The sequence below is a fragment of the Aquipseudomonas alcaligenes NBRC 14159 genome, from assembly GCF_000467105.1.
Taxonomy (GTDB): Bacteria; Pseudomonadota; Gammaproteobacteria; order Pseudomonadales; family Pseudomonadaceae; genus Aquipseudomonas; species Aquipseudomonas alcaligenes.
Genome location: NZ_BATI01000012.1, coordinates 56,250 through 140,683, shown reverse-complemented (window position 1 = coordinate 140,683; position 84,434 = coordinate 56,250). Strand labels below are relative to the sequence as shown.

At 66.5% G+C, this 84,434-nt stretch carries 73 protein-coding genes (1 of these 73 only partly in view); 43 read left to right on the top strand and 30 right to left on the bottom strand.

Annotated features, from left to right (window positions below):
* Both PA6_RS09130 and PA6_RS09125 read left to right on the top strand, forming a co-directional pair.
* Positions 1-1,386 (top strand): undecaprenyl-phosphate glucose phosphotransferase, encoded by a 1,386-nt coding sequence (locus tag PA6_RS09130; RefSeq protein WP_021700617.1) that lies wholly within the window; start codon positions 1-3, stop codon positions 1,384-1,386.
* A gap of 75 nt (positions 1,387-1,461) precedes the next feature.
* Positions 1,462-2,685, top strand: coding sequence for an O-antigen ligase family protein (locus tag PA6_RS09125; RefSeq protein ID WP_021700616.1), 1,224 nt, complete (start codon positions 1,462-1,464; stop codon positions 2,683-2,685).
* A gap of 71 nt (positions 2,686-2,756) precedes the next feature.
* Here PA6_RS09125 and PA6_RS09120 read toward each other — a convergent pair whose 3' ends face one another.
* On the bottom strand, positions 2,757-4,937 hold the full coding sequence (locus tag PA6_RS09120; protein ID WP_021700615.1) for a hypothetical protein: 2,181 nt from the start codon (positions 4,935-4,937) through the stop codon (positions 2,757-2,759).
* Positions 4,938-5,333: 396 nt separating this feature from the next.
* Here PA6_RS09120 and PA6_RS09115 point away from each other — a divergent pair, with 396 nt between their 5' ends.
* From PA6_RS09115 to PA6_RS09105, 3 genes are all read left to right on the top strand, one after another.
* Positions 5,334-6,494, top strand: a complete 1,161-nt coding sequence (locus PA6_RS09115) for an MFS transporter (RefSeq protein WP_081693961.1) — start codon at positions 5,334-5,336, stop codon at positions 6,492-6,494.
* Positions 6,495-6,561: 67 nt separating this feature from the next.
* Positions 6,562-6,990, top strand: coding sequence for a hypothetical protein (locus PA6_RS09110; protein ID WP_021700613.1), 429 nt, complete (start codon positions 6,562-6,564; stop codon positions 6,988-6,990).
* Positions 6,991-7,001: 11 nt separating this feature from the next.
* Complete coding sequence (locus tag PA6_RS09105) at positions 7,002-7,334, top strand: YnfA family protein (RefSeq protein WP_021700612.1); 333 nt, start codon at positions 7,002-7,004, stop codon at positions 7,332-7,334.
* A gap of 16 nt (positions 7,335-7,350) precedes the next feature.
* Here PA6_RS09105 and PA6_RS09100 read toward each other — a convergent pair whose 3' ends face one another.
* The 5 genes from PA6_RS09100 to PA6_RS09080 form a co-directional block, all read right to left on the bottom strand.
* Positions 7,351-7,581, bottom strand: coding sequence for a YheU family protein (locus PA6_RS09100; RefSeq protein ID WP_021700611.1), 231 nt, complete (start codon positions 7,579-7,581; stop codon positions 7,351-7,353).
* A 27-nt stretch (positions 7,582-7,608) separates the two neighbouring features.
* On the bottom strand, positions 7,609-10,362 hold the full coding sequence (locus PA6_RS09095) for a hybrid sensor histidine kinase/response regulator (protein WP_021700610.1): 2,754 nt from the start codon (positions 10,360-10,362) through the stop codon (positions 7,609-7,611).
* A gap of 77 nt (positions 10,363-10,439) precedes the next feature.
* Positions 10,440-11,639, bottom strand: coding sequence for an osmoprotectant NAGGN system M42 family peptidase (locus tag PA6_RS09090; RefSeq protein WP_021700609.1), 1,200 nt, complete (start codon positions 11,637-11,639; stop codon positions 10,440-10,442).
* Between the two features lie 29 nt (positions 11,640-11,668).
* Positions 11,669-13,405, bottom strand: a complete 1,737-nt coding sequence (ngg, locus tag PA6_RS09085; protein WP_021700608.1) for an N-acetylglutaminylglutamine synthetase — start codon at positions 13,403-13,405, stop codon at positions 11,669-11,671.
* Positions 13,406-13,419: 14 nt separating this feature from the next.
* A complete protein-coding gene (locus tag PA6_RS09080; RefSeq protein WP_021700607.1) occupies positions 13,420-15,189 on the bottom strand; it encodes an N-acetylglutaminylglutamine amidotransferase in 1,770 nt (589 codons plus the stop codon).
* A 113-nt stretch (positions 15,190-15,302) separates the two neighbouring features.
* On the opposite strand from PA6_RS09080, the gene PA6_RS09075 reads away from it, so the two are divergent.
* Entirely contained in the window at positions 15,303-15,767 is a 465-nt protein-coding gene (locus PA6_RS09075; RefSeq protein WP_021700606.1) for a MarR family winged helix-turn-helix transcriptional regulator, read from the top strand.
* A 3-nt stretch (positions 15,768-15,770) separates the two neighbouring features.
* Here the strand turns inward: PA6_RS09075 and PA6_RS09070 are convergent, their stop codons facing one another.
* The 6 genes from PA6_RS09070 to mnmC form a co-directional block, all read right to left on the bottom strand.
* Positions 15,771-16,463, bottom strand: a complete 693-nt coding sequence (locus PA6_RS09070; RefSeq protein WP_021700605.1) for an MBL fold metallo-hydrolase — start codon at positions 16,461-16,463, stop codon at positions 15,771-15,773.
* A 2-nt stretch (positions 16,464-16,465) separates the two neighbouring features.
* Positions 16,466-17,221 (bottom strand): sulfite exporter TauE/SafE family protein, encoded by a 756-nt coding sequence (locus PA6_RS09065; RefSeq protein ID WP_021700604.1) that lies wholly within the window; start codon positions 17,219-17,221, stop codon positions 16,466-16,468.
* Positions 17,221-17,763 (bottom strand): rhodanese-like domain-containing protein, encoded by a 543-nt coding sequence (locus PA6_RS09060; RefSeq protein WP_021700603.1) that lies wholly within the window; start codon positions 17,761-17,763, stop codon positions 17,221-17,223. Before PA6_RS09060 ends, PA6_RS09065 begins: the two co-directional genes overlap by 1 nt.
* Before the next feature lie 28 nt (positions 17,764-17,791).
* Positions 17,792-18,058, bottom strand: coding sequence for a metal-sensing transcriptional repressor (locus tag PA6_RS09055; RefSeq protein WP_017937865.1), 267 nt, complete (start codon positions 18,056-18,058; stop codon positions 17,792-17,794).
* Between the two features lies 1 nt (position 18,059).
* A complete protein-coding gene (locus PA6_RS09050) occupies positions 18,060-18,605 on the bottom strand; it encodes a Tll0287-like domain-containing protein (RefSeq protein WP_021700602.1) in 546 nt (181 codons plus the stop codon).
* 84 nt (positions 18,606-18,689) lie between these two features.
* Positions 18,690-20,642, bottom strand: coding sequence for a bifunctional tRNA (5-methylaminomethyl-2-thiouridine)(34)-methyltransferase MnmD/FAD-dependent 5-carboxymethylaminomethyl-2-thiouridine(34) oxidoreductase MnmC (gene mnmC, locus PA6_RS09045; RefSeq protein ID WP_021700601.1), 1,953 nt, complete (start codon positions 20,640-20,642; stop codon positions 18,690-18,692).
* Between the two features lie 95 nt (positions 20,643-20,737).
* Between mnmC and pap the strand changes: the two genes are divergently transcribed.
* Positions 20,738-22,225, top strand: a complete 1,488-nt coding sequence (gene pap / locus PA6_RS09040) for a polyphosphate:AMP phosphotransferase (protein WP_021700600.1) — start codon at positions 20,738-20,740, stop codon at positions 22,223-22,225.
* Here the strand turns inward: pap and PA6_RS09035 are convergent, their stop codons facing one another.
* Positions 22,226-22,435: a DUF6316 family protein gene (locus PA6_RS09035; protein ID WP_021700599.1), complete on the bottom strand. Its 210-nt coding sequence runs from the start codon at positions 22,433-22,435 to the stop codon at positions 22,226-22,228.
* 207 nt (positions 22,436-22,642) lie between these two features.
* Between PA6_RS09035 and PA6_RS09030 the strand changes: the two genes are divergently transcribed.
* Positions 22,643-23,608, top strand: coding sequence for a DMT family transporter (locus tag PA6_RS09030; RefSeq protein WP_021700598.1), 966 nt, complete (start codon positions 22,643-22,645; stop codon positions 23,606-23,608).
* On the opposite strand, the gene PA6_RS09025 is transcribed toward PA6_RS09030, so the two are convergent.
* From PA6_RS09025 to PA6_RS09015, 3 genes are all read right to left on the bottom strand, one after another.
* Positions 23,598-24,218 (bottom strand): NAD(P)H-dependent oxidoreductase, encoded by a 621-nt coding sequence (locus tag PA6_RS09025; protein ID WP_021700597.1) that lies wholly within the window; start codon positions 24,216-24,218, stop codon positions 23,598-23,600. The two genes, PA6_RS09030 and PA6_RS09025, sit on opposite strands and share 11 nt — an antisense overlap.
* A 4-nt stretch (positions 24,219-24,222) precedes the next feature.
* The gene (locus tag PA6_RS09020; protein ID WP_021700596.1) at positions 24,223-25,605 is read right to left on the bottom strand and encodes a class II fumarate hydratase; all 1,383 of its coding nucleotides are present in this window, start codon (positions 25,603-25,605) and stop codon (positions 24,223-24,225) included.
* Between the two features lie 80 nt (positions 25,606-25,685).
* The gene (locus PA6_RS09015; RefSeq protein WP_021700595.1) at positions 25,686-26,696 is read right to left on the bottom strand and encodes a DUF2804 domain-containing protein; all 1,011 of its coding nucleotides are present in this window, start codon (positions 26,694-26,696) and stop codon (positions 25,686-25,688) included.
* Between the two features lie 186 nt (positions 26,697-26,882).
* On the opposite strand from PA6_RS09015, the gene PA6_RS09010 reads away from it, so the two are divergent.
* From PA6_RS09010 to PA6_RS08990, 5 genes are all read left to right on the top strand, one after another.
* Entirely contained in the window at positions 26,883-27,380 is a 498-nt protein-coding gene (locus PA6_RS09010; RefSeq protein ID WP_021700594.1) for a DUF2059 domain-containing protein, read from the top strand.
* Between the two features lie 13 nt (positions 27,381-27,393).
* Entirely contained in the window at positions 27,394-27,699 is a 306-nt protein-coding gene (locus tag PA6_RS09005; RefSeq protein WP_021700593.1) for a BolA family protein, read from the top strand.
* A gap of 124 nt (positions 27,700-27,823) precedes the next feature.
* The gene (gene trhO / locus PA6_RS09000; protein WP_021700592.1) at positions 27,824-28,762 is read left to right on the top strand and encodes an oxygen-dependent tRNA uridine(34) hydroxylase TrhO; all 939 of its coding nucleotides are present in this window, start codon (positions 27,824-27,826) and stop codon (positions 28,760-28,762) included.
* 128 nt (positions 28,763-28,890) lie between these two features.
* Positions 28,891-29,499 (top strand): DsbA family protein, encoded by a 609-nt coding sequence (locus PA6_RS08995; RefSeq protein WP_043216481.1) that lies wholly within the window; start codon positions 28,891-28,893, stop codon positions 29,497-29,499.
* Complete coding sequence (locus tag PA6_RS08990; RefSeq protein ID WP_021700590.1) at positions 29,492-31,270, top strand: ABC transporter ATP-binding protein; 1,779 nt, start codon at positions 29,492-29,494, stop codon at positions 31,268-31,270. Before PA6_RS08995 ends, PA6_RS08990 begins: the two co-directional genes overlap by 8 nt.
* A 37-nt stretch (positions 31,271-31,307) precedes the next feature.
* Here PA6_RS08990 and PA6_RS08985 read toward each other — a convergent pair whose 3' ends face one another.
* The 3 genes from PA6_RS08985 to ccoG form a co-directional block, all read right to left on the bottom strand.
* Positions 31,308-31,928, bottom strand: a complete 621-nt coding sequence (locus PA6_RS08985; protein ID WP_021700589.1) for a hypothetical protein — start codon at positions 31,926-31,928, stop codon at positions 31,308-31,310.
* 76 nt (positions 31,929-32,004) lie between these two features.
* Complete coding sequence (mapR, locus tag PA6_RS08980; protein ID WP_021700588.1) at positions 32,005-33,414, bottom strand: GntR family transcriptional regulator MpaR; 1,410 nt, start codon at positions 33,412-33,414, stop codon at positions 32,005-32,007.
* A gap of 62 nt (positions 33,415-33,476) precedes the next feature.
* Complete coding sequence (ccoG, locus tag PA6_RS08975; RefSeq protein WP_021700587.1) at positions 33,477-34,892, bottom strand: cytochrome c oxidase accessory protein CcoG; 1,416 nt, start codon at positions 34,890-34,892, stop codon at positions 33,477-33,479.
* A 362-nt stretch (positions 34,893-35,254) separates the two neighbouring features.
* On the opposite strand from ccoG, the gene hppD reads away from it, so the two are divergent.
* From hppD to maiA, 4 genes are all read left to right on the top strand, one after another.
* A complete protein-coding gene (hppD, locus tag PA6_RS08970; protein ID WP_021700586.1) occupies positions 35,255-36,337 on the top strand; it encodes a 4-hydroxyphenylpyruvate dioxygenase in 1,083 nt (360 codons plus the stop codon).
* Positions 36,338-36,341: 4 nt separating this feature from the next.
* Positions 36,342-37,481 (top strand): homogentisate 1,2-dioxygenase, encoded by a 1,140-nt coding sequence (locus tag PA6_RS08965; protein ID WP_021700585.1) that lies wholly within the window; start codon positions 36,342-36,344, stop codon positions 37,479-37,481.
* Positions 37,482-37,624: 143 nt separating this feature from the next.
* A complete protein-coding gene (locus PA6_RS08960) occupies positions 37,625-38,608 on the top strand; it encodes a fumarylacetoacetate hydrolase family protein (RefSeq protein WP_021700584.1) in 984 nt (327 codons plus the stop codon).
* A complete protein-coding gene (gene maiA, locus PA6_RS08955; protein ID WP_021700583.1) occupies positions 38,598-39,260 on the top strand; it encodes a maleylacetoacetate isomerase in 663 nt (220 codons plus the stop codon). The genes PA6_RS08960 and maiA overlap by 11 nt, the downstream gene beginning before the upstream one ends.
* Positions 39,261-40,078: 818 nt before the next feature.
* Here the strand turns inward: maiA and PA6_RS23375 are convergent.
* Together PA6_RS23375 and PA6_RS08950 are read right to left on the bottom strand one after the other, a co-directional pair.
* A complete protein-coding gene (locus tag PA6_RS23375) occupies positions 40,079-41,011 on the bottom strand; it encodes a hypothetical protein (protein WP_021700582.1) in 933 nt (310 codons plus the stop codon).
* A 374-nt stretch (positions 41,012-41,385) separates the two neighbouring features.
* Positions 41,386-41,853 carry an Lrp/AsnC family transcriptional regulator gene (locus tag PA6_RS08950; protein WP_021700581.1) on the bottom strand — a complete coding sequence of 156 codons (468 nt, stop codon included), beginning with the start codon at positions 41,851-41,853 and terminating at the stop codon, positions 41,386-41,388.
* A 198-nt stretch (positions 41,854-42,051) separates the two neighbouring features.
* Here PA6_RS08950 and PA6_RS08945 point away from each other — a divergent pair, with 198 nt between their 5' ends.
* The 3 genes from PA6_RS08945 to PA6_RS08935 all read left to right on the top strand — a co-directional run bounded on the left by PA6_RS08945 (position 42,052) and on the right by PA6_RS08935 (position 48,463).
* On the top strand, positions 42,052-45,519 hold the full coding sequence (locus PA6_RS08945) for an indolepyruvate ferredoxin oxidoreductase family protein (RefSeq protein ID WP_021700580.1): 3,468 nt from the start codon (positions 42,052-42,054) through the stop codon (positions 45,517-45,519).
* Positions 45,520-45,702: 183 nt separating this feature from the next.
* Positions 45,703-46,755, top strand: a complete 1,053-nt coding sequence (locus tag PA6_RS08940) for a Leu/Phe/Val dehydrogenase (protein WP_021700579.1) — start codon at positions 45,703-45,705, stop codon at positions 46,753-46,755.
* 301 nt (positions 46,756-47,056) lie between these two features.
* Positions 47,057-48,463 (top strand): amino acid permease, encoded by a 1,407-nt coding sequence (locus tag PA6_RS08935; RefSeq protein WP_043216480.1) that lies wholly within the window; start codon positions 47,057-47,059, stop codon positions 48,461-48,463.
* Between the two features lie 56 nt (positions 48,464-48,519).
* Here PA6_RS08935 and PA6_RS08930 read toward each other — a convergent pair whose 3' ends face one another.
* Both PA6_RS08930 and PA6_RS08925 read right to left on the bottom strand, forming a co-directional pair.
* On the bottom strand, positions 48,520-50,127 hold the full coding sequence (locus tag PA6_RS08930; RefSeq protein ID WP_021700577.1) for a methyl-accepting chemotaxis protein: 1,608 nt from the start codon (positions 50,125-50,127) through the stop codon (positions 48,520-48,522).
* A gap of 61 nt (positions 50,128-50,188) precedes the next feature.
* On the bottom strand, positions 50,189-51,232 hold the full coding sequence (locus PA6_RS08925) for a metal-dependent hydrolase (RefSeq protein WP_021700576.1): 1,044 nt from the start codon (positions 51,230-51,232) through the stop codon (positions 50,189-50,191).
* A gap of 132 nt (positions 51,233-51,364) precedes the next feature.
* Here PA6_RS08925 and edd point away from each other — a divergent pair, with 132 nt between their 5' ends.
* The 6 genes from edd (at position 51,365) to PA6_RS08895 (ending at position 56,523) form a co-directional block, all read left to right on the top strand.
* A complete protein-coding gene (gene edd, locus PA6_RS08920; RefSeq protein WP_021700575.1) occupies positions 51,365-53,188 on the top strand; it encodes a phosphogluconate dehydratase in 1,824 nt (607 codons plus the stop codon).
* A complete protein-coding gene (gene pgl / locus PA6_RS08915) occupies positions 53,185-53,898 on the top strand; it encodes a 6-phosphogluconolactonase (RefSeq protein WP_021700574.1) in 714 nt (237 codons plus the stop codon). Before edd ends, pgl begins: the two co-directional genes overlap by 4 nt.
* Before the next feature lie 280 nt (positions 53,899-54,178).
* Positions 54,179-54,601 carry a YciI family protein gene (locus PA6_RS08910; RefSeq protein WP_021700573.1) on the top strand — a complete coding sequence of 141 codons (423 nt, stop codon included), beginning with the start codon at positions 54,179-54,181 and terminating at the stop codon, positions 54,599-54,601.
* Between the two features lie 11 nt (positions 54,602-54,612).
* Positions 54,613-55,032: a VOC family protein gene (locus tag PA6_RS08905; RefSeq protein WP_021700572.1), complete on the top strand. Its 420-nt coding sequence runs from the start codon at positions 54,613-54,615 to the stop codon at positions 55,030-55,032.
* A 56-nt stretch (positions 55,033-55,088) separates the two neighbouring features.
* Positions 55,089-55,502: an alternative ribosome rescue aminoacyl-tRNA hydrolase ArfB gene (gene arfB / locus PA6_RS08900; protein ID WP_021700571.1), complete on the top strand. Its 414-nt coding sequence runs from the start codon at positions 55,089-55,091 to the stop codon at positions 55,500-55,502.
* A 46-nt stretch (positions 55,503-55,548) separates the two neighbouring features.
* Positions 55,549-56,523 (top strand): GGDEF domain-containing protein, encoded by a 975-nt coding sequence (locus tag PA6_RS08895; RefSeq protein ID WP_021700570.1) that lies wholly within the window; start codon positions 55,549-55,551, stop codon positions 56,521-56,523.
* Positions 56,524-56,694: 171 nt separating this feature from the next.
* Here PA6_RS08895 and phnE read toward each other — a convergent pair whose 3' ends face one another.
* From phnE to PA6_RS08875, 4 genes are read right to left on the bottom strand one after another with little or no spacing between them, the layout of a single operon-like run.
* Entirely contained in the window at positions 56,695-57,462 is a 768-nt protein-coding gene (gene phnE, locus PA6_RS08890) for a phosphonate ABC transporter, permease protein PhnE (RefSeq protein ID WP_021700569.1), read from the bottom strand.
* Positions 57,459-58,286 (bottom strand): PhnE/PtxC family ABC transporter permease, encoded by an 828-nt coding sequence (locus PA6_RS08885; RefSeq protein WP_021700568.1) that lies wholly within the window; start codon positions 58,284-58,286, stop codon positions 57,459-57,461. The genes phnE and PA6_RS08885 overlap by 4 nt, the downstream gene beginning before the upstream one ends.
* Positions 58,280-59,077, bottom strand: coding sequence for a phosphonate ABC transporter ATP-binding protein (locus PA6_RS08880; RefSeq protein WP_021700567.1), 798 nt, complete (start codon positions 59,075-59,077; stop codon positions 58,280-58,282). Before PA6_RS08880 ends, PA6_RS08885 begins: the two co-directional genes overlap by 7 nt.
* Positions 59,074-59,925: a putative selenate ABC transporter substrate-binding protein gene (locus PA6_RS08875; RefSeq protein WP_021700566.1), complete on the bottom strand. Its 852-nt coding sequence runs from the start codon at positions 59,923-59,925 to the stop codon at positions 59,074-59,076. Before PA6_RS08875 ends, PA6_RS08880 begins: the two co-directional genes overlap by 4 nt.
* Before the next feature lie 161 nt (positions 59,926-60,086).
* Here PA6_RS08875 and selD point away from each other — a divergent pair, with 161 nt between their 5' ends.
* The 3 genes from selD to PA6_RS08860 are packed head-to-tail and all read left to right on the top strand — an operon-like array spanning position 60,087 to position 62,580.
* Entirely contained in the window at positions 60,087-61,121 is a 1,035-nt protein-coding gene (gene selD, locus PA6_RS08870) for a selenide, water dikinase SelD (protein ID WP_021700565.1), read from the top strand.
* Positions 61,121-62,227: a tRNA 2-selenouridine(34) synthase MnmH gene (mnmH, locus tag PA6_RS08865; RefSeq protein WP_021700564.1), complete on the top strand. Its 1,107-nt coding sequence runs from the start codon at positions 61,121-61,123 to the stop codon at positions 62,225-62,227. Before selD ends, mnmH begins: the two co-directional genes overlap by 1 nt.
* Positions 62,224-62,580 (top strand): hypothetical protein, encoded by a 357-nt coding sequence (locus PA6_RS08860; RefSeq protein ID WP_021700563.1) that lies wholly within the window; start codon positions 62,224-62,226, stop codon positions 62,578-62,580. Before mnmH ends, PA6_RS08860 begins: the two co-directional genes overlap by 4 nt.
* 399 nt (positions 62,581-62,979) lie before the next feature.
* On the opposite strand, the gene PA6_RS08855 is transcribed toward PA6_RS08860, so the two are convergent.
* From PA6_RS08855 to phhA, 3 genes are all read right to left on the bottom strand, one after another.
* Positions 62,980-64,179, bottom strand: coding sequence for an amino acid aminotransferase (locus tag PA6_RS08855; RefSeq protein ID WP_021700562.1), 1,200 nt, complete (start codon positions 64,177-64,179; stop codon positions 62,980-62,982).
* On the bottom strand, positions 64,176-64,532 hold the full coding sequence (locus tag PA6_RS08850; RefSeq protein ID WP_021700561.1) for a 4a-hydroxytetrahydrobiopterin dehydratase: 357 nt from the start codon (positions 64,530-64,532) through the stop codon (positions 64,176-64,178). The genes PA6_RS08855 and PA6_RS08850 overlap by 4 nt, the downstream gene beginning before the upstream one ends.
* Before the next feature lie 169 nt (positions 64,533-64,701).
* On the bottom strand, positions 64,702-65,526 hold the full coding sequence (gene phhA / locus PA6_RS08845; protein ID WP_255209918.1) for a phenylalanine 4-monooxygenase: 825 nt from the start codon (positions 65,524-65,526) through the stop codon (positions 64,702-64,704).
* 218 nt (positions 65,527-65,744) lie between these two features.
* Here phhA and PA6_RS08840 point away from each other — a divergent pair, with 218 nt between their 5' ends.
* The 14 genes from PA6_RS08840 to astD all read left to right on the top strand — a co-directional run.
* Complete coding sequence (locus PA6_RS08840) at positions 65,745-67,298, top strand: sigma-54-dependent phenylalanine hydroxylase transcriptional regulator PhhR (protein ID WP_021700559.1); 1,554 nt, start codon at positions 65,745-65,747, stop codon at positions 67,296-67,298.
* Positions 67,299-67,572: 274 nt separating this feature from the next.
* A complete protein-coding gene (gene acs / locus PA6_RS08835; RefSeq protein WP_021700558.1) occupies positions 67,573-69,528 on the top strand; it encodes an acetate--CoA ligase in 1,956 nt (651 codons plus the stop codon).
* 144 nt (positions 69,529-69,672) lie between these two features.
* Positions 69,673-72,060, top strand: a complete 2,388-nt coding sequence (locus PA6_RS08830) for a phosphoketolase family protein (protein WP_021700557.1) — start codon at positions 69,673-69,675, stop codon at positions 72,058-72,060.
* Entirely contained in the window at positions 72,060-73,424 is a 1,365-nt protein-coding gene (locus PA6_RS08825) for an MBL fold metallo-hydrolase RNA specificity domain-containing protein (protein ID WP_021700556.1), read from the top strand. The genes PA6_RS08830 and PA6_RS08825 overlap by 1 nt, the downstream gene beginning before the upstream one ends.
* A gap of 408 nt (positions 73,425-73,832) precedes the next feature.
* Positions 73,833-74,609, top strand: coding sequence for an ABC transporter substrate-binding protein (locus tag PA6_RS08820; protein ID WP_021700555.1), 777 nt, complete (start codon positions 73,833-73,835; stop codon positions 74,607-74,609).
* A gap of 133 nt (positions 74,610-74,742) precedes the next feature.
* Positions 74,743-75,432 carry an ABC transporter permease gene (locus PA6_RS08815; protein ID WP_021700554.1) on the top strand — a complete coding sequence of 230 codons (690 nt, stop codon included), beginning with the start codon at positions 74,743-74,745 and terminating at the stop codon, positions 75,430-75,432.
* A 10-nt stretch (positions 75,433-75,442) separates the two neighbouring features.
* Positions 75,443-76,141, top strand: a complete 699-nt coding sequence (locus tag PA6_RS08810; RefSeq protein ID WP_021700553.1) for an ABC transporter permease — start codon at positions 75,443-75,445, stop codon at positions 76,139-76,141.
* 10 nt (positions 76,142-76,151) lie between these two features.
* Positions 76,152-77,264, top strand: a complete 1,113-nt coding sequence (locus PA6_RS08805) for a succinylglutamate desuccinylase/aspartoacylase family protein (RefSeq protein WP_021700552.1) — start codon at positions 76,152-76,154, stop codon at positions 77,262-77,264.
* 19 nt (positions 77,265-77,283) lie between these two features.
* On the top strand, positions 77,284-78,048 hold the full coding sequence (aotP, locus tag PA6_RS08800; RefSeq protein WP_021700551.1) for an arginine/ornithine transport ATP-binding protein AotP: 765 nt from the start codon (positions 77,284-77,286) through the stop codon (positions 78,046-78,048).
* 16 nt (positions 78,049-78,064) lie between these two features.
* Positions 78,065-79,051 carry a transcriptional regulator ArgR gene (gene argR / locus PA6_RS08795; protein ID WP_021700550.1) on the top strand — a complete coding sequence of 329 codons (987 nt, stop codon included), beginning with the start codon at positions 78,065-78,067 and terminating at the stop codon, positions 79,049-79,051.
* Between the two features lie 864 nt (positions 79,052-79,915).
* Positions 79,916-81,136, top strand: coding sequence for an aspartate aminotransferase family protein (locus PA6_RS08790; RefSeq protein ID WP_021700549.1), 1,221 nt, complete (start codon positions 79,916-79,918; stop codon positions 81,134-81,136).
* Between the two features lie 171 nt (positions 81,137-81,307).
* Complete coding sequence (gene aruF, locus PA6_RS08785; protein WP_021700548.1) at positions 81,308-82,324, top strand: arginine/ornithine succinyltransferase subunit alpha; 1,017 nt, start codon at positions 81,308-81,310, stop codon at positions 82,322-82,324.
* Positions 82,325-82,426: 102 nt separating this feature from the next.
* Positions 82,427-83,452, top strand: a complete 1,026-nt coding sequence (gene astA / locus PA6_RS08780; RefSeq protein WP_021700547.1) for an arginine N-succinyltransferase — start codon at positions 82,427-82,429, stop codon at positions 83,450-83,452.
* On the top strand, positions 83,449-84,434 hold the 5' portion of the coding sequence (gene astD / locus PA6_RS08775; protein ID WP_021700546.1) for a succinylglutamate-semialdehyde dehydrogenase. It continues 478 nt past the right edge of the window; the window shows 986 of its 1,464 coding nt (coding positions 1-986); the start codon lies at positions 83,449-83,451; the stop codon falls past the right edge of the window. Before astA ends, astD begins: the two co-directional genes overlap by 4 nt.

The following is an 84,434-nucleotide window of genomic DNA, read 5'->3' as shown; positions in this document are numbered from 1 at the left end:
ATGCTATCTCGCCACCACTATCAGCCAACTTTTGCCGAGCGCTATCCGATCCCGCTGTTAGCGGCGATTCTGGATTTTTCGATTGTTGTCATCAGCTGCTACGCGGCGCACTTCTGGCGATTTGCTCGACTGGCCATGGATGGCCGCTATACGCTGACGGCCTTTCTGTTCGCGTTTCTGGTCATCTGCTGCCTATGGGCGTTCGGGGTCTACAGTTCCTGGCGCGGCAAATCCTTTATTAACCAGCTGGGGCGCCTCTATGCCGGTTGGCTGGTCGCGCTCGGCGTCGCTCTTACTCTGACCTTCTCCCTGAAGATATCGGCCACTTACTCGCGGCAATGGTCTTTCGCCATGTTGGCGCTGGGGATCGTGGGCAGTACGTTGCTGCGTTTCGCCATATTCCAGCTGCTGCGCTGGTTGCGCTCCAGTGGCCGCAATCTGAAGACGGTGGTGCTGGTCGATGCCGGTGGGCGTGCTGCCGAGCAGCTGGGGCGTGGTCGTTCTTTACGTGAATTCGGTTATCACGTCGCCCGTAGCCTGCCCTATGAGTCAGGGGACGCCTGGTTGCCGGCACTGGTTGCCGCCGTCGAGGAAGAAAGGGCACACGAGGTCTGGCTCTGTCTCCCCCTGACGGCAGGTGACTCGATCAAGGCGGTGCTCTATGCGCTGCGCCATCATACCGTCGAGGTACGCTTCATTCCCGAGTGGGGAGATATTCCGCTGCTCAACCACAAGGTCAGCAGTATCGCCGGGCTTTACTCCCTAGACCTCAGCTGCAGTCCGATGGATGGACCTGCCAGGCTGGTCAAGCGGTTGGAAGACATCGTGATCGGCGGGGCCATCTCGCTGGCCATCCTGCCGGTTTGCCTGTTGATCGCGCTCGCGATCAAGTGCACGTCACCGGGGCCAGTGGTGTTCAAGCAGTACCGCACCGGTATCAACGGCAAGCGCTTCAAGGTGTACAAGTTCCGCTCCATGGTTGTGCACCAGGAGCATGAGGGTTGTGTGACCCAGGCCACCAAGAATGATGCCCGTGTGACTGCCGTTGGCGCTTTCATCCGTCGAACCAGCCTCGACGAGCTGCCGCAGTTCTTCAATGTCTTGCAGGGGCGCATGTCTATTGTCGGGCCAAGGCCCCACGCCCTGGCGCACAACGACTACTACAAGGATCTGGTCGAGTCCTACATGCAGCGGCACAAGGTCAAGCCCGGAATTACCGGCTGGGCACAGGTTAATGGTTATCGTGGTGAAACCGACACGCTGGAGAAGATGCAGAAGCGTGTCGAACATGACTTGTGGTATATCGACAACTGGTCACTGGGCTTGGATCTGAAGATTATTCTCCGCACAGTCTTCAAGGGATTCCTGAACTCCAATGCCTATTGAGCTTTTATGATATGAAGAGAGCTTTGTGCTCCTGCGTGCGAAGATTTCTTATGTTAAAAATTGCGGAGGTTGCTGTTGGATCGTGTTCAAGATAAGAGTGACTCGCACTGGCTTAGTGTCCTTACTGTGCTTTTGGCTGTAGGGCTTTTTGTACAGCTGGCGGGTTTAGTCTTCAATCATGACGGTAGTCGCTATGCCACGCAGTGTTATTTGCTGCTTTTTGCTCCGGCACTGCTCTATTTTTTGGTCGGAGGAGTGAGGCTGCTACTCTGGCAGCAGCTACCCATACTGTTGCTGACGATGCTGTTGAGTTGGGTGTTGTTGATTGGCGGGTTTCATCCAGGCTCGAATAAGAGCTTTGTAATATGGGGGAAACTAGTTCTGCTAATAGCGCTTTATCTATTCGCTGTTGCCAGCCTGGTTCGTTCGAAGCGCCATTTGAGTTGGGTTTTGGGTGGCGCACTGGCGGTTGCGGTTTTGTTTGCTTGGTGGACCTTGGTCTATCAGTATGGTGTGCTTGGTAGGCCCTACACCTACCCGGAAGTACGGCAGTTCCGTTTATCCGAGCTCGGCTGGCATGGTCTTGCTGACCTTGATCATCCGATAGTCGCCGGTCTCTACTATGGCGTGTTCGCGGTAGTGCTCTGCTGGTTCTTTGTCAGTTTTCCCGTGCGAATCTGGCAGGGTGCGCTCCTGGCAGTGGGTATGGCAGGGCTTTTGCTCTATGTGTTGTTCACTTTCTCGCGTGGCGCCTGGTTTTCGTTGGCAGGTGCGACTTTCTTGCTGCTATTGCTGGTGCCGAACCGCAAGTCTTTTAGTTTAATGGCGTTGGGGTTTATTACTCTGATGCTGTTAGCGTTTCTTTTTGGGGCGGAAATTCAAGCGGAGCGCAGTGTTGGCTTGAATAATAGAGAGCATATCTGGACTAGCTGGATGATCAGGTTGCCAGAGTTCTGGCTATTTGGCAGTGGTGGCGGTGCAGACTTCTATTTCCGCTTTCCAAATGGCTACGAGGTGTTTCACGCTCATAGCCTTTATCTGCAATTTTGGTATGAATTCGGTGTTGTCGGGGTTCTATTGCTCGTCGGGCTGTTGCTGAGCCTGCTGCACAAGGCATGGCAATGCCGTGAGCAGCCGCTGGCGAGACTGGGCGCCTCGCTATTGGTGTTTGCCATGATTGCGATGGTGTCCGACACCTATGCCGTGTTCCATCGCCCGAGTCCCTACTGGGTGGTGTTCTGGCTACCGGTCGGCATATTGCTGGGGGTACAAAAGAGGCAGCAGGCGGACTTCGGCTAGGTAGCCCTGCTTCCCTGCGGCGAGACACAAAAAAGGCCTGCAATTGCAGGCCTTTTCTTTTTTGCCGTAACTCAGGCCTTGTGGCCGTCGTAGTCGTTGAGCGAGATGACGCGGGTCTTGCCGACGCGGTGGCGGTAGATCTCGCGTAGGTACTTGATGGCTTTCTTCACGCTGTCGCGCGACAGGCGGATGTCATTGATCGAGACGAACTTGTCCTGATCGTGGATCAGCTCGCGGTACTTCTTCTCGTACATCGGCTTGATCGCGTACCAGTTGGTGTCGAGGATCTTCGCCGGGTTCTCGTACTCGTTGAGCATGGCCTCGATGCGCGCCTCATCGAAGTCTTCGGAGACGATGAAGTCGAGCATGGCGTTGTCCAGGCTCTCGTCGTAGCGGTACTGGTCGCGGGCGAAGCAGCGCTTGATGAAGGCCACGATCAGGGTCAGGAAGTCGTCCGACAGGCACGGGCTCTTGACGATCAGGGTGGTCAGCGACAGGTTGGCCGAGGCGCCGATTACCAGGGCGTAGCGCTTCAGGGTGGTGTTGGGGAACAGGCTGTTGAGGTGGGTCTTGAGCCGGTTAAGGTCCATGTAGGACAGTTTGTAGTCCTTCGGCAGCGAGACGATGGACACCACCGAGGAGCAGTTCTTGAAGAAGTGCAGGTCGCTCAGCGCACTGGCGTCGTAGTTGGACTTCTTGTACTGCTCCAGCGCCGCGCGGTAGCGCTTGGCCTCGATCGGCAGCAGGCTGATGCCCTCGATGGCCTGGGTCGCCTTGTTGAAGTGCGGCAGGTCGATGGAGCGGAAGAACAGGTCGTCGATATTGAGCTTGGGCTGCTCCTTCTCGAACACCTTGAACTTGTCGGTCGGCGCCGGTGCGGCCTGCTCGGCTACCACGGATTCCGCGTATGCCACCGCGACCGGGCCGGCCAGGCTCATGAACAGGTCGTTGGCGTCCAGGCGGATGGTCTCGCCGATGTCGATGCCGGCGCGGCGGAAGTAGTTCTGGTCGTAGTCGGTGGTCACCGCCTGGGCGGTGAGGATGTTGAAGATCTGCTGCGAGATGTACTGGTTGGCGTGGCGCTCCATGGCGTTCACGTCGATGTTCTGCACGTTGCCGCCGTCGCTTTCCTCGGCATAACGCATGATGTCGTTGGAGATCAGCATCATCGCGTTCCACGGGCGGATGCGGCGCATCACGCTCTCTTCGCCGGTCTCCTCGCTGTCGAAGTTGTAGGAGAAGTCCCACTCCTCGGCGAGGTACTTGCACAGCAGGCGGCCGGCGTTGATATGCAGGGCTTCGGACATCTCGATGCGCTGGTCGGAGATGTTCGGCAGGATGCAGATACCGCTGGTGAAGATCGGCTCGAAAACGAAGGAGTGGCCGCGGTTGTCTTCGCTGCTGCTCTCCTGCTTGGTCTCGAAGGTCTTGCTCATGTAGGCGAACTGCTGGGCCAGGCCGAACTCCGAGGCCATGCCCGAGCCGGTGCCGCCGCCGGCGCTGAAGATGTAGAAGTACAGGCGCGACTGGTTGGCCTTGATGCCGCAGGAGTCGATCAGGTAGCTGTGGATGAACTTCCAGTCGGCGTTGGAGAAGCGCTGGGTGTCCTTGTTGAGGATGATCTTGGCCAGGTATTGGCCGAGGATCGGCGCGTTACCGGCGCCACCAGCGTGGACCTCGGACAGGTCCATGATCTTCATCTTGCTGTAGTCGTCGAGGAAGCCACTGGTCTCGGCCTTGCGCGAGAAGCGGATGCGTCCCTCGATGTCCTTGTCCAGGTCGCCGAGCATCACCAGCGGTTCGATCAGGAACACCGGCTTGGCGGCGCGGCTGCCGGCCAGGCGCAGGTTGCTGCGCAGCCAGCCGGCCGGGCGCTGCTCGGAGCCACTCTTTTCCTGGTTGCTGAATTCGTTGAGGTAGAAGCGCCGCGCGTTGTACACCAGCGAGGCGACATCCAGGGCGATGTTCGAGCCGCAACGGCCGAGGCCGATCAGGCATACCGAAGGGAAATGCTGGGCATGCAGTGCATCCAGTGCGTCTTCGCCATGCAGTTTGGGGAACACCCGCTCGCGCAGACCGTCGAGATTTTCCAGGATGCGGTCGATGTCGCGCTCGGTGAAGTACATGTACTGCTCGCTACTGAGCGGTAGGGTCGAGGCGGTGATGGCCGGTACCGATGGCGGTTCGATCACGGGCGATGCGACGGTACGGGGTTCGGAAACGGTGGAATTTACGTCTTTAGTTGTTTTCATCGTCGACATTCCGTGACTGTTGGCAGCAGCTTTTCTTATTAAAGGTTTTCTATCATGAAACCCAGGCTTACATGCATAAGCACTATATACAGCGAGCGGGGTTTGTTCGAGGCGGTCGCCACTCTTTTTATCGGCCTGGTGCCCCGTCCTGCCTGGCCTGGCGACGACTCTATGGCGAAGTGCCATTTAGGCCGCGTGATGCTTTGCTTATGGTCGGTTTTCTGTCGCTCCGGCGGACGTGATAGACGCCAGTTGAATCTTCCTGAACGAGACTTATTGGTTGTTTAATAAGGTAATTTACTTGCCCATGTGGTCAGATTTGTATTGCCGTTTGGCGTTGCTGCAGAGTAGGGTAGCCGTCCCGGCCAGCGCGGCCGCCAAGCTGTTGGAAGTACTGTGAAACCCGTATCCAGGGCCCTGTTGATGCTGGCGCTGGTGCTGGCGGCGATCAATTTGCGCCCCGGCATCACCTCCTTCGCCCCGCTGATCGAACGCATTGCCGAAGAGCTCGCGCTGAGCCGCGGTCTGATCAGCCTGACCACCGCCTTGCCGGTGCTGTGCATGGGCCTGCTGGCGCCTCTGGCGCCGCGTCTGGCCGTGCGTTTCGGCCTGGAGCGCACCATCGCCTGTTGCCTCGGGCTGATCATGCTGGCGCTGCTGCTGCGTGTCGGTGGCCACCTCAGCCCGCTGCTGATCGGCAGTGCCGTGCTGCTCGGTACCGGCATCGCCGTGGCCGGGCCGCTGCTGTCCGGTTTCATCAAGCGGCACTTCCGTGAGCAGGTTGGCCAGGTGGTGGGCTGGTATTCCTTCAGCATGGCCATCGGTGGTGCCGGTGGCGCCGTACTGACCGTGCCGCTGACCCAGGGCCTGGGCGACGACTGGAGCCTGGGCCTGGCCGCCTGGTTCCTCCCGGCCCTGCTGGCCGGGCTGCTCTGGCTGCGCCTGCCGAGCCGAGCCGAGGAGGCCGTGATCGGCGATGGTCAGGGTCTGCCCTGGCGCGAGCCGCGGGCCTGGCTGGTCACCGGTTTCTTCGCGATCCAGGCCGGCTTCTTCTACACCATGGCCACCTGGCTGGTGGCGCGCTATCACGAGGCCGGCCTGAGCCTGCTGTACAGCAATGGTCTGTTCAGCCTGTTCATGCTGGTTGGCCTGCCCAGTTCCTGGCTGTTGCCCTGGCTGGCCCAGCGCTTCGACATCCGCCAGCCGCTGCTGGTGGCCTGTGGTCTGACCCTGACGCTATGCCTGAGCATGATCACCTTCCAGCCGACCCTGCTGCCGGAGCTCTGGGCCGTGCTGATGGGCTTTGCCCTCAGCGGTTCCTTTGCCCTGTCGCTGGTGCTGCCGTTGTACGAGGTGCACACGCCGCTGGCGGTCAGCCGCTGGACCGCGATGATGCTCTGCGCCGGCTACTGCATGGCCTGCCTTGCGCCAATTCTGGTCGGTCTGGGGCGTGATCTGGCGGGCAGCTACCAGGCACCGTTCATGGTGCTGATCGGCCTTGGCGCGCTGATGAGCCTGATTGCCTGGGCCCTGCGGGCACCGAAACGGTCGACATAGGCACTGGTTCCTTTGCAGGGAGGACTCCCTGTGTTAGAAGGCTGCCTGCACTTTCTGGAGTACCCGCGTGGAGTCCGAATCCATCGTCTATGGCTGTATCCGCGACTGGCCGTCCGGTGATCGCGAGCAGCGCCTGCTGCGCCGTGGCACCAATCGCCGGGTGCTGGAGCAACTGCCCCAGGGCGACGCCTGGCCGTTTCTCGGCCGCGAAATGTTCTCCTTCTGCGGCAACGAGGGCGAGGGTCTGTACCAGACCCAGGTCATCCACTTCGGCGCCAGCTATCAGGCCATCGAGTATGAGTGGGCGCTGTGGGTCAAGGAATTCGAGGCCTTGCTGCAGCGCCTGTACTGGGCCAGCGCCGTGGTGCATCTGGAAACCGAGCTGAACGGCCTGCACACCTTCCGCTGGGAGTCCGAGAGCGGCTTTCACAGCCCGCAGGAGGCCGATCTGCGGATGCGCTGCGTGTGGGAGCGCGAGGGCAGCCTGCGCGGCTGAGAGATAACGCCATGCTCAACTACGTCTGGTTCTTCCTTGCCGCGCTGTTCGAGATCGCCGGCTGCTACGCCTTCTGGATGTGGCTGCGGCTGGGCAAGAGCGCCTGGTGGATCGCCCCGGGGCTGCTCAGCCTGACCCTGTTCGCCCTGCTGCTGACCCGCGTCGAAGCGGCATATGCCGGGCGCGCCTATGCCGCCTACGGCGGGGTCTATGTGGTGGCTTCGCTGTTCTGGCTGGGGCTGATCGAGCGTACCCGGCCGCTGCTGTCGGATTGGCTGGGCGCTGCACTGTGCCTGCTCGGCGCCGGCATCATCCTGTTCGGTCCGCGCGTCGCCAGTCACTAGGGCTGGTCGCGCGCCGCTAGTCCTCCAGCCACTCCTTCGGTACTTCCTCGCGCAGCGCCAGCTGGCACTGCTGGCTGTCCGCATCGAAGACGATCACGGCCTGCCCCTTTTCCAGCGCCCGGCGCGCCCGCTCCACGCGGGTCGCCAATGGCGTGTCGTCGCCGTTGTCGGTGCCTTCGCGGCTGACGAAGTCTTCCAGCAGGCGGGTCAGGGTCTCGGCTTCGAGCAGTTCGTGGGGAATCAGCATGGCGCGTCCTCGGCAGGGTGCGCCATGCTAATCGGTCGCGCGTGCAGGGGCGAGCAGGTAGTGGTCGAGCATGGCGTAGAGCTGCTGGTGGTCCAGCGGCTTGCCGAGAAAGTCATCCATGCCGACAGCCTGCCCGGCGGCGCGGTGCTCTTCGAGTATGTGGGCGGTCAGCGCGACGATGGGAACCGCCTGCAACTGGCGTTCGCGCTCCAGGATACGGATCTGCCGGGTGGCTTCGAAACCGTCCATTTCCGGCATCTCGCAGTCCATCAGGACCAGCTGGATGGCACCGGGATCGCGGCGATACTCGGCGACCGCGCTGCGCCCGTCCGCCACCAGGCGCATCGAGTAGCCGCGTTTCTTGAGGAAGCCTTCCACCACCATCTGGTTCACCCGGTTGTCCTCGGCCACCAGAATGCACGGTGCGCGGCCATTGCGCCGTTCGAGCGTCGGCGGCACGGCTGCCTCGGCCTGGCGGCGCTCGCTGTAGAGCGCGTGCAGCGTGGCGCGCAGGGCGGTGACCGACAGCGGCAACGGTAGGCCGAGCAGGCGTAGCCCCAGGCCTTCGGGCAGCGGCTGGTATTGCTCCGGCGAGCTCAGCAACAGGACCCGCTGCCCCTGTTCCAGGTACGGGCGCAGGCTGTCCAGCCATTGACTGCTGCTGCCCGGCCACGGCGCCATCAGTACCAGCAGTGGCGGGCTGGCGAAGTCCGCGAGGAAGTCCTGCAGACGCTCCGGGTCCTGGCAGCGCTGGGTGCGCATGCCCCAGCGACCGAGCAGATGGCTCAGGCAGTCGAGCCCCTGGCTGTCCAGCGAGCAGAGTAGGGCGGTGCGACTGTCGAGCAGCCGGGGCAGGTCGTCGCTGCACTCGGCGGGTGTCCGCAGGGGGATGTCGAAGGCGAAGCGCGAGCCCTGGCCCGGCGTGCTCTGCACCTCGATGCGTCCCCCCATCATCTCCACCAGTTCCTTGCTGATGGCCAGGCCCAGGCCGCTGCCGCCATAGCGGCGGGTGGTGCTGGAGTCACCCTGGGAGAAGGACTTGAACAGCTGCCCAAGGGTGTCGCCACTAATGCCGATGCCACTGTCGCTGACGGCGAACACCAGGTGCGCCTGGCCCTGGCTGTCGCTGCGGCGGCAGATGGTCAGGGTCACATGGCCCTGCTGGGTGAATTTCAGGGCGTTGCCCAACAGGTTCATCAGCACCTGCTTGAGGCGTGTCGGGTCGCCCAGCGCGCGCCGCGGCACACCGCCTTCCAGGCTGACGTACAGACGCAGGCGTTTCTCCAGGGCCTGGGCGGTGAACAGCATCAGGGTGTCCGAGGCCAGCTCCTCGAGATCGAACTCGATTTCCTCCAGGCTGAGCTTGCCGGACTCGATGCGCGCGTAGTCGAGGATGTCGTTGATCACCGACATCAGGGCGCTGCCGGAGCTGGCGATGGTGTCCACGTAGAAGCGCTGGGTACGGTCCAGGCTCGTCTCGCGCAGCAGCTGCAGCATGCCCAGCACGCCGTTCAGCGGTGTACGGATCTCGTGGCTCATCTTGGCCAGGAAACGGCTCTTGGCCTGGCTCTCGAATTCTGCCCGCTCGGCGGCCTGGTGGGAGCGGAAGCCTTCTTCCTTGAGCAGGTTGATGCGGTCGGCCAGGCCCAGTGACAGGGTCAGCAGCTCGAAGGTCGAGCCCAGCTTGACGGCGGTGGCGCCGTAGATGCCGAACAGTTCGAGGCCCAGCGAGCCGCTGGTGGCGAGGATGAAGCAGACCAGCAGCGCGCCCCAGGCCAGCACGTAGTAGGAGCCGTAGCGCAGGCCGCGCCGCCAGACGTAGATACCGATCAACAGGAGGATGCTGGAGAACACCAGCACGGTCAGGCTGGCCAGGATGTTCCAGGCCTGCAGGCCGATCAGCGGCCCCGACAGCAGGCAGAGGAAGATGGCCAGCATGAGCAGGCGCATGCCCTTGTCCAGCCTGGGGAAGTTCTGCGGGATGCGCAGGAAGTGGCGGCTGAACTGCACCGCGACCAGGCACAGCAGGAACATCAGGATATAGATGCTCACCGACTGCAGGGCGATGTGCTCGGGCAGCAGCTTGAACAGCATGCCGTCGAAGGCACAGGCGAACAGGGCCGATACCAGGATGTAGGCCAGGTACCAGAAGTACGCCCGCTCGCGCAGCGAGACGAACAGGAACAGGTTGTACACGAACATGGCGAACAGCACGCCGTAGAAGGCGCCGTTCAGCCCCATCAGGTTTTCCTGGGTCGCCGCGCTGGCGCCATGGGTGCTGAAGTACAGCGGTACGAAGATGGTGCTGCTGCTCTGCACCCGCACCAGCAGGGTATTGCTGCCGGGCGGCAGCTCGACGGGGAACCAGAAGTTGCGCACCTGCACCGGGCGCTGGGCGAAGGCAAAGCTGTCACCGCTCTGCTGGCTGTGCAAGCGGCCATCCTCGTCCTGCAGGTACAGGTCGATGCGATCGAGCAGGGCGTAGTTGATCTCCAGATAGCCGGAGAGCGGCTGCGGGCGGCTGTTGACCAGGCGGACCTTGAACCACCACACCGAGTCGTTCTTGCCCAGGTTGGCGTGGTCGCGGGTGACCGCGGTAAAGGCGCTGTCCGGCAGGCGCCGAACTTCATCGGCGCTCAGGCGGCCTTGGCGGTCCTCGTGATAACCCATGTAGGGGGCCAGGGACAGGCGCAGTTCGTCACGGTCCAGCGGTGCCGGGGTGAGCGCCCATGACGGCCCGCAGAGGCAGAGCAGCAGGACGGCCAGAAACAAGCGTGGCATCAGCCACCTCGATTTTCTTATCGGTTATGTCCTGCACTTTGCCCACTCGCGCGCGCGCCTTCAAGCACTCGTTGCGCTCAGTCCGGATCGCTCTGCCGTGGCTGTCCCAGCACGCTGTCCAGGGTCGGCAGCGGGGTATCGCTGGACATCTGCAGGTCGTGCTCGATCTGGTGGCTGAAGCGCTCCAGCGACTGCTCGCGGGCCGGCTGGGCGTCGCTGGCGAACACCGGCGGGCTGAGCAGGTAGGCGCCGATCAGGCGGCTGAGCGCCGCCAGGCTGTCGATATGGGTGCGCTCGTAGCCGTGGGTGGCGTCGCAGCCGAAGGCCAGCAGGGCGGTGCGGATGTCGTGGCCGGCGGTCACCGCCGACTGGGCGTCGCTGTGGTAGTAGCGGAACAGGTCGCGGCGCACCGGGATCTCGCCGTCACCGGCCAGGCGCAGCAGGTGGCGCGACAGGTGGTAGTCATAGGGGCCGCCGGAGTCCTGCAGGGCCACGCTGACGCAGTGCTCGCTGGATTGCTGGCCGGGCGCCACCGGGGCGATGTCGATGCCGACGAACTCGCTGACGTCCCAGGGCAGCGCGGCGGCGGCGCCGGAGCCGACTTCCTCGGTGATGGTGAACAGCGGGTGGCAGTCGATTTCCGGTTCCACGCTGCTCTCGACGATGGCCTTGAGCGCGGCCAGCAGGGCCGCCACGCCGGCCTTGTCGTCCAAGTGACGGGCACTGATATGGCCGCTGTCGGTGAACTCCGGCAGCGGGTCGAAGGCGACGAAATCGCCCACCGCCACGCCCAGGGCCTCGCAGTCAGCGCGGGTGGCGCAATAGGCGTCGAGGCGCAGCTCGACCTGATCCCAGCTAATCGGCAACTGGTCCACCGCGGTGTTGAAGGCGTGTCCGGAGGCCATTAGCGGCAGCACGCTGCCGCGCAGTACGCCGTTGTCGGTGAACAGGCTGACGCGGCTGCCCTCGGCGAAGCGGCTGGACCAGCAGCCAACCGGGGCCAGGGCCGGGCGGCCGTTGTCCTTCAGCTCGCGGACGATGGCGCCGATGGTGTCGAGGTGCGCCGACACCGCGCGGTCAGGGCTGGTCTGGCGGCCCTTGAGGGTGGCGCGAATGGTGCCGCGGCGGGTCAGCTCGAAGGGGATGCCGAGCTCCTCCAGGCGTTCGGCGACGTAACGCACGATGGTGTCGGTGAAGCCGGTGGGGCTGGGAATGGCGAGCATCTCCAGCAGCACCTGGCGCAGGTAGGCGAGGTCGGGTTCGACGAGTCGGGTCATGAGGTCTCCTCGGAGGCGGTTGTGCTGGCTCAGGGATGCACGCGGCTGAGCGGGAACAGCAGGTCGATGAAGCGTTCGGCGGTCGGTTGCGGCTCGTGGTTGGCCAGGCCGACCCGCTCGTTGGCCTCGATCAGCACGTAGTCGGGCTGGTCGGCGGCCGGCACCAGCAGGTCGAGGCCGACCACCGGAATCTCCAGCGCCCGCGCGGCGCTTACGGCCGCCTCGGCCAGCGCCGGGTGCAGGCGCGCGGTGACATCCTCCAGGGTGCCGCCGGTGTGCAGGTTGGCGGTCTTGCGCACGGCCAGGCGGGAGCCGGCCGGCAGCACGCTGGAGTAGTCGTAGCCGGCATCGTGCAGGGTGCGCTGGGTCTCGGCGTCCAGCGGGATGCGGCTCTCGCCGCCGGTGGCGGCCTGGCGCCGGCGACTCTGTGCCTCGATCAGCGCGCCGATGCAGTGCACGCCATCGCCGACCACGCTGGCCGGGTGGCGGATGGCGGCGGCCACCACCTGGTAGCCGATCACCACGATGCGCAGGTCCTGGCCCGGGTGGTAGCTCTCCAGCAGCACGCGGCTGTCGAAGCGACGGGCGCGTTCGATGGCGTCTGCCACCGCCTCGGCACTGCGCAGGTCCACGGCCACGCCCTGGCCCTGCTCGCCGTCCACCGGCTTGACCACCAGCGCGCCATGCTCGGCGAGAAAGGCGGCGTTCTCCTCGGCGCTGCCGGCCAGGCACTGCGCCGGCTGGCGCAGGCCGGCGCGGGCAAAGGCGCGATGGGTCAGGCGCTTGTCCTGGCACAGGCTCATGCTCAGCGCGCTGGTCAGGTCCGACAGCGACTCGCGGCAGCGGATGCGCCGGCCGCCCTGGCTGAGGGTGAACAGGCCGCCTTCGGCGTCGTCCACCTGCACCTCGATGCCGCGGCGCTGCGCCTCGTCGACGATGATGCGGGCGTAGGGGTTGAGCCCGGCCTCGGGACCGGGGCCGAGGAACAGCGCCTGGTTGATGCCGTTGCGCCGTTTGATGGCGAAGGTCGGCAGGTCGCGGAAGCCGAGTTTGGCGTACAGCGCCTTGGCCTGCGGGTTGTCATGCAGCACCGACAGGTCGAGGTAGGCCAGGCCACGGCTCATGCCGTGCTCGATCAGGTGGCGTACCAGGGCTTCGCCAACGCCCGGGCGCGGGCAGTCCGGGGCTACCGCCAGGCACCACAGGCTGCTGCCCAGCTGTGGGTCGGCGAAGGCGCGCTGGTGGTCCAGGCCCATCACCGTGCCCAGCACGCGGCCGCCGACTTCGTCCTCGGCCAGCCAGTAGGTTGGCCCCCCGTCCTCGCGCGGGGTCAGCCGCTCGTGCTCCACCGGCAGCATGCCGCGCTGCAGGTAGAGGCGGTTGACCTCCTGCCAGTCGGCCTCGTTCTGCACCCGGCGGATATGGAAGCCGCGAAAGCTGCGCGGCGCCGGGCGGTAGTCGGTGAACCACAGGCGCAAGGTATCGGAGGGGTCGAGGAACAGCTGCTGCGGCGCCTGCGCCAGCACCTGCTGCGGCGCGGCCACATAGAGGGCGATGTCGCGTTCGCCGGGGCGTTCCTCCTGCAGTGCGGTCGCCAGGCTGGCGGCATCCGGATAGGTATGGCCGATCAGCAGGCGGCCCCAGCCGCAGTGGATGCTCTGCGGCTGGCAGGCATCGCTGCCCTCGCGAGCCAGGTGCGCCTGCAGGCGCTGGTAGGACGGTGCCTGGCCGCGTTGCAGGCGCTGGTTGTAGGCAGTGGCGCGCATGGATGATCCCTCCCTCAGAGTCCCTGTTGATCCAGCCACAGGTGCAGCGCCGCCAGCTGCCACAGCTTGGAGCCGCGCAGCGGGGTGAGCTGGCCCTGCGGGTCGCTGAGCAGGCGGTCGAGCATGGCCGGCTCGAACAGGCCGCGATCCTGGCTGGGGTCGAGCAGCAGGTCGCGCACCCAGTCGAGGGTGGCGCCTTGCAGGTGCTTGAGGCCGGGCACCGGGAAGTAGCCCTTGGGCCGGTCGATCACCGCGTGCGGGATAACCTGGCGGGCCGCTTCCTTGAGCACCTGCTTGCCGCCGTCGCCGAGCTTGAAGCGCGCCGGGATGCGCGCGGCCAGCTCGACCAGGCGGTAGTCGAGGAACGGCACGCGCGCCTCCAGGCCCCAGGCCATGGTCATGTTGTCGACCCGTTTCACCGGGTCGTCGACCAGCATCACCGTGGTATCGAGGCGCAGCGCCTTGTCCACCGGCGCGGCGGCCCCGGGCATGGCGAAGTGGTCGCGGACGAATTCGCCGGCCCAGTCCTCGCCCTGCCACTTGCGCTGCAGGGTATCCAGCAGCTCGCCGTGGTCGCGGTCGAAGAAGGCCGTGCGGTAGGCCTCGAAGGTGTCGCAGCGACCGTCCACCTGCGGGTACCAGTGGTAGCCGGCGAACAGCTCGTCGGCGCCCTGGCCGCTCTGCACCACCTTGCAGTGCCTGGCCACCTCGCGCGATAGCAGGTAGAAGGCGATGCAGTCGTGGCTGACCATCGGCTCGCTCATGGCGCGGAAGGCCGCCGGCAGCTGCTCGACTATCTCCCGCTCGCCGATGCGCAGCTGCTGGTGGCGGGTGCCGTAGTGGTTGGCGATCAGGTCGGAGTAGTGGAACTCGTCGCCGCGTTCGCCGCCGGCATCGGCAAAGCCGATGGAGAAGGTCGACAGGTTGTCGACCCCTGCTTCACTCAGCAGGCCGACCAGCAGGCTGGAGTCCACCCCGCCGGAGAGCAGCACGCCGACGTCCACGGCGGCGCGCTGGCGAATGCTCACCGCCTGGCGCAGGCCGTCGAGCACGCGGTCGCGCCAGTCCGCCAGCTCCAGGGTGATTTCGTCGCGGTGCGGGCCGAATTCCAGCTGCCACCAGCACTGCTGCTCGCGGTTGCCGTTCAGGTCCAGGCGCAGCCAGCTGGCCGGCGGCAGCTTCTCGACGCCGCGCAGCAGGGTGCGCGGGGCGGGCACCACGGCATGGAAGTTGAGGTATTGATTGAGGGCCACCGGGTCCAGGCCGGTGTCGATGCCACCGCCCTGCAGCAGGGCTGGCAGGGTCGAGGCGAAGCGAAGGCGCGCGCCGTCCTGGGTCAGGTACAGCGGCTTGATGCCGAGGCGGTCGCGGGCCAGGAACAGGCGCTCGCGGTCACGCTCCCAGATGGCGAAGGCGAACATGCCGTTGAGCTTGGGCAGCAGCTGCTCGCCCCAGGCGTGGTAGCCCTTGAGCAGCACCTCGGTGTCGCCGTCGGAGTGGAACTGGTAGCCCAGCGCCTGCAGTTCCGTGCGCAGTTCCGGGTAGTTGTAGATGGCGCCGTTGAACACCAGACTCAGGCCCAGCTGGTGATCGATCATCGGCTGGCCGGAGGCTGGCGCCAGGTCCATGATCTTCAGGCGGCGGTGGCCGAAGGCCAGTGGTCCGCTGCTGTGGAAGCCACAGGCGTCAGGGCCGCGCGGGGCCAGGTGGTGGGTGATTTTCTCGAGGGCGGCCAGGTCGGCCGGCTGTTGGTCGAAGCGTAGTTCTCCAGCGATTCCGCACATAAGTCCTTACCGGTGTTGCCGTTGGGGAGGGGTTCGCGCGGTCACGAACCTTTTTACACCCAAACAAAATAATGCTTTCATGTCAAAGTTTTATTTCCGATAAAGCGCGGTATATGTCAGAAAAATTACTTCCTACTGAAATTGATTTGTCGCCCTTCGAGCCCGCCCTGTTCGCCGCCATGCGGCGCCTGCAGCAGGCCGGGGAGGTGCATGCCAAACGCCTGGCACGCTTCGGCGGGCTGACCCCGATGCAGCTGATGATCCTGCGCGTGATGGAGGGCGAGGGGCGTATGACGGCCAGCGGTCTGAGTCGCCGCGTGAGCCTCAGCGCAGCGACCCTGTCGGGCATGCTGGAGCGCCTGGAGGAACGTGGCCTGCTGCTGCGCCAGCGCGATGAGGAGGATCGCCGGCGGCAGTGGCTGAGCGTCAGCGAAGCGGGGCGTGCGCTGTTGGTGGCGGCGCCGCCGCTGCTGCCGCCGGCCCTGCGCAGCGCCTTGGCGGCGCTGCCGGAGTGGGAAAAGCACAGCCTGACCGCCGCCCTGCTGCGGGTGGCGGAGCTGTGTGGCGAAGTCGACTAGCGACTAGCCTTGGCCGCAGGCGCGGTTGGCCGGCACGGCCACGTCCATCAGCTTGGGGTTGGGCAGCTTGAGGTTGGCCATCAGCTGCGCATAGGCCGCGCCATCGGCCACCTGCAGGCGCGGGTTGTGCGCGGCTTCCTCGGCGATGCTGGAGCGGGTCCAGCCGCGGTAGTCGTGGCCGGGCCACACCTCGGTGTCACCGGGCAGGGCCAGCAGGCGCTGCAGGCTGACCCACTGCGCGCGGGCGTCGCCGTTCTGGAAGTCGGTACGGCCGCTGCCGCGGATCAGCAGGGTATCGCCAGTGAAGACCTTGCCCGGCTCGCCGGCGCTGGCCGGCAGCAGGAAGCAGTAGGAGTCGTCGGTATGCCCCGGGGTGTGCCAGGCGACCAGCTCGCGCCCGCCGAAGGCCAGGCGCTGGCCGTCGGCGAAGGTGAAGCTGGCGCAGGCGCTGCCGCTCTGCTGGCCGAAGCCGCTGCGGCAGCCGGTGGCCGTGCGCAGCTCACCGAGGGCGGTGATGTGGTCGGCATGGGTGTGGGTGTCGAGCGCCAGCACCAGCTGCAGGTCCAGTTCGCGCAGCAGGCGCAGGTAGTCATCCAGCTTGTTCTTCACCGGGTCGATCAGCACCGCCTGGCCGGCATCGGCCAGCAGGTAGCTGTAGGTCGAGCTTTCGCTGTCGAAGAGTTGGCGAAACAGCATGATCAGTGTCCTCCGAGGAGTTTCTGTGCGGCCAGCGACAGGCTGACCGCCACCAGCATCAGGGCGAACAGGCGCTGCAGCGTGCGCCCGCCCAGGCGCTGGGCCAGGGCGTTGCCGCCGAGCACGCCGGCCGCGCCGCCCAGGGCCAGGCCGGCCAGCAGCGGCAGCGAGGGCTGCGCGCCGCTGAGGTAGAACAGGAAGCCACCGCCGGAGACCAGGGCGATCACCGCCATCGAAGTGGCGGTGGCGGCCAGCATGCTCAGCGGGGTGAAGGCCAGCAGCGCCGGCACCACCAGGAAGCCGCCGCCGACGCCCATCAGCCCGGAGAACAGGCCGACACCCAGGCCGATGGCAACCAGCGGGGCGCTGCGCAGTGGACCGCTGCCCTCACGCGGCAGGTTCGAACTGCGCCACATGCGCCAGGCCGTCCACAGCACCAGGGCGCAGAAGCCGAGGATCAGCACCGCCTCGGGAATCTGCCGGCCCAGCCACTGCCCGGCGACGTTGCCGGGCAGGCCGGCGATGGCCAGCAGCAGCACCGGGCGCCAGGCCACCAGGCCCTGGCGGGCGCGCGGCACGGCGCCGATCAGGGCGGTGATGGCCACGGCACCGAGGCTGACGCCGATCGCATCGCGCAGCGGCAGGTGCAGGCTGAGCAGCAGGGGCAGGGCCACCAGCGAGCCGCCGGCACCGGTGAGGCCGAGCAGCAGGCCGAGCACGGCACCGATGCCCAGGGCCTCCAGCAGCAATATCTCCATCAGCGGTTCCAGGGCATACGGGCGAGCAGCAGGGCCATGGCGCAGGTGTTGCTGAGGCCGGCGAGCGTCAGGCCGGCGCCGACGAAGGCGGCCAGGCCATACCAGCCCGGATGCACCCAGGTGCCGAGTGCGACACCCAGCAGCACCAGGCTGCCGGCGCTGATCTGCACCTGGCGCTGAATGCTGATCACGCCGCTGGGGGCCTCTTCGGTGGGCAGGCCGCAGGCCACGCAGGCCTGGGTGCCGCCGTCGATCACCTGCACGCCGGGTAGCAATTGCTGCAACTGGTCGGCGGCGCGGCGCGCGCGCTGGCCGCTTTGGCACAGCAGGTAGAGCTCGTCGCCGCGCTGCAGGCCTTCCTGGCGCAGCTGCTGCACCAGGGCGGCCGGATTGAGCTGGTCGAGTGGCACGTTGCGCGCGCCGGCCACGTGCTGGGCGCGGAATTCCGCCGGGCTGCGTACGTCGATGAGGAAGCGCACATGTCCCTGCTGGCGCGCGCTGGCGAAGCGCGGGGCATCGATCAGGCAGATGGTGTCGGTCATTGCAGGGTACTCCCTGGGGGTATGTGGTTCAGGTGTATTTGGTGAAGATGGCGCGCACGCGGGCCAGGGTCTCGGCGTCGTCGCGCGCGGGGTCGAGCACGGTTTCCTCGAGCAGGCACGCGAGCATCTCCTGGTAGGCCTTGTCCAGCGCCTTGCGCGCGGCGGCAAACTGCTGGGCGATGGCCTCGCATTCCTCGCCGCGGCGGATCATGGCCTGGATGCCGCGGATCTGGCCCTCGACGCGGGCCAGGCGTTTGAGCATGGCGTCCTGTTGCTGGGTGTTGGGGGTGGTCATCTCAGAGCTCCAGGGGGCGGCGCAGGGTGAAGGCGCCGCGCAGTTCGCCGGCGGCGAAGCCGCGGGCCTGATCCTGCGGGTAGTGGCGGTCGAGCAGCTGTACCAGCTCGGGTTTGATCGCGCTGCCGTGGCAGGCCAGGCAGGGCTCGCCGGTGGCGATGGCGCGCATGTAGCGGAATTCGCCGTCCACCACTTCGGCACGGTTCAGGCTGGCGACGGCCTCGCCGGCCTGGCTGCGGCGCTGGAAATCTTCCAGTACGGCTTGTTCCCAGGCATCCGGACGGTTGTCCGGGTTACGCAGGCGCAGGGCGGTGCGCCCGACTTTCCAAGGGGCGACGCTGTGCTGCTGGGCGATGCCGGGGGCCAGTTGGCGGCAGGCTTCGACGGCCTGTGCCGGGCCGCCTGTGGCGACCGCGGTCTGCACGCTGGTCAGCAGCTGTTGCTGGAACGGCGGGATCAGGGCTTCGGCCTCGCCGCGCAGCTGTGCCAGGTCGGCGGCCTGGGCGAGCAGCGGGGCACAGCAGAGCAGTGTGGTGAACAGGCGCATCGGCATACTCCCTATCTAGATACAGGGGGGAGTATATGTTGGGTGGCAGAAAAGGCAACTGTCGCTCGTCGCGTCAGCCTGCGGTCATTGGCCGCGGATCAGCTTGCGCAGCAGGAAGCGGTTGGGGTGGCAGGCCTCGGCCACCGCGCGCGGCAGCGGCAGCGGTTCGTCGTTCAGCCAGGCGGCCAGCAGCTCGCCGCACAGCGGCGCAGTGATCAGCCCGCGCGAGCCGTGGCCGCTGTTGACGTACAGGCCGTCGCGCCAGGGGCAGGGGCTGTCCGGCACCTGGCGGGCATCCTTGCCGAGCACCGCGTAGGTCTCGGCGAAGGCCGCCGGGTCGGCCAGTGGGCCGACGATCGGCAGGTAGTCGGGGCTGGTGCAGCGGAAGGCGGCGCGGCCTTCGAGCTGCGCCGGATCGAGCCGGTCGGTGTCCAGGCGCTCGGCCAGGTCCGCGGATATCTCCCGCAGCAGTTCGATGTTGCCGGCATGCTCGGCGGCGGTCGGTGCGCAGTCCTGGCTGTGGAAGTCGAAGCTGGCGCCCAGGGTGTGCTCGCCGCCGCGCGGCGGCGCCACATAACCTTCGGCGCAGACCACACAGGCCAGCTCGGCACTGCGGGTGGTCTGCGGCAGGCGGCTGATCTGCCCGCGGATGCGCTTGAGCGGCAGCTCGGCGGCGAAGCGGCGCACCTCGGCGGCGCCGGCCAGGATCGCCACGGGGGCCTCGGCCAGCAGACGCTCGCCGTCCAGCGCCTGCCAGCGGCCATCGACCCGCCGCAGCTCCAGCGCCTCGCTGTGTGTCAGCAGGCGAATGCGCGGGTGGCTGGCGAGCTGGCGGCACAGCGCCGGCGGATGCACCCAGCCGGCGTCGGGATAGAACAGGCCGCCGGCCGGCAGCGCGACGCCCGCGCGGGCCTCGGCCTGCTCGCGCGTCAGGCTGTGCAGCAGGTCCGCCGGGAAGGCCTCGGCCAGCTTGGCCTGGCGCCCGGCCTCCGGTGCATCGAACGCCAGCTGCAGGACGCCGCAGGCATCCCAGTCGTGGCCCTGCTGCAGGTGCTGGAGCTGGCGGCGGGTGTGGCCGAAGCCGGCCAGCACCAGTTGCGACAGCGCGGTGCCATGGGCGGACAGCTTGAGGTAGAGCACGCCCTGGGGGTTGCCCGAGGCTTCCTGGGCCACTGCTTCGTGGCGCTCCAGCAGGGTCACCTGCCAGCCGCGCGCAGCCAGGCTGGCGGCCGTGGCGCAACCGGCCAGGCCGGCGCCGATGACCAGTGCTGCGCGCGCGTCCGGCCTGGGCGGACGGGCATGCCAGGGCTTTTCCGCCGCTGGCGCATGGCCCTCGAAACGCCCGCAGAGGATTTCCCACTTCTTGCCGTAGCCGGGCGCGCGGCGCATCGCGAAGCCGGCCTCGATCAGGTCGCGGCGTACCGTGCCCTTGCTGGTGAAGGTGGCCAGGCTGGCGCCCGGGGCAGACAGCCGCGCCAGCTCCTGGAACAGCGGCGGGGTCCACATCTGCGGATTCTTGTCCGGGGCGAAACCGTCGAGGAACCAGACGTCGATGCGCGCGTCCAGCTGCGGCAGCATCTGCAGCGCATCGCCGATCAGCAGGGTGAGGACGACCCGACCGCCATCCAGCACCAGGCGCTGGAAGCCGGGATGGATGGCCCGGTACTGCTCCAGCAGCTGCCCGGACCAGGGCGCCAGCTCCGGCCACAGGGCCAGGGCACGCTGCAGGTCGGCTGCGGTGAGCGGGTACTTCTCCACGCTGACGAAATGCAGGCAGGCATCCGCCGGGGCCAGCTGGTCGAACAGTTGCCAGGCGCAGAGAAAGTTCAGCCCGGTGCCGAAGCCGGTTTCGCCGATCACCAGGCGGGCGTCTGCGGGCAGGGCGGCGAAGCGTGCCGGCAGGTCGTTGCCGGCGAGAAATACATGGCGCGTTTCGCCCAGGCCGTCGTCGCGGGAGAAGTAGACGTCGCCGAACTGGCGGGAGAGTGGCTGGCCCTGGTCGTTCCAGTCGAGCTGGGCGTGGGGAAGGTCGGACATCGATGCACCCGGGAAACGAGGTGCGGCATTGTAGCCACTTGCGCCAAGGCACGGCGAATCCGCTAGGCTGAGCGAATCGAGACAGGGAGACCTCTATGTTTGAGTCCGCCGAGCTGGGCCGCAAGATCGATCAGGCCGCATACGATAAAGAGTTGCCCGCCCTGCGCGAGGCCTTGCTGGAAGCGCAGTTCGAGCTGCAGCAACAGGGACGCTTCCCGGTGATCATCCTGATCAACGGCGTGGAAGGCGCCGGCAAGGGCGAGACGGTCAAGCTGCTCAACGAATGGATGGACCCGCGCCTGATCCAGGTCAGCACCTTCGACGTGCAGACCGACGAGGAGCTGGCGCGGCCTCCGGCCTGGCGTTTCTGGCGGCAACTCCCGCCCAAGGGCCGTATCGGTATCTTCTTCGGCAACTGGTACAGCCAGATGATCCAGGGCCGCATCCATGGCCATTTCAAGGATGCCGTGCTGGACCAGGCCATCGATGGTGCCCTGGCGCTGGAGCAGATGCTGTGCGACGAGGGGGCGCTGATCTTCAAGTTCTGGTTCCACCTGTCCAAGAAGCAGATGAAGACGCGTCTCAAGGAGCTGCAGGATGACCCGCAGCGCGCCTGGCGGCTCAGCCCGCTGGACTGGCAGCAGTCGAAGACCTACGACAAGTTCGTCCGCCATGGTGAGCGTGTGTTGCGCCGCAGCAGCCGCGATTTCGCCCCCTGGTACGTGGTCGAGGGCAGTGACGAGTGCTACCGCAGCCTGACGGTGGGGCGCATTCTCCTCGACGGCCTGCAGGCGGCACTCAAGGCCAAGAGCCGGCCGGCCGCGCAGCCCCACGTGGCGCCGATGGTGGCCAGCCTGGACAACCGCATCCTGCTCGACAGCCTGGACCTGACCCAGAGCCTGGACAAGGACGCCTACAAGGACATGCTGGCGGTTGAGCAGGCGCGCCTGGCCATGCTGATGCGCGACAAGCGCATGCGCCGACATGCCCTGGTGGCGGTGTTCGAGGGCAATGACGCGGCCGGCAAGGGCGGTGCCATCCGCCGTGTGGCGGCGGCGCTGGACCCGCGCCAGTACCGCATCGTGCCGATTGCCGCGCCCACCGAGGAGGAGCGCGCGCAGCCCTACCTGTGGCGCTTCTGGCGGCATATTCCGGCACGCGGCAAGTTCACCGTGTTCGACCGTTCCTGGTACGGCCGGGTGCTGGTGGAGCGGGTGGAGGGCTTCTGCCAGCCCAGCGACTGGCTGCGTGTCTATGGCGAAATCAACGACTTCGAGGAGCAGCTGAGCAATGCCGGCGTGGTGCTGGTGAAGTTCTGGCTGGCCATCGACCAGGATGAGCAGTTCAAGCGTTTCAAGGAGCGCGAGCAGATCGCCTTCAAGCGCTTCAAGATAACCGAGGAAGACTGGCGCAATCGTGACAAGTGGGACGCCTATTGTGACGCCGTAGGCGACATGGTCGACCGCACCAGTACCTCGATCGCGCCATGGACCCTGGTGGAGGCCAACGACAAGCGCTTTGCCCGGGTCAAGGTGCTGCGCACCATCAACGATGCCCTGGAAAAGGCCTTTGCCAGCGACTGATTAGAAGGCGCGGCTTTCGATGATGTCGTTGGCCTGCTGCATGCGGCGGATATAGAAGGCGATCTCCCGTTCGGCATCGACGCGGGTGAAGAACGGGCCTTCCAGGGTGCCTTCGCGGGTGGCGAAGAAATACTGGCCGTTGACCGCACTAACTCGCTCGCTGCGGTAGTGGGTGCCGGGGGTGGGGTCGATATTGCGTTGACCGAACATGGCTAAGCCTCCTGCAACAGGGTGCACTGTTTTCAGTCTAGTGCCCGGCTCCTGTTGAGTGATTTGGCGCGACAAGTGGTCATTTTTTAGTCATCTCGCACGGGCGGCACAGTTTGTTCCTGTCTGCGTGGTCAGCTGTGGCTGTCGGGGCAAGCGGGCGCGGCCTACAATCCTCGGTCGTTCCGCTTTTTCGCCGTCGAGGCTGTCATGCACGTTTCCTCCGGCCGCTGGCTTTTCGGCCTGCTGCTCGCCCTCACCACCGCGGTGCTCTGGGGCATCCTGCCGATCAAGCTCAAGGAAGTGCTGCAGGTGATGGACCCGGTCACCGTCACCTGGTACCGCCTGCTGGTGTCCGGCGTGCTGCTGCTGATCTGGCTGTCGGCCAACCGCCGTCTGCCGCGTTTCGCCCCGCTCGGGCGGCGTGGCCAGGGTCTGCTGGTGCTGGCCATCCTCGGCCTGACCAGTAACTACGTGCTGTACCTGATCGGCCTCAACATGCTCAGCCCCGGCACCACCCAGCTGGTCATCCAGATGGCGCCGATCCTATTCCTGGTGGCCAGCCTGTTGGTGTTCCGCGAGTCCTTCAGCCTTGGTCAGGGCATCGGCATGGCCATCCTGCTGCTCGGTTTTGGGCTGTTCTTCAACCAGCGCCTGGCAGAACTGCTGACCTCGCTGACCGCCTACACCACCGGGGTGCTGGTGATATTGCTGGCGGCTTTCCTCTGGGTGTTCTATGGCCTGGCGCAGAAGCAGCTGCTGACCCAGTGGAGTTCGCCGCAGATCATGATGGTGATCTACCTGGCCTGCGCCTTGCTGCTCACGCCCTGGGCCCATCCGCTGCAGGTACTGCAGCTCAGCACACTGCAGTGCTGGCTGCTGCTGGCCTGCTGCCTGAATACGCTGGTGGCCTACGGCGCCTTCGCCGAGGCGCTGGCGCACTGGGAGGCTTCGCGGGTCAGCGCGACCCTGTCGGTCACGCCGCTGGTGACCTTCGTCGCCGTGGCCCTGGCCGCCGTCTGGTGGCCGGACCATGTGCAGCCGGAGCAGATCAACCTGCTCGGCTACACCGGTGCCCTGCTGGTGGTGCTGGGCTCGGCGCTGACCGCGCTGGGCCCCTCGCTGCTCGCCGGCTGGCGCGCGCGCCGTGCCCGCCTGGCGCTGCTCAGGCCCTGACGCCCAGCCCCTCGGCCTTGCGCAACCAGCCCTGGCGCTGTTCCTCGGAGGAGGGGCGCACTGGGGCGAATTCGGTCAGGCGGCGGGTCTTGATGCCGCAGAAGCCGAGGATGGTGCGCACCATCTGCCGGTGCGCCGGCGCGCCGTAGATCCAGCGGAAGTACCAGGGCGGGGTGTCCAGGGTGACCAGCAGATCGGCGGTGCGCCCGCTCAGCAGCTTGTCCCACAGCTGCGAGCGGTTGCGGTACTTGAAGGCGAAGCCGGGCAGGAAGGTGCGGTCGAAGAAGCCCTTGAGCAGCGCCGGCACGCCACCCCACCAGACCGGGTAGACGAACACCAGGTGCTCGGCCCAGTGGATCTGCCGCTGCGCTTCCAGCAGGTCCGGCTCCAGTGTCTGCTGCTGGCCGAAGCCTTCGCGTAGGATCGGGTCGAACTGCAGTTCGCCCAGGCGAAGTTGGCGCACCACGTGGCCCTGGCCACGGGCGCCGCTGCTGTAAGCCTCGGCGAGGGCATGACAGAGGCTGTCACGCTTGGGCGTGCCGAGAATCAGCAGGATGCGCTTGCCGTCGCCTTCCAGCGGGGTGGCGCCGCTTTTCGTTTCTTCAGCCATGTTGTCACGACTCCAGCATGTTTTCTGGACGCACCCAGGCGTCGAATTCCTCGTTGCTCAGATAGCCCAGCTGCAGGGCCGCCTCGCGCAGGGTGAGGCCCTCGGCATAGGCCTTCTTGGCGATCTCGGCGGCCTTGTCGTAGCCGATATGCGGGTTCAGCGCCGTCACCAGCATCAGGCCGCGCTCCAGGTGCGCGGCCATCTGCCGGGTGTCCGGCTCCAGCCCGACCACGCAGTGCTCGGCGAAGTTGCGGCAGCCGTCGGCCAGCAGGCGGATCGACTGCAGCAGGTTGTGGATGATCACCGGCTTGAACACGTTGAGCTGCAGCTGCCCCTGGCTGGCGGCGAAGGCGATGGTGACGTCGTTGCCCAGCACCTGGCAGGCGAGCATGGACAGCGCCTCGCACTGGGTCGGGTTGACCTTGCCGGGCATGATCGAGCTGCCCGGCTCGTTGGCCGGCAGGCGCACCTCGGCGAGGCCGGCGCGTGGGCCGGAGCCGAGCAGGCGCAGGTCGTTGGCGATCTTCATCAGGGCCACCGCCAGGGTCTTCAGTGCGCCGGAGAGAGCCGTCAGCGGCTCGTGACCGGCGAGGGCGGCGAACTTGTTCGGTGCCGAGACGAAGGGCAGCCCCGCCAGCGCGGCCAGCTCGGCGGCCATGGCTTCGGCGAAGCCCCTGGGCGCGTTCAGCCCGGTACCGACCGCCGTACCGCCCTGGGCCAGCTCGCAGGCCGCCGGCAGGCTTGTGCGGATGGCCCGCTCGGCATAGTCGAGCTGGGCGACGAAGGCCGACAGCTCCTGGCCGAAGGTCACCGGGGTGGCGTCCATCAGGTGCGTGCGCCCGGTCTTGGCCAGGTCCATGTGCCGCGCCGCCTGTTCGGCCAGGGCACCGGACAGCTCGGCGATGGCCGGCAGCAACTGGTGCTGCACAGCCTGCACGGCGGCGATGTGCATGGCGGTGGGGAAGCTGTCGTTGGAGCTCTGTGCGCGGTTGACGTGGTCGTTGGGGTGCACCGGGCTCTTGCCGCCACGGCCCTGGCCGGCCAGCTCGTTGGCGCGCCCGGCGATCACCTCGTTGACGTTCATGTTGCTCTGCGTGCCGCTGCCGGTCTGCCATACCACCAGCGGGAACTGCGCATCGTGCTGGCCGGCCAGCACTTCGTCGGCGGCCTGCTCGATCAGCCGGGCGACGTCCGGCGGCAGCTCGCCGATGCGGCTGTTGACCCGCGCCGCAGCCTTCTTGATCAGCGCCAGGGCATGCACCACGGCCAGCGGCATACGCTGCTCGCCGATGGCGAAGTTGATCAGCGAGCGCTGGGTCTGGGCGCCCCAATAGGCGTCGTCGGGCACCTCGATGGCACCAATGCTGTCGGTTTCGATACGGCTCATGGGGCGGCTCTCCTGTTCACTGGTCGGCAGTTTAGGCCGCCGTGCATCGCCGCGGTTCCACAGCTTTTCTATGGCAGCGATTACCAGCGCGCGTGGGTTGCCCCGACCCAGCCGTAGGCGCTGCTGACCGGCACCTTCTCGCCCTGCGGGCCGCGCAGCACGCCGTCGAAGCAGCCGAACCACTGGCGGGTATCGGCATACAGCGGTCCCAGGCGCGGGCAGGCCTGGTGCTGCTGGCGCGGGGTGAAGCGCAGTTCGACCTGGCCGCTGGCGCTGTAGAGGTTCCAGGGTTCCAGCGGGCCGCTGGGCGGGCGCTCGATCTCGACCCGCTCCTCCAGATGCAGCAGTTCGCCACCGAACCACAGGGCGTTTTCCGACAGCCCGCTGTAGTCGCACCAGCCGGTGCCGAAGTTGCCGGCGATACCGCCAGGGGCGGCGAAGGCGGCGCGGGTCCAGTGGCTTTTCAGCGGCCAGACGCCGCGGGCGAAGTCCAGCGAGGCGAAGCTCTGCCCCGGCGTGCACAGGTACTGTCGGCCACCCAGTTGCAGGTTGCCGGTCACCGGCAGGCCGAGCTGGCGGCTGGTGGCGTGGAAGGTGCGGCGGCCCATGGGGCAGATCAGGTTGACCGATTCCAGGTGCGCCGGGCGCTGGATATCCAGTGCCACTTGCAGCGGCTGGCCGCCGATGTCCGGTGCCATGGCGGTGAGGCGGATGGTGCTGCCACGGTCATCGGCACGCAGCTGCAGGCGGCTGTGGCGGAAGGCATGGCTTTGCAGCGGCGTGTCCGGCAGGTCGCAGCCTTGGCCGAACGGGCGCAGCTGGGTACGCGAGGCGGATTTGCCGCTGCGCAGGTCGAGGAAGTAGGCCGCGCCGTAGCCCAGGTAGTCGAGGTCGGCGAAGGTCAGGGCCAGCATCCAGTCCGGCGTGGTGATGCACCAGTGGTTCCAGCGCTTGCGCCGGCCCAGGTTGCGCGGCATGGCGCAGTTCACCTGCGGGCGACTGGACCAGCCGATGGCATTCGGCTCAAGGCGGCCATGGGCGTCGCACAGGGGCTGTGCGTGCTGGGCGAGCGGGTTGGTGAAGCTGTTCATCAGACACATCCATGTGTGGGGCAGGCTCTGTTATGCGATTTATGGGCCAGCCGCCAGGGAATGACAATCATGCCCATTACTGGGTCGCCGGGGCAAGTGCTGGCCTTTTGCACCGTGCGCCGCGCTTGAGCCATGGAGGCGCTGCGCGCAGAATGGCGCCCCGCGTTTTACCCGAGGATGCACTCCATGACCCGCCTGCGCGCCGTTTTTTCCTTCCTGCTGCTGTTTGCCAGCGGGCCGCTGCTGGCCGCGTCCGCCAGCCACGTTGCCGAGGCCAAGCGCTTCGTCGAGCTGACCCGCGTCGACAAGCTGGCGGTGCCGGCCTACATGCAGGTGCGCCAGATGTTCGCCCAGCGCTTCGCCCAGGCCGGTGGCAGCGAGGCGCAGAAGGCCGTGCTGGAGCGCTACCAGGCCCAGGCCGATACCGCGCTGGACAAGGTGGTGGGCGAGGGCAAACTGGATGAGGCGCTGGTGGCGCTGTACACCGATGCCTTCAGCGAAGCCGAACTCAAGGAACTGCTGGCCTTCTACCAGACCCCGGTCGGGCGCAAGGTGCTGGAGCAGATGCCGCAGCTGATGGCGCACTCCGCCCAGCTGACCCAGGCCCGTCTGCAGCAGGCGGTGCCGGAAGTCGACCGCCTGCTGGGGGCGATGACCAGCGAACTGAAACCCGCCAAGCCGTAACGAGGAACCGGACATGAGCATGCGCGACCAGATCATCGCCGCCCTGCAGCCGCTGCACAGCGAGCACCTCGATGTGCAGGACGAGAGCCACATGCACAGCCGTGGCCAGGAAACCCACTACAAGGCGGTGATCGTCAGCCCGGCCTTTGCCGGCCTGAATGCGGTCAAGCGCCACCAGAAGGTCTACGCCACCCTGGGCGAGCTGATGCAGCAGTTCCATGCCCTGGCGCTGCACACCTATACCCCCGAGGAGTGGGCCGCGCAGGGCGCCGCACCGGATTCGCCAACCTGCCGTGGTGGCAGCAAGCACGACCACTAATCCCGCAGCGCGTGCCCCAGGCCGCGCCGCTGCGTTAGAATCGCACCCCGCGCCGGCTCAAGCCGGCGCTTTCATTTGGAACCCCGGTCCGCCCTTTGCGAGGGTGACCACTGGAGAAGATTGCATGACTGCGAAGATTGTTGTCGCGGCGCTGTACAAGTTCGTGTCCCTGCCGGATTACGAAGCGCTGCGCGAGCCCCTGCTCAACACCATGCTCGAATGCGGCGTGAAGGGCACCCTGCTGCTCGCCGAGGAAGGCATCAACGGCACCGTTTCCGCCACGCGCGAGGGCATCGACGGCCTGCTGGCCTGGCTCAAGCGCGACGCGCGCCTGGCCGATGTCGACCACAAGGAGTCCTACTGTGACGAGCAGCCCTTCTACCGCACCAAGGTCAAGCTGAAGAAGGAAATCGTCACCCTCGGCGTGCCGGGCGTGGACCCCAACCAGCGCGTCGGCACGTACGTCGAGCCCAAGGACTGGAACGCCCTGATCGCCGACCCCGAGGTGCTGCTGATCGACACCCGCAACGACTACGAAGTGGCCATCGGCACCTTCGAGGGCGCCGTCGATCCCAAGACCAAGTCGTTCCGCGAGTTCCCCGAGTACATCAAGGCCCATTACGACCCGGCCAGGCACAAGAAGGTCGCCATGTTCTGCACCGGCGGCATCCGTTGCGAAAAGGCCTCCAGCTACATGCTCGGCGAGGGCTTCGAGGAGGTCTTCCACCTCAAGGGCGGCATCCTCAAGTACCTGGAAGAGGTGCCGCAGGATGAAAGCAAGTGGCAGGGCGACTGCTTCGTCTTCGACAACCGCGTGACCGTGCGCCACGATCTCAGCGAGGGCGACTACGACCAGTGCCACGCCTGCCGCAACCCGATCTCCGCCGAGGATCGGCAGAGCGCGCACTACTCGCCAGGCATCAGCTGCCCGCATTGCTGGGACTCGCTGCCGGAGAAGACCCGCCAGGCCGCCCGCGAGCGGCAGAAGCAGATCGAGATCGCCCAGCAGCGCAACCTGCCGCACCCCATCGGCTTCAATTACAAGGCCCTGCAGGAGCAATGAGGAGTAGGGTGGAAAACGACCGCAGGTCTTTTCCACCAGCCGTCACCCCGGTGGATAAGGCTGCGCCGTTATCCACCCTACGGAATTTCGAGGAGCCCAGCTTGCGCCCAGACCGCCTGCTCTACGTGATGGACCCCATGTGTTCCTGGTGCTGGGGCTTTGCCCCGGTGGTGCAGGCCCTGGCCGAGCAGGCAGCTGCCGCCGGCGTGCCGCTGCAGCTGGTGGTCGGTGGCCTGCGCCGCGAGCGTGCGGCCATGGAGCCATCGGTGCGGGTGCGCATCCTCTCGCACTGGCAGGCGGTCAACGCCAGCACCGGCCAGCTGTTCAACTTCCAGGACGCCCTGCCGGAAGGCTTCGTCTATGACACCGAGCCGGCATGCCGGGCGCTGGTCACGGCGCGCCAGCTGGACGAGCAGAGCGTCTGGCCCCTGCTGCAGCTGATCCAGCAGGCCTTCTACACCGAGGGCCGCGACGTGACCCACGCCAAGGTGCTGGTGGAGCTGGCCGAGCGTGCCGGCATTCCGCGTATCGAGTTCGTCGCCGCCTTCGACAGCCAGGCCATGCAGGCCGCCACCGAGGTCGATTTCAACTGGGTGCAGGACCTCGGCATCGCCGGTTTCCCCACCCTGCTGGCCGAGCGCCGCGGCCAGCTGGCCCTGCTGACCAACGGCTACCAGCCGCTGCAGACGCTGGCGCCGCTGCTCGGCCGCTGGCTGGAGCAGGCCGCGCATGCCTGATCGGTTGACCTGGGCGGAAATCCGCCGCCTGGCACTGCGCCATCGCAAGGGCCTGATCCTGGCCAACCTGATCGCCGTGCTCGCCACCCTGTGCAGTGTGCCGATTCCGCTGTTGCTGCCGCTGCTGGTGGACGAGGTATTGCTCAAGCAGGGCGATGCGGCGCTGCGGGTGATGGACCGTTTCCTGCCCGCCGACTGGCAGAGTGCGGCCGGCTACATCGGCCTGATGCTGGTGCTGACCCTGGCGCTGCGTCTCGGCGCGCTGGTCAGCAACGTGCTGCAGGCGCGCCTGTTCGCCCGCCTGTCCAAGGACGTCATCTATCGCCTGCGCGTGCGCCTGATCGAGCGGCTCAAGCGCATCGCCCTGAGCGAGTACGAGAACCTCGGTGGCGGCACCGTCAGCGCCCACCTAGTCACCGATCTGGACACCCTCGACAAGTTCATCGGCGAGACCCTGAGCAAGGTGCTGGTGGCCCTGCTGACCCTGACCGGCACCGCCGCCGTGCTGATCTGGATGCACTGGCAGCTGGCGCTGCTGATCCTGCTGTTCAACCCGCTGGTGATCTTTGCCACGGTGCAGCTGGGCAAGCAGGTCAAGCACCTGAAGAAGCTGGAGAACGACAGCACCTCGCGCTTCACCCAGGCGCTGACCGAGACCCTGGAAGCGATCCAGGAGGTGCGCGCCGGCAACCGTCAGGGCTACTTCCTCGGCCGCCTCGGCCTCAGAGCGAAGGAAGTACGCGACTACGCGGTGGCCTCGCAGTGGAAGAGCGACGCGGCGGGGCGCACCAGCGGCCTGCTGTTCCAGTTCGGCATCGACATCTTCCGCGCCGCGGCCATGCTCACTGTGCTGTTCTCCGACCTGTCGATCGGCCAGATGCTCGCCGTGTTCAGCTACCTCTGGTACATGATCGGCCCGGTCGAGCAACTGCTCGGCGTGCAGTACGCCTACTACGCCGCCGGTGGCGCGCTGGCGCGGATCAACGAGCTGCTGGCGCGTGCCGACGAGCCGCAGCACGAAGGCCGCAGCGACCCGTTCAAGGGCCGCGATACCGTCGGTATCGAGGTGCGCGGGTTGCGCTTCGCCTACCGCGACGAGCCGGTGCTGCACGACCTCGACCTGTCCATCGCGCCCGGCGAAAAGGTCGCCCTGGTCGGCGCCAGTGGCGGCGGCAAGAGCACCCTGGTGCAGCTGCTGCTGGGCCTTTACACGGCCCAGGCCGGGACCATCCGCTTCGGCGGGGCGAGCCTGGAGGAAATCGGCCTGGAGCGGGTGCGCGAGCATGTGGCGGTGGTGCTGCAGCACCCGGCGCTGTTCAACGACACGGTGCGCGCCAACCTGTGCATGGGCCGTGAGCGCAGCGACGAAGCCTGCTGGCAGGCACTGGAGATCGCCCAGCTGTCCGCCACCATCCGCGCCTTGCCGGACGGCCTGGACAGCGTGGTCGGGCGTTCCGGCGTGCGTCTGTCCGGTGGCCAGCGCCAGCGCCTGGCCATCGCCCGCACGGTGCTGGCCGAGCCCAAGGTGGTGATTCTCGACGAAGCCACCTCGGCTCTGGATGCCGCCACCGAGTATGCCCTGCACGAGGCGCTCGGGCGCTTTCTCAGCGGTCGTACCACGCTGATCGTGGCCCATCGCCTGTCGGCGGTGAAGCAGGCCGACCGCGTGCTGGTGTTCGACGGCGGCAGCATCGCCGAGGATGGTGATCACCAGCAACTGATCGCCGAGGGCGGGCTGTACGCCAAGCTCTACGGGCACCTGCAGCACTAGCTGGGGGCGCTGACCGGCCGCCCCGGGGCGGCCGGCGTCACTGGCTCTGCTGCGCCGACCACTTCTCCAGCGCCTTGACCCGCGCCTGGCTGTCGGCCATCGGCTTGGCCAGCGAGTCCTCGTAGAACTCCAGCCAGCTGCGCGAGCCGGCCGTCATGCCGGCCAGTTCGCGCATGCCGGCCTTCAGCGCCTCGAGGCTCTGCTGGTAGTTGCGCTCCTGGCCGATCAGGGTCAGGGCCAGCATGCGCACGTTCTCCTTGTTGCGCTCCTGCAGTTCGGCCATTGCCGTACCGTCGCCAGCGCCTTCGGCGGCCGGCTGCTGGGCCGGTTTCTGGGGCTGCTGCGAGAGCATGCCGATGAGCCGCTGCTGGTCCTTGATCTGCTGTTGCAGCGGCGCGATCTGCAACTGCAGGGCGGCGACCTCTTTCTGCAGCGCATCGACACTGGCCTTACTGGCCAGGGCCGCCAGGGCTTCCTCGTCCGGCTCGGAGGAGCCGCCGAGGACGAAGACCAGTACCCAGGCGATCAGGTTGAGCAGCAGCATGCCGGCCAGGCCGAAGAGCAGCAGGCGGTTGACCTTGCCGGCCTTGCCCAGCTGCATCAGGCCCTGCTCGCCATCGTCCTGGGGTTCGCTGCCAGGGGCATTGTCGTCACTCATGCTGCCGGTCCTTGTGGTAGAGGCTCTGCGTCAGTGTCGCCCATGCTCGCGGCACTGCCTAGCCGCAGCATAGCGTCTAGAGCGTGGCGAGGATGCGCCCGAGCGCCGCCATCGCCTGTTCGCTCTGTGCATCCCAGGGGTGGCCGTGGTTGAGCCGCGCGCAATGGCGGAAGCCGCGGGTGGCGGAGAAGATCGGCCCCGGCGCCAGGCTGATGCCCTGGGCCAGGGCGAGCTGGAACAGCTGCAGCGAGTCGACCCGCTCGGGGAATTCGAACCACAGGAAGTAGCCGCCGGCCGGGCGACTGACTCGCGTCTCGGCCGGGAAATGCCGCGCCGCGGAGGCGAGCATGGCCGCCTGCTGGGTCTCCAGGGCAATGCGCAGCTTGCGCAGGTGGCGGTCGTAGCCGCCGTGCTGCAGGTAGTCGGCGATGGCCGCCTGGGCCGGCACCGAGGGCGAGATGGTGGTCATCAGCTTGAGCCGGGCGATCTGCTCGGCATAGCGCCCGCCGGCTACCCAGCCGACCCGGTAGCCCGGCGCCAGGCTCTTGGAGAAGGAGCCGCAGTGCATCACCAGGCCGGCGTCGTCGAAGCTCTTCAGCGGCCGCGGCGGCTGGGCGCCGTAGTGCAGCTCGGCGTACACGTCGTCCTCGATCAGCGGCACCTGGTGGCGCTTGAGCAGGGCGTACAGCTCGGCCTTCTGTGCCTCGCCGAGCGTGGCGCCCATGGGGTTCTGCAGGCTGCTCATGAACCAGCAGGCCTTGATCGGCAGGTTGGCCAGGCGCTCGGCGAGCACGCCGAGGTCGATGCCTTCGCGCGGGTGTACGGGGATCTCCACCGCCTTGAGCTTGAGCCGCTCGAGTACTTGCAGGGTGGCGTAGAAGGCCGGCGACTCGATGGCCACCAGGTCGCCTGGCTGGGTCACCGTCTGCAGGCACAGGTTGAGCGCCTCCATGGCGCCGTTGGTGATCACCAGCTCTTCCAGCGCCAGGCTTACGCCGGCAACCCGGTAGCGCAGGCCGATCTGCCGGCGCAGGTCGGGATTGCCGGCGGTCATGTCGGCGATCACCGCATGGCCGGGCATGTCGCGCAGGGCGTGGGCCATCGAGCGCGCCAGGCGCGGCAGGGGGAACAGCTCGGGGCTGGGGAAGGCCGAGCCGAAAGGCACGGTGGCCGGGTCCTTGAGCGAGCCGAGCACGGAGAACACCAGCTCGCTGACGTCCACCTCGGTGCTGGTGGCGGTCGGTGCGCTGCTGCCGGGCTCGGCCAGCGGCTGGCGCGCCAGTTCGCGAACGAAGTAGCCGGAGCGCGCGCGGGCCTGGATCAGGCCGCGATCTTCCAGCAGGTAGTAGGCCTGGAAGATGGTCGAGGGGCTGACGCCGTAGCTGCGCCGCGCCTGGCGCACCGAGGGCACGCGCTCGCCGGGGGCGAGCACGCCGCTGCGGATCAGCTCGGCGATCTGTTCGGCCAACTGTTCGTAGCGTTTCATCTCGCCCCTGACTGCGGTCCATTCCGGGCCACAGTCTAAGGGCAGGGGTGGCTGGCCGGCCATCAGCGCCCACTGGGGGCGATAAAGGTGCTGCCAGCCTCCACGCGTTCGCTGCCGTCGCGCAGGTTGACCACCTCGAAGGACACCGGCGCCGGGCTGCGGCCCAGCGGCTCGCGCTCCAGCACCACGCTGACCGGCACCTCGAGGATTTCGCCGGCGGCCAGGCTGAGGTCGCTCGGCCCGTTCAGGCGGAACGGCTGGCCGGCCACCAGGCCCAGGTGGTAACGCTGCGGCTGCTGGGTCTTGTTGATCAGCTTGAGGCGGTAGACGTTCTCGATCTGCCCGGCGGCGTTCTCGCGGAACATGCCGCGGTCCTTGGCCACGTCCAGCGACACCAGCGAGCGCGCCTGCAGGGCCCAGGCGAAGGCGCCAATCATCAGCAGCAGGGCCGCCGCGTAACCCAGCAGGCGCGGCCGCAGCAGGTGGCGGCGGCCGCCCTGCATCTCATGCTCGGAGCCATAGCGGATCAGGCCGCGGGCATAGCCCAGCTTGTCCATGATGCTGTCGCAGGCGTCGATGCAGGCGGCGCAGCCGATGCATTCGACCTGCAGGCCGTCGCGGATGTCGATGCCGGTGGGGCAGACCTGCACGCACATGGTGCAGTCGATGCAGTCACCGAGGCCTTCGGCCTTGTGGTCGGCGTCCTTCCTGCGCGGGCCTCGTTTCTCGCCGCGGGCGGCGTCATAGGCAACCAGCAGGGTGTCCTTGTCGAACATCACCCCCTGGAAGCGCGCGTAGGGGCACATGTACACGCAGACCTTCTCGCGCAGCCAGCCGGCGTTGAGGTAGGTGGCGCTGGTGAAGAACAGCACCCAGAACAGCGTGGCGCCGTCGAGCTGCCAGGTGAACAGCTCCAGCGCCAGCGGGCGGATCGGCGTGAAGTAGCCGACGAAGGTCAGCGCCGTGAGCAGGCTCAGCGCCAGCCACAGCAGGTGCTTGGCACTGCGGCGCAGCAGCTTGGCCGGGCCCCAGGGCGCGGCGTCGAGCTTGATGCGCTGGTGGCGCTCGCCTTCGGTGAGCTTTTCCAGCCACATGAACAGCCAGGTCCACACGCTCTGCGGACAGCTGTAGCCGCACCAGACGCGGCCGGCGAACACGGTGATGGTGAACAGGCCGAAGGCGCAGATGATCAGCAACGCCGAGAGCAGGATGAAGTCCTGCGGCCAGAAGGTGGCGCCGAAGATGTAGTAGCGGTGCTCGGCCAGGTTCCACAGCACTGCCTGGCGACCGTCCCAGTCCAGCCAGGCGGTGCCGAAGAAGATCAGCATCAGCAGCCCCGCGCCATACAGGCGCAGGTTGCGGTACAGGCCGCTGAAGCTGCGGGTGTGGATCGGGCCGCCGGCCTGCGCCGGGGTCAGGCGGACCGGCTGGCGCGGGTCGATGGTGTCGATGATCTGCGCCGGTATGCGCTCGCTCATGGTGGGCCTCTCGGGCTGCTAATCAGGCTGCGCGCACTCTGCCGGTCGGGCGGCGTGCGTAACAGACTCAGCTTGCCCGTGAAAAACCGTATCAGATGGCAAGCAGGTGCACTGCGGCGCCGGGTCGCAGCCCACTGGCAGCTGCCTGAACCACTTTGGCAAGAAATCGTTACGCGAATGCCGGGGTTGGGGGAGGGTGCCTGGCGCTGTAAGGAAAACTTGCCGTAAGGCCAGGGATGCGTGGCGGCGGCGGCCTCCGCCTCGGCTTGTTCGCGTGCCGGCCAGGGGTTGTGATGACAGCAGTCCAAACGCGCCGCCAACAGGCGGACGACTGCCCCACAACAACAATTCAGGGAGGCCGGATGAACGCCGTGGCCAAGATCGATCAGCACAACCCCATCGGAACCGACGGTTTCGAGTTCGTCGAATTCACCGCGCCGACGCCGGAAGGCATCGAGCAGCTGCGCCAGCTGTTCACGGCCATGGGCTTTACCGAAACGGCCAAGCACCGCTCCAAGCAGGTCTGGCTGTTCCAGCAGAACGACATCAATTTCGTCCTCAACGGCAGTCCCACCGGCCATGTCCGCGCCTTCGGCGAGAAGCACGGGCCGAGCGCCTGCGCCATGGCCTTCCGAGTGAAGAACGCGGCCCAGGCAGCCGCCTATGTCGAGCAGCAGGGCGCCACCCTGGTCGGCAGCCACGCCAACTTCGGCGAGCTGAACATTCCCTGCGTCGAAGGCATCGGCGGCTCGCTGCTGTATCTGGTCGATCGCTACGGTGACAAGACCATCTACGACGTCGACTTCGAATACATCGAGGGCCGCAAGCCGGGCGACAACGCCGTCGGCCTGCAGCAGATCGACCACCTGACCCACAACGTCAAGCGCGGGCAGATGGACGTCTGGTCCGGCTTCTACGAGCGCATCGCCAACTTCCGCGAGATTCGCTACTTCGACATCGAGGGCAAGCTCACCGGCCTGTTCTCCCGCGCCATGACCGCGCCCTGCGGCAAGATCCGCATCCCGATCAACGAGTCGGCCGACGACAAGTCGCAGATCGAGGAATTCATCCGCGAGTACCACGGCGAGGGCATCCAGCATATCGCCATGAGCACCGACGACATCTACGCCACCGTGCGCCAGCTGCGTGCCAACGGCGTGGACTTCATGACCACTCCGGACACCTATTATGCAAAGGTCGACAGCCGCGTGGCCGGCCACGGCGAGCCGCTCGACCAGCTGCGCGAGTTGAACATCCTGATCGATGGCGCGCCGGGCGATGACGGCATCCTGCTGCAGATTTTCACCAACACGGTGATCGGCCCGATCTTCTTCGAGATCATCCAGCGCAAGGGCAACCAGGGCTTCGGCGAGGGCAACTTCAAGGCGCTGTTCGAATCCATCGAGGAAGACCAGCTGCGCCGTGGTGTGATCACTCAGGAGTGATGCGATGAGCCGCCAATGGATCAGCTTCCCCCTGCGCGAGGGCGAGCACTCGCGCCAGGCGCACTGCGATTTCCCCGAGGGCACCTACGAGCGGGAGATGGGCCGCGAAGGCTTCTTCGGCCCTGTGACCCAGCTGCACCACAAGCACCCGCCCACCGGCTGGGTCGACTGGGAAGGGCCGCTGCGCCCGCACGCCTTCAACTTCAACCGGATCGCCAGCGAGCGCGACTGCCCGCTGCAGGCGCCGCTGACCCTGCATAACGCCGATGTGAAGCTGCGCGTGTGGAAGACCGTTGGCGCCATGCAGCATCTGGTGCGCAACGCCGATGGCGACGAGCTGCTGTTCGTGCATGACGGCGCTGGGCATTTCTACTGCGATTTCGGCCACCTGGAGTACCGCGACGGCGACTATCTGGTGATCCCACGCGGCACCGCCTGGCGCATCGAGCCAACGGCGCCCAGCCATTTCCTGCTGATCGAGAACACCGACGGCGCCTACCAGCTGCCGGACAAGGGCCTGCTCGGCCCACAGGCGATCTTCGACCCGGCGGTGCTCGACCACCCGCGCATCGACGCCGCCTTCAAGGCCCAGCAGGACGAGCGCACCTGGCAGATCAGGATCAAGCGGCGCAACCAGATCAGCACCGTCACCTATCCGTTCAACCCGCTGGATGCAGTGGGCTGGCATGGCGACAACACGGTGGTGCGCCTGAACTGGCGCGACATCCGCCCGCTGATGAGCCACCGCTACCACCTGCCGCCTTCGGCGCACACCACCTTCGTCGCCAACGGCTTCGTGGTCTGCACCTTCACCCCGCGCCCGGTCGAGAGCGACCCCGGCGCGCTCAAGGTGCCGTTCTTCCACAACAACGACGACTACGACGAGGTGCTGTTCTACCACCGTGGCAACTTCTTCAGCCGCGACAACATCGAGGCTGGGATGGTGACGCTGCACCCCTGCGGCTTCCCCCACGGCCCGCATCCCAAGGCGCTGAAGAAGGCCCAGGAAGACCCGGCCACCTTCGCCGAGGAAGTGGCGGTGATGATCGACACCCGCCGCGCGCTGGAAGTGGCCGAGGCCGCCGCCGCGGTGGACGTGCCGGAATACGTGAACTCCTGGCGTGCGCCGGGGAAGCCAGGCTGAGAACTGCACGGACCATTCCCTCTCCCCTCGGGGAGAGGGCCAGGGAGAGGGGGCAGACAGCTAACCCTCTCCCCCGTCCCCTCTCCCATGAATGGGAGAGGGGAGTAAAGGCCCGCGTGCGAACAGACGAATAGGTAGGAAACATGAAACTCGCATCACTCAACCAAGGCCGCGACGGCGTGCTGATCGTCGTCTCCCGCGACCTCTCCCGCGCTGTCAAGGTGCCGCAGATCGCCGCCACCCTGCAGACCGCGCTGGACGACTGGGCGACCAAGCGCCCGCAACTGGAAGCGGTCTACCAGCGCCTCAACGACGGCCTAGAGCAGGGCGCCTTCGCCTTCGATCAGGCCGCCTGCCACAGCCCCTTGCCGCGCGCCTTCCACTGGGCCGACGGCAGCGCCTACGTCAACCATGTCGAACTGGTGCGCAAGGCGCGTGGCGCGGAGATGCCCGAATCCTTCTGGCACGACCCGCTGATGTACCAGGGAGGGGCGGACAGCTTTATCCCGCCGCACAGCCCGATCCGCCTGGCCGACGAGGCCTGGGGTATCGACCTGGAAGCCGAGCTGGCGGTGATCACCGACGACGTGCCGATGGGCGCCACGGCGGCCGAGGCGGGCGAACATATCCGCCTGCTGCTGCTGGTCAACGACGTGTCGCTGCGCAACCTGATTCCCGGCGAGCTGGCCAAGGGCTTCGGCTTCTACCAGAGCAAGCCCTCATCCAGCTTCTCGCCGGTGGCCGTGACCCCGGACGAGCTGGGCGAGGCCTGGAAGGACGGCAAGGTGCACCGCCCGCTGGTGTCGCACATCAACGGCGCCCTGTTCGGCCAGCCCAACGCCGGCGTGGACATGACCTTCAACTTCCCGACCCTGGTGGCCCACGCCGCCAAGACCCGCCCGCTGGGCGCCGGTACCATCATCGGCTCCGGGACCGTGTCGAACTACGACCGCAGCGCCGGCTCCAGCTGCCTGGCCGAGAAGCGCATGCTGGAAATCGTCGAGCAAGGCGAAGCGAAGACGCCGTTCCTCAAGTTCGGCGACCGGGTGCGCATCGAGATGTTCGACGCGAGCGGCCAGAGCATCTTCGGCGCCATCGACCAGGCGGTGGAGCGTTATGAGCACTGAGCTGACGCTCTACGGCTACTGGCGCTCCAGCGCCGCCTACCGGGTGCGCATCGCCCTCAATCTCAAGGGCCAGGCCTATCGCCAGGTGCCGGTGCACCTGGTCAGGGACGGCGGCCAGCAGCACGCGGCCGAGTACCAGGCGCTGAATCCGCAGGGCCTGGTGCCGCTGCTGGTGGACGAGGGCAATGGCGGGGTGCGCATTGCCCAGTCGCTGGCCATCCTCGAATACCTCGACGAAGTCTTCCCGGTGCCGGCGCTGCTGCCGGCCGACCCGGCGCAGCGTGCCCAGGTGCGCGCCCTGGCCCTGCATATCGCCTGCGACATCCATCCGTTGAACAACCTGCGTGTGCTGCAATACCTCAGCGCCGAACTGGGTGCCTCGGACGAGGCGAAGAACGCCTGGTACCGGCACTGGGTGGAAAAGGGGCTGGCGGCGGTGGAGCAGGGGCTGGCGGTGCTCGACGACGGCCTGTCACTGGGCAACCGACCGGGCTATCTGGAAGCCTGCGTGATCCCGCAGCTGTACAACGCACGGCGCTTCTCCTGTTCTCTGGAGGCTTTTCCGCGCCTGTTGGAGATGGAGGGCAGATGCCTGGCCCTCGATGCCTTCAAGGCCGCTGCACCCGAGGCGCAGCCCGACGCGGTGCTCTAGTTTCCTCTCCCGTTTACGGGAGAGGGTTAGGGAGAGGGCGCTTCTGCTCTTGCGCGCTTTCGTGCCGCTCCTGACGCTCCCGCGTCTGCCCGTTGCAGCTGGTGTCGTTAGAGGTTCTTGCCGCTGCTGGTTTTCGGGTTGGTTTCGGCAGTGGTTCCGCCCTGCTGGGCGGGTCACTTTTGTCAGTCGCGACAAAAGTAACCAAAAGCGCTTGCCCCGCCATCCGGCCCTGCGCTTCGCTCCGGGTTCGTTCGCTCCATCGCCGTTCCAGGGGCGCGCCGCGAAGGGCCATCCCTGGCCCATCGCGTCTCTCGCGGCATCCATGCCGCTCAACCCCTTCCACGACGATTCCGCTCACCCTCCTGAAGGGGCGTTTGGTGCTGCCTGACAGTTCGACGAATTGGCACGCGAAGAGTGGCGGCGATCAATGCGCGCAGCGCCAAGAAAAACCACCAGGCACCTCGGAGCCCGAGTCCCCGTCAGGAGGCCGAGTAGAGGTGTTGCGCAGGGGGACGAGCCGCATGGATGCGGCGAGAGGCTTAAAGGGCCAGGGATGGCCCTTGTAAGCCGGCCCCCGGAGCGGCACCGGAGGGAGGGAAGTCTGGCCGCAGGCCAGACCCGGATGTCGGGGTGGCCTTCTCTTTGGTTATTTTCTCTTGGCCAGGCAAGAGAAAATAACTCGCCGTAAGGGCGAAATGGGAGGTTCCGCTCAGCGAAGGAGCTTGGAAAATAAATCTGTCCCCTTTTCCGAATGTGTAAGCGCAATCAGTGATTGGGTTGAAGTGCTCATGCTTCCTGCTCTTTAGTCGAATCGGTAGTTACGAGTTATTCCTCGCCATCTTGGTCATGACTGTATGGCAAAGAGAGTGACTTCCAACCTCCTGGAGATAAAACCAATCTATATCTATGTAGGCCACCAGCACAGATTTGAAGCCCGTATATCCGCCAAATGAATTCTTAGCATTGACGCTAACGCATGCGAATTTCTTGGGTATGACATCCATCTCTGCGTACTTTGCAGAATCCGCATCTTTAAGGGCGCTACCGACAGATTTTGCCAACTGGACCCGCTCGCTCTGACTTGCTTTTCGCACGCGAATAGAGGGTTGAGCTTTTACGGGCTTTGGTTCTGCTTTGCTGGCTGCTGGCAACTCAGCACTTCGTTTTATGGCAGGGCTGGACTTGTGGGGCTCAGGCTCAGCGCTTAGATGCTTCGAGACCTGCTGGGGAGTGCTTGGCGTGGCACTTGCCACCTTTGGCTCCTCAGTGACCAGGATAACTGAAAGCGGCTTGATGGCCGTGAATGAATAGCCAGCTTGCTTGCAGGATGACTGCGCGGATTCTGCAAGTTGAGGAACGATTTCCTGCAAAGCCTTAATCTTGTCATTCGCGAACTTAAGTTCGGAATTTGCCATCATGTCGGCCGCTTTCGGCTTAACAACGCTATTTAGATTTCTATTCAGGGCCGCCGAACCCACATCACTGAAAACCACTTCTACATACCCTGCAGAGGGATGGCTTTTCATGCGGTCTTCAAGGGCCAATTGCATCGGAGCCGGCAGCGGACCAGTGCGAAGGTCACGCTCTACGCGCTGTGTCAGCACGGTGTCAGAGGCAATAAACACCACTAAGTCAGCGCCACACTCTGTCATTTTTGGGTAACGAGGGTCGCTTGCAGGAACACTTCCTCGTGATGCGCAGCCCATTAGAGAAGCAAGAAGGAAGGCCACAGCTACAATCTTGTTGTGCATAACGTCTACTTATCTGAATTTTTGTTGAGATATTTCCATTATACCCCAAGCTGACGGTCACTGAATCGCCGCGGCTGTCCTAGAGATCTTGAATCGTCAAAAGGAGGTAGGCTCAAGCAAGGTTTGATCAGTCCGTTGTTGGCCAATTCTGTTGAAAAACTCGGTGTGCGGCAGAGCTGCTTGTTCGTAGTCTGAAAAAAGTCCAAATTAAGCGCTGCTACGTGAAATGCAGAGCAGTCAGGTCACTGACGCGAGTCAGATTTCAACGTTAGCCATGCATTTTCGGTGAAGAAAATCGCCAAGGGCGTTTTTCAACAGAATCGGCCGATTGCAGATACCAGAGGGCTGTAAGCTCCCAGCTCAGCCGGGCGATCTCAATCCAACGGCAACTCCGTAGTCCTCTTCACCTCACTCATCGCAATATGCGAGTGCGCCTCGTGCACATGCGGCCGCTGCAGCAGATGGTCGCGCAGGAAACGCTCGTAGTCGGCAATGTCCTTGGCCACCACCTTGAGCAGGTAATCCGAGCCACCGGCCATGGTGTGGCACTCCAGCACCTGCGGGTAGCCGACCACCGCCTGCTCGAACTCCTCCAGGTTGCTGCGCCCGTGCGCCGAGAGCTTGATATCGACGAACACCGTGATGCCCAGGCCGAGCTTCTTCGGGTTGAGCAGGGCGACCTTGCGCTCGATCAGCCCTTCCTCCTGCATGCGGTGGATGCGGCGCCAGCAGGGTGATTGCGACAGCTCCACCTTCTCGGCGATCTCGGCGGCGGAGAGGTCGGCATTGTGCTGCAGCAGGCGGAGGATGCGGCGGTCGATAGGGCTTAATGATTCCTGCATGAATTGTTCTCTTTATTGGTCATGAAGGGATAAGTCATGCGCAGTATCTCGCTGCAGGCCTGAAAAAAGAAAGAAAAATCCAGAACTGCTCGGTCATAGTTTTGACCATGCGACTCGGCGCGGCGATCCCGCGCCTGGGTCAAACGGCGGCCTCCAAGAAGGGCCGCGTCGCTCACACAAGAATAAAAGGAGCGCACCATGTCTCTGGCCGAAATCCGCCTGGACGACAAGTACCGTGTAGCCACGGGCCAGCTGTACCTCACCGGTACCCAGGCCCTGACCCGCCTGCCCATGCTGCAGAAACAGCGTGATGCCGCCTTTGGCCTGAATACCGCCTGCTTTATCTCCGGCTACCGGGGCTCGCCCCTGGGCAACCTGGACAAGAGCCTGTGGGACGCCAAGCAGTTCCTCCAGGAAAACCACATCCACTTCCAGCCCGGCGTCAACGAGGAGCTGGGCGCCACCGCCGTATGGGGCAGCCAGCAGGCCAACCTGTTCCCTGGCGCGCGCTACGACGGCGTGTTCGCCATGTGGTACGGCAAGGGCCCGGGTGTGGACCGCTGTGGCGATGTGTTCAAGCACGGCAACTCGGCTGGCGTGTCCCCGTATGGCGGTGTGCTGCTGCTGGCCGGCGATGACCACGGCTGCAAGTCCTCGACCATCGCCCACCAGAGCGAGCATGCCTTTATCGCCGCGTCGATTCCGGTGCTGAACCCGGCCAACGTCCAGGAGATGCTCGACTACGGCATCATCGGCTGGGAGCTGTCGCGCTACAGCGGCTGCTGGGTGGCGCTGAAGACCATCGCCGAGAACGTCGATTCCTCGGCCGTGGTGGACGTTGACCCGCTGCGCGTAAAGATCAGCCTGCCGACCGACTTCCAGCTGCCGGAAGACGGCGTGCACATCCGCTGGCCGGACCCGCCCCTGGCGCAGGAAAAGCGCCTGAACATGTACAAGATCTACGCCGCGCGGGCCTTCGCCCTGGCCAACAACCTGGACCAGATCAAGCTCGACTCGCCCAACCCGCGCCTCGGCATCATCACCACCGGCAAGTCCTACCTGGACGTGCGCCAGGCCCTCGATGACCTGGGACTGGACGAGGAACTGTGCGCCAAGGTCGGTCTGCGTGTGCTGAAGATCGGCATGAGCTGGCCGCTGGAGCCGGTATCGGTGCACCAGTTCGCCGAAGGCCTGGACGAAATCCTGGTGGTCGAGGAGAAGCGCAGCATCATCGAGGACCAGCTCACCGGCCAGCTGTACAACTGGCCGGTCGGCAAGCGCCCGCGGGTGGTCGGCGAGTTCGACGAGGAGGGCAACTCGCTGCTGCCCAACCTGGCCGAGCTGACCCCGGCGATGATCGCCCGGGTGATCGCCAAGCGCCTGGCGCCGATCTACACCAGCCCGCAGATCGAGGAGCGCCTGGCCTTCCTCGCCGCCAAGGAAGCCGCGCTGGCCGCGCCCAAGCACGACACCAAGCGTACCCCGCACTTCTGCTCCGGCTGCCCGCACAACAGTTCCACCCAGCTGCCGGAAGGCAGCCGTGCTCTCGGTGGCATCGGCTGCCACTACATGACCCAGTGGATGGACCGCCGTACCGACACCTTCACCCAGATGGGCGGCGAGGGCGCCACCTGGATCGGCCAGGCGCCGTTCACCGAGACCAAGCACGTGTTCCAGAACCTCGGCGATGGCACCTACTTCCACTCCGGCCAGTTGGCCCTGCGCGCGGCCGTGGCCTCCGGGGTGAACATCACCTACAAGATCCTCTACAACGACGCGGTGGCCATGACCGGCGGCCAGCCGATCGACGGTGAACTGCGCATCGACCAGCTCAGCCAGCAGGTCCACGCCGAGGGCGTGAAGCGCATCGCCCTGGTCAGCGACGAGCCGGACAAGTACCCGACCCGCGCCACCTTCGCGCCCATCGTCACCTTCCACCATCGCCGCGAGCTGGACGCCGTGCAGCGCGAGCTGCGCGAGATCAAGGGCACCACGGTGATCCTGTACGACCAGACCTGCGCCACCGAGAAGCGCCGCCGCCGCAAGCGCGGCAAGCTGGCTGATCCGCAGAAACGCGCCTTTATCAACCCGGCGGTGTGCGAGGGTTGCGGCGACTGCAGCGTGAAGTCCAACTGCCTCTCCGTGCTGCCGCTGGAGACCGAGCTGGGGCGCAAGCGCGAGATCGACCAGAACGCCTGCAACAAGGACTTCTCCTGCGTCGAGGGCTTCTGCCCGAGCTTCGTCACCGTGCACGGCGGCGGCCTGCGCAAGCCCGAGGCGCTGGGCGCCAAGGCGCTGTTCGTGGCCCTGCCGGAGCCGCGCCAGCCGCAGCTCGACCGGCCCTGGAACATCCTCCTGCCGGGTGTTGGCGGCAGCGGCGTGACCACCGTCGGCGCGCTGCTGGGCATGGCCGCGCACCTGGAAGGCAAGGGCTGCACCGTGCTCGACCAGGCTGGCCTGGCGCAGAAGTTCGGCCCGGTGATCAGCCACATCCGCATCGCCGCCAAGCAGGACGATATCTACGCCGTGCGCATCGCCGCCGGCGAGACCGACCTGCTGCTGGCCTGCGACCTGGTGGTGGCAGCCGGCGAGGAATCGCTGGCCAAGCTCAACGACAAGATCGCCCACGCCGTGGTCAACAGCCACGAGGCGGCCACCGCCGAGTTCACCCGCAACCCGGACGCCCAGGTGCCCGGCGCGGCCATGCGCGAGGCGCTGCTGGAGGCGGTGGGCGAGGGCAAGACCCACTTCGTCGACGCCACCCGCCTGGCCACCGCGCTGCTCGGCGACACCATCGCCAGCAACCTGTTCATGCTCGGCTATGCGTATCAGAAGGGCCTGGTGCCGGTGTCGGCCGAGGCCATCAACAAGGCCATCGAGCTCAACGGCGTGTCCATCCCGCTCAACCAGCAGGCCTTCCTCTGGGGCCGTCGTGCCGCCCATGACCTGGCCGCGGTGGAGCAGCTGGCCAAGCCGAAGACGCCCGATGCGCCGCGTTGCGAAACCTTCGACGAGATAGTCGCCGACCGCATGGCGCGCCTCACTGCCTACCAGGACGCCGCCTACGCGCAGCGCTACCTGGAACTGGTGACCCGCGTGCGCCAGGCCGACAGCGGCGCCGACCAGGCCTTGAGCCGTGCGGTGGCGCGCTACTACTTCAAGCTGCTGGCCTACAAGGACGAGTACGAAGTGGCGCGGCTGTACAGCGAACCGGCCTTCCGCCAGGCGCTGGAGGCGCAGTTCGCGGGCGACTATCGCCTGCACTTCCACCTGGCGCCGAGCTGGCTGGCCAAGCCCGACCCGCGCACCGGCGCGCCGGTCAAGCGCGAGTTCGGCCCGTGGATGCTCAAGGTGTTCGGCGTGCTGGCGCGCTTCAAGTTTCTCCGCGGCAGTGTGTTCGACCCCTTCGGCCACAGCGCCGAACGCAAGGTCGAACGCGAGCTGATCGGCGAGTATGAGGAGCTGGTCGAGCTGCTGCTCAGGGAGCAGCGCCCGGACAACTACCGCACCGCCGTGGCCCTGGCCGAGCTGCCGGAGCAGATCCGCGGCTATGGCCACGTCAAGGAACAGGCCCTGGCCAAGGCCCGCGAGCAGGCCGAGCAGCTCAAGGCGCGGTTGCTGGTCAGCGAGATCGCCGCGGTGCAGCTGTTCGAGCCGGCTGCCTAGAAAAGCACCCTCTCCCCTAGCCCCTCTCCCATGAATGGGAGAGGGGAATCGGTACTCCCTCTCCCGCTTGCGGGAGAGGGCTGGGGAGAGGGGGCTGCCTCTCATACGGCCACCTTCTCCCAGGGGGAGAAGGGTGTTCGTGCCCACTCAACATTTCATATCCAACAAGAACAGAGAATTCCCATGCCCGTCTTCACCCATATCGACTTCGACCACCACGAACAGGTGGTCTTCGGCCACGACCCGGCCAGCGGTCTCAAGGCCATCATCGCCGTGCACGACACCACCCTCGGCCCGGCCCTCGGCGGCTGCCGCATGTGGAACTACGCCAGCGACGAGGAGGCCCTGCGCGACGTGTTGCGCCTGTCGCGCGGCATGACCTACAAGTCCGCGCTGGCGCGCCTGCCGCTGGGCGGCGGCAAGGCGGTGATCATCGGCGACCCGCGCAGCGGCAAGAGCGAGGCGCTGTTCCAGGCCATGGGCGACTTCGTCGACAGGCTCGGCGGGCGCTACATCACCGCCGCCGACTCGGGCACCGGCGTGGCCGAGATGCAGATCATGGCCCAGCGCACCCGCCATGTGGCCGGCGCCGGCCAGCGCGAGGCCTTCGACGGCGGCAGCCGCGACGGCAATCCCTCGCCGTCCACCGCCTACGGGGTGTTCGTCGGCATCCGCGCGGCGGTACGTCACCGTCTCGGCCGCGACGACCTCAAGGGCCTGCGCGTGGCCATCCAGGGCGTCGGCGAGGTCGGTTTCAGCCTGGCCCGTCACCTCAAGGACGCCGGCGCTGAGCTGTGGGTGACCGACATCTTCGAGGCCAACCAGCGCCGCGCCGTGGAGCAGCTGGGCGCCCGCGCCGTGGGCCAGCACGAGATATTCGGCCTCGACGTCGACGTGTTCGCTCCCTGCGCCTTGGGTTCCATCGTCAACCCGCAGACCCTGGAGGCGCTGCGCGCGCCGATCATCGCCGGCGCCGCCAACAACCAGCTGGCCAGCCCGGAACTGGCCGAGCAGCTGCGCCGGCGCGACTGCCTGTACGCGCCGGATTACGCGATCAACGCCGGCGGCATCATCGACGTGTGCTACGAGCGCACCGGCGGCAGCACCGCCGCGCTGAAGGCGCATATCGAGGGCATCGAGACGACCCTGGCGGAGATCTTCCAGCGCGCCGAGGCCGAGGGCGCCACCACCACCGCCATCGCCGACCGCATGGCGCGCGAGCGCCTCGGCCGCTAGGGGCTGTCGACGCTTGCTTTACTTCACCCAGTTAGCATCACGCGTAGCGTGGGAGCGGCCTTGGCCGCGATAGCGGCAGGCGGTATAAGAGCTTCGCGGCCAAGGCCGCTCCCACAAAGAACTACCCGCCCCCGAAGCGTGAACAGGCCATAGTCTATAGGCCTCGGGTGTATACTCGCCGCGCCCGAGGCCACGGCCGGCGGGCCCCGACTGGCGGATCACGAGTCCGCCGGCACATTTCCCAGACAGGTGAACCCATGCCTCGCACTTGCCTTTCCCGTCGTCCGACCCGGAGCGCCCGCTGATGTCCGAACATCTGCACACCGGCCCGCTCAAGCGCGGTCTGAAAAATCGCCATATCCAGCTGATCGCCCTCGGCGGCGCCATCGGCACCGGCCTGTTCCTCGGCTCCGCCGGGGTGATGCAGAGCGCCGGGCCGTCGATGATCCTGGGTTATGCGATCGGCGGCTTCATTGCCTTCCTGATCATGCGCCAGCTCGGCGAGATGATCGTCGAGGAGCCGGTGGCCGGCTCCTTCAGCCACTTCGCCCATAGCTACTGGGGCCCGTTCGCCGGCTTCCTGTCCGGCTGGAACTACTGGGTGCTCTATGTGCTGGTGGGCATGGCCGAGCTCACGGCCGTGGGCAAGTACGTGCAGTACTGGTGGCCGGAGATCCCCACCTGGGTGACCGCGCTGGTCTTCTTCGTGCTGATCAACCTGATCAACCTGGTCAACGTGAAGGCTTTCGGCGAGACCGAGTTCTGGTTCGCCATCATCAAGGTGGTGGCCATCGTCGGCATGATCCTGCTCGGCGGCTACCTGCTGTTCAGCGGCGCCGGTGGCGAGCAGGCCAGCATCAGTAACCTGTGGAGCCATGGCGGCTTCTTCCCCAACGGCGTGTCCGGCCTGGTGATGATGATGGCCATCATCATGTTCAGCTTCGGCGGCCTGGAGCTGGTGGGCATCACCGCCGCCGAGGCCGACCAGCCGAAGACGGTGATTCCCAAGGCGATCAACCAGGTGGTCTGGCGCATCCTGATCTTCTACATCGGTGCGCTGACCATCCTGCTCTCGCTGCACCCCTGGGACGATCTGGTGAAGACCCTGACCTCGGGCGGCGACGCCTATGCCAGCAGCCCCTTCGTGCAGATCTTCTCGCTGATCGGCGAGGACACCGCCGCCCATGTGCTCAACTTCGTGGTGCTCACTGCCGCGCTGTCGGTCTACAACAGCGGCGTGTACTGCAACAGCCGCATGCTCTACGGCCTGGCCGAGCAGGGTGATGCGCCCAAGGCGCTGATGAAGGTCAACGCCCGCGGCGTGCCGGTGCTGGCCATTGCCCTGTCGGCGGCGGTGACCCTGCTCTGCGTGGTGGTCAACTACCTGGCGCCGAAGAGCGCGCTGGAGCTGCTGATGTCGCTGGTGGTGGCCTCGCTGGTGATCAACTGGGCGATGATCAGCCTGGCGCACCTGAAGTTCCGCAAGGCCATGGTCGCCAAGGGCGTGGAGCCCAGCTTCAAGGCCTTCTGGTTCCCGCTGAGCAACTACATCTGCCTGGCCTTCGTGCTGTTCATCCTCGGCGTGATGCTGTTCATCCCGGGCATCCAGGTGTCGGTGTACGCGATTCCGGTCTGGCTGCTGTTCCTCTGGGGCTGCTACCGCTTCAAGCTGGCGGCCGGCGCGCGGCTGGCCGGCAGTCACGGCTGATCGCGGCGTTCTGCAAAAAGCCCGGCTCAGGCCGGGCTTTTTTCTGCTCGCATACTCTAGGTCTGGAACTGCAGCACCTGCGCCTGCATGCTGCGCGCGACGCTGTCCAAGCGCTGGGCAGCGGTGGCCAGCTCGTTGACCGTCTGGCTGTTCTGCTGCGACATCCGTGCGATCTGCTCGACGCGCTCGGCCACCTCGCCGGAGGCCCGGCTCTGTTCGCCGATGGTGTGGGAAATCTCTTCCACCACCTCGGCGGCACGCTGGGCGCCGCCGCGGATCTCGCCAATCGACTCGCCGGCCTGGCGTGCCAGGTTGACCCCGTCGCTCACCCGCGTCACGCCGGCCTGCATGCTGCTGACCGCCTGCGTCGTGCTGTTGCGGATGCGCTCGATCATCGCGCCGATTTCCTGGGTTGATTGCGCCGTACGCGAGGCCAGGTTGCGCACCTCGTCGGCGACCACGGCGAAGCCGCGTCCGGCCTCGCCGGCCCGTGCCGCCTCGATGGCGGCATTGAGGGCGAGCAGGTTGGTCTGCTCGGCGATGCTGTTGATCACCTGGATGATCGAATAGATTTCCTCGGACGACTGACCCAGCGCGGTGATGGTCTCTGATGACTCGTTGACCGCCTCGGCGATGCGGCTCATGCCGTCGACCACGCCGAGTATTACCTGGCCGCCGTCGCTGGCCAGCTGCTCGGAGTGCGAGGAGATGGCCTGGGCGTTGCGTGCATGGTCGGCGATCTGCGCGATGTTGTGGATCATCTGCTCCATGGCGGCGGCCATGCTGGCGGCGTTGTCCGACTCCTCGCGTGAGCTGTGCACGATGTGCTGCGAGGCGCCATTCAGGTGCTGGGCGGTGTTCTGCAGCTGCTCGCTTTCGCGGCGGATGGTCTCGATCATCTGTCGCAGGTAGCTTTGCATGTCGGCCAGGGCCCGCTGCAGCTGGCCGGCTTCATCGTCACTCTCCACGTCGATGGCGCTGCGCAGGTTGCCCTGGGCGATGGCGCGGGCCACGGCGATGGTCTTGCTCAGCGGGCGCAGCACGGCCTTCATCAGGTGGGTGGTGAGCAGGCAGAGCAGCAGGCAGACCAGGACCATGCCGCCGACCAGCAGCCAGGCGGCCTGTTCCACCGCCGCTTCGCTGTCGCTGCGGGTCTTGGCCGCATGTTGCTCGATCAGCCCGCTGAGGGCCTCGTTCTTCTCTTCCAGTTCCTCGAAGGCCTGGTCGAAGGCCGGCATCTGCGCCCGCGCGGACGCCGGGTCGGCCAGCGCCAGTTCGACGATGCGCTTGGCCTGGGCGATGTAGTCCGTCAGTGCCGGCTGCGACTGGGCGATCGCCTGCTTGATGTCGGCGCTCAGTGGCAGGGCGGCATTGTCCTGCAGCGTGCGCTGGAACCACTGGCTGTGATCGTCGAGGTCGGTGCGCACCTGGCTGACCGCGTTGCTGTCGCCGGGCTCGATGTAGAAGGCGGCCAGCACGTCAGCACGCAGGGCGTCGTGCATCATGTCGCCTTCCAGGTGATTGCGCAGGGCGCTGACGCTGAGTTCGTTCTCGGCCAGGGCCGCGGCCAGGCGCATCTGCCCCCAGAAGCCGAGCCCGCCGAGCAGGGTGGCGGCGAGCACGCTGATGGCGCCGCAGGCGATCATTTTCTGGCGGATGTTCATGCCGCTGTCTCCGTGGTGTCGGCTTTACGTCAAGCCTAGTCCAGAGATGCCGGCGGCGAGTTCAGGGCTTCTCCTGCAGCGCCTTGGCCCAGCTCACCAGCTGCAGCGGCTCGCGCTCGTCCCAGATGCGCTGCCACAGCGTCAGCAGGTGCTCGGGCTGGCCACGGCTGAAGGGCAGGCGTTCGACCTGGGCGAGTGGTTGCCAGCGGCCGTCGAGGTGTTCGGCGAAGACGAAACGGAACGGATGGAAACCGGTCATGCCCAGGCGCAGGTCGGTGACGATCAGTTCGTTGCCGATGCGGTCGTAGCGCAGCACGCCCTGGGTGAACCAGCCCAGCCGCTGGTGCTGCGGCGAGTGGCGCAACACCCTGGCCAGCTCGCTGCCGCGGGGAATGCGCTCCAGGCGCGGTGGCGCATCGTCCAGCCAGCCGACCAGCGCCTCGTGGTAGTCCTCGCCCTCGATCACGATGACCCGCCAGAGCAGGCTGTTGAACGGTGTGGGCGTGCTGAACAGCATGTCGGCCTGGATGCCGCGCTGCGCCAGCACGCTTTGCACCCGCTGTTCGGCCATCCACTTGCCGCCCAGGGTGCTGGCCAGATAGACGGTGGACAGGCATAGCGCCGAGATGGCCAGCCACTGCGGGCGGTCGCGCAGGCCCCGGACCAGGCCCACGATGACCGCCACCAGCAGCGGCAGGGTGTAAAGCGGGTCGATGATGAACACTGAAGACCAGGCCACCGGCGGCGTCTGCAGCGGCCACAGCAGCTGGGTGCCGTAGCTGGTGAAGGCGTCCAGCAGGGGGTGGGTGATCAGCACCAGCCACAGGGTCAGGAACAATCGTCGCGCCGAGTAGCCGGGGTCGGGGCGCAGCTTGCGGATCAGCAGGGTCAGGGCCAGGGCCAGGGCGCTGAGCACGAACAGCGAGTGGCTGAAGCCGCGGTGGTAGGTCATGTCGGCCACGGCGTCGCCGTAGTCGATGATCACATCGAGGTCGGGCAGGGTGCCGAGCATGGCACCGTAGAGCAGGGCGCGGCGGCCTTGCCAGCGGCCGAGCAGGGCGCCCTGGATGCTGGCGCCGAGTACCGCCTGGGTGATCGAGTCCATGTGTCTTCTCGTAAGAAAAAACCAGGCGGCTAACTTAGCGCCGGGCACCGGCCTCGGCAGCCGCTAAATTCCGACCAAAGATTTCAGGCGCCTGCGGGGGTAAAGTGTGCGCATGAACAGAGGAGCCTTGCGATGCATCCCCGTGTACTGGAAGTCACCGAGCGCCTGATCGAGCGCAGCCGCGCCACCCGCCAGCACTACCTGGCGCTGATCGGCGCGGCCGCCGCCCAGGGGCCGCAGCGCGGCAAGCTGCAGTGCGCCAACTTCGCCCACGGCGTGGCCGGTTGCAGCAGCCACGACAAGCAGACCCTGCGCCTGCCCGATGCGGCCAACGTGGCCATCGTGACCGCCTACAACGACATGCTGTCGGCGCACCAGCCCTACGAGCGCTTTCCCGCGCTGATCAAGCAGGCGCTGCACGAGGTTGGCTCGGTCGGCCAGGTGGCGGGCGGGGTGCCGGCCATGTGCGACGGCGTGACCCAGGGCGAGGCGGGCATGGAGCTGAGCCTGGCCAGCCGCGAGGTGATCGCCATGAGCACCGCCGTGGCGCTGTCGCACAACATGTTCGATGCCGCGCTGTGCCTGGGAGTGTGCGACAAGATCGTTCCCGGCCTGCTGATCGGCGCGCTGCGCTTCGGCCACCTGCCGACCCTGTTCGTGCCGGCCGGGCCGATGACCAGCGGCCTGTCCAACAAGGACAAGGCCGCCGTGCGCGAGCGCTTCGCCGAGGGCAAGGCCAGCCGTGACGAGTTGCTCGAGTCCGAGATGAAGGCCTACCACGGTCCCGGTACCTGCACCTTCTACGGCACCGCCAATACCAACCAGATGCTGATGGAGGTGATGGGCCTGCACCTGCCGGGCGCCTCCTTCGTCAACCCCGGCACGCCGCTGCGCGATGCCCTGACCCGCGCGGCGGCGCAGCAGGCGGCGCGCCTGACCCGCCAGGGCGGGCACTACCTGCCGCTGGGGCAGTTGGTCGACGAACGTTGCCTGGTCAACGCGGTGGTGGCACTGCATGCCACCGGTGGCTCGACCAACCATAGCCTGCACCTGCCGGCCATCGCCCAGGCCGCCGGCATCCAGCTGACCTGGCAGGACATGGCCGAGCTGTCCGAGGTGGTGCCGACCCTGGCCCACGTCTACCCCAACGGCAAGGCCGACATCAATCACTTCCAGGCTGCCGGCGGCACCGCGCTGCTGATCCGCGAGCTGCTCGACGCCGGTCTGCTGCACGAGGACGTTGCCACCGTGGCCGGCCCCGGTCTGCGCCGTTATACCGAGGAGCCTTTCCTCGACGGTGAACGCCTGGTCTGGCGCGCGGGTGCCGTGGCCAGCCTGGACGAGAGCATCCTGCGTCCGGTGGCGCGGCCGTTCTCGCCCGAGGGTGGCTTGCGCCTGCTCCAGGGCAACCTCGGCCGCGGGGTGATGAAGCTTTCCGCCGTGGCGCCCGAGCACCATGTGATTCAGGCCCCTGCGCGGGTTTTTCATGACCAGGCCGCGCTGGCCGCTGCCTTCCAGGCCGGCGAGCTGGACCGTGACGTTGTCGCCGTGGTGCGGTTCCAGGGCCCGCGCTGCAACGGCATGCCCGAGCTGCACAAGCTCACGCCGTTCCTAGGCGTGCTGCAGGACCGTGGCTACCAGGTTGCCTTGGTCACCGACGGGCGCATGTCCGGCGCCTCGGGCAAGGTCCCTGCGGCCATCCACGTCTGCCCCGAGGCTTGTGATGGCGGCCCGTTGGCGCGTGTGCGCGACGGTGACCTGATCCGCGTCGACGGGCGCACGGGCGAGCTGCGGGTGCTGGTCGATGCCGCCGAGTTCGCCGCCCGCGAACCGGTAGCGCCGCCGCCGCCGGCCATCGGTAGCGGTCGCGAGCTGTTCGCCTTCATGCGCGCCGGGTTCAGCAGCGCGGAGCAGGGCGCCAGCGTGTTCTCCGCCAGCCTGGCGGCGCTGCAATGAGCCTGGCATCGCTGCAGATGCCACTCGGCGTGCCGGGCTACCAGTACGAGACCGCCGCGCAGATGGCCGAGGCCCTGGCGCAGCGCGTCGCCGATGCCCTGCGCCAGGCGCTGGGCGAGCGGGGGCGGGCGTTGTTGCTGGTCTCGGGTGGGCGCAGCCCCGTCGCCCTGTTCGAACGCCTGGCACGCGAGCCGCTGTCCTGGAAGCAGGTGCTGGTGAGCCTGGTCGATGAACGCTGGGTGGCTCCGTCACATCCCGACAGCAATGAGGCCCTGGTACGCCGTCACCTGCTGCAGGGGGCGGCGGCCGAGGCCTGTTTCGTCAGTCTGTACCAGCCGGCGGCCAGTCACTCGCAGGCCGCCGACCTGGCCGAGGCCCGTCTGGCCGGGCTGCCGCCGGCCGACGTGCTGCTGCTGGGCATGGGCGACGACGGGCATAGCGCCTCGCTGTTTCCTGGCAGCCCCAACCTTGCCGAGGCCCTGCGCGAGGACTGCCCGCGCCGGCTGCTGCCGCTGCGCGCGCCGAGTGCGCCGGTCGAGCGCCTGAGCTTGACCTTGCCCCCCCTGCGCGCCGCGCGCCTGGCGCTGCTGGCCATCCAGGGCCAGCCCAAGCTGGCGACGCTGGCCCGCGCCCTGCAACCGGGGCCGGCCGAGGCGCTGCCGATCCGCGCACTGCTGCGCCCGCCGTTGCAGATCCACTGGTGCCCGTAGCCCGAATGCAATCCGGGTAAGCAGGCGACTCCGCCCCCGGATTGCATCCGGGCTACAGGGTTCGCCGGGTATCCCCTCTCCCGTTTACGGGAGAGGGGCTCTGTGTCAGCGATCACCCTCTCCCCCGGCTGGGAGAGGGGAGCCAGTGGCCCGGATGCAATCTGCGATGGGTTGACCATTCGGTTGAAATTTTTTTCGTCCCCCTGTCGATCTGCTTGACTGTCGTTCGACCAATGGACAGACCCGCCACTCTGGCGGGCGCCAATCAGGGAGAAAGACGATGCGTTTCATGGTGATAGTCAAGGCCACCGAGGATTCCGAAAACGGCGTGATGCCCAGCGAGGAGCTGCTGGCGGCCATGGGCCGGTACAACGAGGAGCTGGTCGCGGCCGGCATCATGCAGGCCGGCGAGGGCCTGCACCCGAGCAGCCGTGGCGTGCGGGTGCGCTTTTCCGGCGCCGACCGCAGCGTCATCGACGGCCCCTTCGCCGAGACCAAGGAACTGATCGCCGGTTTCTGGCTGTGGGAGGTGGCGTCCCTGGCCGAGTGCGTCGAGTGGGTCAAACGTTGCCCCAACCCCATGCCCGGCGACTCGGAGATCGAGATCCGCCAGGTGTTCGAGGCCGAGGACTTCGGCGCCGAATTCACCCCTGAGCTGCGCGAGCAGGAAGAACGCCTGCGGGCCCGCATGGCCGCCGAATAAGGAGCGCAGAAATGAATATCCATGCCTACCTGATCTTCGACGGCCACTGCGCCGCGGCCTTTCGCTTCTACCATCAGGTGTTCGGTGGCGAGCTGGTGGTAATGCCCTTCGGCGAAAGCCCGGTGCGCGACGAGGTGCCGGCGGAGCATCGCGATCGCACCATGCATGCCGGCCTGAGTGTCGGTGGCCAGCTGCTGATGGGCTCGGACACCATGCCGGGTGAGCCTTATGACGGCATCAAGGGCTGCCATATCTCGATCCAGGCCGAGGACGTGACCCATGCCGAGCGCCTGTTCCAGACGCTGAGCGTCGGCGGCTCGGTGCAGATGGCGCTGCAGGCCACCTTCTGGGCCGAGCGTTTCGCCATGCTCACCGACCGCTTCGGCGTGCCCTGGATGATCAACTTCGACGGAGATAGCCAGGCCGCCTGAACCGATGCCGACCTGGGGTATGCTGGGCGCCCGTTCTTCCGTGGCGCCCGTTTCCCATGCTGGTGATCTCCAATAGCGTCCATCTGCCCGATGATGAGGTCGAGTTGACGGCCATCCGTGCCCAGGGGGCGGGTGGGCAGAACGTCAACAAGGTCTCCAGTGCCGTGCACCTGCGCTTCGACAGCCAGGCCTCGTCGCTGCCGCCGTTCTACAAGGAGCGCTTGCTGGAGTTGCGCGACAGCCGCATCACCGAGGGTGGCGTGGTCATCATCAAGGCCCAGCAGTACCGCACCCAGGAGCAGAATCGCGCCGATGCGCTGGAGCGCCTGGCCGAACTGATCCGCAGCGCCGGCAAGACCGAGAAGGCGCGGCGCCCGACCAAGCCGACCCTGGGTTCGAAGAAACGCCGCCTGGACGGCAAAAGCCGACGGGCGACCGTCAAGGCCGGGCGTAGAAAGGTGGACTACTGAGGCGATCCGGCATAGTTTCTGAGTACATCGTCGCGGATTCATCAGCATGCTCGACCCCATAGTGCCCGACACGGCCGACAGCGCCGTGTACAAGACCCTGCTCGAATCGACCAAGGCCATTCCCTGGAAGATCGACTGGAAGACCATGACCTTCGCCTACATCGGCCCGCAGATCGCGCCGCTGCTGGGCTGGACGCAGCAGAGCTGGATTAGCGCCAACGACTGGGCCGAGCGCATCCATGAGGAAGACCGCGAGCGCGTGGTGAATTTCTGCATCGCCCAGTCGCAGAACGGCATCGACCACGAGGCCGACTACCGGGCGCTGACCGCCGACGGCCGCTACGTGTGGATTCGCGACGTGGTGCATGTGCAACGCAACGCCGCCGGCGAGACCGAGGCGCTGATCGGCTTCATGTTCGACATCAGCGAACGCAAGAAGACCGAGGAACAGCTGCTGGCGCTGCAGCGCCAGCTGGAGGAGTACTCCTACAAGGACGGCCTGACCGGTATCAGCAACCGGCGCATGTTCGACTCGATCCTCGAGATCGAATGGTGCAACGCCCAGCGCACACGCCGCCCGCTGTCGCTGATCCTGCTGGATATCGACTTCTTCAAGCAGTTCAACGACCACTACGGGCATATCCGCGGCGACGACTGCCTCAAGCGCATCGGCCGGGCCCTGGAGGGAGCGGCGGCGCGCCCGCGCGACTGCGTGGCGCGCTTCGGTGGTGAGGAGTTCGTGCTGGTACTGCCGGAGACCGACGCCGAGTCGGCGAAGAAGATCGCCGAGCGCTGCCGCAAGCTGGTGCGCAAGGAGCAGATCGCCCACGAGCAGTCCAACGTGGCGCAGTTGGTGACGGTCAGCCTGGGCGTCGGCACCATCATTCCCGAGGCTGGCGATACGCCGCTGGCCTTCATCGAGGCGGTCGACCGACTGCTCTACCAAGCCAAGCAGCAGGGCCGCGACCGCCTGCTGCAAGGCAACTGCGGGGGCGGCGAAGCGGATGCCTGCCAGGCCTAGGACGAGTTAGCCACGGGGTTCTGCGCGGGGGAGCGGCGTTGGTCGTAGCCCGGATGCAATCCGGGGCCGAGCCGAGTGAGCCACGTGGCTTCTGTCCCCTCTCCCGTTTACGGGAAAGGGCTAGGGAGAGGGAAAAGTGCGAGCCCTCCCCCACAAGTGGGAGAGGGGAGTTTAGGCACGTACCCAGCGCTGCCGCGTCCAGCCACTCAGGGCATCCACCGCGAACACCAGCACCAGCATGGCCAGGATCACCGTGCTGGCCTGAGCTTCCTGGAACAGGCTAAGGCTGACATAGAGCATCTGCCCCAGGCCGCCGGCACCGACGAAGCCGAGCACGCTGGCCATGCGGATATTGTTCTCCCAGCGGTACAGCGAGTAGGCCAGCAGTTGCGGCCACAGGTTGGGCAGGGTGCCGTAGCAGAAGGCACTGATCTGGCTGCCGCCCTGCAGGCGGATCGCCTCGGCCGGCGCTGTGGGCGTGTTCTCCAGCGCTTCGGCGAACAGCCGGCCCAGCACGCCCGCCGTGTGCAGGGCCAGCGCCAGGGTGCCGGCATTCGGGCCGAGTCCGGCGGCCAGCACCATCAGCGCCGCCCACACCAGTTCCGGAATCGCCCGCAGGCCGTTGAGCAGCAGGCGCGTGACGCTCTGTGCCAGCACGCCGAAGCGACCGGCCGCCGGCAGCGCCAGAAACAGGCCGAGCAGGGCGGCGAGCAGGGTGCCGAGGGCCGACATGGCCAGGGTTTCCAGCGCGCCACGGCCGATGGCCAGCAGATGGCCGCCGCTCAGGTCCGGTTGCAGGAAGCGCGCGGCGTAGTCGGCCATGTGCCCCAGGTTGTCCGCCTGGCCCAGTGCGGCCAGGTCCAGGCCCAGGTAGCTGAAGGACGCGACTACGGCGGCGACAATCGCCAGCAGCAGGGCGAGGTTGGTCAGCCGATTCATGCCAGCCTCCCGCGCAGCACGCGACTCAACGCGTCGGCCAGCAGCACCAGGAGGAGGAAGGTCAGCAGCATGCTGGCCACCTCGCCGCCGGCGAACATGCGCAGCGACAGGTCGATCTGCTGGCCCAGGCCGCCAGCGCCGACGAAGCCCATCACCACCGAGGCGCGGATCGCGCATTCCCAGCGGTACACGGTGTAGGAGGTCAGCTCGGCGGCGGCATTCGGCAGCAGGCCGTAGACGAAGGCGCTGAGACGGCCGCTGCCGCCCTGCAGCAGGGCATGCATGGGGCGCTGGTCGACCGATTCGAGGATTTCCGCATAGACCTTGCCGAGCATGCCGGCGTAGGTGATGGCGATGGCCAGCACCCCGGCGGTCGGGCCAAGGCCGACGGCGCGGACGAACAGCAGGGCCCAGACGATTTCCGGCACGCTGCGCAGGAAGATCAGCAGGCCGCGCACCGGCCAGCGCAGTGCCTGGCCCAGCGCACTCGGGCGGCCGCCGCGCGAGGCCGCCGACAGCGACAGCGCACGACTGGCGGCCAGGCCGGCGGGAATCGCCACCAGCAGTGCCAGGGCCATGCCGGCGGTGGCAATGGCCAGGGTCTGCAGGGTGGCGTCGAGCAGCAGCTGGAGGAAGTCGGGCGTGTGCGCCGGAGGCCAGAAGGCGGCGACGAAGCGGCCCATCTCGCTCTGGCTGTCGGCGGCCAGCAGCACGCCCGGATTCAGCTCGGCGAGCTGGATACCCGGCCATAGCAATACCACGGCCAGCACCGTCAGCAGCAGACGGGGTAGGGCGGCGGGGTCGCGGCTGTCGCTTCTCAGCATCGCGGGATCTGCAGGGTCAGGGTCACCGCCGGTGCCTGCGGCGACACCAGCTGCTCGTTGGCGTAGAGAGCATCGAGCAGTTCCGGGCTGACTTCGCTGGCCGGGCGATCGAAGACGATCTGCCCCTCGCGCACCCCGACGATGCGCGGAAAGTGCGCCAGCGCCAGGTCCACCGCGTGCAGGCTGGCGACCAGGGTCACACCGCGCGCCTCGGCATGCCGGCACAGCACGGAGAGGGTGTGGTCGGCCAGCACCGGGTCCATCGCCGACACCGGCTCGTCGGCCAGCAGCAGCTCGGGGTCCTGGTACAGCGCGCGGGCGATGCCGACGCGCTGCAGCTGGCCACCGGAGAGCTGCTGGCACTGGGCGAACAGCTTATCGGCCAGGTCCAGGCGGGCGAGCACCTCCCTGACACCGGGAATATCGACGGGATGCAGCAGGTTAAGCAGGCTCTTGCCCAGCCCCCACTGGCCAAGCTTGCCGGCCAGCACCGCGGTCACCACCCGCTGCCGGGGCGGCAGCGGTGGCGCCTGGTGGATCAGGCCGATGCGCGTGCGCAGGCGCTGGCGGGCGCTGGCCGGCAGGCGCCAGGGATCGGCGCCCAGCAGCTCGACGCTGCCGCTACTGGGCGGCAGCGCGCTGGCCAGCAGGCCCAGCAGGCTGGACTTGCCGGCGCCGGATGGGCCGATGATGGCCACCCGCTCACCGCTGGCAATGTTCAGGTCCACGCCGCGCAGGGCGTGGACGCCATTACCGTGCTGCAGGTGCGCGCCGGTCAGGCGCAGGCTCATTTCAGCAGATCGGCGGCGCGAGCGGCGTCTTCGATGCCCTTGTAGTTCTCGGGCTTGGTGTCGATGAAGCGCGAGGCGGCCTGCAGGTCGAGGATCGCCTTGTGCTCCGGGTTGGCCGGGTCGAGGGCGAGGAAAGCCTGCTTGATCTTCGCGGTCAGGGCCGGGTCGAGGGTGCCGCGCACGGTCCAGTTGTAGTCGTAGTAGGCCGGGGTGGTGGCGAAGACTTTCACCTTATTGGTGTCGACCTTGCCGGCGGCGACCAGCTTGTCCCATACGCTGGCGTTGAGCACGCCACCGTCGACCTTGCCGGCCTGGACCCAGGCGGCGGTGGCGTCATGCGCACCGGAGTAGCCGACGCGGCTGAAGAAGGTTTCCGGCTTGATGCCGTCCTGCAGCATGAAGTAGCGCGGCATCAGGCTGCCTGAGGTGGAGGACACCGAGCCGAAGGCGAAGCTCTTGCCCTTGAGGTCGGCCAGCGATTTCACGTCCGGGTTGGCGCTGATGAACTTGCTGGTGAACTGGGCGTCCTGCTCGCGCTGCACCAGCGGGATGGCGTTGCCGGTCTTCAGGCGTACCTGAACGAAGGTGAAGCCGCCCAGCCAGGCCAGGTCCAGGCGGTCGGTAGCCAGGGCCTCGACCACGGCCGGGTAGTCGGCGACCGGGACGAACTCGACCTTCATGCCCAGCTCTTTTTCCAGGTAGGCGCCCAGCGGCTTGAACTTGCGCAGCAGCTCGGTAGGGGCCTCGTCGGGGATGGCGCTGACTTTGAGGACGTCGGCGGCCTGGGCAGCCAGGGCGGTAAAGGACAGGGCCAGGCCAGCAGCCAGGGCCAGAACGGGCTTGAGCATGAAGATTCTCCGGTTCAATGGCGGAAAAGGTTCGAAGGGGCCGGCCACTCGGGCGGGCTCCGTCAGGTTAGTAGAACGGCGGCGATTATATGAGTGACCGGCACAAAGAACAGCTTTGCTAGAATCCGCCGCCTGTTATCCGATTTGCCGAGAGCGTTGCGATGAGCGAGCCGATCCGCCTGACCCAGTACAGCCACGGTGCCGGTTGTGGCTGCAAGATTTCCCCCAAGGTGCTGGAGGTGATCCTCGCCGGCAGCGGCGCGCAGAACCTCGACCCCAAGTTGTGGGTCGGCAACGCCTCGCGCGACGACGCGGCGGTCTATGCCCTGGACGAGGAGCGCGGGGTGGTCTCCACCACCGACTTCTTCATGCCGATCGTCGATGACCCCTATGACTTTGGCCGCATCGCCGCCACCAACGCCATCAGCGACATCTACGCCATGGGCGGCGATCCGCTGATGGCCATCGCCATCCTCGGCTGGCCGGTCAATCTGCTGGCGCCGGAAGTGGCGCGCGAAGTGATCCGTGGCGGCCGCGCCGTGTGCGACGCCGCTGGCATCCCGCTGGCCGGCGGCCACTCGATCGATGCGCCGGAGCCGATCTTCGGCCTGGCGGTGACCGGTGTGGTCGACAAGAAACACATGAAACGCAACGACACCGCCACGGCTGGCTGCAAGCTGTATCTCTCCAAACCGCTGGGTATCGGCATCCTTACCACCGCCGAGAAGAAGGCCAAGCTGCGCGAGCAGGACGTCGGTCTGGCGCGTGACTGGATGTGTACCCTGAACAAACCCGGCAGCCGCTTCGGCAAGCTGGCTGGCGTGCAGGCGATGACCGACGTCACCGGCTTCGGTCTGCTCGGTCATCTGGTGGAGATGGCCGATGGCGCGGATCTCACCGCCCAGCTGGACTACGCCGCCGTGCCGCGCCTGCCGGGCGTCGATTACTACCTGGCCGAGGGCTGCGTACCCGGTGGCACCCTGCGCAACTTCGACAGCTACGGCGAGAAGATCGCGCCGATTTCCGAGCAGCAGCGCAACCTGCTGTGCGACCCGCAGACCAGTGGCGGCCTGCTGATCGCCGTCAGCCCTGAGGGCGAGGCCGAGTTCCTCGCCGTGGCCGCCGAGCTGGGCCTGAGCCTGGCGCCCATCGGCCAGCTGGTCGAGCGACAGCGTTACGCGGTAGAGGTGCTGTGATGCGCGACAACACGGCCGACTACCGCGACATCTTCCTCAACGACCTGCCGATGATGGACATGCGCGCCCCGGTGGAATTCACCAAGGGCGCCTTCCCCAACGCCATCAGCCTGCCGCTGATGACCGACATCGAGCGACAGAAGGTCGGTACCTGCTACAAGCAGAAGGGCCAGCAGGCGGCCATCGAACTGGGCCACCAGTTGGTCTCCGGTAAGGTCAAGGCCGAGCGGGTCGAGGCCTGGGCGGCCTTCGCCAGGGCCAACCCAAACGGCTACCTGTACTGCTTCCGTGGCGGCCTGCGCTCGCAGATCGTCCAGCAGTGGCTTGCGGACGCCGGCATCGACTACCCGCGGGTGATCGGTGGCTACAAGGCCATGCGTACTTTCCTGATCGAGACCCTCGACAGCGCCGTGGCCGAGTGCGATTTCGTCATCGTCGGCGGCATGACCGGCACCGGCAAGACTGAGGTGATCGCCGCCCTCGACAACAGCATCGACCTTGAAGGCCACGCCAATCACCGTGGCTCCAGCTTCGGCAAGCGCGCCACCGGCCAGCCGGCGCAGATCGACTTCGAGAACCGCCTGGCCATCGACCTGCTCAAACGCCGCGCGCGCGGCCAGCAGCAGTTCGTGCTGGAAGACGAGAGTCGCCTGATCGGCACCTGCTCGCTGCCACTATCGCTGCACCAGGGCATGCAGGACTACCCGCTGGTGTGGCTGGAAGATAGCGTCGCCGATCGCGTCGAGCGCATCCTGCGTGACTACGTGATCGACCTGGCCGCCGAATTCCTCGCCGTGCATGGCGAGGAGCAGGGTTTTGCCCTGTTCGCCGCGCGCCTGCTGCAGAGCATGGACAATATCCAGAAACGCCTGGGCGGCGAGCGCCATGCGCGCCTGCGCGCCATCCTGGCGCAGGCGCTGGACGAGCAGGCGCGCAGCGGCGCGGTGGACCTGCACCGGGCCTGGATCGAGGCGCTGCTGAACGAGTACTACGACCCGATGTATGTCTACCAGCGCGAGAGCAAGGCTGCGCGCATCGAATTCGCCGGCGAGCACGATGCCGTGCTGGCCTATCTGCGCGACCGCGCATCACGGAGCAAGGCATGAAACTGAAAGACCACCCGGACGCCCTGGACTGCACCCTGTACCGCCCGGACGAGAACGACCCGGACGCCGAGGAACTGGAGCTGGGCGACGGCCACGTGCTGTTCGAGGGGCCTTTCACGGCGCCGGCCGAGTGGGATGCCGACGAGCGCGAGGACTACTTCGACGGCAGCGATCCTGCGCTGTTCGTCACCGCCCGCATCGAGAGCCCGGCCAAGGCCGACAGCAACGACTTCTTCGTTGCCGAGCCCGGTGACTACCTGGCTGTGATGCGCGGCATGCAGGTGGAGATGTACTACGTCTACGACCGCGCCGATGCGAGCTATGTGCTGATCCGCGACGATCAGCTGGACTGACGGGGGATTTCATCTCTCCTGGTCCTGCTCCCGTGAATGGGCGTGGGGGTGTCCTGCACGGAGCCGTATGCGGATCTAGCTGGGGCTGCAACGGGTCGTGAGGGGGGGGCTGGCTAGCCCTGTGCCTCGTCACATTCCCTCACCCCTAGCCCCTCTCCCGGCGGGAGAGGGGAATGTCCGTGTGGCCTTCAGTTCCAGGCGGTTCTGCCAGCGAAGTCGGCGATGCCGGCGATGCCGACGAGCCTGGTCCGGCTGAGGCTCGCTTGGCTTGTCTCCCTCTCCCCTCGGGAGAGGGCCGGGGTGAGTTACTCCGGCATTGCGCTTCGCCCAGTCCGCAGGTCTGGCCGGTGACGACCGTGATCTCCCAGAAAAAACGCCGCCCTCGGGCGGCGTTTTCGTTCAGGCCTGGCAGACACGGGCGATGGCTCCGGCCAGGTAGTCCAGGCGCGCTTCGCTCATCCCCGCCACGCTGGCGCGGCCGCTGCTCACCAGGTACACGCTTAACTCGTCGCGCAGGCGTTGCACCTGGGCTGGCGTCAAGCCGGTGTAGGAGAACATGCCGCGCTGCTCGGCGATATGCGCAAAGCGCTCGGCCAGGCCATGCGGACGCAGGGCCTCGACCAGGCCCGTGCGCAGGTCGGCTACGCGTCGGCGCATGGCATCGACTTCCGCTGCCCACAGGGCCTTCAGCTCGGCATCGCCGAGTATCTCGGCCACCACTGCCGCGCCGTGGGATGGCGGGGTGGACCACAGGTTGCGCGCCAAAAAGGCCAGCTGGCTGCGAATATCGAGCAGCTTCTCGACGTTATCCGCCCTCACGATCAGCGCGCCGGTGCGTTCGCGATAGAGACCGAAGTTCTTCGAGCAGGAGCTGGTGACCAGCAGTTCCGGCAGTTCGGCGGCGAACAGGCGCACGGCCCAGGCGTCCTCGTCGATGCCGTCGCCGAAGCCCTGGTAGGCGAAGTCGATCAGTGGCAGCAGCTCGCGCGCCTTGACCACCTCCAGCACGCGCTTCCAGTCGCGCGGGGCGAGGTCGAAGCCGGTGGGGTTGTGGCAGCAGGCGTGCAGCAGCACCACATCACCCTTGGGCAGGTGGGCGAGGGCGGCGAGCATGGCCTCGACATTGAGGCGGTTGTCCGCGCCGACATAGGCGTAGTGGCCGACCTTGAGTCCGCAGGCGGCGAACAGCGTCTCGTGGATCGGCCAGGTTGGGTCGCTGAGCCAGATGCCTCTACCCGGAAGATTCCTGGCGATAAATTCGCCGGCCAGGCGCAGGGCGCCGGTGCCGCCGGGCGTCTGGGTGGCGCCGAGCAGGCCATCGGCGAGCAGCGCGTTACCGTTGCCGAAGCACAGCTCCAACAGGCGTTCGCCGAACTCCGGTGCGCCGTGGCCACCGATGTAGGTCTTGCTGGTTTCGCCATCGATCAGGCGTTGCTCGGCCAGCTTCACCGCGCGCGGGATGGGCGTCAGACCGGAGGCGTCCTTGTATACGCCGACGCCGAGGTCGAGCTTGGCCGGGTTGCCATCGGCGCGATAGGCGTCGAGCAGGCCGAGAATGGGGTCGCCCGGCACCCGGGCGATGGTGGCGAAGTGTTTCACTTGCGCCCCTCGGCCGCGTTGGCCAGCACATCGGTGCGCGCGGCCATGATGAAGTCGTTGCGGTGCAGACCTTTCATCTCGTGGCTCCACCAAGTTACGGTGACCTTGCCCCACTCGGTGAGCAGGGCCGGGTGGTGGCCGACTTCCTCGGCGATGGCGCCGACCGCGTTGGTGAAGGCCAGGGCATGGCGGAAGTTCTTGAACAGGTAGACGCGCTCCAGCTCCATGTGGCCGTCGCGTACTTCGATGTTCCAGTCGGGGATCTCGCGGATCAGCGTGGCCAGCTCTTCTTCGCTGACATGGGGCGCGTCGGCGCGGCAGGCTTCGCATTGGGCTTGGGCAAGGCTGGTCATTTCGGGCTCCTTGGATAGTCGAGGTCAGAGCATAGAAGGTGAGGGGGTTGTCGATCAGTTCCCTCTCCCGCTGGCGGGAGAGGGGGCGGCCCGCGTAGGGAGAAGGTGCTGTCAGGTTCGACCCTCTCCCCCAGCCCCTCTCCCATGAATGGGCGAGGGGAGTTAAAGCTCACGCCGCCTTGGGCGGGAACTTCGGCGCGTGCAGGCCGAGCGTCATGGCCTGCTGCACCAGGCCCATGATGTCCTCCTGGGCCAGCTGGAACAGGCGCTTGAGATCCGGCAGGACGAAATACAGTGGCTGCAGGATGTCGATGCGATACGGCGTGCGCATGGCCTCCAGCGGGTCGAAGGTCTGATGCTCGGGTGCGCCGGAGAGGCTGTAGACCGTCTCCTTGGGCGAGGAGAGGATGCCGCCGCCGTAGATGCGCCGGCCGGCCGGGGTATCGACCAGGCCGAACTCGATGGTCATCCAGTACAGCCGCGCCAGGTACACGCGCTGCTCCTTGCTCGCGGCCAGGCCGAGCTTGCCGTAGGTGTGGGTGAATTCGGCAAACCAGGGATTGGTCAGCAGCGGGCAGTGGCCGAAGATCTCGTGGAAGATGTCCGGCTCCTGCAGGTAGTCCAGCTCTTCCGGGGTGCGGATAAAGGTGGCGACCGGGAAGCGCTTGCTGGCCAGCAGCTCGAAGAAGGTTTGGAAGGGAATCAGCGCCGGCACCTGGGCCACGCTCCAGCCGGTGCTGGCGCCGAGCACCTGGTTGATCTCGCCGAGCTGGGGGATGCGCTCATGCGGTAGGCGCAGCTGTTCGATGCCGTCGAAGTACTCCTGGCAGGCGCGGCCTTCCAGCACCTTCATCTGCCGGGTGATCAGGGTGTTCCACACCTGGTGCTCGCTGTCCGAGTAGTGGATGAAGCCGCTCTCGTCCGGTTGCCGAGCCACGTACTGCGTGCCTTTCATGCAGGTCTCCCGCTGGGCTGTTGTTCTTGTCTGGGACAAGGGATAACGCCGATGGCGCAACCTGAGGAGGGGCTGGCAACCTCGTCGAGCCAGAAGGAGCGGGCTTTTTCGTAAAGAATTGATTACGACTGTGTGGGAATGACAGATGGCGACCTTGTTGTCTGTCCTGGCTGTCACATATTCTTGACGGAAAATGACGGCCGCCTTGCGAAAAATCGGCCGCTCCCGCCCGACAATCACAATTCAAGGGGCTCAGCGTGCGCATCAAAGTCCACTGCCAGAACCGCGTCGGCATCCTGCGCGACATTCTCAACCTGCTGGTCGACTACGGCATCAACGTCGCCCGTGGCGAAGTCGGCGGCGAGCAGGGCAACGCCATCTACCTGCACTGCCCGAACCTGATCAACCTGCAGTTCCAGTCGCTGCGGCCGAAGTTCGAGGCCATTCCCGGCGTGTTCGGCGTCAAGCGTGTCGGCCTGATGCCCAGCGAGCGCCGTCACCTGGAGCTCAACGCGCTGCTCGGCGCGCTGGATTTCCCGGTGCTCTCCATCGACATGGGCGGCTCCATCGTCGCCGCCAACCGCAGCGCCGCGCAGCTGCTCGGCGTGCGCGTCGACGAGGTGCCGGGCATGGCGCTGTCGCGCTATATCGAGGACTTCGACCTGCCCGAGCTGGTGCGTGCCAACAAGTCGCGGGTCAATGGCCTGCGGGTGCGGGTCAAGGGCGATGTGTTCCTCGCCGACATCGCGCCGCTGCAGTCCGAGCATGACGAAAGCGAGGCCCTGGCCGGCGCCGTGCTGACCCTGCACCGCGCCGACCGCGTCGGCGAGCGTATCTATAACGTGCGCAAACACGAGCTGCGCGGCTTCGATTCGATCTTCCAGAGCTCCAGGGTGATGGCCGCGGTGGTGCGCGAAGCGCGGCGCATGGCGCCGCTGGATGCACCGCTGCTGATCGAGGGCGAGACCGGCACTGGCAAGGAACTGCTGGCGCGCGCTTGCCACCTGGCCAGCCCGCGCGGCCAGTCGCCGTTCATGGCGCTGAATTGCGCGGGGCTGCCGGAATCCATGGCCGAGACCGAGCTGTTCGGCTACGGCCCCGGCGCCTTCGAGGGCGCGCGCCCGGAGGGCAAGCTCGGCCTGCTGGAGCTGACGGCCGGCGGCACGCTGTTCCTCGATGGCGTCGGCGAGATGAGCCCGCGCCTGCAGGCCAAGCTGTTGCGCTTCCTGCAGGATGGCTGCTTCCGCCGCGTGGGCAGCGACGAGGAGGTGTACCTGGATGTGCGGGTGATCTGCGCCACCCAGGTCGACCTGTCCGAGCTGTGCGCCAAGGGCGAATTCCGCCAGGACCTGTATCACCGCCTCAATGTGCTCAGCCTGCATATCCCGCCGCTGCGCGAGTGCCTGGACGGCCTGGCGCCGCTGGTCGAGCACTTCCTCGATTCGGCCAGCCGGCAGATCGGCTGCCCGCTACCCAAGCTGGCGCCGCAGGCCTTCGAGCGCCTGGCCCACTATCACTGGCCGGGCAACGTGCGCCAGCTGGAGAACGTGCTGTTCCAGGCCGTGTCGCTGTGCGACGGCGGCACGGTGAAGGCCGAGCATATCCGTCTGCCGGACTACGGTGCGCCGCAGCCGCTGGGCGATTTCTCCATCGACGGCGACCTCGATGCGATCCTCGGCCGCTTCGAGAAGGCGGTACTGGAGCACCTGTACGCCGAGCATCCGAGCAGTCGCCAGCTGGGCAAGCGCCTGGGCGTGTCGCACACCACCATCGCCAACAAGCTGCGCCAGCACGGGGTGGGCAAGGACTAGGGCTACGACCTTGGTGCAATGGTTGCGGGGCGGGTGAGGGCGTAAAAAGTAGCCATCCGGCTCCTGCGATATCCGGATGCGTTTCTGACATTCCTCCCCGGAATGACTTGGCGGGCGGCCCTAGGGTCGCCCCTTTTTTTGCCCGCCATTTGACCGGGCAGCGGCTTTGAGACCATGGTCGTAGAGCGGTAAGACCATGGTCGAATGGCCCCACAGGGTGTCGGGGGATACAAAAGGAACCATACAAAAACAACCGCCCTTTGAGGTATCCGCCATGACTGCTGCTTCCATCTACCCCGTGCGTCCCGAGGTGGCCGCCAATACCTTGACCGACGAAGCCACCTACAAGGCGATGTACCAGCAGTCGGTGATCAACCCGGACGGTTTCTGGCGCGAGCAGGCCAAGCGCATCGACTGGATCAAGCCGTTCACCAAGGTCAAGCAGACCTCCTTCGACGACCACCATGTCGACATCAAGTGGTTCGCCGATGGCACCCTCAATCTCTCGGCCAACTGCCTGGACCGCCACCTGGAAACCCGTGGCGACCAGATCGCCATCATCTGGGAAGGCGACGATCCGTCCGAGCACCGCGAAATCACCTACCGCGAGCTGCACGAGCAGGTGTGCAAGTTCGCCAACGCCCTGCGTGGCCAGGACGTGCACCGTGGTGATGTGGTGACCATCTATATGCCGATGATCCCCGAGGCGGCGGTGGCCATGCTGGCCTGCGCGCGCATCGGTGCCATCCACTCGGTGGTGTTCGGCGGCTTCTCGCCGGAGGCCCTTGCCGGTCGCATCATCGACTGCAAGTCGAAGGTGGTGATCACCGCCGACGAGGGCGTGCGCGGCGGCAAGAAAGTCCCGCTGAAGAGCAACGTCGATGACGCGCTGACCAACCCGGAAACCGCCAGCGTGCAGAAGATCATCGTGGTCAAGCGCACCGGTGGCGACATCAAGTGGAACCAGCACCGCGACATCTGGTACGAAGACCTGCTGAAGGTGGCCGGCAGCACCTGCGCGCCGAAGGAAATGGGCGCCGAGGAGCCGCTGTTCATCCTCTACACCTCCGGCTCCACCGGCAAACCCAAGGGCGTGCTGCACACCACCGGCGGCTACCTGGTGTACGCCTCGCTGACCCACGAGCGGGTGTTCGACTACCGCCCGGGCGAAGTCTTTTGGTGTACCGCCGACATCGGCTGGGTCACCGGCCATACCTACCTGATCTACGGCCCGCTCTCCAACGGTGCCACCACCGTCATGTTCGAGGGCGTGCCGAACTATCCGGACGTCACCCGCGTGGCGCAGATCATCGACAAGCACAAGGTCAATATCCTCTACACCGCGCCGACCGCCATTCGCGCCATGATGGCCGAAGGCAAGGCAGCGGTGCAGGGCGCCGATGGTTCCAGCCTGCGCCTGCTCGGTTCGGTCGGCGAGCCGATCAACCCGGAAGCCTGGCACTGGTACTACGAGAATGTCGGCCAGAGCCGTTGCCCGATTGTCGACACCTGGTGGCAGACCGAGACCGGCGCCTGCCTGATGACCCCGCTGCCGGGTGCCCACGCGATGAAGCCGGGCTCCGCCGCGCGGCCGTTCTTCGGCGTGCAGCCGGCCCTGGTGGACAACCTGGGCAACATCCTCGAAGGTGCTACCGAGGGCAACCTGGTCATCATCGATTCCTGGCCGGGGCAGGCCCGTACCCTGTATGGTGACCACGACCGCTTCGTCGACACCTACTTCAACACCTTCAAGGGCATGTACTTCACCGGTGACGGCGCGCGTCGCGACGAGGATGGCTACTGGTGGATCACCGGTCGCGTGGACGACGTACTCAACGTCTCCGGCCACCGCATGGGCACCGCCGAGATCGAAAGCGCCATGGTCGCGCATGCCAAGGTCGCCGAGGCCGCGGTGGTGGGTGTACCGCACGACATCAAGGGCCAGGGCATCTATGTCTACGTGACCCTGAATGCCGGCGAGGAACCGTCCGAACAACTGCGTCAGGAACTGAAGAACTGGGTGCGCAAGGAGATCGGCCCGATCGCCTCGCCAGACGTCATCCAGTGGGCTCCGGGACTTCCGAAGACCCGCTCGGGCAAGATCATGCGCCGCATCCTGCGCAAGATCGCCGTTGCCGAATACGATTCTCTCGGCGACATCTCCACGCTGGCCGATCCTGGCGTGGTGCAGCACCTCATCGACACTCATCGCACCATGCAAGCCGCCTGACGGCAGCCCCGCAAGGCGCACGACCCCGGCCACAAGCCGGGGTTTGTCGTTTCTGGGAGGCGGTGGAAGGGTTCATTGACACGAGGCAGTGCATTGCCGGCGTCTAGCGCCGACAATGCAGGCAAGCACGGATGAGGAGGTCAGATGAACGATACCGAGATGTGGGGTGACTGGTGCTCCGGATGGGGGCCGCTGTGCCGTCAGCCGCAAACCATCGAGCGCGTGCGCGACCTGATTGCGCGACTGGTCGCCGCCGGCCGCCTGGCCGACCAGGCGCAGGGGCTGGAGCTGCTGCGCAGTGCCGACCGGCTGACCAGCATGGCCCTGAGCCTGGTGGCGCACATGACCTATGCGCGGCGCATCGACCTCGACGGCAGGGAACTGGCTGCCGAGGACTTCAAGGTCGTTCCCGAAGGGCACACCGGCGGTTCGCTGAACATGGTGCCGGCCTTCGTCGGCTACCTCCTGGCCAATGCCCTAAGTGCGACCACCCGTGGCTGGCTGATGGGGCAGGGCCACTGCGTGGCAGCCATCGAGGCGATCAACACCCTGACCGGCGACCTGTCGCCGACCCAGCAGGGCCGCTATGACCGCAGTACGGCCGGGCTGGCCAGGCTGATCGGCGATTTCTACTCCTACGCCATCGATGCCCAGGGCATGCCGGCCGTGCCGCTCGGCAGTCATGCCGGGCCGCACACGGCCGGTGCGGTGTGCGAGGGTGGCTACCTCGGCTTCGCTGGCCTGCAGTACGTGCACATGCCGTTGCCGGGCGAGCGCCTGGTGGCCTTTCTCAGTGATGGCGCCTTCGAGGAGCAGCGCGGTTCGGATTGGGCGCCACGCTGGTGGCGGGCCGAGGATTGCGGGCTGGCGGTGCCGGTGATGATTCTCAATGGTCGGCGCATCGAGCAGCGCACGCAGATCGTGCAGCAGGGCGGTGCGGCCTGGATGGCCGAGGACCTGCGCCTCAATGGTTTCGATCCGCTGATCATCGACGGCCGCGATCCGGCGGCGATCGCCTGGGCCATCCTCGAAGCCGAGGCGCGCCTGCAGGCCTTCGCCGCCGACGCGCAGCGCCGCTACCCGGCACCGCTGCCCTACGTGATTGCCGTTACCGAGAAGGGCTTCGGTTTTCCCGGAGCCGGCAGCAATGCGGCGCACAACCTGCCGCTGGCGGGCAACCCGCACAGCGATGTGCGGGCTCGCCAGCTGTTCAATACGGCAGCGCGGGCGTTGCATGTGCCGCCGGCCGAGCTGGAGGCCGCCGTCGCCTGCCTCAACAACCATGAGCGCGTGGCGCGGGCGCGCGAAAGCCAGCACCCGATGGCGCACCGCCACCCGGTGCCGGCGCAGTTGCCGCCGCCGCACTGGCAGGCGCCTGGCACGCACGGCAGCGCGATGAGCGCGCTGGATCGCTGGTTCGTCGAGCTGGTACGGGCCAACCCGCAGTTGCGCGTGCGGGTCGGCAACCCCGACGAGCTGGCCAGCAACAAGATGGGCGAGACCCTGGCGCTGCTGCGTCACCGGGTCAACGCGCCGGAGCCTGGCGTGGCTGAGGACCTGCACGGCGCGGTGATCACCGCGCTCAACGAAGAGGCCGTCGCGGCGGCGGCACTGGGCAACAAGGGCGGGCTGAACCTGATCGTCAGCTACGAGGCGTTCGCCGTGAAGATGCTCGGCCTGCTGCGCCAGGAGGCGATCTTTGCCCGCCACCAGAAACTGCTCGGCCAGGCGCCGGGCTGGCTTGCCGTGCCCCTGATCGTGACGTCGCACACCTGGGAGAACGCCAAGAACGAGCAATCGCACCAGGACCCGACCATCGGCGAAGCGCTGCTCGGCGAAATGGCCGACACCACGCGGGTGCTGTTCCCGGTCGACGCCAATAGCGCCCAGGCCGCCCTGCAGGCGCTCTATGGCGAGCGAGGCCAGCTCGGCTGCCTGGTGGTGTCGAAACGCGAGGTGGCCGGTCAGCTGGATGCCGAGGCCTGTCGCCAGCTGCTGCAGCAGGGCGCGTTGCACCTGCGCGGCGACCCTGCCGACGCCGAGGTGCAACTGGTGGCCATCGGCGCCTATCAACTGGAACAGGCGCTGCTGGCCCACGCCGAACTGGCCGCGCGCGGCTGCCGCAGCTGCGTCACTCTGATCATCGAACCGGGGCGCCTGCGCAGCCCGCGCGATGAGCTGGAGGCTGCCTTCGTGCTGGATGACGCCCGCCTGCAGGCGCTGTTCCCGCGCCACCTGCCGCGCGTGCTGCTGTGTCACACTCGTCCCGAGCCGATGCTGGGGGTGTTGCGCCGCCTCGATGGTGGCGTCGAACGCACGCGTGCCCTGGGCTACATCAACCGTGGCGGTACGCTGGACGTCGACGGCATGCTGTTCGCCAACCGCTGCACCTGGGCCCACGTGGTCGAGGCCGTGGCCGCGCTCAGTGGTCGCCCGCTGTCCAGTCTGCTCGACGAGCCCCAGCGCTTGGCCATCCAGGGCCAGGGGCGGGCCGCCGATCTGCATATTGCCAATCTCGAAAGGAAAATCTGATGGCCAAGCTTTCTCTGACCAGCCTGGGTGGTGCCGGTACCGTAACCGGCTCCAAACACCTGCTGACCTGTGGCGATACCCGCCTGCTGATCGACTGCGGGCTGTTCCAGGGGCTGAAGAACCTGCGCGAGTTGAACTGGCAGCGCTTGCCGATCAGTCCCGGCGACATCGATGCGGTGGTGCTGACCCATGCTCACCTGGACCATTGCGGCTACCTGCCGCGGCTGGTGCTGGATGGCTTTTCCGGGCGCATCCACTGCAGCAGTGCGACCCGCGACGTGGCTGAGCTGATTCTGCGTGACAGCGCCTTCCTGCAGGAGAAGGACGCCGAGCTGGCCAACCGCAAGGGCTTCTCCAAGCACTCGCCGGCCCTGCCGCTCTATCGCGTCGCCGATATCGACCGGACCATGGCGCTGTTCAAACCGGCGGCGCTGCATGAGGAAGTGGCGCTGCCGGGGGATGGCCGCCTGCTGCTGCGCCGCGCCGGGCATATTCTCGGCGCGTCCACCGCGCAGATCGACATCGGTGGTCGGCGCATCCTGTTCTCCGGCGACCTGGGGCGTTATGACGATCCGGTCATGCACGATCCCGAGAGTGTGCCGGAGGCGGACTACGTGGTGATCGAGTCGACCTACGGCAACCGTCATCACGACACCACCGATCCGCTGGATGCGCTCGAAGAGGTGATCAAGCGCACCGTGCAGCGCGGCGGTACGGTGGTGATCCCGGCCTTCGCCGTGGGCCGTGCGCAATCGCTGATTCACAGTCTCTGGCAGCTGCGCCGCAGTGGTCGGCTGCACAACCTGCCGGTCTATCTCGACAGCCCCATGGCCACCAGTGCCAGCGAACTGTTGCAGCGCTACCCCAAGGAGCACCGTCTGGGCCGGCAGGACTGCGAGGCGGCCTGCGACTCGGTCACCTATGTGCGCGATGTCGAGGAGTCCAAGGCGTTGTCGGCCAACCGCTACCCGAAGGTGATCATCTCGGCCAGCGGCATGGCCACCGGGGGGCGCGTGCTGCACCACATCGCTGCGTTCGGTCCGGATCACCGCAACACCTTGCTGTTCTCCGGCTACCAGGCCGCCGGCACGCGCGGGCGCAAGCTGCTGGAAGGGGCGCGGGAGACCAAGATCTATGGCCAGTGGCTGCCGATCAACGCGGAGATCGCCGAGCTGCCGATGCTGTCGGCGCATGCCGACAGCGACGAGCTGATGCGCTGGCTGTCCGGCTTCCAGCGCGCGCCGCGGCGGGTTTTCGTGGTGCACGGCGAGGCGGATGCCTCCGAGGCGCTGCGCGAGCGCATCCAGCGCGAGCTTGGCTGGTCGGTGTGCGTGCCGCTGCAGGGGCAGGAATTCGAGCTGTGAGTAACAGCGTCGAGTAACACCTCGCCCACTTTTGGGGTGGGCGGGGAACGTCATGCCCCGCATGCGTGCATGATTGGATGCGGGTGCGGGGCTGCAGGCCCTGTGGAATAGGGTGTTTGTGTTTTATGGCCTGCTTATTGCTGTGTCTAAAGGTTTGGTTTGTGTCCCCTTGGTCATCTTTTGGCTGGCCTGTCAATACGCGCTCCGCGCTCGCCCTGTGCTTCTGTAATTTGTTGTCGCTTTGAAGAAATATCGACCCACCCCTGGTCGATAGAATGCCGCCCACTTGGCCAACCCTCTTGTGGCGCCCCCGGTGGCGGCAAAGACGGTGACACTTTCTACAATTCACCCATGGCCATGGCGAACCTCATTCTGCCAATCGCTGTACCCCATTCGAAGGAGCACAAGATGAAGAAGATCGTACTTCTCGGCGCCCTGGCGCTTTCCGCTTTCAGTGCGCTGGTTCAGGCAGAAGAAAAACCTCTGCGTATCGGTATCGAAGCGGCCTACCCGCCGTTCGCCTACAAGACTCCGGAAGGCAACATCACCGGCTTCGACTACGACATCGGCAACGCCCTGTGCGAGGAGATGAAGGTCAAGTGCCAGTGGATCGAGCAGGAGTTCGACGGCCTGATCCCGGCCCTCAAGGTGCGCAAGTTCGACGCCGTGCTGTCGTCGCTGTCGATCACCGACGAGCGCAAGAAGTCGGTGGACTTCACCGGCAAGTACTACCACACCCCCGCCAAACTGGCGATGAAGGCCGGTACCGAGATCAAGGACCCGCTGGTTGACCTGAAAGGCAAGAAGGTCGGCGTACAGCGTGCCTCCATCTACGACCGCTATGCCACCGAAATGTTTGCTCCGGCAGGCGTGGAAGTGGTGCGTTACAGCTCGCAGAACGAGATCTTCCTCGACCTCACCGCCGGCCGCCTGGATGCCACCCTGGCCGACGTGGTCAACATCGACGACGGCTTCCTCAAAACCGACGCTGGCAAGGGCTTCGCCCTGGTGGGCCCGGACTACACCGACGAGAAGTACTTCGGTAACGGTGCCGGCATCGCCGTGCGCAAGGGCGACAAGGCCCTGGCCGACAAGATCAGCGCCGCCATCCTGGCGATCCGCGCCAACGGCAAGTACAAGGAAGTGCAGGACAAGTACTTCCAGTTCAACGTCTACGGCGAATAACGCCGCTGCGGCCACCCTCCCCGGAGCGGGGAGGGTGGTACGTCGGGCCGGGTGAGCGCAGCGCTCTGCCGGGCTCACCTCCGCCCCTCGCTCTGAGCAAGAGCGCTCCTCCTGTCTGCAGAGGATAGATTCCATGTTCAACGGCTACGGCTCGACCATTCTCGACGGTACCTGGCTCACCGTGCAGCTGGCTCTGCTGTCGATGGCGGTGGCCATCGCGCTCGGTCTGCTCGGCGCGGCCTTCCGCCTGTCGCCGGTCAAGTGGCTGGCCCTGCTGGGCGAAACCTATGCTGCGGTGATTCGCGGCATCCCCGATCTGGTGCTGATCCTGCTGATCTTCTACGGCGGCCAGGAAATGCTCAATCGCGTCCTCGAGCTGTCCGGCTACGAGGGCTATGTCGACATCAATCCGTTCGTGGCCGGTGTCGGTACCCTGGGCTTCATCTATGGCGCCTACCTGTCCGAGACCTTCCGCGGCGCCTTCATGGCCATCCCCAAGGGTCAGGGCGAGGCCGGTCTGGCCTACGGCATGAGCCCGCTGCGGGTGTTCTTCCGCATCCTGGTGCCGCAGATGATCCGTCTGGCCATTCCCGGCTTCACCAACAACTGGCTGGTGCTGATCAAGGCCACCGCCTTGATTTCCCTGGTCGGCCTGCAGGACATGATGGCCCGCGCCAAGAGCGCCGGTGACGCGACCCGCGAGCCCTTCACCTACATCCTGCTGGCCGCAGGCATCTACCTGGCGATCACCAGCGTATCGCTGCTGGTGCTGCGTTACCTCGAACGCCGCTATTCGGTCGGCGTGAAAACGGCCGAGATCTGAGGGATTTACCATGCTTTTCGACTACAACGTGGTGTGGGAAAGCCTGCCGCTGTACTTCGGCGGTGTGCTGGTCACCCTCAAGCTGCTGGTCATCTCCCTGGCCCTGGGACTGCTCGCGGCGGTGCCGCTGGCGCTGATGCGGGTTTCCAAGCAGCCGGCGATCAACTTCCCGGCCTGGCTGTATACCTACGTGATCCGTGGCACGCCGATGCTGGTGCAGCTGTACCTGCTTTACTACGGCATGGCTCAGTTCGAGGTGGTGCGCGAAAGCGCCCTGTGGCCCTACCTGTCCAATGCCACCTTCTGTGCCTGCCTGGCGTTCGCCATCAACACCAGCGCCTACAGCGCCGAGATCCTCGCCGGTAGCCTCAAGGCCACGCCTTATGGCGAGATCGAGGCGGCCAAGGCCATGGGCATGTCGCGCGCCAAGCTGTATCGCCGCATCCTCCTGCCGTCCGCGCTGCGCCGTGCGCTGCCGCAGTACAGCAACGAGGTGATCATGATGCTGCACACCACCAGCCTGGCATCGGTGGTGACCCTGATCGACATCACCGGCGCGGCCAAGACCGTGAACTCGCAGTACTACCTGTCGTTCGAGGCCTACATCACCGCCGGTGTGTTCTATCTGCTGCTGACGCTGATCCTGGTGCGCCTGTTCAAGCTGGCCGAGCGCCGCTACCTGGCCTACCTGGCCCCGCGCAAGCACTGAGGTCGAGATCATGCAGCGCATCGATCACCGTCTGCCCTGGGGTTGTCCCGGCACCGAACGCACCCTGAGCGTGTTCCGTTTCGGCGCCGGTACGCGCAAGGCCTATATCCAGGCCAGCCTGCACGCCGACGAGCTGCCGGGCATGCGCGTGGCCGTCGAGCTCAAGCGTCGCCTCGCCGAGCTGGAAGGGCAGGGGCGCCTTACGGGCGTGGTCGAGCTGGTGCCGGTGGCCAACCCCATCGGTCTCGGTCAGATGCTCCAGGCCACCAGCCAGGGGCGTTTCGAGCTGGGTAGCGGCAAGAATTTCAATCGTGACTTCGTCGATCTCGCCGAGCTGATCGCGCCCACGCTGGAAGGGCGCCTGGGGGCGGATAGCCAGGCCAACGTCGAGCTGATTCGCCAGGCCATGCGTGCCGGTCTGGATGCCCTGCCGCCAGCCGGTTCCGAGCTGCAGGGCCTGCAGCGCCTGCTGCTGCGCCATGCCTGCGATGCCGACCTGGTGCTCGACCTGCACTGTGACTTCGACGCCGTGGTGCACCTGTACATGATTCCGCAGCAGGCCGAGACCTTCGCCGCGCTGGGCGCGCGGCTGAGCGCTGGCGCCGTGCTGGTGTCCGAGGACACCGGCGGCAGTTCCTTCGACGAGGCCTGTTCGATGGCCTGGCTGCGCCTGGCGCGACGCTTCCCGCAGGCTGCCGTGCCGCTGGCCTGCCAGGCCAGCACGGTGGAGCTGGGTGGCATGCTGGATACCGAGCGCGAGCGTGCCCAGGCCAGCGCCGAAAGCATTCTCGCCTTCCTCGCCGAGCAGGGGCTGATCGACGGTGCCTGGCCCGCCGCGCCGGCGCCGACCTGCGCACCCACGCCGTTTGCCGGCGCCGAATACGCCTACCCACCGCATGCCGGTGTGGTCAGCTTCCTGCAGCCGGTCGGCGCCCGTGTCGAGGTGGGTGACCCGCTGTTCGAAGTCATAGATCCGCTGGAGGACCGCCACAGCATCGTGCGTGCCTCGACCGCCGGGGTGCTCTATGTGCGCGAGCGCCTGCGCTTCGCCCAACCCGGACTCTGGCTGGCCAAGGTGGCCGGTCAGCAACCCATTCGCCAGGGTCGCCTGCTGAGCGACTGAGCCATACGAGAGCCCAACCATGTACAAACTCGAAGTTCAGGATCTGCACAAACGCTACGGAAGCCACGAAGTGTTGAAGGGCGTGTCGCTGGCGGCCAAGGCTGGCGACGTGATCAGCATCATCGGCTCCAGCGGCTCGGGCAAAAGCACCTTCCTGCGCTGCATCAACATGCTGGAGCAGCCGCATGGCGGCAAGATCCTGCTCAATGGCGAAGAACTCAAGCTGGTGGCCAACAAGGACGGTGCGCTCAAGGCCGTCGATGCCAAGCAGCTGCAGCGCATGCGCTCGCGCCTGTCCATGGTGTTCCAGCACTTCAACCTGTGGTCGCACATGAGCGCCCTGGAAAACGTGATCGAAGCGCCGGTGCATGTGCTCGGCGTGCCGAAGAAGGAAGCCATCGAGAAGGCCGAGCACTACCTGGCCAAGGTGGGGGTGGCGCACCGCAAGGACGCCTATCCGGCCCATATGTCCGGTGGTGAGCAGCAGCGCGTGGCCATCGCCCGTGCCCTGGCCATGGAGCCGGAAGTCATGCTGTTCGACGAGCCGACCTCGGCGCTCGACCCCGAACTGGTCGGCGAAGTGCTCAAGGTGATGCAGGACCTGGCCCAGGAAGGCCGCACCATGGTGGTGGTGACCCACGAGATGGGCTTCGCCCGCGAGGTGTCCAACCAGCTGATCTTCCTGCACAAGGGCCTGGTGGAAGAAACCGGCTGCCCGAAAGAGGTGCTGGCCAACCCGCAGTCCGATCGCCTGAAACAGTTCCTTTCCGGCAGCCTGAAGTAAGCACTAGACTGCCCTCATGACTTCGACTGCCCACTGCATTGCCTTCCTGATCTGGCCAGAAACCAGGCCCATGACCCTGGCCCTGGCCGAGGAGGCCCTGCGCGTGGCGCAGCGCGTTCACCCGGAAGTGTCCTACGAACTGCGCTTCCTCCAGGCCGAAGCGCCGGCGGCTGGCGCCTGGCAGTTGCCGGGCGAGCCCTGGGCCGGGCGCCTGGAGGGCTGCCACAAGCTGTTCGTGCTGGCCGACGAGCCGCCGGCGCAGGTCGCTCCGGCGCTGGCCCAGGCGCTTAAGCAGCTGGCGCGCGGCGGTATCCCCATCGGCGGCCTGTCCGCCGGCGTCTACCCGCTGGCCCAGCTCGGCCTGCTCGACGGCTATCGCGCCGCCGTGCACTGGCGCTGGCAGGACGACTTCACCGAGCGCTTCCCCAAGGTCATCGCCACCAGCCATCTGTTCGACTGGGATCGCGATCGCCTCAGCGCCTGCGGCGGCCTGGCCGTGCTCGACCTGCTGCTCGCCGTACTGGCCCGCGACCACGGTGCCGAACTGGCCGGCGCGGTGAGCGAGGAACTGGTGGTCGAGCGCATCCGCGAGGGTGGCGAGCGCCAGCGCATTCCGCTGCAGAACCGCATCGGCTCCAGCCATCCGAAGCTGACCCAGGCGGTGCTGCTGATGGAGGCCAACATCGAGGAGCCGCTGACCACCGACGAGATCGCCCAGCACGTATGCGTGTCGCGCCGTCAGCTGGAGCGGATCTTCAAGCAGTATCTCAACCGCGTGCCGAGCCAGTATTACCTGGAGCTGCGCCTGAACAAGGCGCGCCAGCTGCTGATGCAGACCAGCAAGTCGATCATCCAGATTGGGCTGTCCTGTGGGTTCTCCTCCGGCCCGCACTTCTCCAGCGCCTATCGCAACTTCTTCGGGGCGACGCCGCGGGAAGATCGCAATCAGCGGCGGAGTGCCAGTCCGTTTGAGATTGCTCCGGCTTCCGTCGAGCGGGGATAACCGGTTCGCCTGCGGTTTTCCGTGCCGCTGCCGCTTGTATCGCTGTTTGATGCTTCTGTTCCGCCCTGTTGGGCGGGTCACTTTTGCCAGTCGCGGCAAAAGTAACCAAAAACGCTTGCCCCGCCATCCGGCCCTACGCTTCGCTCCGGGTTCGTTCACTCCATCGCCGCTCCAGGGGCGCGCGTCGAAGGGCCATCCTTGGCCCATCGTCGCTCTCGCGGCATCCATGCCGCTCAACCCCTTCCACAACGATTCCGCTCACCCTCCTGAAGGGGCGTCTGGTGCTGCCTGACAGCTCTGCGTTTCTTTTTCCGCGGATTGCGTGCAAACGATCAGATAAAGAAAAGCCATCAGGCAGCTCGGAGCCCAAGTCCCCGTCAGTAGGCCGAGTGGAGGTGTTGCGTAGGGGAGCGAGCCGCATGGATGCGGCGAGAGGCTTAAAGGGCCAAGGATGGCCCTTTAAGCCGGCCCCTGGAGCGGCACCGGAAGGAGGGAAGTCCGGGCGCAGCCCGGACCCGGATGTCGGGGTGCGCTTTCTTTTGCTTACTTTTCTTTGCGCAAACAAAGAAAAGTAAGGCGCCGTGCAGGGCGCAATCTGTAGCTCTGTGCCGAGGAAAGTGTTGCGTCCAGGCTATTGAGTGCGGGCCGGCAGTCTGGGGCGCAGCGAATTGCCCCGATCCCCCCGCACAGCGTTTAAACTGCGCAATTCCGGAGCTTTCTGTCGCATTGCCGAAAGCCCCCGAAAACCGCGGGGTTCCGCTGTAAGAAGTTGTCGCATGGCGACAATGCGGGCCCGTGGGCAGCCCCTACAATCCTTTCATCACCTGCCATTTTGTGCGGTGTTCCTTATTCAGGAGAGCCCCGATGTCCGTTCAGCACGATCCGGTGCAACGCGCCGATTTCGATCAGTATCTGGTCCCCAACTATGCCCCAGCCGCCTTTGTTCCGGTGCGTGGCCTGGGTTCGCGAGTCTGGGATCAGAGCGGTCGCGAGCTGATCGACTTCGCCGGCGGCATCGCCGTGAATGCCCTCGGTCACTGCCATCCGGCGCTGGTCAAGGCGCTTACCGAACAGGCCAACACCCTGTGGCACATCTCCAACGTGTTCACCAACGAGCCGACCCTGCGCCTGGCCCACAAGTTGGTCGATGCCACCTTCGCCGAGCGCGTGTTCTTCTGCAACTCCGGCGCCGAGGCCAACGAGGCCGCCTTCAAGCTGGCCCGTCGCGTTGCGCATGACCGCTTCGGTCCGGAGAAGTACGAGATCATCGCCGCGCTCAACAGCTTCCACGGTCGTACCCTGTTCACCGTCAGCGTCGGTGGCCAGCCCAAGTACTCCGATGGTTTCGGGCCGAAGATCGAGGGCATCACCCATGTCCCATACAACGACCTGGACGCGCTGAAAGCCGCTATTTCCGACAAGACCTGCGCCGTGGTCCTGGAGCCGATCCAGGGCGAGGGCGGTGTGCTGCCGGCCGACAAGGCCTACCTGGAAGGCGCCCGTGCCCTGTGCGACCAGCACAACGCGCTGCTGGTGTTCGACGAGGTGCAGAGCGGCATGGGTCGCAGCGGCGAGCTGTTCACCTATATGCACTATGGCGTCACCCCGGACATCCTCTCCAGCGCCAAGAGCCTGGGCGGCGGTTTCCCCATCGGCGCCATGCTGACCACCACTGAGCTGGCCAAGCACCTGGCCGTCGGCACCCACGGCACCACCTACGGTGGCAACCCGCTGGCCTGCGCGGTGGCCGAAGCGGTACTGGACATCGTCAACACCCCAGAAGTGCTGCAGGGCGTGAAGGCCAAGAGCGAGCAGTTCAAGCAGCGCCTGCTGGCCATCGGCGAGCGTTACGGCATGTTCGCCGAAGTGCGTGGCCTGGGCCTGCTGCTCGGCTGCGTGCTCAACGATGCCTGGAAGGGCAAGGCCAAGGCCGTGCTGGATGCCGCTGCCGCCGAGGGCGTACTGGTGCTGCAGGCCAGTCCGGACGTGGTGCGTTTCGCGCCCAGCCTGGTGGTGGAAGAGGCCGATATCGTCGACGGTCTGGACCGTTTCGAGCGCGCCGTCGCCAAGCTCGCGCAGGGCTGATGGCTGCAACCGGCGGCGCAGGATGCGCCGCCGACTGCTCAGGATGAGTCGATTCATGCGTGATCGGAGTGCTCCGGTCTTTCTCCAGTGGGCAGCCTCAGGCCTGTTGGAGCTTTTATTCGTCAATCGCTCCGCCCTTGCGGGGCGCGTTTTCCGGAAAGGAGTAACGCCATGCTGGTGATGCGCCCTGCGCAGATGTCCGACCTCGCTGAAGTGCAGCGTCTGGCTGCCGACAGCCCGGTGGGCGTTACTTCGCTGCCGGACGATGCTGGTCGTCTGAGCGACAAGATTGCCGCCTCCGAGGCCTCTTTCGCCGCCGAGGTGAGCTTCAACGGCGAGGAGAGCTACTTCTTCGTCCTCGAGGACACGGCCAGCGGCAAGCTGGTCGGCTGCTCCGCCATTGTTGCCTCGGCGGGATATTCCGAGCCGTTCTACAGCTTCCGCAACGAGACCTTCGTGCACGCCTCGCGCGAGCTGAAGATCCACAACAAGATCCACGTCCTCTCGCTGTGCCACGACCTCACCGGCAACAGCCTGCTGACCAGCTTCTACGTGCAGCGCGACCTGGTCGACAGCCCGCTGGCCGAACTCAACTCGCGCGGCCGCCTGCTGTTCATGGCCGCCCACCCGGAGCGCTTCGCCGACGCGGTGGTGGTGGAGATCGTCGGCTACAGCGACGAGCACGGCGATTCGCCATTCTGGGACGCCGTCGGCCGCAACTTCTTCGACATGAGCTACACCGAAGCCGAGCGCTTGTGCGGGCTGAAGAGCCGCACCTTCCTCGCCGAGCTGATGCCGCATTACCCGATCTACGTGCCGCTGCTGCCGGACAGCGCCCAGGAAGCCATGGGCCAGGTCTACAGCCGCGCCCAGGTGACCTTCGACATCCTGATGCGCGAAGGCTTCGAGACCGATCACTACATCGACATCTTCGACGGCGGTCCGACCCTGCATGCGCGCACCTCGGGCATCCGCTCGATCGCGCAGAGCCGCGTGGTGCCGGTGCGCATCGGTGAGCCGGGCAAGGGCGGGCGTCAGTACCTGGTGAGCAACGGCCAGTTGCAGGACTTCCGCGCCATCATCGCCGACCTCGACTGGGTGCCCGGCAAGCCGGTGACCCTGAGCCTGGAGGCTGCCGAGGCGCTGGGTGTGGGTGAAGGCGTCAGCGTGCGTCTGGTTGCGGTTTGATGCGTAAACCCTTCTCCCGCCGGGAGAAGGTGGCCCGCAGGGCCGGATGAGGGCCTTTCCCTCACCCTTGGCCCCGAGTGGGGCGAGAATTCTGGAGGCAATATGATCGTTCGTCCCGTCCGTAGCGCCGATCTGTCGGCGCTGATCGACCTGGCCCGCAGCACTGGCACCGGCCTGACCACCCTGCCGGCCAACGAGGAGCGCCTGTCGCACCGGGTCGGCTGGGCGGAGAAGACTTTCCTGGGCGAGGCCGAGCGCGCCGACGCCGACTACCTGTTCGTAATGGAAGACGACGACGGTAAGGTCGTCGGCATCTCCGCGGTGGCCGGCGCTGTCGGCCTGCGTGAGCCCTGGTACAACTACCGGGTCGGCCTCACCGTCAGCGCCTCGCAGGAGCTGAAGATCCACCGCGAGATTCCCACCCTGTTCCTGGCCAACGACCTGACCGGCAACTCGGAGCTGTGCTCGCTGTTCCTGCACGCCGGCTACCGCACCGGCCTCAACGGCCGCCTGCTGTCCAAGGCGCGTTTCCTGTTCATGGCCGAGTTCCGCGAGCTGTTCGGCAACAAGGTGATCGCCGAGATGCGCGGCATGTCCGACGAGAACGGCCGCTCGCCGTTCTGGGAGAGCCTGGGTCGGCACTTCTTCAAGATGGAGTTCAGCCAGGCCGACTACCTCACTGGCGTGGGCAACAAGGCCTTTATCGCCGAGCTGATGCCCAAGTTCCCGCTCTACACCTGCTTCCTCTCCGAGGAGGCGCGCGCCGTGATCGGCCGCGTGCACCCGGACACCGAGCCGGCGCTGGCCATGCTCAAGGGCGAAGGATTCAGCTACCAGGGCTATGTCGACATCTTCGACGCCGGCCCGGCCATCGAGGTGGAAACCGACAAGATCCGCGCCGTGCGCGACAGCCAGACCCTGGTGCTGGCCGTCGGTACCCCGGGCGACGACGCCATTCCCTACCTGATTCACAACCGCAAGCGCGAAGACTGCCGCATCACCGCCGCGCCGGCGCGTGCCGCCGCCGGCACTCTGGTGGTCGACCCGCTGACCGCCAAGCGCCTGCAGCTGAGCGCCGGCGCCCAGGTGCGCGCCGTACCGCTGTCGGCCAAGGAGAGCAAGCAATGACCACTCATTACATCGCAGGCCAGTGGCTGGCCGGGCAGGGCGAGGCCTTCGATTCGCTCAATCCGGTAACCCAGGAAGCCGTGTGGAGCGGCCAGGGCGCCACTGCCGCGCAGGTCGAGCAGGCCGTTGCCGCCGCCCGCGCGGCGTTCCCGGCCTGGGCGCGGCGTCCGCTGGAAGAGCGCATTGCCGTGCTGGAGCAGTTCGCCGTCACCCTCAAGGCGCACAGTGACGAGCTGGCCCGCACCATCGGTGAGGAAACCGGCAAGCCGTTGTGGGAGTCCGCCACCGAGGTGACCAGCATGGTCAACAAGGTCGCCATCTCCGTACAGAGCTACCGCGAGCGTACAGGCGAGAAGAGCGGCCCGCTGGCCGACGCCACCGCAGTGCTGCGCCACAAACCGCATGGCGTGGTCGCCGTGTTCGGCCCCTACAACTTCCCCGGCCACCTGCCCAACGGCCATATCGTGCCGGCGCTGCTGGCCGGCAACGCCGTGGTGTTCAAGCCCAGCGAGCTGACGCCCAAGGTCGCCGAGCTGACGGTCAAGTGCTGGATCGAGGCCGGTCTGCCGGCCGGCGTGCTCAACCTGGTGCAGGGCGCCCGCGAAACCGGTGTTGCCCTGGCCGCCAGTGCCGGCATCGACGGCCTGTTCTTCACCGGCTCCAGCCGTACCGGCAACCTGCTGCACAGCCAGTTCGCCGGCCGTCCGGACAAGATCCTGGCGCTGGAGATGGGCGGCAACAATCCGCTGGTGGTGGAGGAGGTCAAGGACATCGACGCCGCCGTCTACACCATCATTCAGTCCGCCTTCATTTCCGCCGGCCAGCGCTGCACCTGTGCGCGTCGCCTGCTGGTGCCGGTCGGTGCCTGGGGCGATGCCCTGCTGGCACGCCTGGTGGCGGTGGCCTCGAGCCTCAAGGTCGGCGCCTTCGACGAGCAGCCGGCGCCCTTCATGGGCTCGGTGATTTCCCTGGCCGCGGCCGA

Bases quoted from the DNA above. Each gene is read 5' to 3' on its own strand.
- PA6_RS09130 (WP_021700617.1), top strand. From the start codon at position 1: ATGCTATCTCGCCACCACTATCAGCCAACTTTTGCCGAGCGCTATCCG.
- PA6_RS09120 (WP_021700615.1), bottom strand. From the start codon at position 4,937: ATGAAAACAACTAAAGACGTAAATTCCACCGTTTCCGAACCCCGTACC.
- PA6_RS09105 (WP_021700612.1), top strand. From the start codon at position 7,002: ATGCTCAACTACGTCTGGTTCTTCCTTGCCGCGCTGTTCGAGATCGCC.
- PA6_RS09100 (WP_021700611.1), bottom strand. From the start codon at position 7,581: ATGCTGATTCCCCACGAACTGCTCGAAGCCGAGACCCTGACCCGCCTG.
- PA6_RS09095 (WP_021700610.1), bottom strand. From the start codon at position 10,362: ATGCCACGCTTGTTTCTGGCCGTCCTGCTGCTCTGCCTCTGCGGGCCG.
- PA6_RS09090 (WP_021700609.1), bottom strand. From the start codon at position 11,639: ATGACCCGACTCGTCGAACCCGACCTCGCCTACCTGCGCCAGGTGCTG.
- ngg (WP_021700608.1), bottom strand. From the start codon at position 13,405: ATGCGCGCCACTGCCTACAACCAGCGCCTGCAACGCGGCCAGGCACCG.
- PA6_RS09080 (WP_021700607.1), bottom strand. From the start codon at position 15,189: ATGTGCGGAATCGCTGGAGAACTACGCTTCGACCAACAGCCGGCCGAC.
- PA6_RS09075 (WP_021700606.1), top strand. From the start codon at position 15,303: ATGTCAGAAAAATTACTTCCTACTGAAATTGATTTGTCGCCCTTCGAG.
- PA6_RS09070 (WP_021700605.1), bottom strand. From the start codon at position 16,463: ATGCTGTTTCGCCAACTCTTCGACAGCGAAAGCTCGACCTACAGCTAC.
- PA6_RS09065 (WP_021700604.1), bottom strand. From the start codon at position 17,221: ATGGAGATATTGCTGCTGGAGGCCCTGGGCATCGGTGCCGTGCTCGGC.
- PA6_RS09060 (WP_021700603.1), bottom strand. From the start codon at position 17,763: ATGACCGACACCATCTGCCTGATCGATGCCCCGCGCTTCGCCAGCGCG.
- PA6_RS09055 (WP_017937865.1), bottom strand. From the start codon at position 18,058: ATGACCACCCCCAACACCCAGCAACAGGACGCCATGCTCAAACGCCTG.
- PA6_RS09050 (WP_021700602.1), bottom strand. From the start codon at position 18,605: ATGCGCCTGTTCACCACACTGCTCTGCTGTGCCCCGCTGCTCGCCCAG.
- mnmC (WP_021700601.1), bottom strand. From the start codon at position 20,642: ATGTCCGACCTTCCCCACGCCCAGCTCGACTGGAACGACCAGGGCCAG.
- pap (WP_021700600.1), top strand. From the start codon at position 20,738: ATGTTTGAGTCCGCCGAGCTGGGCCGCAAGATCGATCAGGCCGCATAC.
- PA6_RS09035 (WP_021700599.1), bottom strand. From the start codon at position 22,435: ATGTTCGGTCAACGCAATATCGACCCCACCCCCGGCACCCACTACCGC.
- PA6_RS09030 (WP_021700598.1), top strand. From the start codon at position 22,643: ATGCACGTTTCCTCCGGCCGCTGGCTTTTCGGCCTGCTGCTCGCCCTC.
- PA6_RS09025 (WP_021700597.1), bottom strand. From the start codon at position 24,218: ATGGCTGAAGAAACGAAAAGCGGCGCCACCCCGCTGGAAGGCGACGGC.
- PA6_RS09020 (WP_021700596.1), bottom strand. From the start codon at position 25,605: ATGAGCCGTATCGAAACCGACAGCATTGGTGCCATCGAGGTGCCCGAC.
- PA6_RS09015 (WP_021700595.1), bottom strand. From the start codon at position 26,696: ATGAACAGCTTCACCAACCCGCTCGCCCAGCACGCACAGCCCCTGTGC.
- PA6_RS09010 (WP_021700594.1), top strand. From the start codon at position 26,883: ATGACCCGCCTGCGCGCCGTTTTTTCCTTCCTGCTGCTGTTTGCCAGC.
- PA6_RS09005 (WP_021700593.1), top strand. From the start codon at position 27,394: ATGAGCATGCGCGACCAGATCATCGCCGCCCTGCAGCCGCTGCACAGC.
- trhO (WP_021700592.1), top strand. From the start codon at position 27,824: ATGACTGCGAAGATTGTTGTCGCGGCGCTGTACAAGTTCGTGTCCCTG.
- PA6_RS08995 (WP_043216481.1), top strand. From the start codon at position 28,891: ATGGACCCCATGTGTTCCTGGTGCTGGGGCTTTGCCCCGGTGGTGCAG.
- PA6_RS08990 (WP_021700590.1), top strand. From the start codon at position 29,492: ATGCCTGATCGGTTGACCTGGGCGGAAATCCGCCGCCTGGCACTGCGC.
- PA6_RS08985 (WP_021700589.1), bottom strand. From the start codon at position 31,928: ATGAGTGACGACAATGCCCCTGGCAGCGAACCCCAGGACGATGGCGAG.
- mapR (WP_021700588.1), bottom strand. From the start codon at position 33,414: ATGAAACGCTACGAACAGTTGGCCGAACAGATCGCCGAGCTGATCCGC.
- ccoG (WP_021700587.1), bottom strand. From the start codon at position 34,892: ATGAGCGAGCGCATACCGGCGCAGATCATCGACACCATCGACCCGCGC.
- hppD (WP_021700586.1), top strand. From the start codon at position 35,255: ATGAACGCCGTGGCCAAGATCGATCAGCACAACCCCATCGGAACCGAC.
- PA6_RS08965 (WP_021700585.1), top strand. From the start codon at position 36,342: ATGAGCCGCCAATGGATCAGCTTCCCCCTGCGCGAGGGCGAGCACTCG.
- PA6_RS08960 (WP_021700584.1), top strand. From the start codon at position 37,625: ATGAAACTCGCATCACTCAACCAAGGCCGCGACGGCGTGCTGATCGTC.
- maiA (WP_021700583.1), top strand. From the start codon at position 38,598: ATGAGCACTGAGCTGACGCTCTACGGCTACTGGCGCTCCAGCGCCGCC.
- PA6_RS23375 (WP_021700582.1), bottom strand. From the start codon at position 41,011: ATGCACAACAAGATTGTAGCTGTGGCCTTCCTTCTTGCTTCTCTAATG.
- PA6_RS08950 (WP_021700581.1), bottom strand. From the start codon at position 41,853: ATGCAGGAATCATTAAGCCCTATCGACCGCCGCATCCTCCGCCTGCTG.
- PA6_RS08945 (WP_021700580.1), top strand. From the start codon at position 42,052: ATGTCTCTGGCCGAAATCCGCCTGGACGACAAGTACCGTGTAGCCACG.
- PA6_RS08940 (WP_021700579.1), top strand. From the start codon at position 45,703: ATGCCCGTCTTCACCCATATCGACTTCGACCACCACGAACAGGTGGTC.
- PA6_RS08930 (WP_021700577.1), bottom strand. From the start codon at position 50,127: ATGAACATCCGCCAGAAAATGATCGCCTGCGGCGCCATCAGCGTGCTC.
- PA6_RS08925 (WP_021700576.1), bottom strand. From the start codon at position 51,232: ATGGACTCGATCACCCAGGCGGTACTCGGCGCCAGCATCCAGGGCGCC.
- edd (WP_021700575.1), top strand. From the start codon at position 51,365: ATGCATCCCCGTGTACTGGAAGTCACCGAGCGCCTGATCGAGCGCAGC.
- pgl (WP_021700574.1), top strand. From the start codon at position 53,185: ATGAGCCTGGCATCGCTGCAGATGCCACTCGGCGTGCCGGGCTACCAG.
- PA6_RS08910 (WP_021700573.1), top strand. From the start codon at position 54,179: ATGCGTTTCATGGTGATAGTCAAGGCCACCGAGGATTCCGAAAACGGC.
- PA6_RS08905 (WP_021700572.1), top strand. From the start codon at position 54,613: ATGAATATCCATGCCTACCTGATCTTCGACGGCCACTGCGCCGCGGCC.
- arfB (WP_021700571.1), top strand. From the start codon at position 55,089: ATGCTGGTGATCTCCAATAGCGTCCATCTGCCCGATGATGAGGTCGAG.
- PA6_RS08895 (WP_021700570.1), top strand. From the start codon at position 55,549: ATGCTCGACCCCATAGTGCCCGACACGGCCGACAGCGCCGTGTACAAG.
- phnE (WP_021700569.1), bottom strand. From the start codon at position 57,462: ATGAATCGGCTGACCAACCTCGCCCTGCTGCTGGCGATTGTCGCCGCC.
- PA6_RS08885 (WP_021700568.1), bottom strand. From the start codon at position 58,286: ATGCTGAGAAGCGACAGCCGCGACCCCGCCGCCCTACCCCGTCTGCTG.
- PA6_RS08880 (WP_021700567.1), bottom strand. From the start codon at position 59,077: ATGAGCCTGCGCCTGACCGGCGCGCACCTGCAGCACGGTAATGGCGTC.
- PA6_RS08875 (WP_021700566.1), bottom strand. From the start codon at position 59,925: ATGCTCAAGCCCGTTCTGGCCCTGGCTGCTGGCCTGGCCCTGTCCTTT.
- selD (WP_021700565.1), top strand. From the start codon at position 60,087: ATGAGCGAGCCGATCCGCCTGACCCAGTACAGCCACGGTGCCGGTTGT.
- mnmH (WP_021700564.1), top strand. From the start codon at position 61,121: ATGCGCGACAACACGGCCGACTACCGCGACATCTTCCTCAACGACCTG.
- PA6_RS08860 (WP_021700563.1), top strand. From the start codon at position 62,224: ATGAAACTGAAAGACCACCCGGACGCCCTGGACTGCACCCTGTACCGC.
- PA6_RS08850 (WP_021700561.1), bottom strand. From the start codon at position 64,532: ATGACCAGCCTTGCCCAAGCCCAATGCGAAGCCTGCCGCGCCGACGCG.
- acs (WP_021700558.1), top strand. From the start codon at position 67,573: ATGACTGCTGCTTCCATCTACCCCGTGCGTCCCGAGGTGGCCGCCAAT.
- PA6_RS08830 (WP_021700557.1), top strand. From the start codon at position 69,673: ATGAACGATACCGAGATGTGGGGTGACTGGTGCTCCGGATGGGGGCCG.
- PA6_RS08825 (WP_021700556.1), top strand. From the start codon at position 72,060: ATGGCCAAGCTTTCTCTGACCAGCCTGGGTGGTGCCGGTACCGTAACC.
- PA6_RS08820 (WP_021700555.1), top strand. From the start codon at position 73,833: ATGAAGAAGATCGTACTTCTCGGCGCCCTGGCGCTTTCCGCTTTCAGT.
- PA6_RS08815 (WP_021700554.1), top strand. From the start codon at position 74,743: ATGTTCAACGGCTACGGCTCGACCATTCTCGACGGTACCTGGCTCACC.
- PA6_RS08810 (WP_021700553.1), top strand. From the start codon at position 75,443: ATGCTTTTCGACTACAACGTGGTGTGGGAAAGCCTGCCGCTGTACTTC.
- PA6_RS08805 (WP_021700552.1), top strand. From the start codon at position 76,152: ATGCAGCGCATCGATCACCGTCTGCCCTGGGGTTGTCCCGGCACCGAA.
- aotP (WP_021700551.1), top strand. From the start codon at position 77,284: ATGTACAAACTCGAAGTTCAGGATCTGCACAAACGCTACGGAAGCCAC.
- argR (WP_021700550.1), top strand. From the start codon at position 78,065: ATGACTTCGACTGCCCACTGCATTGCCTTCCTGATCTGGCCAGAAACC.
- PA6_RS08790 (WP_021700549.1), top strand. From the start codon at position 79,916: ATGTCCGTTCAGCACGATCCGGTGCAACGCGCCGATTTCGATCAGTAT.
- aruF (WP_021700548.1), top strand. From the start codon at position 81,308: ATGCTGGTGATGCGCCCTGCGCAGATGTCCGACCTCGCTGAAGTGCAG.
- astA (WP_021700547.1), top strand. From the start codon at position 82,427: ATGATCGTTCGTCCCGTCCGTAGCGCCGATCTGTCGGCGCTGATCGAC.